Here is a 115,343-nt window from a genome sequence, read left to right as displayed (position 1 = left end):
CGAAATACGATATCTCCTCCATCAATGCTTGTTTAAGTGGATCAGCACCGCTTCCTGTGGAAGTTCAAGATAAGTTTGAAAAAGTAACTGGTGGGAAGCTCGTTGAAGGGTATGGCTTAACGGAAGCATCCCCAGTAACACATGCTAATTTACTTTGGGGGCACCGGGTAAAAGGTAGTGTCGGTATTCCGTGGCCAGATACAATTGCAGCAATCATTTCACCAGAAACGAAAGAACCCGTACCAACTGGAACAATAGGTGAAATTGCTGTTAAAGGTCCTCAAATCATGCAAGGGTATTGGAACCGTAAAGACGAGACTGAAAAGGTTTTTCATGGTGACTGGTTGTTAACAGGAGATTTAGGATATGCCGATAAAGATGGTTATTTTTATATTGTCGATCGAAAAAAAGATATGATTATTGCAGGTGGATATAATATTTATCCTCGCGAAGTGGAAGAAGTGTTATATGAACATGACGCTATTTTAGAAGCTGCTGTTGTTGGGATTAAAGATGAATATCGCGGGGAAACAGTGAAAGCTTTTCTCGTACTAAAAGATGGGAAATCAGTAACAGAAGAAGAGTTAAATAATTTCTGCCGTAAACATTTAGCTTCCTACAAAGTGCCACGCGCTTATGAATTTAGAGATGAACTGCCTAAAACGACAATTGGCAAAATTTTACGACGAGTTCTCATCGAAGAAGAAGAGGAAAAAGTAAAAAGTTAACAGCTGTCTTTGGCAGCTGTTTTTTCTCTTTTTAGACCATTCCCAATTGACAGAAAATTAGTACTATACTAAACTTAAACTAGGTTGAGTGAATAGTCATTCACTTAAAGGAGTTAATCATCATGAAGAAAAGAGGACCAAAATATAATCAAATAATTGATGCTGCTGTCACTGTCATTGCCGAGAATGGCTACCATGCTGCGCAAGTCTCAAAAATAGCGAAGCAAGCTGGTGTAGCGGATGGAACAATTTATCTTTACTTTGCGAATAAAGACGATTTGTTAATTTCTTTGTTTCAAGAAAAAATGGGTGAATTTATAAAAAAAATGGAAGTGGAATTGAAGGAAATTAAATCAATGGAACAGAAGTTATTTTTGTTAATTCAATCACACTTTCAGCTTTTAGCAAAAAGTGAACATTTGGCGATTGTGACACAACTTGAACTTCGTCAAGCAAACAAACGACTCCGTGAAAGTATCGCTGAAGTGCTAAAACCGTATTTTTTATTGTTACATGCCATTTTGCGCGAAGGAATGGAAGCGCATACAGTTTCGGCTGATATTGACATTCGCCTTGCTTCACAAATGATTTTTGGTAGTGTCGATGAAACGGTAACGAATTGGGTTATCAACAATCAAAAGTATGATCTTGTCGCGTTAGCAAAGCCACTTCATGAAATGTTAATTTACGGAATGAAAATGAATAAAAGTTAAAAGGGGTGCTCGGTTTGAGTTTAGTATCTGTAAAAACGGACAATTACATAGCGACGGTGCTATTAAATAGTCCTCCGGCAAATGCGCTATCATCATCGTTATTAAAAGAAATAAGTGCTGCATTTGACTGTTTAGAAAAAAATGATGAAGTAAAAGCAATCGTCATTCAAGGGGAAGGCCGCTTTTTCTCAGCTGGAGCGGATATTAAAGAATTTACAACGATTGAAAACGGTCGCCAATTTGCTGAGTTAGCAAGCTTAGGACAACGTGTTTTTGATCGTATTGAGAAATTTAAAAAGCCAGTGATTGCTTCGATTCACGGTGCTGCCTTAGGCGGTGGGCTCGAACTAGCAATGGCATGTCATATCCGTGTCGCTACGAAATCAGCCAAGCTCGGCATGCCTGAATTAACGCTAGGATTAATTCCAGGCTTTGCAGGATCACAACGTTTACCTCGTTTAGTAGGCGCTGCAAAAGCAAATGAGCTTCTATTAACTAGTGATGTCATTACTGGTGAAGAGGCGGCAACATTAGGCTTAGTAAATGCTGCTTATGAGGATGAGCAATTGCAGGAAAAAACGATGGAAATGGTGAATAAAATTACTAGTAAAAGTTCTGTTTCTATCGGATTTATTCAAGAGCTTTTAACTTATGCACGCAGTGGTCAGTTCCAAGATGGTGTTTTGCGAGAAGCGGAGTTATTTGGTGCTTCTTTTGAATCACATGATGGTCAAGAAGGTATCCATGCTTTTGTTGAAAAAAGAAAGCCTGTCTTTAAAAACCAATAAACTACATTTCAATCGGGGGTAGCATAATGAACATTTATGTATTGATGAAAAGAACATTTGACACAGAAGAAAAAATTACGCTTGATAATGGAGCAATTAACGTTGATGGTGCTGAATTTATTATTAATCCATATGATGAATATGCGATTGAAGAAGCTATTCGTTTAAAAGAAGCACATGGCGGTGAAATTACAGTCGTTACTGTTGGTGGAGAAGATTGTGAGAAAGAACTTCGTACAGCATTGGCAATGGGCGCTGATAAAGCAGCATTAATTAATATAGAAGATGATATCGAAGTTACAGACCAGTTTACAACTGCTCAATTATTATTTGAATATATGCAAGATAAAGAGTATGACATTATTCTTGGTGGAAATGTGGCAATTGATGGTGGTTCAGGTCAAGTTGGTCCACGTTTAGCAGAATTGTTAGATATTCCTCAAGTGACGACAATTACTAAGCTTGAAATTGATGGAGAAACAGTAACAATTGAACGTGATGTAGAAGGTGATGTTGAAATTATTGAAACATCTCTTCCATTATTAGTTACAGCGCAACAAGGATTAAACGACCCTCGTTATCCATCATTACCTGGAATTATGAAAGCGAAGAAAAAACCACTTGATGAATATGAAATTGACGACTTAGATGTAGATGAAGATGATGTAGAACCAAAAACAAAAACGTTAGAAGTTTTCTTACCAGCAGCACGCGGGGCAGGAAAAGTTTTAGAAGGTGAAACGGAAGATCAAGTAAAAGAGCTTGTTTCATTATTACGTACTGAAGCTAAAGTAATTTAACATAAGGGGGAAACGAACATGGCACGTAAAGTATTAGTTTTAGGAGAAGTTAGAGAAGGTAGCTTACGAAATGTTTCCTTCGAAGCATTAGCAGCTGCAAAAACAATTTCTGAAGGTGGAGAAGTTGTTGCTGCACTTTTAGGAGATGCAGTATCTAGTTTAACAAATGAAATGATTTCCTATGGAGCAGATCGTGTAATCACTGTCGAAGATGAAAAATTAAAAACTTATACTACTGATGGTTATAAACAAGCCTTTATGCAAGTGTTTGAAAGTGAAAAGCCTGAAGCAATTGTAATGGGTCATACAGCAATGGGGAAAGACCTTTCACCACGAATTGCAGCTAAATTGGCATCAGGTTTAATTTCTGATGTTACTTCAATTGAAGAAGTCGGAAGTGAAATGGTCTTTACTCGTCCAATTTACTCTGGAAAAGCGTTCGAAAAGAAAGTCGTTTCTGATAAATTAATGTTTGTGACAATTCGTCCAAACAATATCGCTCCACTTGAGCAAGATTCTTCTCGCACTGGTGACGTATCTTCTATTTCAGCAGAAATCAAAGATTTACGTACAATTGTAAAAGAAGTAGTTCGCAAAGCAACGGATGGTGTTGATCTTTCCGAAGCAAAAGTAATTATTGCTGGTGGACGTGGCGTGAAAAGTACAGAAGGCTTCGAACCATTAAAAGAACTTGCTGATGTACTTGGTGGAGCAGTTGGAGCTTCACGTGGAGCATGTGACGCTGACTACTGTGACTATTCACTGCAAATTGGGCAAACAGGTAAGGTAGTTACACCTGATCTTTACATCGCATGTGGGATTTCAGGAGCAATTCAACACTTAGCTGGAATGTCAAATTCAAAAGTAATCGTTGCAATCAATAAAGATCCAGAGGCAAACATCTTTAATGTAGCGGATTACGGAATTGTTGGTGACTTGTTTGACGTTGTACCTTTATTAACGAAAGAGTTCCAAAACGTACTACAAAACTCATAAGTAATAAACCCCTCACTTCAATAAAAAACTTGAAGTGGGGGGTCTTTTCAATAGGATGATAAATGTTGCTTTCAGCGGGTATAATAAAGCTGAGCAAATTTTTAGCATGCATTTACCGTAAGTGGTATACTTCAATTGTAATGATAAGTAAGGAGGTAATTTAAATGGCAATTATAAATGCTACTGATGCAACTTTCACACAAGAAACTAGCGAAGGTTTAGTATTAGTTGACTTCTGGGCACCTTGGTGTGGACCTTGTAAAATGATCGCTCCTGTATTAGAAGAGCTTGATCAAGAATTAGCTGGTTCTGCAAAGGTAGTCAAAGTTGATGTTGACGATAACCAAGAAACAGCTGGAAAATACGGTGTTATGAGTATTCCAACATTATTCGTTATGAAAAATGGCGAAGTTGTTGACCAAGTTGTTGGTTTCCAACCTAAAGATGCATTAATGGGACTATTAGATAAGCACAAATAAGTTAGGAAGCGGCTGATTTATCAGCTGCTTTTTTTATTTGTTCATTTATAGTAAACAGAAAATTCCGTATTTTATTTTTTATTAAAAAACCTTTTGACACTGATAATCATTCTCGATATAATTCTAACTGTAAATGAAAATCATTATCATTAGATGATTAATTAAATAGTTACATATAAAAAACAAAGGGGAGAGGCACACCATGAATAAAAAAGGATTAAAGATTTTTGCAGGAGTATTATTAGCAGGTTCACTACTTGTAGGATGTAATAGTGAAAAGGAACAAGGAAATGAAGAAAATAATAACCAAGAGCAAAACCAAGAGCAAAATGAATTTGCAATTGAGAATACAACAACTGCTAAGCAAGTAGCAGCATACGTTGAAATAATGACAGAACTAGGAAATGCCAAAGAAGGTAATGCAGTAGATTGGGATAAGGTGAAAGCAACTTATGTTGACACGTTACAAAGTGCTGTAGCTGAAGTATCAAGTGATTTAGATACAGCAATTACAGCTGCTATTGAAGGTGGAAAAACAGAACAAATCGATGCGAACGTTGCACGTCAAATCATTGATAAAACTACGCAATCTTACTTCTATAATAAACAAAAGAGTTTACACAAAGATGTAATTGCAGCAATGAAAGCTGGAAATGACCTAGATGCAAAAAATATTTTTGCTGAGTTAAAACATTTAGTAAATGAAGTAATGTTACCGACTGCTGTAAAACGTGATGGTTACTATGGATTAACTGATGAAGATAGCATGGAGCAAAATATTTTAGCTGGATTATCAGCACAAGAACAAGCGTTAAACACTGGGAATGTTGATGATTACTCAGTTTATAAACAAATAACTGATAAGACATTATATCGCAGTTACTATTTAGCAGCTCTTTCATATGTTGAGAAAATTGAAGCTGCTGTAACGAGCGGTGAATATGACACAGTTTCACTACAAAACAAACAAGCAGAAGCATGGGGCTTCTATCAAGCAATTAAAGGTTCTTTATCAGGTGGAGATGAAGAAGCAGCATTAAAAATAGATGAGAAGTTAACATTATTTGTTTCAAATCCAGAAAACTTAAAAGCTGAAGAAGTTTCTGAATTGTTTACAAAGGCATTTGTTGGGAAAATTAAGAGTTACCACGCAAAAGCTCCTAAAGCACTAGAAGAAAACGATGTAACTTCTGCTCGCGGAAGTGCATTAGAAGGAAATGTATTCATGCAAGACATTAAACTTGTTATGATTGAAAAATTAGGTGCTGAAAAAACAGAAGAAACGTTTGCTAATGCAAACAGCTGGTTCGAAGCAATTTCTAATGGAAATGTTGAAGAAGCTGCAACTTATAGTGCATCAATAGTTGAAGCTTTAGATATGTTAGTAAAATAAATAGCAACTCCAATGAGCCGCGTAATTGCGGCTCTTTTTCCACTTAAAGAGGGAAACATGTATAATCAAAATCAGAGTAGTCTTTCTAATAGAGGTGAAACTGTGAATGTTTTAATTACTGGTGGTGCTGGATTTATCGGTAGTCACTTAACTTCAGCATTACTACAAGAAAACCGTTGCAATGTTACAATCATTGATATGTTGCATTCCTATTACGATGTGAATCGCAAAAAGGAACGGTTGAAATACTTAAAAAGTCTAAGGAATTTTACCTACCATCAAATAGATCTACTGAATGAAGAAAAATTGTCAGAAGTTTTTAAGCAAAATACATTTGATATTGTCATACACTTAGCGGCCTTACCAGGCGTTGCATATTCCGTAGAAAAGCCAAACGAATATGTTGACTATGATATAAAAGCAACGATTAATGTTCTGAAATTTGCTGGTGAATCGCAAGTTAAGCACGTCATTTTTGCTTCGTCATCATCAGTTTATGGCGATCAAGCAAATGAGCCATTATCGGAAGAAATGTTTAATGGAAAAGTTGTTTCTCCTTATGCAGCAGCAAAAGTGGGAGCAGAATCTTTTTGCCATGCATTTCATCATATATACAATTATGACGTCACTGTTTTACGATTTTTTACAGTATATGGTCCATGGGGAAGACCTGATATGGCGATTCCATTATTTATTAAACGATTATTAGATGGAGAAAGCATTACTGTTTTCGATCAAAATACAGCGCGTGATTATACATATATAGACGACATCATTAATGGGATAAGCCTTGCACTAGATAAAGGAAATGGCTATAAAGTATACAATTTAGGCAATGGAAATCCAGTATCAATGAAGCAATTACTAGCAACTATGAAAAGCTACTTTCCAGCAATGTCAATTATTGAAAAAGGTTGGCGAACTGGTGACGTTACATCAACGTGGGCAAATATTACTAAAGCGCAAAGGGAACTAGGCTACTTGCCTACTGTATCTTTTGAAGAGGGGTTAGCAAAAACCATTGAGTGGGCAAAGCAGTATTACACTAATAAAACGTACAATTAGTCTTTTATTAATTGTATTATTTCTCGTTATTTCTTTTTATTGGTTTGATAGTTACATGTTATGGAAACACACCATTGAGCTATTTACAGAACCAAAATATTTAATTATTATGACGATATTTTATACAATAGCCTTTTTTTTACGAGCTTTTGCATGGTGGCTTTACTTAGAAAAAAAACCGACATTTAGGGTATGTATAAGTGGATTGTTTTATAGTATGTTTTTCAATCATATCCTTCCTTTTAAAGTTGGTGATGCAGTCCGTATAGGTGCCTTAGCGAAAGAGAAAAAAGTGAAATTTACAAAAGCAGTGCAATCCGTTATCGTATTAAGAATCATTGATGTTGTAATACTTGGAATCTTTGCATTCATTGGATTCATTGTTATTGCACATATCCTACCTTTTAAATCGTTACTTGTTGCGTATGTTCTACTAGGAATGTTCATAATGGTGGCTATCATATTATTGAAGCGTAAATCAACCTTTATATCCAGGTTTACTAGTGGTATGAAAAAAACGTTAGTAAGTAAAAATGGAATTGCTATTATCGGTGTTATCTTTTTAAGCTGGATTTGTGAAGGTGTGGTTATTTTTACCATTACAAAGTTATTTTCAGAAGGTTTGACACCACTTTCATCAATTTGGCTCAACAGTGTAAGTGTTATTAGTGGGCTATTTCAAGTAACTCCGGGTGGAATTGCAACTTATGAAACTGTAATGAGTATCGCATTAGTTAACTTAGGATTTAAGATGGAAGATGCGTATCACCTAGCAATATTAAGCCATGGCTATAAATTTTTATATTCATTTCTCGTCGGTTTTATTGCATTTATTTTAGTTCCATTAAAAATTAGAGAGATAAAGCAATGGATTCGAAACGGAGTAAAGGGGGAGGAAAGCAAATGAAACAAGCATCAAAATTTGAAAAATTTGCAGCAAGAAGTTGGAATTTATTAAACGAAGGAAAACCATTTACACCGATTTTTGTCGTCGGAATCATGATTATTTTTTACAATGTTACATTATTTAAAAGTACGAATTTATTGCCTTTTCTTTTAGCTTTTGGGGTAACTTTGCCATTATTCATCATGTTCTTCATGTATGATTTTCCTTTGTTTATTAGAAATTATTTATGGTTGCCTTTAATCGGTTACTTATTGATATGGCAGACTACCAATATCTCATTACTATTAACCGGTGTTGGATTTTACTTTTTCTTCACGGTAATTTTTTGGGGAACAATTTACTATCATTTGAGAATCGGGACAACACTTTTAAACTTCACAAGGTTTTGGAAGTTAGTCTTAAAAAATAGTGACTCGACAAGTGGAAACGCGCAGGAACAGTTGCCTAAATTCCTTTTACTATTATCATTTTGGGACTTTTTCTTTCAGTATTTTAAGACTAATTCGTTTGCGCAATTTCAAACAGAGCAATTATCTGCAGTTGCATTATTTATAGCAAGTGTCTTTATTTTCACATGGATTCTTCATACGTATTTATTTGATTGGAAGCCAAAAGAAATTGCAGGAAGAACGAAAGAAGTTAACCTTCCAAAAAATCTACAAAATGAAAAAGTAGTAGTTATTGTGATTGATGGGATGAGAAAAGATCGCTTTGAACAAGCGAATACACCTTTTCTTGACCGCATTCGCATGGAAGGAACAGAGTATACAAACATGGAAACCGTTTATCCTGCAAGAACGGTAGTTTGCTTTTCATCTATGTTTACAGGAACATATCCCCGTGAACACGGAATCAAGTCAAACATGGTTTATAAGCTCGGAATTAATGTGGAAAGTATTTTTGATTCGCTACGAAAAGTGGGGAAAAAAGGTAGAATGTTAGCTGTCGCTCATTTAGTAGATGCTATGGGAAGTGATGTTGAAACGTATACTGCCGTTACAAACAACGATGAAGTTGATCGTAAAATTATTGAACGAGCAAAGAAGATGATGAAAGAGCAAGATCCAGATTTATTAATAGCGCAATTAATTAGTACTGATCAAACAGGACATAGTCGCGGAGTTCATTATGATGAATATATCGCTAAAATTGAAGAAGCGGACATGTTAATTAACGAGTATGTCGATTGGTTAAAGCAAGAAGGGAAATTTGACAATACAACATTAATAATATGTGCTGACCACGGACAGGCTGACGGAATTGGTGGACACGGGCATTTAGATGAAGGGGAGCGTTTTGTCCCATTCTTTATGTACGGACCATCGATTAATAAAGGTGTTAAGGTCGATAAACGACATAGTTTAGTTTCTGTTGCACCAACGTTAGCATCGTTACTAGGAGCGCCATTACCTAGTCATAGCAAAGGGCCAGTTTTAGTAGAAGCGTTAAATGATGGGAGAAAAACAGCAAATGAGAAAACAGAAAGTGATCGTATTTCTACCAGCTTATAATGAAGAGGATTCTATTGGTGAAGTTCTCTCAAAAATTCCACGTTATTTTCATGAGAAAGTGGAAGTAAAAGCATTAGTTATTGATGACGGTTCTACCGATAAGACGATAGAAGTAGCGAAACAGTTTGGTGCAGACTATATCGTCCAAAAAGATAAAAATATGGGATTAGGAAGTGCTGTTCGTACCGGTCTAGCAGAATGCTATCGCCTTGGAGCGGATATTGCAGTAATGATAGATGCAGATAATGAATATCCAGCTGAGCAAATCCCTAATATTTTGCAGCCTATTTTTAAAGGGGAAGCAGATTACACGATGGGTTCTCGATTTAAAGGAACTATCAAGGGTATGAAATTGCATCGCCGCTTAGGTAATTATGTGTTTACTTTGATCCAAGCAATATTATTACGTCGCTGGATTTATGATGGTCAATCAGGGATGCGCGCTTTTTCAAGACAAGCAATGGAACACGGAGAAATTATCCATGATTACAACTATGCGCAAGTTATTACGTTAAATTTAGTTCGTAAAGGGTTCCGAGTAAAAGAAATTCCAATTACGTACCAAGTTCGAACGAAAGGCGAGTCGTTTATAAAATTTCGTGCATATATGACTTCTGTTATTCCTGCAATCGTTAAAGAGATGTCTAGAAAAGTGAAAAGAGTAGAAATATATAAAGATGCACACAAAATCTCATAAGAAAATGAATAATTTAAAAGCAAAAGATGAACGATATGTGAAAATGTTCATCTTTTATTGACAATTCCATTGATAATCATTATCATTATCAATAGGAGAGGGAGAGAAAATTATGAAACACTTACTATCTTCAATAATGATAATCATTCTCATTCTAACTTCTCATTCTCAAGCATATGCATATTCATATGGAGACCCAGGCGAAGAACCTTTCGCAAAGGCATATATTAACTTGAAAATGCATCTTGAAAATGACAAATGGGATGAAGTAAAAGTAATTATCAATACGTATGAAAAAGATTTTGATTTATATTTCTCAGCAACAAAGCCATCAATTGAAAAAGCTATTGAAACGAAAAATAAACAACTTTTATTAGAAAGCTATCAAGCTGCAATGCGATTAAGTTTGGAACGTAGACTTTTCTTTGCTACAGAAGATTTTGAGGATTACGGGAGAGCAAAACTACTTTTAGCAAAAGCTCGCGGAACATTTGATATATTACGACCAGAAGTGGCGAAAAAAGAAGATGAGCAATTCATTTCCGATATATACAATGCATTTGATATTGCACTTGAGTCACTTGGAAATCCAGGGTTATTCGGAGTAGGTAGTAAAGAAAGTGATATTAATGAATTCCAACAACAAACACAGTACATAGTTAAACAATTGAAGCCACTTTTTCCGATTGAAACAGAAGACGATGAACATTTCATCGATGAAGATATGTATGGAGAGGATCTTGGAGAAGGGAACAATACGTTCTGGCTATGGTTTACAATCGTTTTAGTTATTTCATTTCTTATCTTAATTATTGTCAAACGCAAGCGCTAGAACAAACTAGCACATTCAAGGGGGAAAGACACCATGGAATTTCAAGCATTTTTAATAGCTTTAAGGGAAGGGTTAGAAGCAGTCTTAATAGTAGGTCTCATTTTATCTTACTTAACGAGACTTAATGCGAAAAAGTATCATAAATGGGTGTATGCTGGAGTTGTGCTTGCATTATTAACAAGCGTAGGAGTGGCAATGCTATTCCAAGTCGTGTTTACCGGCTTTGCTTCTTTTGGCTCAGAAATTTATTTAAAAGTCGCAATTTTGTTTGCTTCAGTATTTCTTTTAACACACATGGTCTCTTGGATGAAAAAAGAATCAAAAGATGTGCAAGGTAACATGCAAAAGAAAGTTAACGCAGCGTTAACCGCTGGAAGTATTTCTGCCTTAATCATTCACACTTACTTAGTTGTAATGCGCGAAGGTATCGAAACGGTCTTTTTCTTCATGGCAATTAGTGGCGGAGATATTCAAAAAGCAATTACAAACTATGGTGCATTAAGTGGATTGATTTTGTCATTAATGATCGGATATTTGTTCTTTACTGGTACGATGAAAATTTCCTTGAAAGCCTTTTTTAGTGTAACGAGTGTGTTAATTATGTTCATTGCTGCGGGATTACTAGTACAAGGTATTGGTGTTTTACAAGACTTACGTATAGTCGGCTCTGTTGTAGAAACAGCTGATGGCAAGCCAGCAGAAATGTATAACATTATTCATATTATGCCAGAGCATTATGTCGATGAATATCACTACAAGCGTGACACAGGCGAAGATGTATTAATAAACGGTCAAATTGGCTTGTTTATGGCAGCAATGTTCGGTTACTCGCATAACCCTTCATTTGAACAATTAATTGGCTACTGGTTATACTTCATCACGGTTTTAGGATGGATGTCAATTATTAGTAAGCCAAATTTTAAATATCGCTTCTGGAAAATTAGAACGGAAAAAACACAAATCAAAACATCGGCATAACGAACATTTGCAGAAATGCTCGCTCACATTAGTGAGCGAGTTTTTTTACGATAGAAACAGAGGGTGAATAGAATGGAAAATTGGCAAGGTAAATCTAAGCAAGCAGTAACAATCATACTTTATGGCATATTATTAGTTTATTCTTTTTTCATCTTTTTCTTCCAGTCACCTTTTGTAAGCAGTTGGGATGCTGTTGATTTTGTGTTAGGTGTTGAACAATTTGATTTATTAAAAATGCAACCACATTTTCCAGGCTATCCTTACTTTATACTCGGAGGCATGTTTATTAATGTCTTCTTGGACGACCCTGCGTCCGCATTAATAACTTTTAATCAACTACTAATAATTAGTGCTTCTTTACCTATTATTTTATTAGTAAGAAACTATGTCCAAGGTTTGCGTCTTGCATTAGTAGTTTTAGTTGTACAAACATTAAGCTACATTGCACTACTAAGTGGACAAGCGATGAGTGAAGCAGCAGCAATTGGTGTTCTGTGGTGGTTTTTATGGTCAGTTTCCATTAGTTTAAAAAGCAAATCTATTTTTGTCCGTCTTTTACCAGCATTATTATTTAGCTTACTACTAGGAATTCGTTTATCGTATCTTCCTTTTGGAATAGCTTTACTATTTATTTGGTTTAAGGAATGGAAGGAAACGAGACAAGCAATTCGAATTATTCTCCATTTAGTGTTTGCCCTACTATGTCAATTGGTATGGGTTCTCGCGCTAGCCTATAGTGAAGGGGGAATTGTTCCCTTTATTGAACTTTCCCTAGCATTTACACAAGGCCATTTTCAAGAGTGGGGCGGGACAGCTGTTGCTAATGATATCGGCATTTTTCAGCGAATTTTTCAACTGACACTAGGCAACTTCTTTTGGAATGGATTAGCTGTAAGGTCCATAATCTTAGCGGTATTATATAGCGTTCTATTTGGGTTATTTATTTTCTATACAATCAAAGAAAAAAAGAGTTCGATGCTAACGACAAATAAGCTTTTACTTGCAACATTTATTTCATATTTTATCTGGGCACTTTTTGCGCAAAATATTGAAAAGCCAAGACATATTTCTCCGCTTCTAGGAATTTTCACGTTAGTAACTAGTATGCAACTATTGCGATTAACGAAAGGTAAAATGAAGATAGTTGCAGCTTTACTATTGTTGTTACTAACTTGCGGTCAAGTTTATAAAAGCTTTGATGTAATGGAATTGCAAAAAAATGAACATCCCTCTGAATATCAGCTAGCAACAAGTAAGATTTTAACAGAGAAAGACCTGCTTTTTACGTGGGAAGAAACAAGAGTATTGCACTATTTAAATGTTCCTTTTACTCACGATCGTGTATTAACGTATCAATTTTTCTTACAAAAGAAATATGAACATAAAAGTGGAAAAATATATGTTACGAATAAAGTGGTTGAAGGCTTTAAAAAACAAGGAATTGAAGTGGAGAAATACATTACAAAAGTAGCAGAATTTTCTTCTAGTTCGTTTATTGACCCAGTTTATTATAAAATTGAATTATATGAATGGCATGAGGGGAGATGATCAATTGACAGAACTTAAAGAAAAGCTAGCAGTTCTCCCAGATAAACCTGGCTGTTATTTAATGAAAGATAAACAAGGAACAATCATCTACGTAGGAAAAGCAAAAGTGCTCAAAAATCGTGTTCGATCTTATTTTACCGGATCACATGATGGGAAAACACAACGCTTAGTTAGTGAAATTGTTGATTTTGAATATATTATTACATCTTCTGATATCGAAGCACTTATTTTAGAAATAAATTTAATAAAAAAGTATGATCCGAAATATAACATCATGTTAAAAGATGATAAAACTTATCCGTACATTAAATTAACAGGAGAAAAGCATCCGCGCTTAATCATAACGAGAAAAGTAAAGAAAGATAAAGGGAAGTACTTTGGTCCCTATCCAAATGCTGGTGCAGCTTCGGAAACGAAAAAACTCTTAGACAGGCTTTATCCACTTAGAAAGTGTACGACACTTCCTGATAAAGTTTGCCTTTACTATCACTTAGGTCAATGTTTAGCACCGTGTGTCAAAGATGTTTCAGTAGATGAAAATAAACGAATCATTGAAGAAATTACTCGTTTCTTAAATGGTGGCCACCAAGACATTAAAAAAGAACTACAAGCAAAAATGGAAAAGGCTGCAGAAACGATGGAATTTGAAAAGGCGAAAGAATATCGTGATCAAATTATTCACATCGACAAATTAATGGAAAAGCAAAAAATGTCATTAACAGATTTAAGAGATCGTGACGTGTTTGGCTATTCCGTCGATAAAGGTTGGATGTGTGTCCAAGTGTTTTACATTCGCCAAGGGAAGTTAATTGAACGAGATGTTTCCCTATTTCCATTTTATAACGAACCAACTGAGGACTTCTTAACTTTTGTCGGTCAATTTTACGAAAAAGGAAACATAAAACCAAAAGAAATCATCGTTCCAACGGATGTTGATGCCCAACTACTAGAACAACTACTAACTATGAAAGTGCTGCAACCTTCAAGAGGAAAGAAAAAACAGCTTGTTGATTTAGCAGCGCAGAATGCAAAAGCCGCATTATCTGAAAAATTTTCCTTAATCGAACGAAATGAAGAAAGAACAATTATCGCGATTGATAACTTAGGAAAAGCATTAAATATTGAAACACCACATCGCATTGAAGCGTTTGATAATTCAAATATTCAAGGAACGGACCCTGTTTCGGCAATGATAGTTTTTATTGATGGAAAACCAAATAAAAAGGATTATCGCAAATATAAAATTAAAACAGTAATAGGACCAGATGATTATAATACCATGCGTGAAGTAATTCGCAGAAGATACTCTCGCGTTTTAAAAGAAGGCTTACCACTCCCAGATTTAATTATTGTTGATGGGGGTAAAGGCCAAATGAGTGCAGCTAAAGATGTGTTAGAAAATGAATTGGGATTAGATATTCCTATCGGTGGATTAGTGAAAGATGAAAAACACAGATCTTCACAGCTGTTAATAGGCGATCCACCGCTCCCTGTGGAATTGTCTCGAAAAAGCCAAGAGTTTTACTTGTTGCAGCGAATTCAAGATGAAGTGCATAGGTTTGCGATAACTTTCCATCGACAAATTAGAGGGAAAGGAATGTTAAAATCATCCCTAGATGATATTCCTGGTATTGGAGCAAATAGAAAGAAATTACTTATGAAACACTTTGGTTCCATAAAAAAACTAAAAGAAGCAAGTGCCGAAGAAATAGCTAATATCGGTATACCTAAAAATGTTTCAGAAAATATTGTGCAATTTCTAAAAAAGTAATTGTTCTTTTAAAAGCACTCTGATATAATTTCAAGTAATTTCATACGTTTTGTGACAGTAGAGGTGCAAAAACCATTAGTAAGCTAACCGAGGAAATTAAGGGTTTCCTAAGACATTAGCTAAAAGGGGAATTTGCCGAAGAAAATAAAAACCCTAATTTTATTTTCTGGTTTTACATTGAAGAAGTGTAAAACTGCCATTTAGCCAGTAGCTAGATGGAGCGCTATTTTCACAGTTTGTATCGCTTGCTAATATTAAACTGTGCAATAATAAGCCTCTGCTTGTTATTGCACTTTTTTTATTTTACTTGAAAGGAAGTACTTCACATGTCATTAATAGTTCAAAAGTTTGGCGGAACGTCTGTAGGATCTGTTGAACGCATAAAACATGTAGCAAATCTTTTAAAAGAAACTGTAGAAAATGGGAACCAAGTGGTCGTAGTCGTTTCTGCAATGGGGAAGACGACGAATCAATTAGTAAGCCTTGCAAATGAAATTTGTGAAGAGCCGCAAAAGCGTGATTTAGATATGTTGGTGACAACTGGAGAGCAAGTGACGATATCATTGCTGTCTATTGCTCTAGCAAATATTGGTGTCGAGGCGGTTTCACTAACTGGTTGGCAAGCGGGAATAAAAGCGGAAGAACAATTCGGTAATGCACGCATTACTTCCATTGATACAAAAAGAATTACTGAAAACTTAGAAAAAGGAAAAATAGTTATCGTAGCAGGATTTCAAGGAGTAACAGTTAATGATGAAATTGTAACACTTGGGCGCGGTGGATCAGATACTTCAGCTGTTGCCTTAGCGGCGGCGTTAAAAGCAGAAAAATGTGATATATTTACCGATGTTACAGGAGTATTTACAACAGATCCTCGCATTGTTGGCGGAGCTAGAAAACTACCGGCAATTTCTTACGATGAAATGTTAGAACTAGCAAATTTAGGTGCAGGTGTTTTACATCCTAGAGCTGTAGAGTTCGCCAAAAACTATAATATAACTTTAGAAGTTCGCTCAAGTTTTAAAAGTGAAGCAGGGACAATTGTAATGGAGGGTGTGGAAATGGAACGTAATTTAATAGTTAGAGGAATAGCTTTTGAAGAGGAAGTTTCAAAAATTACTATTCACCAATTACCGAACGAAAAAAATGCATTAGGGAACGTGTTTACTGTATTAGCAAATAACGGCATTAACGTTGATATTATTATTCAAAACGTAAATGATCAAGACACAACAAATCTTTCATTTTCAACTCATGCCAATGAAGTTAACCATGCTATAAATATATTAAAGCAATATCAGGAAGAACTCGGCTTTACAACAATTACGTCTGAAACGGACTTAGCAAAAGTTTCTATCGTCGGGAGTGGGATGATTTCGAACCACGGTGTAGCAGCTCAAATGTTCCGCGAACTAGCAAGTGAAGGGATATTTGTTAAAATGGTTACAACTTCGGAAATCAAAGTTTCAACAGTGATTGATCGTGAGGATATGGAAAAAGCCGTTCATAAACTTCATGACGTTTTCCAATTAGCAGAGGTAGTGAAAACGGAAAGCTAGTAAAAAGTGCTAGGACAGAAACAAAAAGAATCCGAGTTCATTCAGACATGTTATCTGGACGAACTCGGATTTTTAATTTTTTATAAGAAAGCTCCGTTAAAATACTACGCTTTCCCAACGCGCGACCTCAGCTTTCTTAGAAAGAAGAAAATGCTTTCTTGATTTCCGTTATAGGGCAACGCTTCAGCCCCCTCGGAAAAGTATCTCCTGTGGGGTCTTCAGCTGTTGCTTTTCCCGCAGGAGTCTCGTGCCGTCGACTCCAATCAACTAAAAAAATCGTTCGCCTCGCTTTTCTTTTTTGATCCAGCTTCAGCAATCAACGTCTAGAAAACTTCACACTCCTCATATGCGATAAGTCGACATCGAAGGTCTTAGCCCTTCGTGTCTCCTTTATCTCATTCGAAGTCCTCCAGTTTTTACGCCGTTAACCGATTGCTTCAGCTTTTCTATTGTCCAGCTGCGGCTCACAGCGACTAGTAATCTTCACACTTTTTATTTACGAAAAGTCAACATCAATCAGTGAAGTGATGTCTAGAAAAGGCTCCTATCAACTTGTGAACTTCATGCTACTCACTTACGATAAGTCAACATCAACTCGAACTTCTCTTTGTGTTTCCTTTATCTCATTCGTAGCATTCCAGTTCCATCGTTGATGATCAGTCGCCTTTCCTTTTCGATGTTTCCTTTATCTCAAACAAAGTGCTCCAGCTTATACGTCGCTGATCGTTCGCCTCGCTTTTCTTATAAAAACAATACCATATGGTTTTCATCCCAATATTGGTTATTTTCATCTTTTAAGGCTTTTACCTCAATGCCATATGATTGAAACCCTAACGACTCATATAGTTTAATGGCTGGGACATTGCTAGTGACAACACTTAACATAATTTTTACAATACCAATCTCTTTCGCTTTCGCAATAGCTTCTTGTAATAATAACTTTCCAATTGATGCTTTCCGTGCGGAAGGAGTAACGTACATAGCAAAAATATGTGCTTTATGATTTTCCTTAATGTTACTTTGTCTTAATAATGTACACACTCCTACAAGCTCATCGTTTTCATTAAACATCCCGTATGTGTAGTTTCCTTCCTCTTGAAAGCGACCATAAATACGTTCGGCAGGATTAGGGCGGCTAATATGTTCTCGGTATGTCGCTCCAAAAGCTTCTGGATTTTGTTGCAATGATTCTTTACGTATCTCCTCATACTTCATTGCATCTTCTTTCGTTTTTAATAATTTTATGTTCATAGCAATTTCCCCCTAATCCTTCACTTGGCTTTTGTTCTCTAGATTTCTTCTTTGATATCCCAACGTGCTGTAAAAGTAACTATGCCTTTCTTTACGTTTACTTTTTCATGTGTTTCTGTAGCATACTTCTTTATTGCTTGGACACTTTCTGCAAGAAAGCCTGCTTCTAATCCAAAAAGCGCATCTTTATTTGATGTTAACCGTGAAGCAATGATTGGTGAAGTTACTTCAAAAATCATCTCTTCCTTTTTCTCTTTCGTTAATTGCAGAGAGCCCCAGCCTGCTTTTTCAAAGAATGCAATTATTTCTTCTAACGTTTTACAAGGGTACTTTCTCCCCATAGCCCGACCAGTCCAATACATTATTTGAGCGCAGTCTCTCCCAAGTATTTCTGGAATAACTTCATCTCGTAACAATTCATAACCAAAAGTAGGGACTTGTATATCATTTGTTTCCAATATTTTTCCCATTTACATAATTGCTCCTTTTTTTTTCTCTATAAAAGTATTATACAAGATAAATACTATTTTAGTTAACTTAGGAACCTTCCTTGACGACATTTCCTGATGAGAGTAAAATGAACATGGTAAATAATTTCTATCAATAGATTAAATTGCTAGAAATGTGTCGATTGGTAGCGATTCCACTCGAAATAAAATGGATATTGTTATACAATTAACTTAATTAAAAAAATGAACGCTAAACGATCAAAGGGGGGCAAAACGATGGCAGGAAACAAATCATTTATTAACCGAAAATTACACTCTCTTTTAGGTGTATTTCCAGTAGGTTTATTCCTTACACAACATTTAGTTATTAATCACTTTGCAACGCGTGGGCCAGAAGCATTTAACGAAGCAGCCCATTTTATGGAGAATTTACCATTCCGCTACTTTTTAGAAATTTTCCTAATTTTTATTCCATTACTTTATCATGCAATCTATGGAATCTATATTGCGTTCCAAGCAAAAAACAATGTAACGAACTATGGCTTCTTCCGTAACTGGATGTTCGTATGGCAACGTATTACTGGAGTTATTTTAGTAATCTTTATTGCATGGCATGTATGGGAAACTAGACTAGCATATGCACTTTATGATACACCAGTAGACTATAACATGATGGCAGCTATTTTAAGTAGTACGCCTATGGTAATTTTCTATATTGTTGGTGTTGTAGCTGCGACATTCCACTTTGCTAATGGTCTATGGTCATTTGCAGTAAGTTGGGGAATTGCAGTATCACCGCGTTCACAAAAGATTGTAACTTACGTAACATTAGGGGCGTTTGTTGCATTAACAGTAATCGGAATTCGTTCGATTTTAGCTTTTATTTAATTTAGACGAAAGATAGATATAGAGGAGTGAGCAAAACATGAGCAATCGCAAAATTATTGTCGTTGGTGGTGGCTTAGCTGGACTTATGGCTACAATTAAAGCTGCAGAAGCTGGCGTACATGTTGAATTATTTTCCATTGTACCAGTAAAACGCTCTCACTCCGTATGCGCACAAGGTGGAATTAACGGTGCTGTTAATACGAAAGGTGAAGGAGATTCACCTTGGGAACACTTTGATGATAGTGTGTACGGCGGAGACTTCTTAGCAAACCAACCTCCAGTAAAAGCGATGGCAGATGCAGCCCCTGGAATTATCCATTTAATGGACCGTATGGGTGTAATGTTCAACCGTACAGCTGAAGGATTATTAGACTTCAGACGTTTCGGAGGCACGCAGCATCACCGTACAGCTTTCGCTGGTGCAACAACTGGTCAACAGTTACTTTATGCACTAGACGAGCAAGTACGTCGCCACGAAGTAGCTGGTCTTGTTTCAAAATATGAAGGATGGGAGTTCTTGTCTGCAATCGTTGACGACGAAGGTGTATGTCGCGGAATTGTAGCACAAGACTTAAAAACGATGGAAATCCATCACTTTACTGCTGATGCTGTAATTATGGCAACAGGTGGTCCTGGAATCGTATTCGGAAAATCTACGAACTCAGTAATTAATACTGGTACAGCTGCAAGTGCACTTTACCAACAAGGTGTTAAATACGCGAACGGAGAATTCATTCAAATTCACCCAACAGCAATTCCTGGAGACGATAAACTTCGTCTTATGAGTGAATCTGCTCGTGGTGAAGGTGGACGAGTTTGGACATATAAAGATGGTAAGCCTTGGTACTTCCTTGAGGAGAAATATCCTGCATACGGAAACTTAGTACCTCGTGATATTGCAACACGTGAAATTTTCGACGTTTGTGTTAACCAAAAACTTGGTGTTAACGGCGAAAACATGGTGTTCTTAGACTTATCACATAAAGATCCAAAAGAATTAGATGTTAAACTTGGTGGTATTATCGAAATCTATGAAAAATTCATGGGTGATGATCCTCGTAAAGTTCCAATGAAAATCTTCCCTGCAGTTCACTACTCAATGGGTGGTATGTGGGTAGATTACGATCAAATGACAAACATTCCTGGTTTATTTGCTGCTGGTGAGTGTGAGTACCAATATCACGGTGCAAACCGTTTAGGTGCTAACTCTTTATTATCTGCAATTTATGGTGGAATGGTTGCTGGTCCTAAAGCAGTTGAATATATCGGTGGTTTAGAAAAGACTGTCGAAGATATGCCAGTTGCTATTGCTGAAGCTCACGTGAAGAAAGAGCAAGAAAAATACGACCGTATTATGAGCATGGATGGCAATGAAAATGCATACGTAATCCATAAAGAACTTGGTGAGTGGATGACAGATAACGTTACTGTTGTACGTCATAACGATAAGCTTCTTGAAACAGATAAGAAGATCCAAGAATTAATGGAACGTTACCAAAACATAAACATTAATGATACAGCTGCATGGAGTAACCAAGCGGCGTCATTTACACGTCAATTATGGAATATGCTTGAATTAGCACGCGTAATTACATTAGGTGCTTACAACCGAAATGAAAGCCGTGGAGCACATTACAAACCAGAATTCCCTGACCGTAATGATGAAGAATGGTTAAAAACTACTATTGCAACATATAACGCTGAAAAAGGTCCTGAATTTAGTTATGAGGATGTTGACACTTCACTGATTAAACCTCGTAAACGTGACTATACAAAGAAAAAATAAGAAGGGGGAGTAAACAGTGAGTGAAAATAAGACAGTACACATTAAAGTAACACGTCAAGAGAGTCCTGAATCTGCACCTTATGTTGAGGAATTTAAAATTCCTTACCGTCCGAATATGAATATCATTTCGGCGCTTATGGAAATTCGTCGTAACCCTGTTAATAGTAAAGGGGAAAAGACAAGTCCAATTCAATGGGATATGAACTGTTTGGAAGAAGTATGTGGTGCTTGTTCAATGGTAATCAACGGTAAGCCTCGTCAATCATGTACAGCGCTTGTTGACAAACTTGAGCAACCGATTCACCTTGAGCCAATGAGAACATTCCCTGTTATTCGTGACTTAATGATCGATCGTAATCGTATGTTCGATTCATTAAAGAAAGTAAAAGCATGGATTCCAATCGATGGAACTTATGATTTAGGTCCTGGACCAAGAATGCCAGAAAAGAAACGCCAATGGGCATATGAATTATCAAAATGTATGACTTGTGGTGTTTGTTTAGAAGCATGTCCTAACGTAAATAGTAAGTCTGATTTTATTGGACCTGCTCCTTTATCTCAAGTTCGTTTATTTAATGCACATCCAACTGGAGAAATGAATAAAGAGGAACGCCTTGAGGCAATCATGACTGATGGAGGACTTGCAAACTGTGGTAACTCACAAAACTGCGTTCAGTCTTGTCCAAAAGGAATTCCATTAACAACTTCAATCGCAGCTTTAAACCGCGATACTACAATCCAGTCGTTTAAAAACTTCTTCGGAAGCGATAATTAATACAAAAAGCGTCTCATCCTATGATGAGGCGCTTTACATATATGGAGGGGAAAATGAAGATGCGAAAAATAGCATATATTGATAATTTTAGCGAGTGGGAGCAATCTTTTAACTTTTCGATTACTTTTACTGTCCGATTTTCAGAAACTGATGCATTTGGCCACCTTAATAATACTGTTCCATTTACGTATTTTGAAGATGCGCGAGTAGCAATGTTAACTGCGATCGATTATGAAATTGATGCTAACTCTCAATTACTTCCTGTCGTCGCTGATATTCAATGTGATTTTATTAAACAAGTTTTTTTCAAAGAAACTATCACATTATATACAAAAATTAATACTATAGGTAATACATCATTTGAAATCCACTACATGGCTAAAAATGAGCAAAGGGAAATTTGCTTTGTAGGTCGTGGAGCTATTGTTCAAATAAATAAGAAGACCGGACGTCCACATCAATTGGACGCTGCTTTAATTAAGCGCCTAAATACGCTTAAATAAAGCACATTATGAATGCCTACTACATAGTATACCTTGACTAAATATATTCCCTGCCCAATTAAACAGTTCTCAGCCCTAGCAAGGAGGGATTATGAGTTTGAAAGGGAATGATTATCGCCCGAAACCATTATTAACGAAAAGAGAGAAAGAGGTCTTTGACCTACTCGTTCAAGATAAAACAACAAAAGATATAGCTCAAGAGCTATTCATAAGTGAAAAAACAGTTCGAAACCATATCTCAAATGCAATGCAAAAGCTAGGAGTGAAGGGGCGCTCACAAGCAGTTGTCGAGTTATTGCGTTTAGGAGAATTAGAACTATAAATATCCGGCTTTCTTAGAGAAAGCCGGTTTCTTTATAAATAATGCTTGATGTTTTAGACATCTTTAGACAAAATAAAGATAAGAGTATTATTTTGAGAGGATGGACTCCGGTGAATCAAGCGAAAGAAATAGATCAAAATAATGTAGCAGAAATCGAAAAGTCGCTACGAATGATAGCAGGAATAATTAAACAAAAAGGGCGCGAAATGTTAGCCGATTATGAAATTACTCCACCACAATTCATTGCTTTGCAATGGCTATTAGAACATGGAGACCTAACGATTGGGGAACTTTCTAGTAAAATGTTCTTAGCTTGCAGCACAACAACCGATCTTATTGATCGAATGGAAAAAAATGAATTAGTAACGCGAGTGAGAGATGAAAAGGACCGCCGTGTTGTGCAAATACACTTATTACCAAAAGGAAATGACATCATAAGTGAAGTAATTAAAAAAAGACAACAATACTTAAGTGATAAATTAGAAGGTTTCTCAAAAGAAGAAGTAGAAGCACTTCAAAAATCGATGCATCAATTGCATCAACATATGCAAGAAGATTAGAACAGCTTAGAAAAAGAGGGATGAATTTGAATAGTCCTATCGGCGTAATCGATTCAGGTGTTGGAGGATTAACAGTAGCTAAAGAAATTATGAGACAGTTACCGAAAGAAGAAATTGTATATTTAGGTGATTCTGCTAGATGCCCATACGGACCTCGTAAAACAGAAGAAGTATTGCAATTCACTTGGGAGCTAGTCAATGTTCTTTTGAAAAAGAATATAAAAATGCTTGTAATTGCTTGTAACACTGCAACGGCAGCGGCGTTACCAGACATACAAGAAAAATTATCTATTCCTGTAATTGGAGTAATTCACCCTGGCGCACGTGCGGCGTTGAAAGTAACTGAAAATGAATCAATTGGTGTTATTGGTACAGAAGGCACAATTAAAAGTGGCGCTTATGAACAGGCGATTAAAAGTATAAATTCTAATGTCAAAGTAAGAAGTTTAGCTTGTCCGTCTTTTGTCCCTTTAGTCGAAGCAGGTAAGTTAACAGGTAGCGAAACGGAAGCGGAAGTTCGTCGCGCTTTAGAATCTATATTACAAACAGATATTGATACTGTGATTTTAGGATGTACCCATTACCCGTTATTAAAGCCAATGATTGAAAAAGTATTGCCACCAACTGTCCAAATCATCAGTTCTGGTGAAGAAACTGCAATGGAAGTAAGTACGATTCTTTACCATAGCGAGCTCCTTTATACAGGAAACAGGATTCCAAAGCACCAGTTTTATTCTTCTGGATCGACAGAACTTTTTAAACTGATTGCTGAAAACTGGCTCGAAACATCGATTAACCATGTGAACTCTGTATTACTTCAAGAATCTTCATATTAATATTCAAAGGAAAAACATGATGATCCGTAAAGGATGGTCATGTTTTTTTATTTTGAAAACTTTTTCGAAACAACTTGGTCTATTTTTTTGAAAAGGCTCGTATATATTATTAGACAAACCATCAGGGGGGAAGTTTTATGATACACGCTAATAAATTATCAGCTTTTTTAATGTTAGTAATATCTGTATTTTTACTAGGTGCTTGTGGATTTGGTGATATGAATGAAAATGCTCAGCAAATTGATCCACCTCAAGTCGATTATGTAGACCAAGATGATTCACTGACTGGAACAAATGATAGCGTTGATGAAAATATAGAAATGACGTGGAGAGAGTTGTATCTATTCGATAAAAATGGATATGTAGTTCCGCAAACATTACAAGTTCCTAAAAGTTTAGAAGTAGCAAAACAATCACTAGAATACTTAGTGAAAGATGGTCCAGTCACAAATATGCTTCCTAATGGATTTGAAGCAGTACTTCCTGCTGGAACAGAAATTAACGGCATAAATGTTGTAGATGGTACAGCTACTGTAGATTTTTCTGCAGAGTTTACAAACTACTCACCAGAACAAGAAATGAAAATTTTGCAAGCTATCACTTGGACATTAACGCAGTTTGAAACAATTGAAAATGTGAAGTTGCAAATTAATGGTGAAAACCAAGAAGTTATGCCTGTGAACGGTACACCGATTAACGGAGCAATGAGCCGTGCAGACGGAATTAACTTTGAGTATGGAAATGGTGTGGATATTGTAAACAGTAAGTCTATTACCTTATATTTCTTAGGGCAAGCAAATGATGAATATTACTACGTCCCTGTTACAAGACGAGTAGATTTAAATAAGAATGATATTGTCGCTACTGTTGAAGAGTTAATTTCAGGACCAATGTACTATTCTCCTTTATTTACAGACTTAAAACATGATGTAACGTTACTTTCAAATCCAATTTATGAAAATGGTACTTTGACATTAAACTTTAACGAATCAGTACTAGGAGATAACGAAGGAACGGCAATTTCTGAATATGTCCTTCAATCTTTAGTTCTATCATTAACTGAACTTAAAGGTGTAGAACAAGTAGCTGTCATGGTCAACGGAAATACAGAAATTATGATGGCAACGGGTGAGATGTTAGCTGAACCAGTTTCAAGACCTATAAATGTAAATAAAGTGAAGTATTAAGGAAAAGGGCTCAATTAGAGCCCTTTCTTTATGGTAATCTGCTAGTTTCCTTTAATTTTAATAACATACTTTGGTATAATGAAGGCTGGCAAAACTTGCCGCCTTTTTTTAATGTGCAAAGGTCATACTACATAAATGGATATAAAATATACTTCTAACAGGAAGTCGAGGAGGATTATTATGAGAGCTGATAATCGAAAAAATGATGAATTACGCCCTATACATATTGAAACAGAATATATTAAACATCCAGAAGGTTCCGTGCTTATTTCGGTAGGAGAAACGAAAGTAATTTGTAATGCCACAGTAGAAGAACGTGTCCCTCCATTTATGCGAGGGCAAGGTAAAGGGTGGATAACAGCCGAATATGCAATGTTGCCTCGAGCGACAGAGCAACGAAATATACGTGAATCAAGCAAAGGGAAAGTATCAGGTAGAACGATGGAAATCCAACGCCTTATTGGTCGTGCGCTTCGATCAGTTATTGATTTAGAACAATTAGGCGAACGTACCATTTGGATTGATTGCGATGTAATTCAAGCTGATGGTGGAACAAGAACTGCCTCCATTACAGGTGCTTTTGTGGCATTAGTGCTAGCTTTACGAAAAATCGTTGAGCAAAAGAAAATTCAAAAGTTACCTATAAAAGACTTTTTAGCTGCAACATCTGTAGGAATAGATAAAAATGAGGGTGTTATTTTAGATTTAAATTATATCGAAGATTCTAGTGCTGAAGTGGATATGAATGTCGTTATGACTGGATCAGGTCAATTTATTGAACTGCAAGGTACGGGAGAAGAGGCAACTTTTTCAAGAGAGCAATTAAATGAACTTTTAGATATTGCTGAGATAGGAATTGAACAGTTGATTGCAAAACAAAAAGAAGTGCTTGGAGAAATATAAGAAAGTAGTGATGTAAGAAAATGAAAACGGTAATTATTGCAACTGAAAACAAAGGAAAAATAAAAGAATTTAAAGAACTATTTGCCGAAAAAGGAATTGAAGTTCAATCGTTATTAGATTTATCTTTTCCTGATGAAATAGAAGAAACAGGGAGTACTTTTGAAGAAAATGCAATCATTAAAGCAGCAGCTTTAGCAGATTACTACCAAAAACCTGTTATCGCAGATGATTCAGGTCTTGAAATCGATGCCCTGGATGGTGAACCAGGAGTTTATTCTGCGAGATATGCTGGTGGAGCAAAGAACGATGATGCCAATATGGAAAAAGTATTGGAAAATCTTAAAGGTGTGGAAGAGTCAGATAGAACTGCACGTTTCGTTTGTGTGATTGCTGTTGTCATCCCAGGGCAAAATCCTTTCACATACCGTGGAACTTGTGAAGGTCTAATAGCTAATGGGAAAACAGGGACAAATGGTTTTGGGTATGATCCTATTTTTTACTTGCCTGAATATAAAAAAACGATGGCACAGTTACTTAGTGAAGAAAAGAACCGCATTAGCCATCGCGCCAATGCAATAAAACAATTAATGACTAATATTGATGAAGTAATTGGGTGATAGTGATGAACGTACTAATTATTAGTGACACGCATGGGTGGAAAGATCAGTTATTGCAAGTAATAGAGCGTCATAAAAATGAAGTGGATGCAATAATCCATTGTGGTGATTCCGAATTGCCAGTTGACGCAAAAGAACTAGAAGGAGTTTTAACTGTTCAAGGAAATTGTGACATAGCTCCTTTTCCAGAAGAAATCATTCAAGAGATTAATGGCAAAGTGTTTTACATTACACATGGTCATTATTACAACGTTAAGCATTCTTTAATGAACCTGATGTATCGAAGCGAAGAGGTAGGAGCGGATATCGTCTGTTTTGGTCATTCTCATGTCTTCACTTCTGAACGAAGTAATGATAAACTGTTTATAAATCCTGGCAGTCTAAAAAATCCACGCCTTGTAACGACAGGAACGTATGCAATTTACACGTTGCATGATGATAGGTCTGAAGAGGTCACTTACTATGATTTACAGGGAAATGTCATGAAAGAATGGTCTAAAACTTTTTAAAAATTTTCTTGCAAAGTTTATTGACATCACTAATAAAATAATATATATTAATAAATGTCGCTGCTATTAGTAGCAGATATTATTAATATATTTTGTCCCAGTAGCTCAGCTGGATAGAGCAACGCCCTTCTAAGGCGTTGGTCGGGAGTTCGAATCTCTCCTGGGACGCCATTACATAATAATCTCAACCTCTTATATCTTTTGATGTAGGAGGTTTTTTTATTTGAGCAGAATACTAATTTCACTTAAGTTTGAAAAAGCAAAAAAAAAACAATTGAATTCTTTTCGGAACTCAACTGTTTTTTTATGTTATTTTTTCGGAATTTCGCAACCATTTTCATCGCATAGAACTCCGTCTTTAATATTTGTAAATGGGCCATCTTGAGTAGTTATTTGTTCAATTGCTTCGATAAATGCTTCCTCAGACTGAGCGCCTGTAATTGCATATTTACGGTTAATAAGGAAAAACGGAATACTTGTAATGCCTAACTCGGCAGCTTCTTTTTCATCAGAGCGAACAAGATTACTCATGTCATCACCGGCTAACAGTGTAGTAACTTCTTCACTGTCAAAACCAACTTCTTGTGCAAGTTCAACGAGTGTTGCGTGATCACCGATGTGCTTTCCTTCTGTATAGTATGCTTTCAAAAGCCTTTCCGTCATTTCATGCATCTTGCCATGTTCTTTTGCAAACATTGCTAAGCGATGTGCATCAAATGTATTCGTTAAAATCATTTTATCAAAACGGAACTCGAGCCCGACTGTTTGAGCCATTTGTTCAACATTACGAGCGTTCATTTTTGCCTGTTCGATACTCATCCCATACTTTTGCGCTAGCTTTTCGTGAATAGACATATTCACTTCTTTTTCCATTGTAGGATCTAACTCAAAGCTGCGAAATACAACTTCAACTGGTTGATTTACTTTTTGAAGAGCGTCCTCCAGACGCTTTTTGCCAATATAGCAAAATGGTCAAGCAAAATCTGTCCACATTTCAATTAACATGTATCTATCCCTCCAATAAACTTTCTACCTATAGTATATCTAGTTTTTACTTTTAACACTAATAAAACACATAAGTCAGCAAACAAGCCTGTATTTATAATATTTATAGATGTTTGTTAATTTTTAATAATGGGTAAAAGCATAATGTGAAACTTTTATTGGAAGGTGAAAGAGTATGTTTGATCATCACACAAAGACAAAAGGCGATTTAGGAGTATTTAAGGCTAAACTCGATCTTTTTGAAAAGAGTTCGTTTCGCATCCGAATTTAGAAATATCCCCTAAAATAATGGGAGCTGTATAACTACAATTTAGCTGTATATTGGTTGATTGTGTCGATTGGTCCCCTTGAATTTCTTCCTTTGAATTGATACACTTTAGACACAAATTGAAGGGGAATGTGGGGAGCGCAATGGATAAAGAAAGTAAAAACAACAATGTCGTGCAGTACCCTAATTTAAACAAAGTTTTGTTAGAAAAAGGTACAGATATGATGATGAAACAAAAGTATAAAGATGCATTAGCTTTGTTTGACCAATTAATTGAGCTAGACGAAAAACAAGCAGATGCACTCGTCGGATCAGTTGTTTGCTGCATTGAACTCGGTCAATTAGTGGAAGCGAAAAAAAGATGTAAAGAGATATTATTTCTCGGTATTGGTGATTACTTTGATATATTAAACATTTACCTTTCAATACTCATGCAGCTTGAAGAATATCAAGAGATAACTGATACAATTGAGGCTATTTATAGTGAAAATAATGTCCCTGGAACGTATTCCGAATCGTTTGATCAACTATTATCTATTGCCAAAAAAATGATTTCTGAAGGGAATGAACGTAAAAGTAATCCATCCTCAGGAATTGAAAGCAGTTTACTTGAGAAGTTAAATAATGAAAAAAATACGGAATTACAATGGTCCATCATTCAACAATTAAATCACCTAGATGATGAGGAAGTCATTGAAGTTTTCAAAGATTTCGTTGAAAAAAAAGAGAACGATCCAGTTTTGAAAAGCTTTGTATTACAAATGCTTCATAGCAAAGGATGCGAAGATACAGTTTTAGTTGAAAAACTAGGAAAATCACTAGAAGTTAATTTAAAAGACTTGCAAGATGTTTTTCAAATGGCATTCCCACACCACGTTATTACGCATTTGAAAAATACAATTGAACAAAAAAATCCGACGTTGTTTGAGCAAACGACACAGCTATGGTGGCATTACTTGTTAGTAATTTATCCATTTGTGCCAAGTGGAAAAGACGCGAAAACATGGGCCGCAGCTCTTCACGCTGCAGCAAACGAATTAAATGGGTTTCAAACTGATATGGAGCAAATAGCGAAAGCATATGGTGTAGAGCGTAAATCTATCACTATTTATTGCGATAAAATTCTAGATATGGAAAAATACGCTATAAAAGGAATGAAGTTTTAATAATAGTTTTCAAGCAATTAATACGTCATATTTGAAACGAAATTGATGTGTGTTATAATGAGATGGTTGTAAAAATGAATATTCATTTACATATTAAAACCTATGTTGGAGGGAAAGTATAAATGGCAGTAAAATGGGAAAAGTTAGAAGGGAACCAAGGAGTTCTTACGATCGAAGTAGACGCAGCGAAAGTTGATGTTGCTTTAGATCAAGCGTTTAAAAAAGTATCACAAAAAGTAAATGTACCAGGTTTCCGTAAAGGTAAAGTACCTCGTCCATTATTCGAAAAGCGTTTCGGTGTAGAATCATTATACCAAGATGCATTAGATATTCTTCTACCAGAAGCTTACGGGAATGCAATTGACGAAGCAGGAATCGTTCCTGTTGATCGCCCAGACGTAGATGTAGAGCAAATGGAAAAAGGGAAAAACCTAATCTTCAAAGCTACAGTAACTGTAAAGCCTGAACTTAAATTAGGAGATTACAAAGGTCTTGAAGTTGAAAAATTAGAGACTACTGTAACAGATGAAGAAGTAAACGCGGAAATTACAAAACTTCAAGAAAAGCAAGCAGAGCTAGTTGTAAAAGAAACTGGTGCAGTTGAAAACGGTGATACTGCTGTTATCGATTTTGAAGGATTTGTTGATGGAGAAGCATTTGAAGGTGGAAAAGGTGAGAACTATTCACTTGAAATCGGATCTGGTTCATTCATCCCAGGCTTTGAAGAGCAATTAGTAGGATTAGAAGCTGGTGCAGAGAAGGATGTTGAAGTATCATTCCCTGAAGAGTACCATGCTGAAAACCTTGCTGGTAAGCCGGCAACATTCAAAGTAAAACTACATGAAATTAAAACTAAGCAACTTCCAGAGCTTGATGACGAGTTTGCTAAAGATGTAAACGAAAACGTTGAAACTTTAGAAGAGCTTAAAGCTGAAACTCGTAAGCAATTAGAAGATGCGAAGAAAACGGAAGCAGAAAACCACTTGCGTAGCTCTTTAGTTGAGCAAGCTTCAGAAAATGCTGAAGTGGATATTCCAGAAGCAATGGTTAACACTGAAATCGATCGTATGATGCAAGAGTTTGAACAACGCTTACAAATGCAAGGAATGAACAAAGAAATGTACTTCCAATTCTCTGGTCAAGATGAAGATGCACTTCGTACGCAAATGAAAGACGATGCTGGAAAGCGCGTTCGCACAAACTTAACGCTTGAAGCAATCGCTGCAGCTGAAAATATCGAAGTTTCTGAAGAAGAAGTAAATACAGAACTAGAAAAAATGGCTGAAATGTACCAAACTGAAATTGATAACTTAAAGCAAGCATTAGCTGCTCAAGGTGGAACTGACCTATTAGTTGGTGACTTAAAAGTCCGTAAAGCAGTTGACCTACTAGTTGAAAACAGCAAAGCTAAAGCATAAATAATAGAGTAATAAAAAGAGAGGGCGCGATTTGATTCGTGCCTTCTTTTATAAATTGGAAATTTATTACTATTAAAAAAGCCTATGGAATTAGTTACTAATGTTCACCATCTTGCATATACATATCGATAACGGCAAGTATATTATTGGAGTATTTTATAACACTTGTGATAAAATACTAAACAATACGATACATAAAACTCTGCTTCAAAAAGATTTGGTAATACATACTGCTTAACTCTAATCTCTACAACGATAAGGGGTGATTCAATGTTCAAATTTAATGATGAGAAAGGGCAATTAAAATGTTCTTTCTGTGGCAAAACACAAGATCAAGTTAGAAAACTTGTAGCTGGACCTGGGGTATATATTTGCGATGAGTGCATCGAATTATGTACCGAGATTGTTGAGGAAGAATTAGGTACAGAAGAAGAAGTAGAAATGAAAGAAATTCCTAAACCGAAAGAAATTCGTGAGATACTTAACGAATATGTAATCGGTCAAGATGGTGCTAAGAAGAGCTTAGCAGTAGCAGTTTATAACCATTACAAACGAATAAACTCAAATTATAAAATTGATGAAGTTGAACTTTCTAAAAGTAATATTATGATGATCGGACCAACAGGAAGCGGGAAAACATTACTAGCTCAAACACTAGCTCGTATTTTAAATGTACCGTTTGCTATTGCTGATGCTACATCACTAACTGAAGCTGGATATGTTGGTGAAGATGTTGAAAATATTTTATTAAAGCTAATTCAAGCGGCTGATTATGACGTTGAAAAAGCGGAAAAAGGTATTATATACATTGATGAGATTGATAAAGTAGCAAGAAAGTCTGAAAATCCTTCTATTACTAGAGATGTTTCAGGTGAGGGAGTGCAACAAGCACTTTTAAAAATTCTTGAAGGAACAACAGCTAGCGTGCCTCCTCAAGGTGGTCGTAAGCATCCGCATCAAGAATTCATTCAAATTGATACGACTAATATTCTTTTCATCTGTGGTGGAGCATTTGATGGTATTGAACAAATCATCAAGCGTCGCTTAGGTAAAAAGGTAATTGGTTTCGGTGCTGGAGAATCTAAAAAAGCAGAGTTAAAACCTGGTGAGTACTTATCAAAAGCACTTCCAGAAGATTTACTTCGCTTCGGACTAATTCCTGAATTCATCGGTCGTATTCCTGTAATTGCAAGCCTTGAACAATTAGACGAGGAAGCATTAGTAGAAATCTTAACGAAGCCGAAAAATGCTATCGTTAAGCAATATCAAAAACTTTTAGAACTTGATGACGTGGAATTAGAGTTCACTGATGAAGCGTTAATTGAGATTTCGAAAAAGGCGATCGAAAGAAAAACTGGAGCACGTGGGCTTCGTTCTATTATCGAAAATCTAATGTTAGATGTGATGTATGAACTACCTTCACGTGATGATATTGAAAAATGTATTATTACACCAGAGACAGTAACTGACGGTGTGAAGCCATCTTTAGTACTTGAAGATGGAACTGTTATTGATGGCTCAAAAGATACGCCAAAAGAAAGTGCATAAATAAAGTTAAAGTAGGCTGACAAATGTCAGTCTACTTTTTTTCTGTTCCATCGTTTAGGAGCCTGTTAGCTAGGAGATAATGGTAGTAATTCACCGTTGACTATCGGACTACAGGAGGTAAAAGATGGGTTTAACTACTATTGCTATTATCATCCAACTTTTTTTCGGGATTATTATCGGCCTATACTTTTGGCATTTACTGCGGAATCAGCGCACACAAAAGGTATCAATCGAAAAAGAGTCTAAAAAAGAAATTGAAGAGCTCCAACGCATGCGGAGAATTTCTTTAACTGAACCACTAGCAGAGAAAGTAAGACCAACAAATTTTAATGAAATTATCGGACAAAAAGATGGGATTCGTTCATTGCGAGCAGCATTATGTGGGCCAAACCCTCAGCATGTTATCATCTATGGTCCGCCTGGTGTCGGAAAAACTGCGGCAGCTCGTCTCGTCTTAGAAGAAGCGAAGAAAAATAAAAAATCACCATTTAGACAAACGGCCGTTTTTGTAGAGTTAGATGCAACGACAGCTCGCTTTGACGAAAGAGGTATTGCTGACCCACTAATTGGATCTGTCCATGATCCAATTTATCAAGGAGCGGGTGCAATGGGACAAGCAGGCATTCCTCAACCTAAAAAAGGGGCAGTTACAAATGCTCATGGTGGGATGTTATTCATCGACGAAATAGGCGAATTACATCCGGTGCAAATGAATAAACTGTTAAAAGTATTGGAAGACCGTAAAGTATTTTTAGAAAGTGCCTACTATAGTGAGGAAAATAGTAAAATTCCACAACACATCCATGATATCTTTCAAAATGGATTACCAGCAGATTTTCGAATGATAGGTGCGACTACGAGAACGCCTGAAGAAATCCCGCCTGCAATTCGATCTCGATGCCTAGAAGTATTTTTCAGAGAATTATTACCTGAAGAAATAAAAGTCATTGCAAAAAAAGCGGCAAATAAATTGAATTTAACAGTCGAAGAAGAAGGTTTAAACATAGTTAGTAAATTTGCCAGGAATGGTCGAGAGGCAGTAAATGTCATGCAAATTGCTGCGGGGCTCGCGATTTCAAGTAACCGAGAAATCATTACGAATTCAGACATCGAATGGATTATTCATTCGAGCCAACTATCGCCAAGACATGAGCGCAATATACATGACACACCTAAAGTAGGTTTAGTTAATGGTTTAGCAGTGTATGGACCAAATTCTGGTGCTTTACTGGAAATTGAAGTGACAACGGTACCTAATGGTAGTGGCAATATTAACATTACAGGAATTGTTGAAGAAGAGAATATCGGAAATAGTAGTAAATCGATTCGCAGAAAAAGCATGGCGAAAGGTTCTGTTGAAAATGTAATTACCGTTTTAAAAAGCATGGGACTTTACACGAAAGATGTAGATATTCATGTCAATTTTCCTGGTGGGGTCCCTGTTGATGGTCCTTCAGCTGGAATAGCAATGGCAACAGCTATATATTCTGCAATACATAAAGTAGAGATTGACAATACAGTAGCTATGACTGGTGAGATTAGTGTACACGGTAAGGTAAAACCAGTAGGTGGCGTAATTGCTAAAGTAAATGCTGCAAAACAAGCTGGGGTTAAGAAGGTATTAATTCCTCATGATAATCAGCAGGCATTATTAAAAGAAATCGATGGAATAGAAATTGTAGCTGTAAAACATATTGATGAAGTGTTTAAGCATGCATTAATTGAGAAGATGGACGAAGAAATGCCAGAAGCAATTACCGCATCGGTGTCCTTTAAACAGCCTCCAACACAATCAATATAGGAATTTGGGCGCATAACATATTGCGCCTTTTTTCTTTATACAAAATCCTAGAATTAGACAAGGCAATTTGGTTTAAGATAAAATGGAAGTTGATGATTTAAATAATGGAGGTGTATTGAATAGTGACAAGTGAAAATAGAAAAACAGTTTCCCTCCTTCCATTACGCGGACTGCTCGTTTTTCCGTCTATGGTAATTCATTTAGATGTTGGCCGTGACAAGTCGGTACGAGCGATTGAAAATGTCATGTTAGGTGACAAAGAAATTATGTTAGCTACACAAAAAGATGTTTCAACTAACGATCCGAATGAGGATGACATATACGAAGTTGGTACGCTTGCAAAAGTAAAACAACTGTTGAAGTTACCAAACGGAACGATTCGTGTTTTAGTGGAAGGAATTCAGCGAGCACGTATCTTAACTTTTAATAATAAAGAAGAGTTTATTGAAGTTGAATATGAATTGATAGAAGATGAATTGAGTTCAGCTGAAGAAGCTTCAGAAGAAAAGGCGTTAATGCGTGCCGTTATTAATCAATTTGAACAATACATAAAACTATCTAAAAAGGTATCACCAGAAACGTTAGCGACAGTAGTTGATTTAGATGATGCTAGCCACTTAGCAGATGCTATTTCATCCCATCTCTCATTAAAAATTAAAGGGAAACAGCAACTACTAGAAGAAACAAGCGTAAAAAATCGCTTGAATCTTTTACTGCAAATTCTCCAAGATGAAAGAGAAGTTCTTGGTATTGAAAAGAAAATAGAAGTTCGCGTTAAACGTTCGATGGAAAAGACGCAAAAAGAATACTACTTACGTGAACAAATGAAAGCTATTCAAAAAGAGCTTGGCGACAAAGATGGGAAAAGTGGCGAAGTAAATTCGTTAAGAAAGCAAATTGAAAAGGCAAATATGCCAGAAAATATTTTAAAAATTGCGCTTAAAGAAGTGGATCGCTATGAAAAAGTTCCTGCAAGTTCTGCAGAAAGTTCGGTTATTCGTAACTATTTAGATTGGCTCATCCAATTACCGTGGACAAAAGAAACCGTTGATAATTTGAACTTAAATAATGCAGAAAAAGTATTGAATGCAGATCATTACGGACTAGAAAAAGTGAAGGAACGAATATTAGAATATTTGGCAGTAAAGAAACTAACGAATTCTATTAAAGGACCAATTTTATGTTTAGCTGGACCTCCTGGTGTCGGTAAAACATCGCTTGCTCGATCCATTGCAAATAGCATTGATCGAAAATTTGTCCGCATTTCACTAGGTGGAGTTAGAGATGAAGCCGAGATTCGTGGACATCGCCGCACATATGTAGGTGCGATGCCTGGTCGAATAATACAAGGAATGAAAAAAGCGGGAACAATCAATCCAGTTTTCCTTCTTGATGAAATCGATAAAATGTCGAATGATTTTAGAGGCGATCCATCTTCAGCAATGCTTGAAGTGTTAGATCCAGAACAAAATAACACATTTAGTGACCATTACATTGAAGAATCGTACGATTTATCAAATGTTATGTTCATTGCTACGGCAAATGATATTTCCTCAATTCCAGGTCCACTATTAGACCGAATGGAATTAATTCATATTGCCGGTTATACAGAAGTTGAAAAGCTTCATATCGGTAAAGAACACCTTTTCCCTAAACAATTAAAGGAAAATGGATTAGATAAAGGGAAGGTTCAATTACGTGACGATGCGTTAACAGAAGTTATTCGTCGTTACACTAGAGAAGCAGGTGTCCGTAATTTAGAGCGTGAAATTGCGAAACTTTGTCGTAAAGCAGCAAAAATGATTGCGACTGATGAAAAGAAACGTGTTATCATTACAGAGAAATCAGTTGAAGAAATGATTGGTAAGCCGAAGTATCGCTTTGGTCAAGCTGAAACGGAACACCAAGTTGGTGCGGCAACAGGACTTGCCTATACGAGCGCTGGAGGAGATACTTTATCAATAGAAGTATCAGTTTATCCTGGAAAAGGTAAACTAATCTTAACTGGTAAACTCGGAGATGTCATGAAAGAATCTGCCCAAGCAGCATTTAGTTACATTCGTTCACGAAGTGACGAACTGCATGTAGACCCAGACTTTCATGAAAAAAATGATATTCATATCCATGTTCCAGAAGGAGCAGTTCCGAAAGATGGTCCATCTGCTGGTATTACGATGGCAACGGCATTAGTATCTGCCTTGACTAAGAAACCAGTTAACAAAGAAGTTGGCATGACAGGTGAGATTACATTAAGAGGTCGCGTCCTTCCAATCGGAGGCTTAAAAGAAAAAACATTAAGCGCACACCGTGCAGGATTAACGACGATTATTATGCCAAAAGAAAATGAGAAGGATTTAGATGATATTCCTGAAAGTGTAAAAGGTGATATAACTTTTATTCCTGTATCTCATTTAGATGAAGTATTGCAACATGCAATAGTAGGAGAGTAAAAAAATGAAAGTAACAAAAAGTGAAATTGTAACAAGCGCTGTAAAGCCAGAGCAATATCCACCAACACATTTTCCAGAGTTTGCTCTTGCAGGACGTTCTAATGTAGGGAAATCCTCTTTTATTAATAAAATGCTAAATCGTAAAAATTTAGCGAGGATTTCACAGCGTCCAGGTAAAACGCAAACGTTAAACTTTTATATTATTAATGACATCATGCATTTCGTTGATGTTCCAGGCTATGGCTTTGCTAAAGTTTCAAAAAAAGAAGTAGAAGCTTGGGGTAAAATGATTGAGACTTACTTCATGCAACGCGAACAATTAAGAGCGGCTGTATTAATCGTAGACTTACGCCATCCACCATCAAAGGATGACATTATGATGTACGATTGGTTTAAGCATTTTGAAATTCCAGCGATCGTTATTGCAACGAAAGCTGATAAAATTCCGAAAGGAAAACATCAAAAACATTTAAAAATCGTTCGTGAAACGTTGCAAATGGTTGAAGACGATCACCTTATTTTATTCTCATCTGAGACTGGATTAGGTAAAGATAAGGCATGGAGTGCAATTGAATCATATATGACAAAAGATAAGCGTAGACTCTCTACAAGTGAAAGTGAAGAGTAAACGTTAAGAAAAGAAAGTAAGAGGCTTTAACAAAAAGTTATAAAGCATAGAAAGAACCGAACTCATTCAGATTTAAGATCTGGATAGTTCGGTTTTTTTATTTTTTCTTATTGATTTGCGTAACAGGCACTCGCTTTCGCGGGTAACGCTTCAGCCTCCTAGGAAAATTTACTTCCTGTGGGATCTTCAGCTGTTGCTTTTCCCGCAGGAGTCTCGTGCCGTTGACTCCATCAAAAAAATATTTTATATGTTCGCCTCGCTTTTCTATTTTAATCCAGCTTCAGCAATCAACGTCTAGAAAACTTCACACTCCTCATCTGCGATAAGTCAACATCACTTCGCGCAGCTCAGCGTGTTTCCTTTATCTCAAACAAAGTGTTCCAGAATTTATGGCGCTAAACGGTCGCTTCAGCTTTTCTATATTGATCCAGCTTCAGCAATCAACGTCTAGAAAACTTCACACTCTTCATTTCGATAAGTCAACATCGAATAGTTTTCACTATTCGTGTTTTCTTTATCTCATTCGAAGTGCTCCAGTTTTTACGCCGTTAAGCGATTGCTTCAGCCTTTCGATTTTAATAAGCTTTATTTCTAACCAAAGAGATTGCTCCAACAATTAAGAATAAGACAGCCCAGTAGCGGTTTAAGAGGTATAAAAAGTTATCTGATGTTCCGGTGCCGTTATGGTATAGAAAGCCGATTGCCGCTACTAAAAAGAATAATAGACCGGAGAAGAATCCTGTTCTCGTTTTTTGAAATAAAACAAAAAATGCAATGGCAACGATTAATGGGAACATTGACCAATGAGTTGGCCACGCTTCTACTAAGTAAGTACCATGATAATGGACACCAAGTAGTGAGATGACGGTTGCTGGAAACAGTAAACTCGAATCTTTCGACTTAGATGCTTGTCCAAACAGCGCAATTCCAATAATTAATATATAAGTAGGCCAACGGAAAATAGCACTAGTCATAAAAGGAAACTCCCGTAATACAAAGAATAGTCCTAGTCCAATTAATAGCATACCAGTAAAAACGTTTTGCTTTTTCATTGCTGCTCCCCCTAATGTGATTGATAAACTTGATTTGCTTTATTAATTTTGTTAAAGTTTACGTTGGATGTTTTTAAAATAAGATACGTATGATATTCGACAAATAATTGGATATAATAACTAATTGATATCATAAAAATCATACCATATTTTTCACATCGTAAACATGAAAGATGTTCACAAAATCGACTTAATATGATGAAAAAAGTCATGATATAATATACTTACTTAATATTGTTCGACATAATTTTGTAGCGGAGGTGTACTGGATGAACGTCATAGTCGTAGGAATAGATTATAAGCATGCACCTGTTGAAATTCGTGAAAAACTATCATTTAATCCAAATGAACTGAACGAGGCTGTTAAAAAGCTAAGTGAAAGTAAAAATATATTAGAAAATGTTATAATTTCAACATGTAATCGTACGGAGATTTATGCTATTGTCGACCAAGCTAAGCCTGGTCGCTACTATATTAAAATGTTTTTAGCGGAATGGTTCGGTTTAGAAAAAGAAGTTTTTGAACCATATTTGAAAATTCATGAAGATCATTTAGCGATCAACCACTTATTCCGTGTCGTATGTGGCTTAGATTCGATGGTGATCGGTGAAACACAAATTCTAGGACAAATGAAAGATAGTTTCCTTCTAGCGCAACAAGAAGGTACGACAGGAACGATTTTTAATCACTTATTTAAAGAAGCAATTACACTAGGTAAACGATCTCATGCCGAAACAGAAATAGGTGAGAATGCCGTTTCTGTTAGTTATGCTGCAGTAGAGCTTGCGAAAAAGATTTTCGGAGAGTTAGCTAACAAAACGGTTCTAATTTATGGTGCTGGAAAAATGGGTGAGCTTACTGCTAAGCATTTAAGCAGTAATGGAGTGAAAGAAGTACTCGTTGTCAACCGTACGTTAGAGAAAGCAAAAGAGTTAGCGATGCGTTTTTCTGGACAAGCATATGACAATAGCAACATTACGAGTGCAATAGCAAAAGCTGATATCGTCATTAGTTCTACTGGTGCAAACGGTTATGTTATCACTAAAGAAATGGTAGAAAGCACTTTAAAAGCGCGCAAAGGGCGTCCTTTATTTATGGTCGATATTGCGGTTCCTCGTGATTTAGATCCGAAATTGGATGAACTTGAAAGTATTTTCTTATATGATATTGATGATTTACAAGGCATTGTTGATGCTAACATGCAAGAGCGCATGAAAGAGGCAGAAAAGATCGAAGGTATGATTGCCATTGCCATTAATGATTATTACCACTGGTTAAGCACGTTAGGTGTCGTTCCTGTTATTACTGCATTAAGGGAAAAAGCGTTAACTATTCAAGCGCAAACGATGGAAAGCATTGAACGTAAAATGCCTGATCTAACTGAGCGTGAAAAGAAAGTGTTACGCAAGCATACGAAAAGTATTGTCAATCAGTTACTGCGTGATCCAATTTCAAGATTAAAAGAAATGTCTGTCGAACCTGAAGCAGAAGAGTCTTTAAAAATGTTTTCAAAGATCTTTGCGATTGAAGAACAAGTAGAAATTGAGGAAAGACAATTACAATTAAATGATTTGAAAAATCATTGGAGTGAAAATAAAGAAACGAAAAAGAGTGCTGCAAAAGAAGTGTCAGCACAATTATAAGAGGTATTACCATGTATGGAATTACCAATAGTTGGATATATGATATAACAATAGCTTTGTATGCATTAAGTGTACTTGGATATTTTATAGACTTTCTTCAAAACAACCGGAAGGCTAATGTAATCGCCTTCTGGTTGCTTTCTATTGTTTGGGTTTTACAAACAATATCTTTACTCTTAACTTTGCTTGAATTCAATCGTTTTCCATTCTTTACGATTTTTGAAGGGTTATTTTTATACGTATGGTTAATTGTTACGTTATCATTAGTGATTAACTGGTTTTTCACTGTTGATTTCTTTGTCTTCTTTGCTAACGTATTTGGTTTTATCATCATGTCCATTCACCTTTTTGCTCCGAAAGATAATGTATCCACAGCAGTTACAGAGCAGTTAATGTCAGAGCTTTTAATCATACATATTTCAATGGCGATGCTATCCTATGGAGCTTTTGCATTAGCATTCATTTTCTCTATTATGTATTTATTCCAACATAACTTGTTAAAAAAGAAAAAGTGGGGAAAACGTTTAGTCCGTTTAGGTAATCTTTCTCAACTAGAGAGTTTATCCTACTCTTCAACAATTATTGCTGTTCCTATGCTGGCACTTAGCTTAGTACTAGGTATTATTTGGGCTTACATAAAAGTAGAGGCATTTCATTGGTATGATGCAAAAGTGCTACTTTCCTTTATCGTTTTAATAGTTTATAGCATTTACCTTTTCTTAAAGGTTGGTAAAGGGTTACACGGAAAAGCATTGTCGATGTGGAACATTGCAGGTTTTCTAGTTATTTTAATTAATTTGTTTTTATCAGGTGAATTATCATCGTTTCATTTATGGGAGTAGTAAAGGTTAAATTAGGAGGAAAATAAAATGAGAAAAATTATTGTTGGATCTAGACAAAGTAAGCTTGCATTAACGCAAACAAATTGGGTAATTGATCAATTAAAAGCGCTTGGATTTCCGTATGAAATTGAAGTGAAAAAAATTGTAACAAAAGGGGACAAAATTCTCGATGTTACGCTTTCTAAAGTTGGTGGAAAAGGCTTGTTTGTAAAGGAAATTGAACAAGCAATGCTTAACAAAGAAATTGATTTTGCCGTACATAGTATGAAGGACATGCCTGCAGAACTTCCAGAAGGATTAATGATTGGTTGTACACCAAAGCGCGAAGATGTTCGTGATGCCCTAATTTCAAAAGATCATAAAACTCTTGCAGAACTTAAAGAAGGTGCAATTGTTGGAACGAGTAGTTTACGACGCGCAGCACAAATTTTACATATGCGACCTGATGTGGAAATAAAGTGGATTCGAGGGAATATCGATACACGATTAAAAAAATTAAGAGAAGAAGACTACGATGCAATTATACTAGCTGCTGCTGGATTAAAACGTATGGGATGGACAGATGAGTACATTACAGAGTACTTACCAGAGGACAAATGTATTCCTGCTGTCGGACAAGGCTCACTTGCGATCGAATGTCGTGAAGAGGATACAGAATTAAGAGAACTTTTACAAAAGTTAAATGATGAAGAAACAGCAGTAACAGTAGCTGCAGAACGATCATTTCTCCATAAATCAGAAGGCGGATGTCAAGTTCCGATTGCAGGTTTCGCGCAACGGACTGAAGAAGGAACAATTCGAATGACAGGTTTAGTAGGTACCCCAGACGGGAAAACAATACTAAAGGAAACTGTTGAAGGCAAGGATGCTATTCAAGTTGGGTTAGAAGTTGCTGAGAAAATTATGGCGCAAGGTGGCGCAAAGATTATTAAAGAAGTAAAAGAAAAAGCTGAGCAAGATGGTAACGCATAAGCCGTTAGCTAATAAAAAAGTCGTCATTACGAGGCCGGAAAAACAATCGAAAGCACTTGCTAAACAAATTGAAAACTATGGTGGGATACCTCTATTATTTCCACTATTAACTATTAAGTATCGCGAAAATAATGAGGATATTGCTAGGAAGATTGAACAACTCTCGCAATATGATTGGATCGTTTTTACAAGCATCAATGGGATTCATGCTTTCTTCAAGCTTTTGCCGAAAGAGAGCATCCCTATTTTACATAAGAAAAAATTTGCTGTGATTGGTAAAAAGACCGCTAATGTACTTTCTACATACGGATTTGCAGCTTCACTTCTTCCAAACAATTATACTGCTGAACATTTAGCTGAGGAGTTAATCCAACATGCTAACGAAAGTAGTAAAGTTTTAATACTTAGTGGAAACTTGTCTAAACCTTTATTAAGGAACAAATTGGAACAAGCAAAGTTCCCAGTTTTAGAAATTGTTGTGTACGATACTGTGCAACGAGTAGGAATTCAAAACGAATTTATCACATTTATACAAGAAGAAGAAATAGATTTTCTTACCTTTACGAGTGGATCAGCTGCAAGTGTTTACTTACAACTAACGAAGGAAAATAATGTAAATATATCGAAGTATAAAATAGCCTGTATTGGACCAATTACCGCGAAAGTTTTTACTGATGAAAGTATTAATCCGACAGTAATTGCAAGTGAATACACCTCAGAAGGTCTGTTAAATGCAATCATTAAATATTATGAGGAGGTAAAACAATGAATCACTTAACGTTTAAACGCCACCGTCGTCTCCGTAATAGCAGTGCATTACGTTCGATGGTCAGAGAAACGCATCTTCATGTGGAAGACTTTATTTATCCAATTTTCGTAGTAGAAGGAACTGGGGTTAAAAACGAGGTTCCATCGATGCCAGAAGTTTATCATTTATCATTAGATTTATTAAATGAAGAAATGGATGAAGTTCAATCACTAGGTATTCAATCTGTTATCGTTTTTGGTGTTCCAAATGAAAAGGATGATGTAGGTACATCTGCATATGCGTCAGAGGGAATTGTTCAACGTGCAGTTGCACAAATTAAAGAGCATTTTCCTAATTTAGTAGTCATTGCTGACACTTGTTTATGTCAATATACTGATCATGGCCATTGCGGCGTAATTGAAAATGGCACAATTTTAAACGATCCATCCTTAAAACTGTTAGCAGATACGGCAGTATCACAAGCAAAGGCAGGAGCTGACATTATCGCTCCTTCGAATATGATGGATGGGTTTGTTGCAGCTATTCGCCATGGCTTAGATGAAGCAGGATATGCTCATATCCCAATCATGTCATACGCAGTAAAATTTGCTTCTGCATTTTATGGTCCATTCCGTGATGCGGCACATAGCTCACCGCAATTTGGCGATCGTAAAACATACCAAATGGATCCAGCAAATCGAATGGAAGCAATGCGCGAAGCTAAATCAGACGTTGAAGAAGGCGCTGACTTTTTAATTGTAAAGCCTGCTCTTTCCTATTTAGATATTATTCGTGATGTGAAAAATGAAGTACAAGCGCCTATCGTTGCCTACAATGTTAGTGGTGAATATTCAATGGTAAAAGCAGCAGCAGCTAACGGCTGGCTAAATGAAAAAGAAATCGTGTTTGAAAAACTTACGAGCATGAAACGTGCTGGCGTCGATTTAATCATTACATATTTTGCAAAAGATGTAGCTCGTTGGTTAAGAGAGAAAGAATAATATTAAGAATTAAGGAGTGGCAACATGCGCAGTTTTGAGAAGTCGAAAGCAGCCTTTATAGAAGCAAAAAAAGTACTTCCTGGTGGAGTAAATAGCCCTGTCCGTGCGTTTAAATCAGTGAATATGGACCCAATTTTTATGGAAAAAGGCTACGGTTCGAAAATTGTTGATATTGATGGAAATGAATATATTGACTACGTTTTATCATGGGGACCATTAATTTTAGGTCATAGTGATGAAAAAGTATATGAGAGTATTAAAGAAATCGCAGCACATGGTACAAGCTTTGGTGCACCGACTGAGCTTGAAACAAAGCTTGCGAACTTAGTGATTGAACGAGTACCATCGATCGAAGTTGTCCGTATGGTGAACTCTGGTACAGAAGCAACAATGAGTGCGTTAAGACTAGCGCGAGGGTATACAGGTAAAAACAAAATTATGAAATTTGAAGGTTGTTACCACGGACACGGTGATTCTTTATTAATTAAAGCGGGATCTGGAGTTGCGACATTAGGTTTACCAGATAGTCCTGGTGTACCTGAAATGGTAGCTAGCCAAACAATAACAGTTCCTTATAATGATTTAGAGAGTGTAAAGCTTGCATTTGAGCAATATGGTGATGATATTGCTTGTATGATCGTAGAACCAGTTGCAGGTAACATGGGGGTTGTACCACCAGAACCAGGATATTTACAAGGACTACGTGATGTAGCTGATGAGTATGGCTCATTACTCGTTTTCGATGAAGTAATGACTGGTTTCCGTGTTGGCTATAACTGCGCACAAGGGTACTACGGAGTAACTCCTGACTTAACGTGTTTAGGAAAAGTTATTGGCGGTGGTTTACCAGTTGGTGCTTATGGTGGAAAACGCGAGATTATGGAGCAAATTGCCCCAAGTGGACCAATTTATCAAGCTGGAACACTATCAGGTAATCCATTAGCAATGGCTGCTGGTTATGCAACACTATCGCAGCTTACTCCGGAAACGTACGAAGAATTTAACCGTAAAGCAGATCGTTTAGAAGAAGGCATTACTGATCTTGCTAAAAATTATAATATTCCACATCGTTTTAACAGAGCAGGTTCTATGATTGGCATCTTCTTTACAAGCGAAGAAGTGAAGAACTATGATGCTGCGAAGTCTTCGGATTTAGAAGCTTTTGCAACATACTACCGTGCGATGATAGAAGAAGGAGTATTCTTACCACCTTCACAATTTGAAGGCTACTTCTTATCAACAGCTCATACAGATGAAGATATTGAAAAAACAATTGCAGCTGTTGAAGTTGCCTTTAAGAAACTTAGTGAAAAATAAACTTGGAAAAAGCCGTTCGTTTAATCGAACGGTTTTTTTTATACATAAAGTGAGCATGTATCACATAAATTTCTTAATGTATCGTTATAGATGGGAGGAGGAGAGTTAATGGCTGAAAATAATAATTCCTCACTGACATTCTCTGTAGAGGAATCTGTTTGGTTTAAGAAGGGACAGGAAGTACAAGAGGTGCTTTCAATGAGTTTGGAGCCAGAAATCTCAATTGAAGAGCGTGGCGATCACATCTCAATTACAGGTGCACTGCAATTAGTAGGGGAATACGTACCGAAAGATGAGAATGAAGCATCTCTTCGAGAAGTAGCTCACGCTAACATGATTGAAGATGTTACTGTTTCTGATGACGGAATCGGAGAATTAGCGCATCGCTTTCCTGTGGATATTACTATACCGACAGACAAAGTTCGAAGTCTTGACGACATTTATGTAATTATTGATTCATTTGATTATGAGCTTCCTGAAGATGGAAGTTTAAAGCTAGCTGCTGATATTATTATTAGTGGAATCTATCAAGGGGAAGCTAGAAAAGAGCAGCACCAACCTTCATATGAAGAAGAGAATAACAATGTTGTCTCATTACATGCCGATCATTCAGATCACGCAGAGCACACCGAGTTTGAAGTAGAAACACGTAAACTGCCTGAACAACAAGAAGTTGATCATTCAAATTCCTACAATATGACTGATGAAACGGAAGCGGAAGCTGAAGTGGAAGAAGAAAAATCATATTCTCCACAAATTGAAATGAAAAGCCGCGCAGAAGAAACAACTGTAAGACATGACAATTCTGCCAATCAATCGTATTGGGTTAACGAGATGAATGTTGATAACCAAGAAGCGGCATATCGTAACAGTCCACAAGAAGAATATGAGCAAGACGAAGATGAAACGACAGAAGCGGAACAGCCTCGCCAATCTTCAGCTAAGCGTGACGAAAATGCGTTGTACTTAACGAAAATGCTTTCTGGTGATGACGAAGACGAGCGTTTTTCTCGACTAAGAATGTGTATTGCTCAGCAAGGGGAAACGCTTCAAGCAATCGCAGAAAGATATAATGTAAGTGTTAGCCAATTGCAACGAATTAATCGGTTAGATACTGAGGATATTGGCGAAGGGCAAATCGTTTACATTCCAAATTCTGTTCATAGCATTTAGAGATGAGTACCGAGTTAAAATCAGTACTTTCACACTACCGATTGTTCACCCCTGTACTTAAGCAATTTGGCAAAGTGACTAAAGTTTATACTGGAACAGGAATATATGCCTTAAAAGAGGCAATTGTTTCAGAACAAAATTTACGGAACTTTCAATTTGGTGCTGAACAAATCTATCCAAGTGTACCACCTGTTTTAACTGCGTCAGGGCAACGGTACTATACAATGAACAACCGGATCTATTATTTAACACCATGGTTATCAGAGCGACGCCTACAAGCAATTGATAAAGTGAAGACGATGCTAGAGGAAGTTGCAGTTGTTCACAAAAGGACATTGCAAACAGTTCCTTTTCAGCAGCAATGGAAACAAAACTATCAATATAGTTTAGAACGTTCGATTATTGATACCCAAGCAAGAATGGAACGTTATATAGCGATAGCTGAGAAACCGACGTATATGTCACCTTTCCACTATTTGTTTTGTAGCTATTTTCCGAGCTGGATGGCAACGATTAATCAATATAATGCTTACTTACAAAGGTGGAAAGAGCTTATCTATCAAGAAAAAAATATAAGGCTAGTGTTAGCCCATGGGAAGCTTTCAAAAGATCATTTCCTATGTACATCAAATGGAAACCATTTCTTGAACTTGGAAAACGTCCATTGGAATGTCCCGCAATTTGATTTATTATCGGTATGTAGAAATGATGACTTACAAGAACTTCATTCAGAAGTTTTTGATGTTTATGAACGCTATCTTCCACTAAATGAAAGTGAAAAATATTATTTAATTTTACATCTTTTATCAATGGAACGAATTATGGGTGTTATAAACAAATATGAGAAAAGTTTATACGCAAATGAATTGGAAGCAGTTCGTCAATTACAACGTGCGCAACTTGCTTTCGAAGCAAAAATGAAATACGCGCAACATATCTTACAAGAAAATGAAAAACAAAGTCACGTTTAGGAGAAATCCTTCGTGACTTTGTTTTATTTTAGAGAAGCTATAATAAATAAAGTTAAAAAAACGACTAATAAAATAATATCGAGAGCAGTTGGCAATAGTATAGCTCTAAATAATTGTAGAATCATTAAAGGTAATAAAATTTGTTTAAATAATATATTGAGCTGTCTTCTCATATGATAGGGGAGTATCGGCCTTCTTGAGAAACTGCGCTTTTTTTTGAACATACTGTTCACCATCCCATGACATTCGCCTGTTACTATTAAAATATGCGCGGAAAAACTAGATGTGCAAGGAACAAAGATGTATTTATTTGCATAAAAATGGAATAATACCATAAAAGAAATGCATAATAGAAAAGATTTTTGGTTAAGATGATTGACGATAGGGCTCTACTATATGTATATTATTAATAAGTAAATAAAAGTATAAATTCATTAAATGCATTGACAGGGAAGAGTATATGATGAACCCTTCAGAGAGAGAAATCATTAGCTGAGAGATTTCTTAGGATGTAATTGTAGAAGGTCGCCCTTGAGCAGTTCTTTTGAAAGGATTTTTCCAATTAGAAAGAACCGGGAAAACCGTTATCTATAATGAGCGTATAGGCAGTAGTATGTCTATAAACTAAGGTGGTACCGCGAAGATGCTTCTTTCGTCCTTTGAGATGAGAGAGGCTTTTTTTATTTTTGTCGATATGCATTTGTTTACAATTAAGGAGGAGTAAAAATGAGTAACCATGAACCAACATTACCGCCAAAGTATGATCCGAAAGCGGTCGAAGAAAACCGCTATGACTATTGGCTAAAAGGAAAGTTTTTTGAGGCTACAAATGACGAAACAAAAGAACCATATACAATTGTAATTCCACCCCCAAACGTAACTGGAAAATTACATTTAGGTCATGCTTGGGATACAACGTTACAAGACATTCTTACGAGAACAAAACGCATGCAAGGCTATGATGTATTATGGCTTCCAGGTATGGACCATGCAGGAATTGCTACGCAAGCAAAAGTAGAAGGAAAGTTAAAAGAAGAAGGCAAATCTCGCTACGATTTAGGACGCGAAAAGTTTTTAGAAGAAGCTTGGAAATGGAAAGAAGATTATGCAGGCTTTATTCGTACACAATGGTCAAAATTAGGTTTAGGACTAGACTATTCACGCGAGCGCTTCACACTTGATGAAGGTCTTTCAGATGCAGTACGTAAAGTATTCGTTGATCTGTACAACAAAGGACTTATTTATCGCGGCGAATACATTATTAACTGGGACCCACAAACGAAAACAGCACTTTCTGACATTGAGGTAATCCATCAAGATGTACAAGGTGCTTTCTATCATATGCGCTACCCATTAGTTGATGGAAGTGGTTCTATTGAAATTGCGACGACTCGTCCTGAAACAATGCTAGGAGATACTGCAGTTGCCGTACACCCGAAAGATGAGCGTTACCAACATATGATTGGTAAAAAAGTTAAGCTTCCTATTACAGGTCGCGAAATTGAAATTATTGCAGATGATTACGTAGACATGGACTTCGGTTCTGGTGCGGTAAAAATTACGCCAGCACATGACCCGAATGACTTTGAAATTGGTAATCGTCATAACTTAGAGCGTATTCTCGTAATGAATGAAGACGGTACGATGAACGACAAAGCTGGAAAGTACGAAGGAATGGACCGTTTCGAGTGCCGTAAGCAAATCGTTAAAGACCTTCAAGAAGCAGGAGTTTTATTTGAAATTGAAGAACATATGCATTCTGTTGGTCATTCAGAACGAAGTGGTGCAGTTGTTGAGCCGTACCTTTCAACACAATGGTTTGTAAAAATGCAACCATTAGCGGATAAAGCAATTGAACTGCAAAATACGGAAGACAAAGTTAATTTTGTGCCTGATCGCTTTGAAAATACGTATTTACGTTGGATGGAAAATATCCGTGATTGGTGTATTTCTCGTCAATTATGGTGGGGTCACCGCATTCCAGCTTGGTTCCATAAAGAAACTGGTGAAGTGTACGTAGGAATGGAAGAGCCAGCAGATATTGAAAACTGGGAGCAAGATAATGACGTATTAGATACGTGGTTCTCATCAGCATTATGGCCATTCTCTACAATGGGTTGGCCAAATGAAGAAGCAGCTGATTTTAACCGTTACTATCCGACAAATTGCTTAGTAACTGGTTATGATATTATCTTCTTCTGGGTTTCTCGTATGATTTTCCAATCGTTAGAATTCACGGAAAAGCGACCTTTTGATGATGTATTAATTCACGGTCTCGTTCGTGCAGCTGATGGCCGTAAAATGAGTAAGTCACTTGGCAATGGTGTTGACCCAATGGATGTTATCGAAAAGTACGGAGCAGATTCACTTCGCTACTTCTTATCAACGGGAAGTTCACCAGGGCAAGATTTACGTTTCTCATTCGAAAAAGTTGAGTCAACGTGGAACTTTGTAAATAAAATTTGGAATGCGTCACGCTTTGCCTTAATGAATATGGAAGGTATTACGTATGAAGAATTAGACCTAACGGGCGAAAAATCAGTAGCCGATAAATGGATCTTAACTCGTCTAAATGAAACGATTGAAGATGTAACACGTATGATTGATAAATATGAATTTGGTGAAGTTGGCCGCCTCCTTTATAACTTTATTTGGGATGATGTTTGTGACTGGTACATTGAAATGGCGAAACTTCCACTTTACGGGGAAGATGAAGCGGCGAAGAAAACAACTCGCTCGGTTTTAGCGTATGTTTTAGATAACACGATGCGCTTGTTACATCCGTTCATGCCATTTGTAACAGAAGAAATTTGGCAGCACCTTCCACATGAAGGAGAGTCAATTACAGTTGCGAAATGGCCAGAAGTTCGCACGGACTTAACGGATACAACTTCAGCAGAAGATATGAAAATGTTAGTAAACATTATTCGTTCTGTTCGAAATATCCGTGCTGAAGTAAACACGCCAATGAGTAAACAAATCGAATTACAAATTAAAGCGCAAGATGAAGATGTGAAAGCTCGATTAGAATCGAATCGTCACTATTTAGAGCGTTTCTGTAATCCGAGTAGCTTAACAATTGCAGTAGACTTAAAGCCAGCAGAAAAAGCAATGAGTGCAATTGTAACAGGTGCGGAACTCTTCTTACCTTTAGCAGGCTTAATTAACATTGACGAAGAAATAGCAAGACTTCGTAAAGAATTAGAAAAGCTTGATAAAGAAGTAGAACGTGTTCAAAAGAAATTAAGCAATCAAGGGTTTGTAAGTAAAGCTCCTGAAAAAGTAATTGAAGAAGAAAAAGCAAAAGAAAAAGATTACCTAGAAAAGCAAGCGAAGGTAAAAGTACGTATTGAAGAATTACAAGGTTAATTGTTTTGAAGGCGAATCCACTAGGGTTCGTCTTCTTTCTACATAGCAATTCAAAATGAAGGAAAGTTTAAAGAAGTGTTAGGAGGACAGCCAATGATTAATACATATGAAGAGGCAGTTGAGTGGATACACAGCTTTATGCCATTTGGAATTAAACCAGGTTTAAAACGAATGGAATGGATGTTAAACAAAGTTGATAATCCTCATCGACGATTAAAAACAATTCATGTCGCTGGAACTAATGGGAAAGGTTCGACAGTAAACTATATGCGCTCCATCTTACAAACAGCTGGATATGAGGTAGCTACATTTACTTCGCCTTATATCGAAACATTTAATGAGCGCATTTCAATTAATGGTGAGCCAATTCCAAATGATGAATTATTACAGTTAGTTCAGGATGTAAAACCTATTGTTGATTCAGTTGAAGTTGAGACTGATCTAGGTTCACCAACAGAGTTTGAAATTATTACATTCATGGCAATGTTCTACTTTGCAAATGTAAGTAAACCTGATATTGTCCTATTCGAAACAGGGCTAGGAGGTAGACTTGATTCGACTAATGTCATTTACCCGATGCTTTCGCTCATCACAAATGTTAGCTATGACCATATGAATATTCTCGGAAATGAGTTAACAGATATTGCGAAAGAAAAAGCAGGAATTATTAAAAATGGGGTACCTCTTATTACGACGGAAACGAAAGAAGAAGTGTTAGATGTATTTCTTCGTATAGCAAAGGAAAAGAAAGCAAAAGTTTATAAGTACGGGATTGACTTCAACAGCACACATCAAAATTCTAGCAATGATGGTGAAACTTTCACATTAAAAGCTTCGTTATTTCCAGCAAAAGAATATAAAATTTCAATGAAAGGCGAACACCAGGTCCGAAATGCATCACTAGCAATTATGGCAATTAACTACTTGCGAGTATATTATTCGTTATTAATTGAAGAAGAAGATATCAAAAGAGGACTGCTCGAAGCAAGTTGGATTGGAAGGTTTGAAACAGTTTCTACTAACCCACTAGTTATAATTGACGGAGCACATAATGAAGAAGGAATGAAAAGCTTAACGACTACATTAAAAAAGCATTATCCTTCGAAAAAGAAAATCGCAGTTTTTGCGGCAAACAAAGATAAAGAAATTAACGAAATGTTGCGTCACTTGTACACAGAAATTGATCATATTACTTTTACTATTTTTCCTTTTCATCGAGCAGCTTCTGCAAAAGAGTTATTTGAAACGTCAGTTTTTCATAGTAAGGACTATAACGAGGATTATCAGGAAACTTTGCAGAAAAGAATAGCATCGATTAGTGAAGATGAAATGCTAATTGTTACTGGATCTCTTTATTTTATTTCTGAAATTAGAAAATATTTTAAAAAAATGTAATAAATTTAAAACTTTTTATACAATTATTCTGAAGATTTGTTAAAATAGTAGAAAGGCAAAAATTTATCAATATCATTTAGTATAAAATGTAAATATATATAGGGGGAGGGGTTTGGTTGAATTATAAACTTTCGAGGCAAAAATCGTTTTTTGTCATCTTAGCATTCTTGTTAATTTGGCCAACTTCTGTTTGGGGAATATATCAAATTGACACTCCTACTATATCATCAGACAGTTTTGTAGATATATTATCATTACTCTTTCTTTTAGCAATTACGTCCCTATTACCTATAAAAGTAAGAGGTACAAACATCTTATTTATCCAAGGTGTATCATTAGCAGTGTTTTTACAGTTCGGATTATTTGTAGAGATGTTATTAACCCAAATATCGATTGTCATTGCAATGGCACATCTAAGAGTAAGTTTAAAAGATTATTCTAGATATTTGACGAATATGTTAATGTTTCTCCTAGGTTCAATTGCTTCAGGGTTAGTATATTATAGACTTGGAGGAGAAACTGGGCTTTACGAAATCGGAAACTTCCCGCAAATAGCACCAATAATCGGATACGCGTTAACTTTCTTTATAACAAATCACATCTTTTTATACTTAAGAGATGTAGTCGTTTATCGCGAAGATGTTACTTTTTGGGGCAAAGATATGTGGTGGGAATTAATAACGACATGTATCGTTCTACCATTTGGATTAATTCTCTATATCCTATATGCGCAAATTGGTACAGCAGCAATCTTCTTCGTAGGATTCCCGTTCATTAGCATTTCTTTAATGATACGACTTTACCATTCGAGTGAAAAAATAAATAATTTATTACACCAAACAAGTGAAGTTGGTCACCAACTTACAGAAAGATTATATGTTGAAGATACAGTTGATTTATTCGTTAATCGAATTTCGAAAATGTTCAATGTCGATTACTTATACATTTTAGATACTGAAAAAAATAATGAGAACTTCTCTATCCTTCGCTACATAGAAAACGGTTCAGTTGTTGAACCAAAACTGAAGTGGCTGTCAAAAGTCAATAGTGTAAGTGGGGAAGCATTTAAACAAGCGAATAGTGTTATTTACAAAAAGCGTAGCCAATGGAGTGACCTTTCAATAGGTTTCCTTCCTGAAACTGTTGAATCGATCATTTCAATCCCTATGCAACGCAATCAAAAAATTGTAGGTGTTATTACACTTGCTTCTAGGCAACAAAGAATGTTTGAGAAACATCACGTAACAATATTAGAAATTTTAGCTAACTCACTAGCGGTAGCAATTGAAAATGCAAAAAATTACGAAGATACGAAAAGACAAAGCGAACGTTGTGGTTTAACACAACTGTATAATTATCGTTACTTTGAAACGATTTTAGACCAAACATTTACTAAATATAAGAAAAATAAAGAAGAATTCTCTATTATCCTTTTAGATTTAGACCACTTTAAATCTGTCAATGATAACTATGGACACCAAAGTGGAAATGAAGTGTTATGTCAGCTGGCAACGCGTTTAACGATGGTTATTGGAGAGTCAGGAACCGTTGCAAGATATGGCGGAGAAGAATTTGTTATCTTATTACCGAAAACTGGTAAGGAAAAATGCTTTAAAATTGCCGAAACAATTCGCAAGACGATTGCTAATAAGCCATTTATCGTACAAGATGATTTAAAAAGCAATCCTAAACCATATTCGATTAGAGTTACAGCAAGTATTGGTATAGCAACAGCTCCAGAGCAAGGTGATGATGCAATGTCACTAATTAGACACGCTGATAGAGCGATGTACACAGGGGCTAAACAGCAAGGAAGAAACAAAGTTGCAGTTTATGTAAGCGGATAAAAAAAGAAGTTACACAGTTGAGTGTAACTTCTTTTTTATGTTTATTTTTAGTATTCAATAGTTGTTTGTTCTTCCCATGAATCCCACTCAAACTCAGTAGGTTCTTGTTCTTCTCGATCGAAGATTTGTGCTAAAGCAATGTGTGATGAAATTCTAGCAGCGTACCTTTCTTCATTTTCACTTTTTTCTTCCTGTGTCATATTCAAATAGACAGCATATTCATTCTTTTCTTCCTCGGTGATTTCTTTGAGTAGAAATTGTAATTTATCCATTTTCCCTTCATCGAAATTAGGATTTTCTAAAGGGTATTCTTGATTTTCATGTAATAGGGCATAACCACCGACTTTAATTATTCCTTTTACCTTTTCTAAATCTTCTGCACTAAAGTAGGTTTCACTTAAATCGATATTTTCAATAACTTGTATACTTGAATCAATATCGATTTCTAACTTATCGTCAATATTGAGAAACTTAGCATTTTTCTTGATTATTATGTTAGAGTTTTCTAATTTAAATTTATCAGTTATGTTTTTAAAGACTGCATTTCCTTCAATAATTATAGTCGAATCTTTTAAATGAAAATCATCTGATACATTTTCAAATAATACATTCCCCTTAATTGTTAAAGTAGAACCTTCCTTCATTTCGAATTTGTCTGATAGGTCAAAATAAGCATTTCCATATATTGTCCAATCAACATGTTCCTCTAATTTTATTTCAGAAGCAGCACCGTAAAAGTTACCATTGCCGTTGGTAGGATTATCAACATCACCAAAAGTAATGACAGCTTTCTTATCCTCGTTTTCACCTTTCATTGTTATCTTTAAATCATCATTGCTACTACCTTTATCCATTTTTACATTACCCTTTATGGTAACGTTACCCTTAATCTTTATTTCATCTGCGTTATTGTGTGTTACAAATGCATTTTTTAATATTGTTAAGTTTGTATCCTTTTCCATTTCGAAGTCTTTATAGAAAATAGCACTTTCTTCGATTAATAAATCACTATCTTCTTTCAGTTTCACTCCATTTAGATCAGCATTTCCTTTTACAGTGATCAGAGTATCGCAGTCAATATCTATATTATTAAATGAATAATCAGATCCGGAAAAAGTAGTTTGATTACAATTTTTAAGTTTATTGGATTGATTACTAAATGAACTGCTATCATGAAAGACAGGATCCTTAGTGATTGCTACAGGATCGACCTTAAATTGTTCTTGTTCCGCTGGTGTAAGTTTAACGAATTCTCTTTTTTTGTTTGTAAAGGATAGATTAGCGACTATCTCTTTTGTGAAGTTTGTGTTGTTTTTGATACCAGTACTGATTACTTGGATATACATGACTTTATTATCTGAACGGGTGTTATCGACCATTGCTTCGACTTCAAAAGAGTGATTTTCGTCAATAACAACAGTTTTACTTGTTGCAAATTCCTGTTCAAAATCATCCCTTATCTCATCAAGAGATTTTGTTTTATTCTCTTCTCGTAAAATAAAACTTTTTATTTCATTGTTGTAGTAAACAATGCCCATTTCAGCTAAATTAGTCATTTCTAAGTTGTCTTCTGTCATTTGTGCCTGCTTTAAGCTCGTTACAGCAAGTCCTGCAAGCGATGTAGTTAATATGACTATTAATAGTATAAGTAACAAAGAAATAAGTAATGTCGCTCCACGTTCATTATTTATACTTCTCATTAATTTCCTCCTACTAATCGTGTTAATGTCGTTTCTAGAGAAATAGATTTATTTGATTTTTCGTCGATGATTTTAATTGTTAAGAATACTGTTGATTTCTTTTTGACGATAAGTTCGTCTTCCAGAACGGCTCCATCTTGAACCTCATAGTTAATACTTTCACTGCTGTCGTCAGCTAAATGTGCAGATAGTTCATAGCGGTAACCATCTTGCTTACCTAATAACTGCTCCCCATCACCTTGGTCTATTAAAAGATTTCCTGATGTATCATACTTAAGTAGATATCCTTCATTCTTTTGGTGAATAGTTCTAAGTTTAGTAATGATTAAGTTTGCTTCTTGCCCTAATTTCAAATTATCATAACTTTTATCATGGTAATTGAAACTATTAATTACTACATTGGTTATTAATCCTAAGATAATAGAAAAAATAGCGATTGTAGCAAGAACTTCAATTAATGTTAAACCATTTTCATTATTTCGACATAGTTTCATTAATTTCCTCTTTTCTAATTAGTAATAGTGTCAGTTTTAACAGCGACTTCTTCATATTGCAAATTATATACTCTAACTTCAATTGTATAAGGAGAAGAGCTTGGATTCTCTGTTACATTTTCAATGGTAAATATGTAAGTTTGGTCAGAATGGGTGTCTTTATAACAAGTATTTTCTTCAGGGCAGTTAGCGATATTTTCTTTATTGTTATAAAAGTCAAATTGATGGTTTTGATTACTTGCTACATGATTTGTGTTACTCGTGTCAAAAAAAGTACTATCAGTAGTCTTAGAAAGATAATTATTTTCAATTTTATCTTTCTTGTTTTTCATATTTGTTAAAACAATTCCAGCCAAATCTTCTGCCAAAGGATCAGGCTCATATGTTGTCTCATTAGTTGTATTTCCGCCTTCTTCATTACTAGCAATAGTACTTATGTATCCAAAATTCTCGGCAACAACTTTAGTTAACCTACTATCTAGTACTTCTACGTTTATCGTAGCATGTTCAGTTACTTTATTATTATCAGCGGTAATATTTTTAATAGAGATAAAAAACACTTGATCTCCTGACATTACTTTATAGTAAGGGATATTGTTAATTTCCAATTGTTCTAGTATTTCGACATTTAAAAAATTATTTTCAATTTCATTATTTATGTCTAAATATGCATTTTCGTCATAGAAATCGCCATATTTCTCTAATATTTCATTTGTGTTTTTTTCCATACCAACCGTTACTTTCTTTGCTAGATTCATTGCAACAAGGTTATCTTCATTTATATTAGACACTAGAGCATAGCGCTGGAATGCAGAAAAGAATATTAGTATGACAATGGATAACAGTGTAAAGGAGACTAATACTTCCAATAATGTAAATCCATTTTTGTTATTATGTTCTACCATTAAGTAAAACCTCCTTTTAATGTTACTGGTTTTATTATACAATAAGGAGTAGCAAAAAATGGAGAAATTTGATAATTATAAAAAATAAAGAATATTTGCTCGCATTTTGCAAGGGGGGGTAGTTAAATGATCACAAAGTTACTTTTTTTGATCAGTTTAAGCTTAATATTATATATAATTCTTTCAGTTCTACCACTTCATTTGAATAAACATAATAGACTTTTCATAACAATGATATCGTTTTTTTCTACTGGATTCATCCTTTTCGCTGACAATTTTCTGCAAAGTTGGCAAATAATAGTCATATCACTTTTAATAATACTACTCTTTAGTGCGTTGGTTGCAATGCGTGCTAATTCAATGGAAGAAGATACATATTCATTCTCAAACCTTTCTACTAAAGGACTTTTAGTACATGTAAATGGCACTGAAAAAGTTGAAGAAGAAGAGGTGTTAATCGAGATTTCAGAGGAAGAAATGGAAGTTCCCGAACAAAAGGAACAGGTTACAAATGAACTTTCCAACATAGAAGAGAATTCTACTTTTGAACAAGATAGTCTGAATTTAGAAGATGATAGCAACACATCTCAATTGGAAGAAGTATTAGAAGATGTAACTTCTTCTGTAGAAGAAGACAGTGATGAAGAACAATTATCACACTTTGCAGATCATGCATTTGATATAAATGAAGTTAATGGTGAAACTGAAAAACTTCAGCAAGAGAAAGAAGACTATTATGAACAAGGTGAATCTAAAGAAGAGTTTGATTCTAGTAATCGTATTACGATTGAAAAAGATACTCCAGAAGAAGAATTGAATGTCGATAATAACTTCGAGGATTTGGGTGAACATGAAGATCAGCAACAAGGGCCAGATTTTAATACAGAAAATGAGACTGAGTATCATTTCATAGATGAACTTAAAACGATTGATGACTTATTTGCTTTAGACGATAAGGAAAATAAAAGTAAAGAAGACAAAACTAAAGTTCTTAATCCACAAGATGAAAGTTGGATTTCAAAAGAAGATTCAAGTGAAAACGAATCATTTTCATTTTTAGAACTATTCTCAGAGGAAGACTTGCAAGTATCTGGCAAAGAGAATGAGGAGAAGAGTGAAATTGGAGAAAAACTTGAAGAGGTCGACGTACATGAAGAAACAGATGAAATTGAATTAACTGATGAAATCGAACTATCAGAAGAAGAACATTATCAAGAAGAACATGAAGAAGTTGTAGTTGAAGAATTAGAAGGGTTAGAAGGGTTAGAAGAGTTAGGCGAAGTAAATAATGTGATGCCTAAAAAGGAAGAAGATGAAAGTGTAGCTTCTGAGAAAACTGAAACTGAAAATCTAGATGAAATAGCACTGGCTGATTTAAATGATTCGTTTGCCTGGAATGTAGACGATAATGAACAGAATAACACTTCTGGTGTAACGAACACAGAGAAGACAAATGAAGTGGAAATGATTGATCTAACACTTTCTTCAGAAGATGATCTTGATGAAGAACTGGTCAGCAGTGATGAAGAAGAAACCGAAACAAACATTTCGGAAAGTATCGAAGAATTAAAAGGTTTAAATGAGCTGGATTCGTTAAAGCCAACCGTTAACGAATTAGATTTTGAAGAAGGTCTAAATGAACAATTAAACATATTGAATGACATTAAGTTTGAAAATGCGGAAGAAATCGCTACCGAAGAAGCTGATTCACAAGATGGTGATGCTGAAGGTAATTTACTAAACCGTGAAGATTATGATGATTTAGAAGAATTAAATATTGAGTTTGAAGGGCAAAACTGGAATACTAATATAGAAATACCTAATTCTGACAAAAATATACATTATTCAGCAGGGGAAAAGAAGTACAATGACGAATTAATAAATGATGAACTTGTTTTCAAGGGGATTCATTCTTTACACAAGAAAAGTCATGCTTCTATGGAGGAATTAATAGCTGAACTTAATGATCATAAGGACACGTTAGAAACAAATAGGCAGTTACCAGACAAGAGCAAAGACACTTCCAAAGTAAATGCAGAAGTTTTCTTAGCACCTTTAGAAGATGATGAGGAAGATGTTGAAGAAGACTCTAGAAAATTAAATTATGATCGTCTTAGCAGAAGTTATGATGGTAGAATGCCGCGTATAAAGAAATATAAAAAGAAATGGTGGCAAGTGTGGAAATAGCGTAAAAGCATAAAGGCAGGTGATACTCTCACAATGAACGGTAATTATATGATTAAGATCTTCGTCATTACGTCACTTAGTATACTATTTCTCCTAACTTCGTTTTATGGTTCAATATACGCCTTTGGTAAATTGAAAACAGAAGTGCTAGGCATTGAAGAAAAGTATGCAAATCAAACGAAAATAGGACCACTTAATGTAACAGGTCATACTAAGACAACTGCGAAGCAATTATTAACTAATAAAGTTAGTCAGTGGATGAATAATTCAACGATTACTATTTTAGATACAAATGGTGAAGCGCTTTCTATTCCATCATCTTTAGTGAATATTAATGTGCCAGCTACTATTAACGCGATTCAAAGTGGGCAGCAAAATGAGATAGTTGTCGTTGCTCCTAACTTAACAAATGAAATTAGTGCATTGTATGAAAATCATATTTTTGTAGATATTGATGCGATTGCACAAGATATTGTTGCAAATGTGAAAGAGATGACTGTTCGGATCGAAATTAATGCTAATAATTACGTCATTGAAGAAGGAAATGGCGTTGTTGCTGAAAGTGTCGTAACAAACTTTAAAAAAGATAACTACTTGGATTTATGGGTAGCTTCTCTTAATAATAAAGTAATCGCAGCTAATGAAACGACTTCTTTACTTTCACTACTTGAAAGTGAAGGTACAGAGTTGATTGATTCTGATAGTTTAAGTGTCTTAGCAACTGCCCTTTACAAAGCTTTATTAAATACTAACTTTGATATACTAGAACGTCATATTGGGAGTTCTCTCCCGGAATATGCAAGCTTGGGGTTTGAAGCAAAGGTAGTTCCAGGTGAATTAGATCTAGCTTTCAGAAATCCGAATGCTGAGAACTATGTGTTTCAAGTATATGAAGATAATAATGTTTTAAATGTAAGCATAGTAGGACCGAGCCTTCCTTACCGATACGTCGTTTCGATAAAAGGAAAGCAACAATTCAAACCGAAAACGATCATCCATTTTTCAGATAGTGTAAAGGAAAATGAAGTAATGGTTAAAAATGAAGGTCGACCTGGCTATTTATGTACAATATACCGTAGTGCCTTTGATGAATCAGACAACCTAGTAAGTAACACTTTAATTGCAGAGGACTTTTATATACCAGTTCACAGGGTCGAAATTCGCTATGGAAGTGAATAATCCAGAATAATAAAAGATGGAGAGCATCTTTCGATATGGAGAGAGTTTATGTCTAAAACAAGAAAAAGACTAGGGGATTTATTAATAGAGTCCGGACTAATAACTGAAAAACAGTTATCCGAAACCTTAGATTTAAAAGCAGAAGGTCAAAAACTTGGTGATGCTTTAATAGAGCGTGGGCTAATATCCGAACAACAATTAACGGAAGCCTTACACCATCAGTTAAACATCCCGCAAGTTAGTTTATTTCAGTATCCAATTAATGAAAATATTTTAGCTTTAGTATCTAAAGAATTTGCAAAGCGAAACTTAATCATGCCTTTTAAGAAAGAAGGGCAAAAGCTTCATGTGGCAATGGCTGATCCAATGGATTATTACTCAATCGATGATTTACGATTGTCAACCGGATTTCAAATTGAGCCAGCAATCGCGACAAAAGATGATATTTCTCGGGCAATAACGAAATATTATGCAATGGATGATTCCATTGATGAATTATTTGAAGATATGCCAGAAGAACAACCAGATGAAGGTGAAGAGATTGATGTCAATGATTCGCCAGTCGTTCGAATCGTTAATCAAATTTTAACGAGTGCAGTTGAACAAAAGGCGAGTGATATTCACTTTGATCCACAAGAAAGACATCTGGCCGTTCGTTTTCGTGTTGACGGTATTTTACAAACAGAGAAAAAGCTACCGAAGCATATGCAAAATGTTATTACAGCACGAATAAAAATTATGGCAAATTTAAACATTACGGAAAGTCGTATTCCACAAGATGGACGAATTAAACTAACGATTGATATACATCCAGTTGATTTGCGTGTATCTACTTTACCTACCGTGTTTGGTGAAAAGATCGTATTACGTATCTTAGACTTAAGTAATGCATTAAATGATATCGATAAATTAGGTTTTAATAAAATTAACTACAACCGTTTCATTGAATTAATTGAAAGACCGACAGGAATTATTTTAATCACAGGCCCAACAGGTTCAGGGAAAACGTCTACATTATATGCGGGATTAAACCATTTAAATAGTGAAGACGTTAACATCATTACGGTTGAGGATCCCGTCGAGTATCAAATTCAAGGAATTAACCAAATTCAAGTAAACGCTAATGTTGGTATGACCTTTGCCAAAGGGTTACGAGCAATATTACGACAAGATCCAAACATCGTTATGGTTGGGGAAATCCGAGATCAGGAAACGGCAGAAATTGCTATTCGTGCCTCTTTAACTGGGCACTTAGTATTAAGTACGATTCATACAAATGACTCGATTAGTACATTAAGTAGATTAGTAGATATGGGCCTTGAACCTTTCATGGTAGCATCGTCTATCGCCGGGGTAATCTCGCAACGATTAGTTCGTAGAATTTGTAAAGATTGTGCTGTAGAGCAAGAAGCTTCGAGAAGAGAGCAAGAAATTTTTGCTAAGCGCGGATTGAAAATCGAGACAGTGATGCGTGGTACAGGCTGTGGAAATTGTAATATGTCAGGATATAGAGGACGCATCGCCATTCATGAAGTTTTAGTGATGAATGAAGAAATACGTAATCTCTTATTAAATAATCGACCAGTTTCAGAAATCCATGAATTGACGAAAAAATTAGGAATGATTTACTTAACAGATGATGGTTTATTAAAAGTAAAGCAAGGACATACAACGACTGAAGAAGTATTACGCGTTGCACTAAGTGAGTAGGTGAAAAGGTGAAAGAGAAAATAGATCATATTCTAAGAGCATCAAATCAACTTAAAGCATCCGATATTCACATTACTGTCGGTGTTCCACCAATTTTTCGTATTAGTGGTGATTTAAAAGGATTTGGAAAAGATATTGTAACGAAAGAACAAACCGCACAAATGGCAAAGTCAATTATGTCAGAAGAAAAATGGGAAGAGTTCCAAGAAAAAGGGGAAATAGACTTCTCATATAGTATTCCTGGCTTTTCCCGCTTTCGAGTAAATGCCTTTAACCAACGTGGTAGTGTTGGTATTTCAATTCGAATGATTCCAACGAAAATTCCGAATATTGATGACTTAAACATGCCACAAGTCGTGAAAGATATGACAAAGAAACCACAAGGACTTATTCTTGTAACAGGTCCAACAGGTAGTGGAAAATCAACAACATTGGCTTCAATGATTAATTATATTAACCAAACGATGTCTAAACATATCATTACACTGGAAGATCCAATTGAATTTGTTCACAATCACGGTAAGAGCATTATTAATCAACGAGAAGTTGGGGCAGATACACAAAGTTTTAATAACGCATTACGTGCCGCATTAAGACAAGATCCTGATGTCATTCTCGTCGGAGAAATGCGTGATTTAGATACAATTTCAATTGCAATAACTGCAGCGGAAACAGGTCACTTAGTCTTTGGTACGTTACATACGCAAAATGCGCCATCTACCGTTGACCGAATTATTGATGTATTCCCATCAAGTCAACAAGAACAAGTCCGTGTCCAATTGGCATCAGTTCTAGTTGGAGTCATTTCACAACGACTTTTCCCAACAGTGGACAAAACTGGACGAAGAGCTGCAACGGAAATTTTAGTTAATAATTCCGCAGTAGCTAACTTAATTCGAAATGAGAAAATTCACCAAATCGTAAACGTCATGCAAACGTCAAAAGCGACGGGCATGCATACGCTTGATATGGATATACAACGTTTAATAGATACTGGACAAGTTGCCGCTGAAATAGCTGAGCCGTTTTTATCTGAGGGGGCAAAGTAGATGCCGCACTTTAAATATGAAGGCCGTGATATAAAAGGCGGCAAAAAATCTGGTAAATTAGAAAGTGACTCGAAAAGAGAGGCACTAGTTAGCTTAAAGGAAAAAGGAATTCGCGTACTTAAAATTGAAGAAGTAGAGCTTAATTGGTGGGAAAAAGATATATATATTGGAAACCCGGTCAAGATGCAAGATTTTGTAGTTTTTTTAAGGCAGTTTGCCACGCTTCTAAAAGCAGGTGTTACGGTCGTTAAATCTACAAACATTCTTGCACACCAATCTACGAGTAAACCGTTTCGTAAAGCTCTATTTGCCATTGAAGAAGATTTACGTACAGGAATTTCTTTTTCCGAAGCTTGCGGAAAACATAGTAAAATCTTCCCGTCATTATTTACGAACATGGTTAAAGTGGGAGAAGCTGGTGGTAACTTAGATGATACACTGGAAAACTTGGCAGACTATTACGAAAAACAAGAATCAACCCGTGCAAAAGTAAAAACTGCACTCGTTTACCCAGCGTCTATCGGTATTTTTGCCTCAGGAGTTATCATTTTCTTACTTGTTTCCGTCGTACCGACATTTGTTGGCATGTTTTCTGACTTCGGAGCTGAACTTCCATTTATCACGCGTTTCGTTATGGGAGCAAGTGAATGGATGCAAAGCTTTTGGTGGTTAATCATCGTTGTCATTATCGCTATCATTATATCTCTCAAATATTTACGTAGTAATAATAAATCAAGATATTATATGGACTTAATTGCTTTAAAAATACCATTATTCGGAACGATATTACAAAAGGCAGCAATTGCTAGATTAACGAGAACTTTAAGCTCATTAGTTGGTAACTCAGTTCCGATCCTACAAGCAATATCCATCGTCGAAAAAATCATTGGCAATGAAATAATGGCTAAAGTTTTACGCGAATCACGCATCTCTTTGGAAGGGGGAAACTCCTTCACAGAACCATTGGAAAAACATTGGGCTTTCCCGAAATTAGTAACGCAAATGATCGCTATTGGTGAGACGTCTGGTGCATTAGATACTATGCTCGGAAAAGTTGCAGACTTTTACGAAACGGAAGTAGAAAACGCAACGGATAAATTAAAAGCTATGATTGAGCCAATTATGATCGTCAGTTTAGCTTTAATCGTTGGTGGAATTGTCCTTGCCATTGTCGTTCCAATGTTCACAATTTTCGACCATGTCGGCTAGGAAATTTGAACTAAATCTATCAAATTGTCGAATTTGGTAAATTATTCTGAAATGTAAAATTTTTGCTAGTTTTTTGTAGAAATATACTATATAATAAGATTAATCATTGGCGGAAGTGATGAAAATCTATCTTTATGTGGGCACTTTGATAGATTGGAACGAGTAGTGCAACCGGCCAATATATAAAAAAGGGGGAAACACAAATGAAGAAATTATTAAACAATGAGAAAGGTTTCACACTAATTGAGTTACTAGCTGTAATCGTAATTCTAGGAATTATCGCTGCAATCGCAGTACCAAGTATTTCAGGAATTATTGATAATACCAAGAAGGATGCTCACTTAGCTAATGCAGAAAGTATGATCGATGCAGCTAAATATGCTGTAGCTTCTGAAAATGATGTCTTACCGACTGGACACTTAGACAAAGTATATTTTTCACTAACTTGGTTGGAGGAAAATGGTTATGTTGAAACTTTAGAAGACCCAGATGGAGGGGTATACGCTAAAGAAGCTTCTGCAGATGTAGTAAATCCAGTAGCTGCAGATGGCACCAAACGCTCTACAAAACCTGCAACGGGTTCATATGTTTTAATTGAAAAAGTAGAAGTTTCTGGTAAGGCACCAAAATATAACTACTATGTGTATCTAAATGGGTCTCAACGCACTTTAATATCTATAGCTGATGCTACTGCTACTGATGATATTTCCACTTTTTATGATGAAGAAACACAAAATGGTCCTGTTTTAGAGTCGAAGTTATCTCGTGACATGATTATTGAAAACCAAACTCCAGCTCCAGTTCCAGCTGGTTAATTAAATTGCAAATATAAAAATATAGAATGAGGATAACCCCCGGGTTATCCTTATTCTATATTAGGAGGTGCATCCAATGGATTTTTTCATAATCTTTTATTCTTTCATCTTAGGTCTTTTAATAGGTTCGTTCCTTAATGTTGTCGGATTACGCGTGCCTTTAGGCAAATCGATCGTTAAACCACGTTCTGCTTGTACGACGTGTAAACGTACATTAACAGCAACTGACTTAATTCCTGTAATTTCTTTTTTGTTTTTTGGAGGAAAATGTAAAACGTGTGGCGAAAAGATAAGTATAATGTATCCTACTGTCGAATTATTGACTGGGTTACTTTATGCCTACGCTGCATATAGCATTGGAATTGAATGGGAGCTTTTAGCTGCATTTCTATTAATATCTTTAGGAATGGTAATTATTGTAACAGATATTTCATATATGCTAATTCCAAATAAAATTTTGTTATTTTTTGCAATAGTTATAATTCCTATTCGTGTATTATCACCTCTTACCCCTTGGTGGGATGCCATTGTTGGGGCAATAGTTGGTTTTGTTCTTCTTTACTTCGTTGCGGTTGTTAGTAAAGGTGGAATGGGCGGAGGAGATGTTAAGCTATTTGCCGTGTTAGGCTTATTTTTAGGTTTAAAGGGTGTTTTATTAACGTTTTTCTTATCGACATTTATCGGCGCGGTTTTCGGCATCATAGGACTAATTTCTGGTAAAATTAAACGTAAACAAGCAATTCCTTTTGGACCATACATAATAGTTGCATCATTAATTGCTTATTTTTTCGGAGAGCAAATGATTATGTGGTACATCGAACAGTTTTTCTCAAAAGGATAGGAAGTGAAAATAGTGGGTTTTGATTTAAGTTTTAAGCCGAAAAGAAAAGTTAACATTGTCATCAAGGACCATGTTATTCGTTATTTAGAGTTAAAAAATAATGGAAAAGAAATAGTAGTAAAAGATTGTAAGGAAAGATATTTGCCAGATGGCGTTATTAAAGAAGGTAAGATTCAAAACAGAGAAAAACTAACTTTTATTCTGGCAGAATGTGTAGAAGAATGGAAGATTAAAAATCGTGAAGTGCAGTTTATCGTTCCAGATCAAATTATCGTTATCAGGCGTGTTCAAGTTCCTGGTGATTTACTAGAAGACGAAATTCAATCACATTTGTTTTTAGAATTAGGTGCTAGTATTCATTTACCATTTGAGGAGCCGTTATTCGAGTTTAAATTACTGCCAAATTCTGAGCAAAAGAATAAGCAAGATATTCTTCTAATTGCTGCCCCTGAAGAAACGGTTGAACAATACCGTCAGTTATTAGAAGATGTGTCGTTAGATGCTGTTGTTGCTGATATTTCTTCCTTATCGATTTATCGGTTATATTATTCAGCAATGGAAGATGTGGAAAATGAACATTTACTGCTTATTCAGTATGACCTTTCGTCTGTAAATTTAACAATCTTCAATGAAGAGTTCCCTGTATTTTCAAGACATATTGTTAATGAATTTGATGAAGGTTCATGGGAAGTATCTGACGGTAAAATTGCATGGACGAAAAATGAGGAAGACTTGCAAGCTGTTATTGAGGAAGACATAGTAGAAATGGATCGTGTGATGAATTTCTATCGCTTTACGTTAACAAAAGGCAAGGAAGAAATTACAAAAATACTAATCATCGGTGATAATCCATATTTAAGTGATGTTATTGGTAAAATGAAAGATCGTTTCACTGTGCCAATTATGTCATTTGATGAAGGTGTATTCCAAACGGATACAGGTGAAGCACTGCCACGCGAGCAGTACTTAGCACTAGGATTAGCACTTAAAGAGGTGCAAACGAAATGAACGTAGAAATTAATTTATTGCGTGAGAAACCTAAAGCGCACCCTATTTTTAGAATTTTAATTTACATATTAATCGCAACTGTGTTAGCAAGTGGAGCTTTTATGTATGTTAAATATAGTAGTGTCTCCAGTGAAATTGAAATGCTAGAAACGAAGATAAAAAGTGCAGAGGCGGAACGTATAGCTCTTGAAGCGAAAATAACTGATATGCAATCTGGATCTTTTATTGATGAATATGTACAAGACGTCAATAAGATTGAAGCATTCCATTTTTCTAGTGTTGGTATTTTAAATGATTTTGTTAAATTATTGCCTGAGCGTGGTTATTTTATTGATTATACTTTCTCTGAAAATGGTATTGTCGATATTTATGTTAAATTTGATACGCTGCCAGAAATGTCAATGTACACGGACGGTTTAAGTTCATTGTCATTTGTAACAAATGTTAGTTTAGATGATATTGAAATTAAAGAGGTTTCTAATAATGAAAACGAAGTATTACCAAGATTTTATGTGCAATACTCGATTACATTAGATTTAGAAACTGTAAAAGCTGTTCAAGCAGAACAGGAGGGAGGAGAATAATGAAAGACTTATTTAGAAACCCTCTCGTTCTCTTCATCTCTATAACAATGGTTACTGTATTAATTATTGCATATATATATGTAGGTATGATAAATCCATTAGTTGCTGAAAAAGAAAAGCTCGAGAAAAAGCAGAAAATGGAGGCAACGCTTTTACTTAGTGCGAAACAGCGTGTGTCTGACACGCAAAATGATACAATCGTCCAATTAAAATCGCTCCATGATCAAGTGCCTGCGAAAGCTTATGTTGGCCAATTTTTGTTTAGTATTGAAAAGGCGAAAGTTATCTCAGATAGTGAAATTTTAAATTTAGAAGTAACGCAACGAGTACTTGAAGATGAGCAAACGAATAAAGTAACAGTAGCGCTTTCGGTTACGTCACCAAATTATTTCGCAATGCAGACTTTCTTGAAATCATTAGAAAACAATACGCGTATTACGACAATCGATGATTTAAGTTTCTCAGAAGATGGCGAAGCTGGAACGGCTGATAACTCGTTTGCACAACTAAGAACACAAGGGGAAGTGGTTTACGATGTTACTTTATCTACTTATTTCTTCCCAAAATATAAAGCAGAGTTAGAATCATTACCAATGCAAGAAATTTATAATGTTGGATCGAAAACGAACCCGTTATTTGGAACGAAAGTAAACCCTGATGACGTTGAATTGCATGCGGTATTAAATCAATATGTCGTTGCGATTAATAATAATGATGCTGATGGATTGGCGAGAATTTTCACAACAACTTCAACTGAAGATGAAAGCTCTCAGGTAGCAGCACATGCGTCAGAACTTATTGGGCAAAACTTACATGTCGAACTCCTTTCTGTAACGATTGATACAGTGCGAAATTCGCAAGCTTCTGTCAACTACGTACAGAAAGTAAGTAGTAATGATGAAGGTAGTGACTATAAAAGCCGAATTATTGAAGGAACGTATGTATTAAAGAAAATAAATGGCACATGGAAGATCCATGATATTTTCAAAATAAATGAACTGTTTTTATCGACTGAATAATATGTCGATAATCGCTTAGAACAAGACGACAAAAGTCTTGTTCTTTTTTTTTTTCATTATGATAAGGTGAAGAAAAGTTGAGGTTATCCACTGAAAAGAAAGGGAGTGGGAAAAGTGGACAAGCCAAACAGACAAATAAAAATTACCTTTGACGACAATCGGAATCAGAGAAAAGAGAACGAATTTAAAAAAGCAGAGGAAGAAATTGCAGCCACTGCTGAAAGAGAGATCAACAACGACGATATTTTATTTGCTAGTGACCCAAGCAATAAAGATAATGCGAATTACTTGCGCAACGTTTTAAAAAACAAGTCAAATCGCAATAAGAAATTTATTGTTATTCCAAAGCACTTTTTCTTTCCTATCGCTTTAGCATTGTTCATTGGGATATCACTCGGTGTCATTATTTTAAAAATGTTTAGCACGACTGGACAAACAGAAGACGTACCAGTTAACGGCAACGGTACACCAGCAGTAGTTGATCAAGGGGATGAAGAGGAGGATCCTCCTAATACGAAATCTCCGGTTACTTCGGATTTGCCGAGTTTAGCTGTTAACATTATTCAAATAGGTGTCTATTCTTCGCAAGCAAAAGCAGATGAGATCATACAAGAGGTTAAAAATAATGGGCTTGTAGCGGCCTCGCTTGAAAACGAAGGATTGTTTTATGTATTTGTAGGGGTAACGTCAACAAAAGATCAAGCAATGGCGTTAAGCAGTAATTATAGTTCAGCTAATGAAGAGGACCCGTATGTAAAAGAGTTCGTCATGAAAGGCGGCACTTTTTCTAGTACAGACAGTAATAAGGTTGCTCTAGTAGAAAATGCAGCAAAAGAATATTCAGAGCTCGTCTTGTTAACTTCAGCAGCATTGACGACTGGATCTTTTGACGAAAAGAAATGGTCTGAAGTAAAAGAAATGATAACATCATTAGAAGGTATCGCAAGTTCAATCGAAACGTTGACGAGCGAAGAAAAAACATTTGTCACAAACGTCATAAATGCAGGTAAGAGTTTTAATGAATATAAGGAAAGTGGACAAGCTAGCCATTTATGGGCAAGTGAGCAACATTTATTAAACGCGTTAACGGTATATGGATTATTATTTAAATAGTAAATACTAGGAATTCATGAGTAATGAATTCCTTTTTGTTTCAGAATATCTATAGTAAGTGTCATAAAACGAAAAGTATTGTCGAAAAAAATAATGGGCGTTGGAGGGGAGTAAATGAAAAAATTAATCTTAGCATCAGGATCTCCAAGACGGAAAGAATTGCTCGAGCAAGTGAATCTAACTTTTGAAATAATCGTCAGTGATATTGAAGAAGTCATGAATGAAAAAGATACCCCGGCTAATATTGTTCAGTCATTAGCACAGCAAAAAGCAAAAGATGTTTTCTCGAAAAATAAAGATTGTGTAGTTATTGGGGCAGATACGATTGTTGCGATCGGTGATAGAAGATTAGGGAAACCAAAAAGCAAAGAAGAAGCAGTAGAAATGTTACAATTATTATCTGGGAACACGCATTCCGTTTTTACCGGAGTAGCAATCGAGACATTAGAAAAATCTATCACATTTTATGAAGAAACAAAAGTAATGTTTTGGAACCTTACGAAAAAGGATATAGATACATACATCCAAAGTGGTGAACCATTTGATAAAGCTGGTGCATATGGAATTCAAGGATTCGGTGCTATGTTAGTGAAAAAAATCGATGGCGATTACTTTAATGTTGTAGGCTTACCTATATCCCGGACAATTCGTGAATTAAGCCGTTTCCAATAATTCCTCTAAGTGCATCCGTCATGGAGGAGGAACTAATTGATGAAGGAAGATGTCATGATTCGTGATTTCCCATTATCTGAAAGACCGCGTGAAAAATTAATTTTTGATGGAGCAGAAAAGTTATCGAACCAGGAGCTATTAGCAATTTTACTGCGAACAGGGACGAAAGAACAATCTGTCATGCAATTATCAATCGAAATATTAAAGCACTTTGAAGGATTACGATATTTTAAAGATGCTACAATTGAAGAACTCATGAACATTAAAGGAATTGGGAAAGCTAAAGCTGTTCTATTATGCGCTTCGATCGAGCTTGGAAAACGTCTTGCTAATTTAAAAGTATCCGAAAAGTATGTAATTCGTTCTCCTGAAGATGCGGCGCATTATGTCATGGAGGAATTACGAACGTTAACACAAGAACATTTCGTTTGTTTATATTTGAATACGAAAAACCAAGTGCTACATCGGCAAACCATTTTTATCGGAAGTTTAAATGCTTCAATTGTTCATCCGCGCGAAGTTTTTAAAAATGCCATTCGACGATCTTCAGCGTCTGTTATTTGTATGCACAATCATCCAAGCGGTGACCCAACACCTAGTCGTGAAGATATAAATGTGACAAAACGCCTAGTTGAAGCAGGTAAGGTCCTTGGTATTGAAGTGTTAGATCATCTTATTATCGGTGATAAAAAATTTATTAGTTTGAAAGAAAAAGGATATGTATAACTATCTTAATGACAAATTTTAAAGTATAATGAAGTTTAGAGTTTTTATGAACAGAAAGGAAGATACATACATGTTAGGTGGGTTTTCAAGAGATTTAGGCATTGATTTAGGTACAGCTAATACCCTCGTTTATGTTAAAGGAAAAGGTGTAGTCGTTAGGGAACCATCCGTAGTGGCTAGACGTACAGATACAGGTCAAATTCAAGCAGTAGGTAATGATGCAAAAAATATGATTGGTCGTACGCCAGGGAATATCGTTGCAGTAAGACCGATGAAAGACGGAGTCATTGCAGATTTTGATACAACAGCAATGATGATGAAATATTTTATTAAACAAGCGCAAAAGAGCCGTTCCGTACTATCTCGTAAACCGAGTGTGATGGTTTGTGTGCCTTCTGGTATTACTGCAGTAGAAAAGCGCGCAGTAGAAGACGCGACGAAGCTTGCAGGTGCGAAAGAAGCGATTACGATTGAAGAACCATTTGCAGCAGCAATTGGCGCAGGCTTACCTGTTTGGGAACCAACTGGTAGTATGGTTGTTGATATCGGTGGTGGAACAACTGAAGTTGCTGTTATTTCATTAGGCGGAATTGTTATTAGTCAATCCGTTCGTGTAGCTGGAGATGAAATGGACCGAGCAATTATTCAATATATTAAAAAGAAGTACAACTTAATGATTGGTGAAAGAACGGCAGAAAGCTTAAAGATGGAAATTGGATCAGCTTGTTGCACTGATGAAAATATTACAATGGATATTCGCGGACGTGATTTAGTTTCTGGATTACCGAAAACGTTAAATGTAACTGCGGAAGAAGTAGTGGAAGCATTACAAGATACTGTTACTAGCATTGTCGAAGCTGTCAAAGGAACGTTAGAAAAAACGCCTCCTGAACTTGCTGCAGACATTATGGATCGTGGGATCGTCTTAACTGGTGGCGGAGCATTGTTAAAGAACTTAGATAAAGTAATCAATGACGAAACGAAAATGCCAGTATTAATTGCTGAAAACGCGCTTGACTGTGTAGCTATAGGAACAGGAAAGTCGTTGGAATATCTTCATAAATTTAAATCCAAGGCAGGGATTTCATCAACAAGATAAATTAGAATCATTGGTTAGAAGAAGGTGTTTAATATGCCACAGTTTTTTTCCAATAAAAAATTAATTGTTTTATTAGTCAGTATTATTTTGCTAGTTGCTTTAATTGGTATTTCCATGCGAGACCGTGAGCAACTTACTTTACCAGAGCAATTTATTATGGACTCAGTCGGTTGGGTACAATCGTTATTTTATCAGCCCGCTCAATTAGTAGCGGGTTTCTTTGAGAATGTCGAAGAAATTAAATATGTTTATGAAGAAAATAAACTATTAAAATCGAGACTAGAAGATTTTGTGAAAATATCGGTTGAAGCAAACCAACTTCGAAGCGAAAACAAAAGATTGATGGAGTTAATAGGTAAGGAAAACAGTTTGCGGAATTATGTTATTAGACATGCCTCAGTCATAGCTAGAACGCCAGATGGATGGCATAGCTTCTTTACGATTAATATTGGCGCACAAGACGGAGTAACAGCTAAAATGGCTGTTATCACTGCAGAAGGCTTAATCGGGAAAATAAAAGATGTGTCACCATTTTCTTCGACTGTCCAAATATTAACAGACGTAGATCGAACTAACCGTATATCAGCGATTGTTGATGGAGATGAAGCTGCATTTGGACTGATTGAAGGTTATGATCCTGAAAGTAAGAAACTACTTTTTAAGAAAATACCAAGCGATATTACACTAGAAGTAGGAGCAACTGTTGTTACATCTGGGCTTGGTGGAATTTTCCCGCGCGGGCTTGTTATTGGTTCAATAACTGAAGTGCGAGCTGATGAATATGGGGCGACTCAAATGGCGATTGTCGAACCGTCGGCAAACTTTTATGATATTGACCATGTTATGGTAATAGAGCGAGAAATAAACGGTGCTGTGGAGGAAACGCAATGAAACGGCTATTACTCCCTGCCATCGTTTTTATGTTTTTTATTTTAGAAAGTACTGTATTCCAAGTATTACTAACGAAAAATGATGAAACAATAATGGTCCCTCGTATTTTATTTCTTATTCTATTATTTATTGCCCTTGATGGTCCGAAAAATGCTGCTGTCGTTTATGCGATTAGCTTTGGTTTTTTATATGATTTTCTATATACAGACGTCATTGGTGTTTATGCATTCTCGTTCACTGTAATCGTCTATCTATTTAAACAAGTCTCAAATTATTTACATATACAATTTTTCTTAATGACTTTATTTAGTATAATAAGTATAGTACTTTTAGAATTTTTAGTATTTACGATTTACTCAATGATTGGAATTACTACTATTTCTATGCTCGCTTTTTATGAAAAACTATTATTACCGAGTATTATTTTTAATAGTATAGTCCTAATACTCTTCTACATTCTTTTAAAGAAAATGGTTATTAAAATATCATTGTTCAGTACGGAAGAAAGTTAATTCAAAAAGAGGAGATTGAAATTAGATTGTTGAATATAAACATATTGGGGTGAACAGTAATGGTACAACAACTAAATAATGTAACCATCAAAGGTACGAAAGATGGTCTTATTTTTCACCTAAGTGATTCATGTGCCTTTCGAGACATCATTGAAGAGTTGGAAGAAAAACTTTCAATCACTCCTCATCAATATTCTGAAGATAAATTAGTATCTATTAAAGTTAGATTAGGAAATCGCTATTTAACGAGCGATCAGCAAGAAATGTTACGTAATACAATTCGTAATAAGAAAAATCTAGTGATTTCAGATATTGAATCTAATGTAATGTCGAAAGAAGAAGCAGAGCAATTAATTAAAAACAATCGAATTGAATCATTTACACAAATTGTTCGTTCGGGGCAAGAGTTAACTGTTCAAGGCGACTTATTACTAATTGGTGACGTCAACCCAGGAGGAGTAGTTAGCGCTACTGGAAACATTTACGTCATGGGTGCATTAAAAGGAACTGCTCATGCTGGCAATAATGGAAATGAAGAAGCTGTTATTGTTGCATCAAAAATGGCTCCTCAACAACTGCGAATTGGTAATATCGTTAACCGTTCTCCTGAACAACAAGATGACAAGCATGATATGGAATGTGCTTATATAGAGAAAGAAGATAAATCTATTATTATTGATAAATTACAAGTACTCACAAAAAGAAATCTTAGTTTAGCAAAGCTTTAAAGGGGGATGACCATTATGGGTGAAGCGATCGTAATTACATCTGGAAAAGGTGGAGTAGGTAAAACTACTACTACTGCCAATTTAGGATCTGCTTTAGGATTGGCTGAGAAGAAAGTATGTTTAGTTGATACTGATATTGGTTTGCGTAATCTAGATTGTGTGATGGGTCTTGAAAACAGAATTATTTATGATCTTGTCGATGTTGCAGAAGGGCGTTGTCGCCTTGAGCAAGCATTAATTAAGGATAAGCGTTTTGAAAATCTTTATTTATTGCCTGCAGCTCAAACAAAGGATAAATCAGCTATAACGCCAACACAATTAAAAAAGATTATAAACAACTTGAAAAATGACTTTGATTATATTTTAATCGATTGTCCAGCTGGAATTGAGCAAGGTTTCCAAAATGCAATAGCAGGAGCGGATAAAGCAATTGTTGTTACTACTCCGGAAATCTCGGCGATTCGTGACGCTGACCGTGTTATCGGCTTGCTTGAGCAACAGCCTCACATCGAGTCACCACGTTTAATTGTCAATCGAATTCGTAATCATATGGTGAAACAAGGAACGATGCTAGACGTTGAAGAAATTGTTTCAGTACTGTCCATCGATATTTTAGGAGTCGTAATTGACGATGACCAAGTGATTGAGGCGGCAAATACTGGTGAACCTATCGTCTTAGATCCTACGAAAAAGTCAGCGATTGCTTACCGTAATATTGCGAGACGTATTTTAGGTGAATCTGTTCCTTTACTAGATATGAATGATGACAAAACTATGTTTACGAAAATGAAAAAGTTTTTCGGCATTCGTTAAAAGGCTGGAACAAAAAGTTTATAAGAATAGACAAGGCCAAATCCATTCAGACTTACAATCTGGATGGTTTTTTTATTATTAGGAAATATTTATATGCTTTGTCAAAATCCTTCGCTTTCCACGGGCCCGGCCTCAGCCTCCTTAGAAAGCAAAAAATCGCTTTCTATCGGGGTCTTCGGACACGGGCTGTTCCCGTAGGAGTCTCCGTATTTTGACTGCGCTTTACAGCAAGTCAGTCATCTCAGCTTTTCTTTATTGATCCAGCTGCGGCTCACAACGACTAGAAACCTATAGACTTCTCACTTTCGATAAGTCAACATCATCTCGTTCCACTCGTTGTGTTTCCTTTATCTTAGTTCAAAGAGTTATAAGGTTTTACGTCGCTAAGCGTTCGCCTCGCTTTTCTTTAACTGTCTAGCTTCGACTCCTAGCGACTAGTTAACTTCATACTTCTCATTTGCGATAAGTCAACATCGCCTCGCCTAGCTCACCGTGTTTCCTTTATCTCACTCGAAGTATTCCAGTTCATACGTCGCTGAACAGTCGTCTCAGCTTTTCTTTTTGTCATATCTACAGCGGACAAGTCATATAGTTTATCAAAATGGTAGTTTGAAAAGGAAGGGTAGTTATGAATAGAAGAGCGAATGAAATTAAGAGACGATTAGCCGAGAGAAAACGTTTGAAGCTCCAAAAAATTGCTAGAAATGAACATTCTAGTAAGCCTATCAATAATAATCGGATTCCACAAAACGATGGCATTCACCCGTTATTTAATAAAGATGTGTTTATCATGAAAATTTTTGCTGCGGCTATTCTCTTTTTAATGGTTGGAATTCTATTTAAAAACCAATCGCCACAATTTATGGAAACGCGCCAGTTTGTAACAGGTGTTTTTGAAAAAGACTTTCAATTTGCAACTGTAGCTAAGTGGTATGAAGATAAATTTGGAAAGCCTTTAGCATTACTACCGTCATCTGAAGATGCCTTATATGATGAAAAATCAGTGACTGACGCAAAAGGCATGGGTTATGCCATTCCTGCTTCAGGACATGTGTTAACGCCTTTTAAAACGGACGGTAGGGGTCTTATGATTGAAACTGGTGAAAAGTCAGAGGTGAAAGTAGTTAAAGATGGTATGGTAATCTTCGTAGGTAATCGAGATGATATTGGAAAAACAGTTATAATCGATCATCCAGGTGGTGGTCAAACATGGTACGGAATGTTAGAAAGTATTGAGGTAAATTATTATGATTACGTAAAAACGGGAACAGTTGTCGGGATTGCCTCAAAACGAGAAAATGATTCACAAGCGACTGGTGAATTTTACTTTGCAATAAAACAGGAGGATACGTTTATCGATCCTATTCAGGTGATAAAATTTGAATAGTATCATAAATCTCTTGAAAATAGTAAAAGTACATCCTTTATTTTGGGTAATTGCTGGACTTGGAATTATGACTGGTTACTTTAAAGTAGTTATTATGATTTTTATGATAGTAATGATACATGAAATGGGTCACTACATAGCGGCCCGTTTTTTTAAATGGAAAGTGACGAAAATAATGCTACTCCCATTCGGAGGAGTAGCTGAACTTGATGAACATGGAAATAAACCGTTAAAAGAGGAACTTATTATTATACTAGCTGGTCCTTTGCAGCACGTTTGGATGATAGGTTTCTCTTTTTTGTTGTATAAATTAGGGGTTGTTTCGCAAGTAACTTATGAATTATTTCTCTTTCATAATACTGTTATTTTAATCTTTAATTTACTCCCTATATGGCCATTAGATGGTGGGAAGCTTATTTTAATTTTCACATCCTATTTATATCCATTTAAAAAGGCACTATCCATTGCCTTGATTAGTTCAGCATTTTGCTTATTAGCCTTTGCAACTTGGACAATCATTTCCTATCCATTACAACTAAATGTTTGGTTAATTATTAGTTTTCTTTGTTTTACCAATGTATTCGCCTATAGACAGCGAAACTATACACTTATCCGATTTTTAATGGAAAGGTATTATGATAAAGAGCGAATTTTCCCAAAAACAAAAGCCTTTGCAGTCAAAAAAAGTGCGAAAGTATCAGCGACATTTTCGTGGTTTTACCGTGACGTATTTCATATTTTTATCGTTAATAATGGCAAAAAAACCGATGAACGGGAGCTTTTAAAAGCACACTTTTCTGATAAACGGTCAAATTGTACAATCGATGATCTTTTTATGTAAAATAGCAGTAGTGAGTAAAAAGTGAGGTTATTTCATTGCAAAAAAAGATTATCATCAATGCAAGAGGGTCTGAAAAAAGAGCTGCAATTTTAGAAGAAGATCTCGTTGTTGAATTATTAATTGACCAACCTTCGAATGAAGCAAAAGCGGGAGATATATTTTTAGGAAAAGTTGAAAAAGTGATTCCGGGAATTCAAGCGGCATTTATTGAACTTGGCCATGAGAAAAATGGTTATTTAGGGCGTGAAGACACGTTGCTTGCGACACAACAGCACCCGAATGAAAAGCTTAAAGGAGTAACGATATCTCAAGCGATAACGCAAGGGCAAAGTTTATTAGTTCAAGTAGCAAAAGAAGCGACTGGTTCGAAAGGTCCTAAATTATCGGAAGTGATTGAGCTCTCTGGAAAATATATCGTTTACTTACCACAAGGAAAGTATGTAGCTGTTTCCAAAAGAATGAAGGATGAAGAAACGCGCGAAAAGTGGCGTTCTTTCGGTGAACAATTATGTAGCAATGATGAAGGTCTTATATTGCGAACGGCATGTGAAGAGGCGGCAGAAGATGAAATAAAAAAAGAATTTACGTATTTGCGAACTAGTTGGAATGAGATTGTTCAACAGGCAAAGGGAAAAAAAGGTCCACTAAAAATTCATGAAGAAATGTCGCTGTTTAAGCAATTGTTACGTAGCATCCCAGAAGATGATATTTCAGAAATAATAATCGATGATGAAAATGAACGGGATAGGTTAATACGTTTCCTTCACGATAGCGAACTCCCTAGTAAAATAAAAATGCATTACGAAAAGGAAGACATTTTTTCTACATATAGGATTGAGCAAGAAATTGATAAAGCTTTAAAGAAAATCGTTTGGTTAAAAAGCGGTGGATTTATTACGTTTGAAAAAACAGAAGCTTGTACTGTAATTGATGTAAATACTGGTAAATTCACCGGTAAAGGAAACTTTCAAGATACGGTGTTAAAAACGAATATAGAGGCAGCCAAAGAAATTGCCAGGCAAATAAGACTACGAAATAGTAGCGGCATTATCTTAATTGATTTTATTAATATGAAAAACATGGAATCACAGCAACAAGTAAGAGATGTGATGGTAGAACAATTAAAGAATGATCGAACGAAAACACAAGTGTTCCATTTTACATCTGTCGGAATACTTGAATTAACAAGGAAAAAAATTCGTCAAAGCTTATTAGAGACGCTCACAGCAACATGCCCTACTTGTGCTGGTATTGGTCGTACAGAAACAGTTCCTTCTGCATTTTATCAAATGGAAAGAGAGCTTTTACAATATCGTTATCAAGATGATGAGGCACTTTGGTTAACTGTTTCTAGTGAAATGTTGCACTTGATGAAATATGATTTTCGCGTTTTATATGAAGAGTTACAAAAGAAACTTCCATTCGAATTATTTGTTACTATACGTGAGCAAAGTGACCAAAAAACCTATGAAATAAAGCAACTTGGAACAGGAAAAGAAATTCAAACACGAATTGACAAAAATCATGCACTATGATATTATTTTTTCGTTAGACTTGGGCACCAAAAGTGCTCCAACCGCACAAAGCAGGTTTTTAAACGCGTTAACGCTGCCTGATTTTTGGCGAGTCTGAGACAATGAGGAGGTGCAATTATGTACGCAATTATCGAAACTGGTGGTAAACAAGTAAAGGTAGAAGAAGGTCAAGCTATCTACATTGAAAAGTTAGACGCTGAAGCAGGTGAAACAGTAACTTTCGACCGTGTATTAATGGTTGGTGGTGAAGACGTTAAAGTTGGTAGCCCAACTGTTGACGGAGCAACTGTAACTGCTAAAGTTGAAAAGCAAGGCCGCGCTAAGAAAGTGATCGTTTTCAAGTTTAAGGCGAAGAAGAAATACCGTCGTAAGCAAGGTCACAGACAGCCATACACAAAAGTAATCATTGAAAAAATTAACGCGTAAGGCGTTGTTAACTTATGATTACCGTTAACATTACACGTGAAAATCATAAAATTCGCGCTTTTGAGTTAAGTGGTCATGCAGAGTCAGGTCCTCACGGTCATGATCTCGTATGTGCAGCCGTTTCTTCTGTTGTTTTCGGCATGGAAAATGCCATCGATACCCTTTGTGGTGTCGAATTAGAAGCAACGATGAATGAAGATGGTGGTTACTTACATTGCAGTGTCCCGAAGCAAATTAGCGGAAAAACATATGATGATATGCAACTGCTTTTAGAAGCAATGCTCGTTGCTTTAAGGGCAATCGAGAGTGAAGGAAAGCAGTACTTAAAAATTATTGATAAATAGGAGGTGGACTGAATGTTAAAATTAAACCTTCAATTCTTTGCATCGAAAAAAGGGGTAGGTAGTACAAAGAACGGACGTGACTCTATCTCAAAGCGTCTTGGTGCAAAGCGTGCTGATGGACAATTCGTAACTGGTGGTTCTATTCTTTATCGCCAACGTGGTACGAAAATCTATCCAGGACACAATGTTGGTATTGGTGGAGACGATACTTTATTCGCGAAAGTTGATGGCGTTGTTAAATTCGAACGTTATGGACGTGACCGTAAAAAAGTAAGTGTATACCCTGTAGCACAAGAAGCTTAAATGACAATCTATAACTCTAGCCGTTATGGCTAGAGTTTTTTTCTTGCATAAAAAATTGTTATTCTTCAAACCCTTCAACTGAAAACTTACTTCAAAATAATTATCCATCATACCCCTGCGAACTTTTATCATCTTTGGTATAATTTCTTAAGAGAGACACGTGGATTAGGAGTAGGATTATGAAAAAAAATTGGGATACAATAGAGCTATTAAGACACTGTCGTCATGATTGGCTTAATCAATTACAACTAATTAAAGGTAATTTAGCGTTAAATAATGTTGAAAAAGTACATGCTATAATAGAAGACATCGTTCAACGAACATCAAACGAATCGAACTTATCCAATTTACACGCAAATAAACTTGCAAGTTACTTGCTAACAGTTAATTGGGAAGGAAATCCATTTGTCGTTGACTTTGAAATTACGAATAGTGGTGTACAATTATCGAAATATGATGAAATGTTAACGAAGTGGTTTACGCAATTCTTTCTTACTTTGAAAGATGTCGCTTGTGAAGGTGTAGAAAACCATATTATGTTATCGTTCCAATTGTATAAGGAAGAACAATCGATAGTTGTTGATTTTTCTGGAAAAGTTAATGATACTAGTAGCATTGAAAAAATGTTACATAATCAATTGGGAAGTAACATGAGCATAAAAGACATATCAATACATGAAGAAGAGTTAGTATTTACCCTTCGATTAAACGAGGTGAAATAAATGTTTGTCGATCAAGTCAAGATATATGTAAAAGGTGGAGACGGCGGAAATGGCATGGTAGCCTTTCGTCGTGAGAAATATGTACCAAAAGGTGGACCAGCTGGCGGAGACGGTGGTAATGGTTCTGATGTTGTTTTTAAAGTAGAAGAAGGACTTAGCACATTAATTGATTTCCGTTATAAGCGTCATTTCAAGGCACCTAGAGGTGAGCATGGACGTTCAAAAGGGCAACACGGAAAAAATGCTGATGATATGGTTGTTAAAGTACCACCAGGCACAATTGTCTACAATGCTGAAACTGGTGAAACGATTGCTGATTTAGTACATCATGGACAAACAGCTGTCATTGCTAAAGGTGGTCGTGGCGGACGTGGTAACACGCGATTTGCAACACCAGCAAACCCGGCTCCAGAAATCTCTGAAAATGGTGAACCTGGGGAAGAGCGTGAAATTAAATTAGAATTAAAGGTATTAGCAGATGTCGGTTTAGTCGGCTTCCCAAGTGTTGGGAAATCAACATTACTTTCTGTAGTATCTGCAGCAAGACCGAAAATTGCTGAATACCACTTTACAACAATTGCTCCTAACTTAGGGATGGTTGAAACTGGTGATGGTCGTAGTTTCGTTATGGCCGATTTACCTGGACTAATTGAAGGTGCTCATGCAGGTGTCGGTTTAGGGCATCAGTTCTTACGACATATTGAGCGTACACGTGTCATTGTCCACGTTGTAGATATGTCTGGTTTAGAGGGTAGAGATCCTTATGATGACTATCAAAAGATTAATGAAGAGCTTGGGCAATATAACTTACGTCTTCTAGAAAGACCGCAAGTTGTTGCTGCGAATAAAATGGACATGCCAGACTCTGAAGAAAATTTAGCTAAATTTAAAGAGCAAATTGGTGACGATGTTAAAGTGTTCCCTATTTCTTCTGTTACAAGAGAGGGAATTAGAGATATGCTATTTGAAGTTGCCAATTTAATTGAAAAAACTCCTGAGTTTCCACTTGAGGAAAAAGAAGAAGTACTTGAAAGAGTTCTTTATAAACATGAGGCGGAAGAAGTACCATTTACAATTACTAGAGATAGTGCAGGTATTTTCGTCCTTGAGGGAGCAAAAATTGAAAAAATGTTTAAAATGACGAACTTCGAGCGAGATGAGTCTATTAAACGATTTGCAAAGCAAATGCGTACGCTTGGTGTTGATGAAGCATTACGAGCTCGTGGTGCTGAAGACGGCGATTTAGTTCGTATTTTAGAATATGAATTTGAGTTTGTAGAATAAAGAAAAGCAAGGGTAGGAGAAGTTCCTATGCCTTGCTTTTTTGTTAAGCATTTAAGTTTCAAGGATAAAACCTGCTTGCTTAAGTGCAGCGCAAGCTTGATCAATTTGCTCCATTTTCTCAGCTTCTAACGTATGTAAGTGAACGCCATCTGTTAGTTCAGATAAGAGAGAAGCATTTGTCGATGTAAATTTATCAATAAACATTGCCACATCATGGCGGTTTTTTAACATAAGCGAAGCGGTTAAATCACCATAAATCGGATGTTCAATGGTGACATCTTTCACAGTAACCCCAAAATCAACGATGATATTTAATTCTTCTTCTGTTTTTTCTGGTGGGTGATTTGAAACAACTACTTTATTAGGCTTATCAGTTTTCGTATGTTGAAAGTATACATAGCCTTGTGCAGTTGCCATAATTGGTTCGTTACGTGCTTTTAATAAGGAAATGTCCTGCACAATTACTTGCCGGCTAACATTCGTTCGATTAGATAATTCGCTACCTGTTAAAGGTTGTTCACTTTCCTTTAACCATTGTAGTAACATAGACCGTCGTTTTTCCCCTAAAATCTTCTTCTCAGCTTCTTTCATAGTAAAACTCCTTTATTTCTTATAATAAGCATCATAAATGTCTGACAAGACGATTGCAACTTTCTTTATCTGTTCCTCTGTTGTTTCACGGCCAAGTGAAATGCGGATAAACTCATTTGCTTCTTCTTTCGACCTTCCAAGCGCCAACATTGTTTTCGAAGGAGTATTAAGGCCAACTTGACATGCAGATCCTGTTGAGATAGCAATACCTTGCCTGTTACACTCAAGCATCACATATTGCCCTTCAATCCCTTTTAAACGCAATCCAATAATGGTTGGTAATTGTTTATGCTTTGATGGATGTTCTTCTATTTTTATATCTTTATTTTCATCAGCTACCGTTTTAATAAATAGTTTTCTTAACAAGTCATATCTTTTAACCTCTTCTGGCATCGCTTCGATGACTTCACCAGCTGCTGTTACAAAAGCCGCTATTCCAGGAACATTTACTGTTCCTGCTCGAAAACCTCCTTCATGATTCGTGTTTGGTAAAAGTGGTTTCCATGCTATTTGCGGATTTACATAACATGCACCAACACCTTTAGGACCATAAATTTTATGACTAGAAATAGCAAGACTTGCTACATTTGCCTCGGCAACATTTACATCTACTTTTCCAAAAGATTGAACAGCATCAACGTGTAATGGAATATCGACCATTTTTAAGTATGCACCAATTTCTTTTATAGGTTGAATCGTTCCAATCTCCGAGTTGACGTGAGTTAAACAGACAAGTGCTGTAGTAGGTTTAATTTCCTTTTTTAACCTTTCTAATTCAATCTCGCCATCACAATTAACAGGAAGATACGTAATATGATAGCCTTCGTTTGCTAATGCTTCCATCGTGTTCAAAATCGATGAATGCTCCACTTTGCTTGTAATGATATGCTTTTTCTCTGGGCTACTTCCCTTTAGCAAAGAACGAATCGCTAAAATATTACTTTCTGTACCACCAGATGTAAAATAAATCCCATTTGGATGACCGTGGATCATCGATGATAGCTCCTTGCGACAAACCTCTAGTAAACGATTCGCGTTAGATCCAATATCATGTAGGCTTTGTGGGTTTCCAAAGTATTCTTTACTCACAGTATTGAAAATTTCTAATGCTTTCTCGCTAACTGGCGTAGTCGCACTGTAATCTAAATAAATAATGTTAATCACTACCTTTTTAAATAAGTTCTTGTCATAAGTTTAAATCTGTGTAAATATAGGTGTCAAGACAGTAGTTTAGACATAGGTAGCGGGAGGAAGACCACTATGGAAATGAAAACTGCGGATGTCATAGTTATCGGTGCTGGAATTGCTGGTCTCGTAACTGCATTGCAGTTAGCAAAAGAAAAAAAAGTTATTGTCATAGCTAAAGGAAATTTAACAGAGTGTAATTCGAATTTAGCGCAAGGTGGCATTGCAGCAGTAACGACTAAACAGGACAGTTTTGCTAGTCATTTTATAGATACTATAACTGCAGGGGATTTTCATAATGAAGAAGAGTTAACAAAAACATTAATAAAAAACGGCCCAGATGCAATTCGCTTTCTTAAGAGATTAGGTGTACCTTTCGATGAAAATGAAAGTGGAGAACTTGCTTTATGTAAAGAAGGTAACCACAGTCATTCGCGTATTTTGCATGCTGGCGGAGACGCAACTGGTCATGAAATTATGGAAAAGTTACGAGCACAACTAAAAGAAAATGTATCCGTCATCGAAAATGAAATGGCGATGGATCTATTAATGGAAAATGAAATTTGTGTTGGAGTTTGGACAAAAGATTTGCTTGGAAAGAAGACTTATTATTTCGCTAGTACAACGGTTTTAGCAACTGGTGGACTTGGCCAACTTTATGAAGTGACTTCAAATGCAAAAAGTGCAACTGGTGATGGCATTGCAATGGCCTATCGCGCTGGTGCGCAATTAGCAGATATGGAGTTTGTGCAGTTTCATCCAACGATGCTTATTAAAGATGGCAAAGGGAATGGGCTCATTTCAGAAGCTGTTCGAGGTGAAGGGGCGACATTAATTAATAAAAATAAGCAAGCACTTATGGAAGGCGTTCACCCTTTAAAAGATTTAGCACCACGAGATGTTGTTGCACGAGAAATTTTTTTCTCAATGAAAAAAGGAGAAGAAATATTTTTAGACATAAGTAAAATTCCGGATTTTCAATCTAGATTTCCTACGATTACTGCTCAATGCCTTAAAAATAACATTGACATTGAAAGAGAAAGCCTTCCAGTAGCTCCTGGTGCGCATTTTATGATGGGTGGAGTAAAGACAAATGAATTTGGAGAAACGTCCATTCCAAGGCTTTATGCAGTCGGTGAAGTGGCTTGTACAGGAGTGCATGGAGCGAATCGACTTGCAAGCAACTCCCTTTTAGAAGGAATAGTTTTTGCAAAACTTGCTGCTAGTGCAATTAAAAGTCAATCTAAGCTTCGTGTTAATACACCGAATCAGCCTTCTATATTAATAACGAAGCTACAACTCCCAAATAAACGAGAATTACAAAAAGTGATGTCAGAAAATGTAGGAATTGTCCGCAATGAAAATGGGCTCAGAGGTGCAAAGCAATGGTTTGAACGTTTTTTACTCCCTATAAACGAAGATAGTGCTTTCGATTTACCATTAAAGGAAATGACAATGGTTAATATGCTGACAACAGGCTGGTTGATTGCAACTTCAGCTTTAGAAAGAAATGAAAGCCGCGGTGCGCATTACCGAGATGATTTTATAAAGAATGACAATAATAGATGGCTCAAAAGACAAATTGTGCGAAGTAGGAGGGATAATGATGGACAGTTTTTATGTGAAGGAAAAACTAAAAACATTTTTTCACGAAGATATAAATGGCAGAGATTTATCAAGTGAAATTATTTTCCAGCAAAATCAGCGTGTAACAGGAGAAGTATTAGTAAAAGAGGACGGTATTTTTTCTGGGCAAACCATCTTGGAAGAAGCTTTTAAATTAATCGATGAAACAGTAAAAGTAGAGATGTACGTTAACGATGGCGATAATGTGAAAATAAATCAAGTCATCGCATTAGTAGAAGGGCCAATACAAGCGCTTTTAAAAGCCGAGCGGGTCATGCTAAACCTTATTCAGCGCATGAGTGGAATTGCTACGCTAACAAAGCAAGCTGTTGCCACATTAGATAGTGAGAAAACAAGAGTTTGTGATACGCGAAAAACGACACCTGGATTGCGTGCATTTGAGAAGTACGCTGTCACGTGTGGTGGAGGCTATAATCATCGATTTGGTCTTTATGATGGAGTAATGTTGAAGGATAATCATATAGCTGCAGCAGGTAGTATTATGGCAGCGGTACAGCTTGTTAAAAACAAAATAGGTCACATGGTAAAAGTGGAAGTCGAAACGGAAACGACAGAGCAAGTCATTGAAGCTGTTGAGGCACAAGCAGATATTATTATGTTTGATAATTGCACGCCTGAACAGGTAGTGCAAATGAAAAAACATGTACCAAAAACGATAGTCACAGAAGTTTCAGGCGGCATTACATTAGAAAATATCGCAAGTTATCGAGATACAGAAGTAGATTATATTTCTTTAGGATTTATTACTCATTCAGCAAAAGGGTTAGATATTAGTTTTAATATTAAGGGAGGGTTTAAGGCATGAACTTACTAAGTCAAATGACAAACGCCTCATTGCCTGATAAATACCGTAAGATGTCAACAGAAGAGATGGAGAATAAAGTAAAGCAAATCAAACTAGAACTAGGTGATCGCTTATATTTACCAGGGCATCATTATCAGAAAGATGAAGTTGTTCAATTTTCTCATGATACTGGTGACTCACTGCAGTTGGCGCAACTATCGGCTAAAAATAATAAAGCTGAATTTATCGTTTTTTGCGGCGTGCATTTTATGGCAGAAACAGCTGATATATTAACGACGGATGAGCAAACGGTAATTTTACCTGATATGCGTGCAGGGTGTTCAATGGCTGATATGGCAAATATTGACCAAACCGAACGTGGTTGGATAAACATGCAAAAAGCACTTGGAGATACGATTATCCCATTAACGTATGTAAACTCAACAGCAGCAATTAAAGCATTTTGCGGAAAACATGGCGGGGCTACTGTAACATCTTCGAACGCAAAGAAAATGTTAGAATGGGCATTTACACAAAAAGAACGAATATTATTTTTACCTGACCAGCATTTAGGAAGAAATACCGCCTATGATTTAGGAATTCCTTTAGATGAAATGGCAATTTGGGATCCGATTACAGAAACGTTTGAATATGAAGAGAATATTGAAAAAGTAAAAGTTATTTTGTGGAAAGGACATTGTTCCGTTCATGAAAAGTTTACGATAGAAAACATTAATGATATTAGAAAAAACGATCCAGAAATGAAAATTATCGTTCACCCAGAATGTAGTTGGGAAGTAGTGCAGCAAGCTGATGAAGCGGGCTCTACAAATATGATTTTAACTACTATAAACAATAGTCCGGCAGGATCGAAATGGGCGATTGGAACAGAAATGAACCTAGTAAATCGAATCAAGAGTATTCATAAAGATAAAGAAATTATCTCTTTAAATCCAAATATGTGCCCTTGTTTAACAATGAATAGAATTGATCTGCCACATTTACTTTGGGCACTGGAATCCATTGTCGAGGGAAAGCTAATAAATGTAATTAAAGTGGAAGAAATTGTTGCTAAAGATGCAAAACTCGCATTAAATCGAATGTTAGAAAGAGTGTAGGCGGCCATTTAGGTCGTCTTTTTTTATTCATAAAACCACTAATCCTAACATATGTTTTAGCTGAGAAGCTATAGTGGCAAAAGCCCTATACAATCATATACTATTTAAGACTTTGTAGAAGGGAGTAATAAACTTGAAAATACACATCGTACAAAAAGGCGAAACATTATCTAACATTGCCAATCGATATAATGTAAAAGTAGATGATGTTCGAAAAGTGAACACACATCTAAGTAATCCAGATAATATTTTGCCAGGAATGAAGATTAAGGTTCCATCCCAAGGTATTACAGTTAAACCAAAAGAGGTAGCAAGTATGCCACGGAAAGAAAAACAAAAGCCAAAAATGACACCACCGCCGAAAATGGAGGAGTCACCAGATTCTTTAGAGTCACCTGAGATGCCGATGATGCCTAAAATGCAGCCAATGCAACAGATGCCATACGACATGCCGCAAATGCCGATGCAACAGATGCCACAAATGCCACAATATCCTCAATACCCACAAATGCAAGCACAACAAGCTCCTATGACAGATATGATGGATGATGAATCACCAGAATCACCTGAAATGCCAATGATGCCAATGCAACAAATGCCAATGCATCAACAGCCAGTGGCACATCATCACCATTTAATGCATCACCAACACTGTGTACCTATGTCTCCAATGATGCCAGGTTCAGGGATGCCAATGGGTTATCCAGGAATGCAACAGCCAATGCAACAAATGCCAATGGGACAACAAATGCCACAAATGGCACCTGGTATGCAACCGCAAATGGGGATGGGTGGAGAAGAGTATGAATCTCCAGAGTCACCAGAAATGCCAGAGATGCCTGGTATGATGGGAATGCCACAAGGTCATCAAATGCCGATGGGTTATCCAGGAATGCAACAACCAATGGGACCACACATGCCAATGGGTTATCCAGGAATGCAACAGCCTATGCAGCAACAAATGCCAATGCAACAGCAGATGCCATATGGACACCACCCAATGCACCACTGTGGATGTCACGGACCGATGGGCTATCCACAAATGCAACAGCCGATGATGCAACAACCAATGATGCAGCAACAGCCAATGATGCAATACCCAATGATGCAGCAACCTCAAATGTACCAACAAATGCCAAGGTTAGATGAGGAAAGCAGTGACAATGAGTAACATGAAATCACATAAAGAAGACGATTTTAAAAATCGTCTTCTTTTAAAATTTAAAAATGAATTCAATATTTCGGCAGATGAACTGAAAGTAATTAATGAGAATGTATATTTATTATCTACTGAAAACAATTACTTAGTAATTAAAAGATACAAAAGTAAAAACCACATTCTGAAGCAAATTTGGTTGGCAAGGATATTTGCCGAGAAGTCTTTTTCGGGTTCTGTACGTTTTATCCCATTTGAAAGTGGGAAATACGTTAAAAAATCGGATAAGTATTACTATGCACTGATGCCTTATATTGAAGGGAAGCCACTTTCTTATAATATAAGAAAAGATCGAATTGCTGCTTATGATCATTTACGAATTTTTCAACAAGAAGTATCTATTTTAACTGACCGAAGACCTGAGTTTGTCCCTAAATACTCGCTTTATTCAAAATGGGCGACTCGTCTTGACACATTCTTTTACAACTTATATGACAATCGAAAATTGTTAACGGACTCCCAGCATAAAATGATGAAAAAATTTTTAAAGTGGGGAGAATATGCTCTAGATACGTTACCAATTGAAGTGTTAGAACAAAAGGAAAGAAGTGCAAGAAGAAAAGGAATCATTATTCACGGTGATGTGGCAAATCACAACTTCCTTCGAAAAAATGATGGAAGTATTGTGATGATTGACTATGACCTTATGGCATGTGCACCATTTGAGTATGATACACTCCAATTAGTGAATCGATTTTTCCCATATTGCGATTATTCCTTAGAAAGTATTATGGATGAGTTTCATCACAGTTTATCTGATTTAATAAAAACAAAATGGTTTGCAACCGCATTAATTTATCCTACAGATATATTTAGGGAATGGAATCGTTTAACGACAAATGTGCCAATTAATGAAAAGAAGATATACGACTTTATTTACCAATTAGAAAGACATTATGTTAAAAGAATGGAGCTTGTTTCAGACCTACGCGATATTGTTAAAGAAAAAAACTAGGAAAAATTATAGAGATACTACCTTTATATAACAGACTAAATTCCTCCTCTCTTTGCCATCATAATAGGTGAAAGGGAGGTTTTTTATAATGAAAAAAGCTACTTTTACTACTCTTTCTGCTGCGTTAATCTTTGGTGGATTAGTCGGGTGTAATACAAATGAACAAGGTGTTGAAAATAGGTATGACAATACAACTCGTCCTATAGGTTATTATACTAACGATGACACAGATACCGACTTTGATTACAACAACGGTCGAGGAATGGATCAAGGTCCTTTATCTGATATGTTTGACATAGATAATAATGACAGACGAAATGTGCCATTTATTAACACACGCCGTAATAACGCTCGAGATAATATTCGTGACAGAGGTATGGTTGGCACGTATGATTATGATCGAGGGTATGCAAGAAATGGCACAATTGCTGACCGTATTGATCAGCGAATTGAAGCAATGCCAAATGTAGAAGATGTCAATACAGTTGTCTACAATAATACTGTCATTGTAGCTATCGATACGAATGACAGAAATGACAAAGATGTTGAAGCTAAAGTAAGGAACGCAATCCGAGGCTTAGCTGCTGGTAAAGAAGTTCGCATCGTTACAGATGAGAATATGTTTAGACGAATTGGCACAATTCATGATGGTCTGCGAAATGGAGACCGAATTGATAATTTCCAATCGGATTTAAACGAAATGATGGAAGATATGGGCGATGCAATGAGAGAACCATTTGATAACGACAATTACTAACTTATCCTTTTAGGCAAGAAACCGTTACGGTTTCTTGCTTTTTTTTATAGCTGTCCAATCTGTGTTTCCTTTATCTCAAACAAATTGCTCCAGCTTATACGTCGCTGAACGTTCGCCTCGCTTTTCTATGGATAATTTTTATTTTAGTTGGCAATAATAGATTTTGAGCTATTTTAATATTTATTATTATGTTGAGGTGATCCTATGAAAATCACAATTATTATGATGTTAGTATTGAGTACAGCTGTATTCTCTTATCAAACAATTGTTAAAGAAGTTAAGGGAAAGGAACAAATCACAGTATTAGAAAATGAAAAATTAATCGCACGAACAGAGATAGAACAAGAGAAAAAATCTTCACCAACACTAGCTCCATTACAATTAAAGGTTGTGTTGAAGCGAATTTACTTAGATGGTGAGACAAGCGAAGAAGTAATTAAGCAAACGATTTGGTCAATGGATGACTTTTGGGCTCAATATGAAGACTGGCAATTGTTAGACCAAAAAGAAGGACAAGTCACTTTTAAACAACATATAGATGATATTTCGCCTCTTTTAAAAGCAAACGGCTATTTTGGCATAGACCAAGAAGGTAGGTTATCGATTTATAAAGGGAATCCTGCAGCTGATGAAGTGATTCAATCATTTTTTCAAATTGATTTAGAGAAGTTGGAAAGTAAATTGAAAGAACAACTAAAAGAAGGAATTGTCATTATTTCGAAGGATCAGTATAGTCAATTATTACAATCATTAAAAGAATATGAAGTAAGATAAACAGAAGGGCTACTCATTTTGAGTGGCCCTTCCTTACTGTTTTTTATAGTTGCTTATGATAGAATAAGATAGGGAAATGCATGTTCGGTTTTTGAAAAAGGGAGAGAGAGTCATGTATGAATATATAAAAGGGACAATGAACAATATTGCTTCAACTTATGTAGTTATTGAAACAAATAATATAGGATATCAGATATTAACTGCCAATCCGTTCGTATTCCAAGATCAAATCGGGGAAGAAGTAACGGTCTATACATATCAATACGTAAGAGAAGATTTAATCGCTCTTTATGGATTCCCGACACATGATGAGCGATCTTTATTTATGAAACTGATCCAAGTTTCTGGGATTGGACCAAAGGGTGCACTTGCTATCTTAGCAGCGGGACAACCGAAACAACTTGCTAATGCCATTGAAAATGAAGATGATAAGTTTTTAACGAAATTTCCTGGTGTAGGTAAGAAAACTGCTAGACAAATGATCTTAGATTTAAAAGGAAAGCTCGAAGATCAGCTACCTAACTTATTCCAGCCAGAAGTTCAAGTCGAATCTACACAAGACAAGAACATTCCTTTAGAAGAGGCTATTGAAGCACTAAAAGCACTCGGCTATGCGGAAAGAGAAATTAAAAAGGTCATGCCAATCTTATTAGAGCAGGAATGTTCTGCAGATGAATATGTCAAAAAAGCTTTACGAGCATTATTACAGTAACGGAGGTTGACGATTATGGATGAACGTCTTGTATCGAGCGATGCATCGTGGGAGGAAGAAAAAACGGAACTAAGCCTGCGACCGCAAACGTTAAAACAATATATCGGTCAACAGAAAGTAAAAGAGAATTTAACAATATTTATCCAAGCTGCCAAGATGCGTGAAGAAACTCTTGATCATGTTCTCTTATATGGGCCACCAGGGTTAGGGAAAACAACGATGGCACAAATAATAGCAAATGAAATGGGTGGAGAGTTGCGAACGACTGCAGGTCCAGCTATTGAGCGACCTGGTGATTTAGCAGCGATTTTAACTGCTTTAGAGCCTGGGGATGTATTATTTATTGATGAAATTCATCGCCTCCATAAATCGATTGAGGAAGTTTTATATCCAGCAATGGAAGACTTTTGTTTAGATATTGTTATTGGGAAAGGCGCTTCTGCAAGGTCAGTCCGTCTCGATTTACCGCCATTTACTTTAGTTGGAGCTACTACTAGAGCGGGGAGTCTTTCTGCACCACTGCGTGATCGCTTCGGTGTAATGAGTAGACTAGAGTATTATAAAGAAGAAGACTTAACAGAAATTGTTACGCGATCTGCAGAAATTATGGGAATAGCAATTTCAAGTAGTGCTTCTCTTGAAATTGCTAGACGATCCCGTGGAACACCTCGAATTGCAAATCGCTTACTACGACGTGTAAGAGATTTTGCTCAAGTACAAGGAAATGGTAATATAACGGAAGAGTTAGCTTGTACATCGTTGCAAATGTTGCAAGTAGATGCTTTAGGTTTAGATCATATCGACCATAAACTATTAGTTGGCATGATTGAAAAATTCCGTGGTGGTCCAGTTGGTCTAGATACTATTGCAGCAACGATTGGTGAAGAATCAGAGACGATTGAAGATGTTTATGAACCTTATTTATTACAAATAGGTTTTATTCAACGTACTCCTAGGGGAAGAATAGTAACGAAACAAGCGTATGAACATTTTAATATGGAGGTGCCTAACGAATAAATGGATATTGGGAAAACACTTATTACAATTGGAATTTTGATTGTTATCATTGGGGTTCTCTTTAAATTTATCGGAAAATTACCAGGAGATATCTTAATAAAAAAAGGAAATGCAACATTTTACTTTCCTATCGTAACTTCCATTATTGTTAGTGTTGTTTTTTCATTACTTTTCTATTTGTTCGGGAAGTTCCGCTAAAATAAAGAAAAGGTGCTATGAATATGAAAGTAGAAGATTATGATTTTCACTTACCAGAAGAATTAATTGCTCAGACGCCATTACTTGAGCGTACCAGTTCAAAACTTATGGTATTAGATAAAGAAACAGGTGAGATTGAGCATCGTCATTTTTATGACATTATTGAATATTTGCGTGAAGGTGATTGCTTAGTATTGAATGATACCCGCGTCTTACCTGCAAGGTTATATGGGATGAAAGAGGATACGGGTGCCAAAGTAGAAGTTCTTCTTTTAAATGAAGAAGGGCAAGATAAATGGAAAACGTTAGTTAAGCCTGCCAAAAGGGTGAAAGAAGGAACAGTCATTACTTTTGGTGATGGAAGGTTAAAGGCAACTTGTTTAAGCATGGAAGAACAAGGTGGTCGCGTCCTTCAGTTTCACTATGAAGGAATTTTTTATGAAGTGCTAGATTCATTAGGCGAAATGCCACTTCCACCGTATATTAAAGAACAACTAGATGATCAAGACCGCTACCAGACTGTATTTGCGAAAGAGCGTGGTTCGGCAGCGGCACCAACAGCAGGCCTTCATTTTACAAATGAATTACTAGATGATATTAGAAGCAAAGGGATTCATATCTCTTTTATTACACTCCATGTTGGGTTAGGAACGTTTCGCCCTGTATCTGTTGAAAATATTGATGAGCATGATATGCATGCTGAATATTATTCCATGTCACAAGAAACGGCAGACCTTTTAAATGATGTTAGAGCAAAAGGTGGCAGGATTATAACCGTTGGCACAACTTCTACACGGACAATTGAAACAATCGCTTCAAAAAATGATGGAGTATTTAAATGTGAGTCTGGCTGGACAGATATTTTTATTTATCCTGGCTATACATTTAAAGGTATTGATGCAATGATTACAAATTTTCACTTACCAAAGTCAACATTAATTATGCTTGTTAGTGCCCTAGCTGGTCGTGAAAATGTGATTGCTGCCTACGAAAACGCTGTAAAAAATGAATATCGTTTCTTTAGTTTTGGAGATGCGATGTTAATTATTAATAGGAGGCACCAAGAATGACAGCAATTAGATATGAATTAATAAAAACGTGTAAACAAACAGGAGCGAGATTAGGTAAAGTTCATACGCCACACGGAAGTTTTGATACGCCGGTATTTATGCCAGTAGGTACGCTTGCTACTGTTAAAACGATGGCTCCTGGAGAGATAAAAGACATGGGTGCGAACATCATTTTAAGTAATACATATCATTTATGGCTTCGCCCTGGTAATGATATTATTCGTGAAGCAGGTGGCTTGCATAAATTCATGAACTGGGACGGTGCAATTTTAACTGACTCAGGTGGTTTCCAAGTTTTTAGTTTAAGTGATCTCCGCAAAATTGAGGAAGAAGGGGTACACTTCCGTAATCACTTAAATGGTGAAAAGCTATTTTTATCACCGGAAAAAGCAATGGAAATTCAAAACGACTTAGGCTCAGATATTATGATGGCATTTGATGAATGTCCTCCTTACCCTGCTGAATTTGATTACATGAAAAAATCAGTGGAAAGAACGAGTCGCTGGGCTGAAAGATGTCTTGAAGGACATAAACGTCCGGAAGATCAAGGGTTGTTTGGAATTGTACAAGGTGGAGAATATGAAGAACTAAGAAAACAAAGTGCTAAAGATTTAGTTTCTTTAGATTTTCCTGGTTATGCAATTGGCGGATTATCCGTTGGGGAGCCAAAAGACGTGATGAATCGTGTTCTTGAATTCACAACGCCAGAATTACCTTCTAATAAGCCGCGTTACTTAATGGGAGTTGGCTCACCAGATTCGTTAATTGACGGTGCAATAAGAGGCGTAGACATGTTTGACTGCGTGTTACCTACTCGAATCGCAAGAAACGGAACGTTAATGACAAGTGAAGGTCGTTTAGTTGTTCGAAATGCAAAATATGCACGTGACTTTAGACCGTTAGATGAAAAATGTGATTGCTATACTTGTAAAAATTACAGCCGAGCGTACATTAGACATTTAATAAAAAGCAATGAAACATTCGGATTGCGTCTTTGTACTTACCACAACTTGCATTTTCTGATAAAATTAATGGAGAAGGTTCGCAAGGCAATTTCAGAAGATCGCTTAGGAGACTTCAGAGAAGAGTTTTTCGAGCAATACGGCTTTAATAAACCTAATGCGAAAAACTTCTAAAAATAGAATGATGGTTGAAGGGAGGATTTTTTCATGGCTAATATTTTACCTTTATTGTTAATGTTTGTTTTGTTTTACTTTTTATTAATTAGACCACAACAAAAAAAGCAAAAAGCTATTGCTAAAATGCAAAGCGAGCTACAAAAAGGCGATAAAATTGTAACAATTGGTGGGTTACACGGAACAATTGATGCGATTGATGAAAGTACAGTTGTCATTACAACTGGAGATAACACTCGTCTTACATACGATATTCACGCTGTGCGTGAAGTTAAGAATGAAATGTAAGTAAAAAAGCGAATCTTAATTGATTCGCTTTTTCTTATGCTCAAGATATAGTGATTAGCTTATACCTCGCTGAGCGGGAGCTTTCGATAAGTCAACATCAAAACGCTACGCTTTTTGTGTTTCCTTTATCTCATTCGTAGTATTCCAGTTCCATCGTTGATGATGAACAGTCGCCTTTCCATTTCGATGCTTCCTTTATCACAAACAAAGTGCTCCAGCTTATACGTCGCTGAGCGTTCGCCTCGATTTTCTATTGTCCAGCTTCAGCAATCAACGTCTAGAAAGCTTCACACTCTTCATTTCGATAAGTCTACATCGAATAGCATTGCTATTCGTGTATCCTTTATCTTAATCAGAGTGTTCCAGCTATTACGCCGTTAACCGATTGCTTCAGCTTTTCTTATTTCGCTACATTTACCCCTAACATCCCACCAAACATTGCCGATAATATGCCAGTTCCATGATGAACATATTGCTCCATTGAGAATGCATCTTGGTAACCTAAATATTGGACAAAGAAGACAACTAATGTATATAAAAGACCAGTTCCTAGCCCAATCATCCAGCCTTTTTCCTTCGCCTTCCCACCAGAAATGAAGCCACCGATAAATAATGTAATAAAAGTAAGAGCATAAAATAGCCAGTTAAAAGATCCTTCTTCCAGACTAGTGAATTTGAGCAATAAAGAAATAATTAAACTTGCTGAAATAATGAGTATTAATATTGTTAAAAGTCCATATCCCATCGCCATCATGTTCTCACGTTTTAGCATATAGCTTCCACCTCTCCTTAGCATAAAGCTTGTTTTAGTACATCTTATTCAAACTTGGACTATTTAGAAGTGAAAAACTTTTTTAAAAGTTTAAAGAACTATTAATAGAAAAGACAAGTTGTTGCATAGGATGTACTAAGGAATGACGGAAGGAGACTACATGGATGGACACGACTTTAGTCCTTTTAACGTTTATAATATGCTATGGCTTTATTATGACGGAGAAAATAAATCGAGCAATTATTGCCTGTGGTGGAGGATTATTTTTACTTGTAACAGGTATATATGATCTTGATTTAGTGTTTTTAGAATTTATTGATTGGAAAACAATTGGCTTATTATTTTCAATGATGATTTTAGTTTCAATAACGAGCAAAACTGGTGTGTTTGAATTTATCGCAATCAAAGTAGCTCAATCTGTTCAAGGGAAACCAGTGCCATTATTGATTGTAACTTCAACACTAACAGCTATTGGCTCTGCTTTTTTAGACAATGTTACGACAGTGCTTTTATTTGTTCCAATTCTGCTAACGATTACGAAACTAATTGAAGTTCCTCCAGTGCCTTATTTAATTGCATTAATAATTAGCTCAAACATTGGTGGTACGGCTACATTAATTGGTGATCCCCCAAACATCATGATTGGGCAAGCCGTTAACCATTTAACATTCAATGACTTCTTAATTAATTTAGCGCCTGTAGCATTATTTATTCTAATTATAATATTGTTTGGACTCGCTTATTTTTATAAAGATAAATTGTCAATAACATCATTGCAACAAGAGAATATAATGCAGATCAATCCTACAGACTATTTAAAGAAAGGTCCGGTATTAATAAAATCAGTTTCCGTTCTTTTAATGACTATCGCCGGCTTTATTTTACATCCGATTTTACATATTGATTTAACGAGCGTTGCGATGTCGGGTGCACTTCTGCTCATGTTATTGACACATAAAGAACATGATGCTGAAGAAGTATTTAAATCTGTAGAATGGGTTACATTATTCTTCTTTATCGGATTATTTATGCTTGTTGGGGGCTTAGAGAGCGTAGGGTTAATTGATGAGTTTGCGAAAAAGATTATTTATTATACAGAAGGAGATCTTCCTAAAACAGCGCTTTTAATATTATGGACATCAGGAATTTTTTCAGGATTTGTTGATAATATTCCCTTTGTAGCAGCGATGATACCAGTAATTTCTGAATTTCAATCTTATGGAATGGTTAATATCGATGCTTTATGGTGGTCACTTGCGTTAGGAGCTTGCCTTGGAGGAAATGCAACGTTAATTGGTGCTTCAGCAAATGTAGTTGTAGCAGGACTTGCATTACGAGCAAAGGAACCAGTCCATTTTATGGAGTTTGTAAAAATTGGATTTCCGGTAGTTATTGTCTCATTAATCATTTCTACGACGTATTTATATTTCCGATTTTTAATTTTCTTTTAATAAGTTTTGCATTTCCAAATCCTTCGTAACATGAAGATAGTTATTTAGGTAAAACTATTCATGAAGGAGGATGGATGCATTGGAATATGGTACGATCCTTGTTCGGACAATTGTTTTATATGCGATAATTGTTTTTGTCTTTCGCGTAATGGGTAAAAGAGAAATTGGTCAATTAGGTATTGTTGATTTTGTCGTTTCAATCATGATTGCTGAACTAGCGGTAATTTCAATTGAAGATCCAAAAACGCCTATGCTTCAATCTCTAATACCTATTTTTTTATTACTAATTATCCAAGTTTCTTTAGCAATTGTTTCTTTAAAAAGTGAAAAATTTAGAGAGATTGTTGATAATAAACCTTCCGTATTAATTAAGAATGGGAAAATTGATGAGAATGAAATGAAGAAACAACGGTATAACTTTGACGACTTATTAGTTCAACTAAGAGAAAAAGATGTCGCAAAAGTTTCTGATGTGGAATTTGCAATATTAGAACCTTCTGGAAAGTTATCTGTTATTGAAAAAAATAAAGGGAATAATAAACAACGTAAAAATGTCCTATATCCACAACTTAGATTACCGTTAGCGATTATTCTGGATGGGAAAGTACAAGAAGATCATTTGGGGAAAATAAATAAATCGGAGTTTTGGCTCCGGCAAGAGTTAAGGAAGCTAGGCTTTAAGGAAATAAAGAAGATTTCCTTTTGTACGATTGATGAAAATGGCACATTTTTTGTTGATTTAAAAGATGAGAAATAAAAAAGTAACCATCATAAAATAGTGATGGTTACTTTTTGTTTTTAGGAATAAGTAATGCTAAAGGTTTACCGATGACAGGTATTAATAACACTTCTTTTCTTTTTATTAAATTAAATAGTAAAAGAAATACCGAATAAATAATGACAGTCGAAGATATTGCTAAAATTGTATTTCCTAATAAATTAAAAGATGTAAATACATTTGTATATAACTGATGACCAGCAATTCCTGATATAATAATAATTAGTATTGCCTTGGCATAATCACGAATATAAATTGAGAACCCTATTGCTTTAACTACAGTAGCGAAATGCAGTAAGGTTACTAATACAATTCCTAAGCCAAGAGCGAGAGCAGCGCCCATAATTCCTAAGTCAGGTCGAGAAGTTAAAGCGAAGATTGCTAAAATACGAACTACTGCACCGATTAAACTATTAATCATAGCAGCCTTAGCTAGTTCCAATGCTTGAAGTGTTGCTTGTAAAGGACCTTGAAAGTATAAGAAAATGAAAAATGGTGCTAAAACTTCTACATAAACTGCAACTTTGGGAGCATTATACATTAAATCCATTATCGGTACGGCAAAGACATAGAGAACAACGAAGGATATTCCTCCTGATATAAGTGCCAGCCTCATCGCCTGCTGCAAACGGTGCTCAATTAATATATATTTTTTTTGCGCCTTTGCCTCACTAATCGCAGGAACTAATGAGGTAGATATGGAATATGTGATAAAGGTTGGCAAAAACAATAATGGAACGGCAAAACCTGCTAATTCACCATATTGTTTTGTTGCTATAGAAGTAGCTATTCCAGCAATTGCTAAACTTTGTGCGACAGCGATAGGTTCGAAAAAGTATGATAATGAACCAATTAATCGACTACCAGTTGTCGGTAAAGCAACGGCCATCAATGATTGAAACGTTTCTTTTCCTTTTGCTAATTGTTTAAAGAAATTTCGCCGAACTTTCACGCGCTTTTTAAGTTTAAACATTGTAATCATGTAGACTAAAGATGCAAGCTCTCCTAACACGACAGAGAACATTGCCCCTGCAGCAGCAAATTCAATACCATAAGGTAAGAAAGCTTTTGTTAGCACTGCAACGAGCGTAATTCGCACAACTTGCTCAATTACTTGTGAATATGCAGATGGACGCATGTTTTGCATCCCTTGAAAATACCCACGCAAGACAGCTGAAATTGCGACAATAGGTACAATTGGTGAAATGGCTATTAGTGGGTAATAAGTTCTAGCATCGGTTAACATTGTTTTCGCTAAAAAAGGTGCAAGTAATATCATTCCTGATGTAAAGATAATACTTAAAATAATAGTAATTGATAATGACACAACTAATATGCGTTTTACCTTTCGTTTATCTCCCATTGCTTCAGCTTCAGCAACTAGTTTAGAGATGGCTACTGGTAAACCTAACTGTGTTAAAGTAATCGTTAATAATAGTGTTGGAACTGCCATCATATAAAGGCCAACACCCTCTTGTCCCATAATTCGGGCTACGACGATTCGATTAATAAACCCTAATATACGAGTGATTAGACCGGCCATTACTAAGATAAACGTTCCCTTTAAAAACGTTTGTTTTGACATTTAATTGCCCCTACTTTCTAGAAACTATAGATATTTTCTCTATTTATTTATATGCTTAGTAAGTGGGCAAGCATGACAAGTTATCGAGGTGAATTATGAAAGAAGCATTAAGACAGTTTTTAGCAGAGAATTTAAACTTTTTACCAGAAGAAATTTTAGTAATGATTGTTTCAGCAATGCCTGTGTTAGAATTACGAGGAGGCATGCCTTTAGCATTTACTTACGGTTTTTCATTTCCTGAAGCATTCTTATATAGTGTATTAGGAAATCTTTTACCAATTATACCGATGCTATTATTATTTCAACCAATTAGTAAATGGTTAATGAGATATAAACGATATGAACGTTTTTATCACTGGCTTTATCATCGAACATTAAGCAAAAGTAAAAATGTTGAAAAGTTCGGGGCAATAGGGCTAATTTTATTTACCGCCGTACCATTACCGACAACAGGAGCTTATAGTGCTTGTGTTGCTGCGAGTTTATTTGGCATCGGCTTAAGATACGCATTTTGGTCTATAGCGACAGGTGTCGTAATTGCCGGATTAGCGGTAGGCATCGTTTTGTACTCAATTTTTTAAATGATAAAAGGGGGTTACATGTTGGAGCAAAATATGGCAGTTTGGAAAGAAAGAGCTTTACCAGTCATTACGAGCAAATTAGAGGAATTGCATATGTTAGGATATGAACGTGCTACTGTAGATGAAATTTGGAAAGTCGTTTTAAAGAAAAGAAAGAAGAAAACGGAAGAGCCACTTATGCATGACTTGATCAATGACATTTTGAGAGTGACACCAACCGACTATATGAACTGGTTAACGACAGAAGCAATTACTAATGACGATTGGATGTCAACATTTGAGGATTTTAAAAAGGAAAATTGACAGAAAAATTAGTCTATAGCATAATTAAACATTATGAAATAAGGCAAATGTCGCGTGTACATAAAACTTTTTAGCGGCTTCATCATGAAGGAGGAAATTACAGATTATGGTAAGAAAAGGGCGTATAGCAATCTTTTTTATGATCGTTTTACTGATAGGTTCAGTAATCGGTTATTTTGGAAAAACAACTACTGATGAAATTAAGTTAGGACTAGATTTACAAGGTGGCTTTGAAATCCTCTATCAAGTACATCCGCTTGAAGGTGATGAAGTTACAGAAGACATGATTAAAAGTGCGATTTCTGCTTTATGGAAGCGTATTGACGTAATCGGCGTTGCAGAACCAGATATTGTTCCTGAAGGTTCGGACCGTATTCGTGTACAACTTGCAGGAGTTGAAGATCAAAGCGAAGCACGCGACTTATTATCAACAGAAGCAAACCTTACGTTCCGTGATGTTAATGATGTTGAAATGATGAACGGATCTGAATTAAAATCAGCAAGATTATCTTATAATGAACAAAATGAACCGCTCGTAGCTATTACACTTAAAGATGCTAAAGTTTTTGAAGATATTACAAGAAAAATTAAAAATATGTATCCAGAAAACTTCTTAGTTATTTGGCTTGATTACGAAGAAGGAGACTCTTATGCTGCAGAACTAGAAAAGCCAGAATATGCACGTAAATTTATTTCTGCACCAAGAGTTAATGAAGTATTAACCCAAAAAGATATTGTGATAGAAGGAAATTTCACAGTTGACGAAGCAACGAACTTAGCAGAGATTTTAAATGCGGGTGCACTACCAGTTAAGTTAGAGGAAATCTACTCACAATCTGTAGGTGCAAAGCTTGGCGAAGAGTCAATGAATAAAACAATTTTTGCAGGTGCTATCGGTGTTGCACTAATATTCTTATTTATGATTTTCTATTACCGTCTGCCAGGCGTTGTAGCAGTTGTTACATTAAGCGCTTATATTTACTTAATATTAGTTGTATTTGAAGGGCTAAATGCAGTCTTAACATTACCTGGAATAGCTGCTTTAATCTTAGGTGTAGGTATGGCAGTAGATGCGAATATTATTACGTATGAACGTATTAAAGAGGAACTTCGTATTGGAAAGACGACATTATCTGCATTCCGCTCGGGGAACAGAAGATCTTTAGCTACAATCTTAGATGCGAATATTACGACGATTTTAGCAGCGGGAGTTTTATTTATCTTTGGGACAAGCTCAGTTAAAGGGTTTGCCTTAATGTTAATCGTCAGTATTGTAGTAAGTTTAATTACAGCAGTATATGGTTCAAGATTATTACTTGGGCTTTGGGTTAATAGTCGTTACATGGACAAAAAGCCAGGTTTATTTGGCTTAAAGCAAGAAGAAATAAAAGATATTGCTAATTCTCAAGAAGGTATTTATGAGCCAAAGTATAAATTTGATTTCGTAAGCAAACGCAAAAGATTTTTCACAGCGTCAATTGGATTTATCGTTATTGGTCTATTGTCATTGCTAATTTTCGGCTTAAACTTAGGAATTGATTTTGTTAGTGGAACAAAAGTAGAAATAACGCCAAATGTTTCTATAACAAATGAACAATTTGAAAGTGATTTAACGGAAATGGACTTAAAGCCTAATGCTGTTACAGCTGCAGGGCAAAATGACAGTATGAAATTTGCTCACTATGCTGGAGTCTTCTCTAAAGATGAAATTGCAAACGTTAAAGAAAAATTACAGGATAAATATGGTGTTGAGCCAAACGTATCAACCGTTTCCCCTGTAGTTGGACAAGAACTTGCTAAAAATGCATTCTTTGCGGTTTTATATGCGTCAATTGGTATCGTTTTATATGTAACTATTCGCTTTGAATTTTTATTCGGTATTTCGGCAATAGTCGCCTTATTACATGATGCATTTTTCATTATTGTCTTATTCAGCATGTTGCACATTGAAGTTAACTTATACTTTATCGCTGCCGTGTTAACGATTGTCGGTTATTCAATAAACGATACGATTGTTACGTTTGACCGAATTCGTGAAAATCTAAAAGCGAAAAAGAAAGTGAAAGTATTTGAGGACTTAGTAGATGTTGTAAACTTGAGCTTACAACAAACATTTGAGCGTTCATTAAATACTGTATTAACAGTAGTATTCGCTGCCCTAGCATTATTCATATTCGGAAGCGGTGCGATTAGCGGGTTCTCATTTGCACTACTTGTCGGACTTGTAGCAGGTACGTATTCATCATTATTTATCGCAGCACAATTATGGTTAGTCTTAAAGTGGAGAGCGATGGAACGTGAACGCTTAAAGCCGAAGAAAGTCGATGTAGAAGATGAAATATAAAAACAAACGTGGGATAATTTTTTCCCACGTTTTATCCATTTATTTAAGCTAATAAGTGGTTATACCTTCATGAATCGTGAACTTTAGGAAAAGATAATCAAAGATATAATTTCAATAAAGTGCGAGGTGATGGAGTGGAAAAGAAAGAACGTTTTAAACAAGCAGAGTTCGCAGCAATGGTTGGCGTCGTAATCAACTTAGTCTTAGCAATTATTAAAGGTGTAATCGGAGTAATTTCAAACAGTAGAGCATTAATTGCAGATGCACTTCATTCCGCTTCAGATGTTGCGGGTTCAATGGCTGTTTATGTCGGATTAAGAGCAGCAAAGTTGCCACCTGATAAGGATCATCCTTATGGACATGGTAAGGCAGAAAATATTGCAGCTATTATTGTTGCAGTCCTTATGGTAATTGTCGGTTTTGAAATTGCCTTGTCATCAGTGGAAGCATTTTTTAAACCGATTGAAGCTCCTGGAGTAATAGCTATTTATGCTGCAGCGATCTCGATTATAGTTAAAGAAATATTATTTCGCTGGAAATATCGACTAGGTAAAAAGTTACGAAGTGATGCGTTAATTATTAATGCCTATGAACATCGATCTGATGTCTTTTCATCGATTGCTACATTAGTTGGAATTGTTGCGGCAGTGTTTGGTGGAAAGCTAGGATTTACTTGGGCTGTCTATGCTGACCCAGTTGCTGGATTAGTGGTCGGGATTTTAATTTTAAAGATGGCATGGAACTTAGGATCAGAATCCATTCATAATACACTTGACCATGTTTTACATGAGGAAGATACTGTTCACTTAGTAGAAATTGCCAAATCGGTCGATAAAGTATTAGCAATTAATTCTTTACAAGCTCGTGAGCACGGGCATTATGTAATTGTTGATATTAAAGTAGCAGTTGATCCATTTATGACTGTTGAAGAAGGCCATAAAGTCGGAAAAAATGTAAAAGAAAAATTATTAAGTGAAGCACATATTCAAGATGTATTTGTACATATAAATCCATATAGTGATGAGGGGGAGTAGTATGAAAGGACAATGGAGTTTATTATTAGCAATTTTATTTGCATTAATCGTAGCCATATTCGCTGTTATTAATGTAGACCCGGTAACAGTAGATTTTCTGTTTGCTAAAAAGAGTATTCCTTTAATTTTAGTAATTATTGGATCTGTTTTCATGGGTGGATTAATCGTTGGTTCTGTTGGTATGTATCGTATGTTTCGCTTACAAAGACAGTTGAAGGTTGCAAACAAGGAAATTGCAATGCTGAGCGAGAAAGTGGAAAAATCGTCTCCAAAAGCCGAAGAAAAACCAGAAGTAGAAAAAAAGCCAGCAACTGAAGAATTAGAAGAAGACATTAGCGAAGAAGATAGCACGGAAGAAAATACTGTAAAAGAATAGTTATTGCCACCCCTTGGCCTCTCTAGTATAATGAGTTGGTCAAGGGGTGGTCTCATGTTAAAAGCAAAATCACGTTGGAAACTACGAAAATTTGATGAAGAGAAAGCCCAATCTCTCGCAGAAATCTTGCAAATAGAATTGTTAGTTGCAAGACTTTTAGTGATGAGAGGAATAGAAACAATTGAAGAAGCTAAACGCTTTTTATTTATAGAACCGATGGAGTTCCATGATCCATTTTTATTAGAAGGAATGGCTGGAACTGTTAAACGAATAAAAGATGCGATAACAAATAATGAAAAGATACTAATTTTTGGTGATTATGATGCGGATGGGGTTAGTTCTACGACTGTATTAATGGTTACATTGCAAGATCTTGGTGCAGATGTTGACTTTTACATTCCAAATCGATTTACCGAAGGATACGGTCCAAATGAACAAGCATTTCGCTGGGCAAAATCTGCAGGTTATTCATTAGTTATTACTGTAGATACAGGAATTTCTGCCATTGCAGAAGCGGATGTTGCAAAGGAAATTGGATTAGACTACATCATTACTGATCACCATGAACCATCGCCACAATTACCAGCAGCTGACTTTATCATACATCCGAAATTAAGCCCTAATTATCCATTCCATGAACTCGCAGGTGTAGGTGTAGCATTCAAACTAGCACATGCGCTCTATGGAGAAGTTCCTCAACAGTTATTGGAAATTGCCGCAATTGGAACGATTGCGGACTTAGTGCCATTAGTAGATGAAAATAGAATCATAGCTAGTCGTGGCGTGGCAATGATGTCTCGGTCCACTCGCATAGGAATTAAAGCACTACTAAAAGTGTGTGGACTTGAAGGGCAAGTGCTTACTGCAGAAAATATTGGATTTGCAATTGGACCAAGAATCAACGCTGTTGGTAGATTGGAATCAGCAGATCCTGCTGTTCATTTACTACTATCTGACTCTATCGAAGAAGCGGAAGAACTAGCAAATGAAATTGATGGTCTTAATAAAGAAAGACAAAAGTTAGTCAACACGATGACTGAAGAAGCGTATGAAATGATTGATAGATACTTTCCTCCAGCAGACAATGAAGTGCTCGTTATTGCAAAAGAAGGCTGGAATCCCGGGGTTGTTGGGATAGTAGCATCACGTGTTGTAGAAAAGTATTATCGACCAACAATCATTTTAAGTATCGATAAGGAAAAGGGCATTGCTAAAGGATCAGCACGAAGTATCGAAGGGTTTGATCTTTTTGCTAATCTTTCAAAGTGTCGTGATATTTTACCTCACTTTGGAGGACATCCGATGGCAGCAGGTATGACTTTGGACTTATCAAATGTTGATTTGTTAAGGTCACGTTTAAAAGAACAAGCAAAAGAAATACTAACAGAAGAAGATTTTATTCCAATTAAACATGTTGATATTGAGTGTAATCTTGAGGATGTCACAATTGCAACAATAGAACAAATAAATCGATTAGCTCCTTTTGGTGTACAAAACCCATCGCCAAAAGTATTACTAACGTGCGAAAAAATACACGAGATGAAAACAGTTGGAGCAAGCCAAAATCACTTGAAAATGACGCTTGCCCAAGAAAACAGCACAATTGACACTATCGGGTTTAATTTAGGAGAAAAACTTGAACACATTTCCCCATTAGCAAAAATAGCTGTTGTAGGTGAGTTAGGCATTAATGAATGGAATGGCTTCCGCAAACCGCAACTTTTATTGGAGGATTTAGCAGTTCAAGATTGGCAACTTTTTGATTTCCGTAGTTCAAGAAATGTAGCAAAAAAGTTAGAGGAAATGCCGCAAGATAAAATTCAATTAGTCAGCTTTCAAGATGGAACAATGGAAAGGCTACAACTAGAAAAATGGTCAGAATCATTGCTTCAACTAGATAAAGAATCAACACCAAAGCTATTGAAAAATGGATATCTGTTTCTATTAGACTTACCAACTTCTATGGAACAATTGCAAAATTTTTTCAACGGTAATAGTTTCCCTGAAAGAATTTATGCAGTTTTTCATCATGATAATGATCATTATTTTTCAACATTGCCAACACGAGATCATTTTAAATGGTTTTACGGATTTCTATTAAAAAAGCAAACATTTGACTTGAAAAAGCATGGCGAAGACTTGGCAAAACATAAAGGTTGGTCAAAACAAACAGTAAATTTCATGTCGAAGGTGTTTTTTGAATTAGAATTTGTTAAAATAGAAGATGGTCTTTTGACAATTAATCATGTTAACACAAAACGTGATCTGACAGAGTCAAAATCTTATCAAAGTAAAAAAGAGCAAATGGATTTAGAAAATGAATTATGTTATTCCTCTTACCGGTCATTAATGACACTTTTACAACAATGTAAAGACAATTCGGTGAGAGACGAGGAGGAAATAGAAGATGGATTACAAAAAGCACATTACAGTAGTTGAAGATTGGCCGATTGAAGGAATTCGCTTTAAAGATATAACAACACTTATGCAAAACGGTGGCGTTTTTAAACAAGCTATTAAGGACATTGTTGACTACGCAAAAGATTTAAATGTTGATGTTATTGCAGGACCTGAAGCTCGAGGATTTATCGTAGGATGTCCGGTTGCTTATGAATTAGAAATTGGTTTCGTTCCTGTCCGTAAAGAAGGAAAACTTCCACGTGAAGTTGTCCGTGTAGACTACGGTTTAGAATATGGAAAAGACGTTTTAACAATGCACAAAGATGCGATTAAGCCTGGTCAACGTGTCTTAATCACTGATGATTTATTAGCTACTGGTGGAACAATTGAAGCTACTATTAAGCTAATTGAAGAATTAGGTGGAATTGTTGTCGGAGCTGCATTCTTCATTGAGTTAACAGAACTAAACGGTCGTGAAAAATTAGGTGGAGTAGACATTAAAACTTTAATGCAATACTAAATTATTGTAATTTTTTAAGAGGCTGGGACAAAACAAAAAAGAGGCAATAAAAACCGAACATAATTGAAAATAATCCGAAGTCAAAATGCGAGACTCCTGTGGGATAGCACGAGTCTGAAGACCCCGGAAGAAGCGTTCTTTGCTTCTCCGGAGGCTGAGGCCGTGCCCACGGAAAGCGAAGCATTTTTGACGGAGGATTTTAATATTATTAAGTAAATTAGAATCCGAACCATCCAGAAATAAATTCTGATTGGGTTCGGATTTTTCTATGAGTGCAAAACTTTTGTTCCTGTCTTTTTTTTTATTTTTTCAACAGTTTTTGAAAAGAATGAAAAAAAACTCGAATTTTCTTTACATCTAGACAATTTTTCTTGATAATGAAAACAATATCTAGAATTGGTTAAGGTGATTTTATGACGCAAGAAAAAATGCAAACCATTGAACAAGTACTTGAAAAAGCGAATAGCTATTTAAATAAGGATGATATTGCATTTTTAGAAAAAGCGTATCAATTTGCGAAAAAAGCTCATGAAGGGCAATTTCGTAAGTCAGGTGATCCTTATATAATACATCCCGTACAAGTTGCAGGAATTCTAGTAAATCTAGAACTTGATGCAGTTACTCTTGCTGCGGCTTTTTTACATGATGTTGTCGAAGATACTGATGTAACAAAAGATCAGATCGCAGCGACATTTAATCAAGAAGTAGCGATGTTAGTAGATGGTGTGACAAAACTTAAGAAAATTAAATATAAATCAGATGAAGAACAACAAGCTGAAAACCATAGGAAAATGATCGTTGCAATGGCGAAAGATATGAGAGTTATCTTGATAAAACTCGCAGATCGCCTTCACAATATGCGAACGTTAAAGCATATGAAGCCAGAAAAACAGCGTAGAATAGCAAATGAAACGATTGAAGTATTTGCACCATTAGCTCATCGACTTGGAATCTCAACAATTAAATGGGAGTTAGAAGATACGGCACTACGTTATTTAAACCCGCAACAATATTATCGTATTGTCCATTTAATGAAAAATAAGCGAGCGGAGCGAGAACTTCATATCGATGAATTAACGAATGAAATTCGAGCTAAATTAGAAGAAGTCCACATAGATGCAGATATTTCCGGACGCCCGAAACACATTTATAGCATTTATCGAAAAATGGCCATACAAAATAAGCAATTTAATGAAATATATGACCTTCTTGCAGTTCGGGTTGTCGTTGAAAATATTAAAGACTGTTATGCAGCTTTAGGTATTATTCATACGTGCTGGAAGCCGATGCCTGGACGGTTTAAAGATTATATTGCTATGCCAAAATCAAATATGTATCAGTCCCTTCATACGACAGTAATTGGTCCTAAAGGCGAGCCGTTGGAAGTTCAAATTCGTACGAAGGACATGCATAAGATTGCTGAATATGGTGTAGCAGCACATTGGGCGTATAAAGAAACCCAAGATAAAAATGATTCGGACAATAATGCCTTTGATGGTAAATTAGAGTGGTTCCGTGAAATATTAGAATGGCAACAAGATATGAGCAATGCGGAAGAGTTTATGGAATCATTAAAAGTGGATCTCTTCTCTGATACCGTTTTCGTATTTACACCCAAAGGTGATGTTGTTGAATTACCATCTGGATCTGTTCCATTAGATTTTGCTTATCGTATCCACACTGAAATTGGACATCATTGTATCGGTGCCAAAGTGAACGGAAAAATTGTTCCACTGGACAAAGCATTAAATACTGGCGATATCGTCGAAGTGTTAACTTCAAAACATTCTTATGGGCCAAGTCAAGATTGGGTTAAAATAGCACAATCTTCACAAGCTAAAAATAAAATTCGTCAATGGTTTAAGAAACAGAAAAAAGAAGTAAATGTAGCAAAAGGTAAGGAACTTGTTGAAAAAGAAATTAAGCACTTAGGCTTTAAAATGAAGGATGCTCTTCATTCGAAAAATATTGAACGCACCTTGAAAAAGTTTAATTTTGCTAGTGACGATGATATGTTTGCAGCTGTTGGATACAATGGTGTCACAGCTTCCCAAATTGCTTCAAAGCTCACGGAAACGTTACGCAAAGAGCGGGAAAAGGAATCATCTGATACAACGATTGTTGATGCAGTTAACGAACTAAGGGAAATAAAACCGAAAAAACGATCTGTTGCCGGAGTAGTTGTTAAAGGCATTGATAACTTGTTAATTCGTTTATCTAAGTGTTGTAATCCGATTCCTGGTGATGAGATTGTTGGCTATATAACAAAAGGCCGTGGTGTATCCGTTCATCGTGCGGATTGCCCAAATATCGCCAATGAAGATGCTAATACTCGTCTTCTTGAAGTTGAGTGGGAAGAAGAAAAGCAAAATGAAAAACTTTATAATGTCGTTTTAGAAATCTACGGGTTTGATCGCCGTGGCTTGTTAAATGAAGTCTTACATGCAGTAAATGAAACAAAAACAAATATTAACTCTGTTTCCGGTCGTTCAGACCGTAACAAAATGGCAACTATTGATATGATGATCGCAATCCATAATAATAGTCATTTAGAGAAAGTAGTCGAGCGAATCAAGCAAATTCCAGATATTTTTACCGTTCGACGTACGATGCAATAAAAGGAGTTTATGATGAAAGTTTTAGTACAACGAGCAAAAGATGCCAAAGTTATTGTAAATGAAGAAATCGTTGGACAAATTGATCATGGGGTGATGCTTTTAGTAGGCATTACTCATAACGACGATGAAGCAGTTTTAAACTATGTAGTAGATAAAGTTGCTAATTTACGAATTTTCGAAGACAATCAAGGGAAGATGAACCATTCCTTAATTGATGTGAATGGAAAAGTCTTATCTATATCACAATTTACGTTATACGGGGACTGTCGAAAAGGGCGAAGACCGAATTACATGAATGCTGCAAAACCTGAAATTGCTGAAGAATTGTATGATATGTTTAACAAAAAACTCAGTGAAAAAGGAATTCAAGTAGAGACAGGTAGCTTTGGTGCGATGATGGATGTGCAGTTTACAAATGTTGGACCGGTTACATTAATGATAGAAAAAGAAAATGATTCGCTGTAGTTTATTTAAAAGACGACGATGTCAAAATGCGAAGACTCCTACGGATAAGCCAGTGTCCGAAGACCCCATAAGAAAGCATTCGTTGCTTTCTGTGGAGGCTGATGTGAGGCCCGTGGAAAGCGAAGTATTTTGACCTCGCATCATATTCTTTTAATAAGAATAAATGAAAAAATCCAAACCATCCAGAGAGAAATTCTGAATGAGTTTGGATTTTTTTACTATCTTGTTTTATTTAAAGTAGTTTATAAGTCCTTGGAAAATAGCATCAGCAGCTGTTTGTTGATAACTATTTGTTTTTACAAGAGCTTCTTCTGTTCCTTTTGATATAAAACCTAATTCTAATAAGACAGACGGCTGTTTGTTTCTTCTAAGTACATGGTAATTTCCGTAGCGGTAGTCACGATCACGCAAGCCTGTTTTTGCAATTAATTGTTTATGTATAGCTTCGGCTAAGCGTTTGTCGGTTGTATTTTTAAAATAGTACGTTGTTATTCCACCAGCACTTGAATCAAAAGACGAATTAAAGTGAATGCTTATAAATGCATCGGCATTATTGTAATGCGCAGTTATTACTCGATTTTCTAGAGATACATAGCGTTCTCCATTATGAGTTAAGATGACAGTTGCACCAGCTTCTTTTAATGCCTTTGCTAATAATTTTGCTGTACTAAGTGTTAAAGTTTTTTCAGTAATCCCTGTAACTCCAATTGCCCCACTATCTCTTCCACCGTGACCAGGGTCTAACACAATTGTTTTTCCTTTTAAGACAGCTCTAGAAGATGCGTTAGTTTGCATTAAATTGGTTGTAGTAACAATCCAGCTAGCGATATATGCTGTCTCTGTTTCACTAATAGATATTTCATACCAATCTCCTTCTTTACTAACAATAGCGAATTGCTCACCATTATTAGCCCGTAAAACAACGTCTGTCCTCGTGCTTGGTCCAGAACGAATATTTGTCCCATTATAAATGACTTTTACAAAAGGAATATTTTTAATTTCTTCCTTATTATCGGATAGATACCACCCTGCAACCCAGCCTTCTGTGCCAGAATCTGTGATGACTTTTTTCCAATCTTGTTGTTCCGCAGTAATCGTGACAATACTATCTTTTATTAGCTTTCCTATAATCGTAGAATTTGTTGTCGGTTCACTACGAATATTTAATATATCAGTTGTAACTCTTGCTTCTTGTTTTGAGCTTGCTGATTTTACATAGTCACCAGCAATCCAGCCAAACTCATTTTTAAAAGAAATTTTATACCATCCATCTTTTACGTCAATGATTGACACCGTAGTTCCTTTAGACAACCTACCTAAAATTGAGGCTGACAAAGATGGGGCATTTCGCACATTTAATATACTAACGTCAATTGTTGCTGTTTTTAAAACATTATCATTTTTTTCCGTATGCGTAACTGAGATTAGCCAAGAGGCAACCCAAGATTCCACGCCATTAAAATCAATTTTCGTCCATTGTCCTTCTTCCCCTAAGTAGGTAAATGTTTGATCAGGGTTAATTTGGGAAATTATTTTAGTAGAAGTGTTTGGTCCACTTCGCACATTTAATCCTTTTACATTCGAATATACCTTCGTGCCATCAGTCGAATCAGATTTTTCGACGAGCCACGATGCAACCCAACCAGATTTATTCTCTGATAATTTTATATTAATCCAAGTCCCTTTTTCACCAATAACCTCGTATGTATCACCATTATGTATTTGGTCAATAATAGGAAAAGTAACTCCAGCATCTTCGCGAACATTAAGCGTGTCAACACTTACTGAAATTGTTGAATTCGCATGCATTTTTTCTGGGAAACTAAAAAGAATAATAGTAAAAAGTACGATGAAGGGGAGGTAACTAGTAACTTTCAAAAATTGTTCTCCTCTCTTATTTTAGATTGTATTTACTATTTTACAGGAAGTATCAACTAGTATAAATAACAAATTATTATTACATTCTATGAAAAAGATTAATTTCCTCTAAAAATGAAAGGGTAGGGTGGATGTTTATGAGACATAATGAAAAAGCTAAAATTGCACAAAATGGAGCAGAGCAGCTCTTTGGGGTTGATTTTCATGATTTTACACAAAAGGAACAAGCGTTAACAAATTACGAGTTAGCAGAGGAATTCGGTTTAAATTTAGGTAGTGTAAAAAAGCTTAAGAAAAAATTAGGAAGAGGCTAGAAAATCGTTGACAATAAAAAGAGAATAAAGGTATGATAAATAACAATTAAATTTGTTTATAAAACCAGTAATGAAGATAGTAGTTAAGATGGATTGGTAAGAGATGAAGTGTCCTAGGCTGAAAGCACTTCTCCAAAGAAGCTTAATGAATGACACTTCTTAGGTTTCTCTCTGAAAAGCTAGTATTTGTTAGTAGGAGTAGAACGTAATCAGGCGTTAACTGACCGAAAGTGGAAGCATTTAGCTTCAACTAGGGTGGCACCACGGGTAATCTCTCGTCCCTACAATATTTTATTGTGGATGAGAGTTTTTTTTATTTCAAAAAATTGGAGGGATAATAGATGAAAATTCAAGTTCCCCGCGGAACACAGGATATTTTACCAGGTGATTCAGAAATATGGCAGTACATAGAACAAAGTGCACACAATATTTGTGAGCGATACAACTATAAGGAGATCCGCACGCCTATCTTTGAACATACAGAACTTTTTGAACGAGGTGTTGGTGATACAACAGATATCGTGCAAAAGGAAATGTATACGTTTACTGATCGAGGCGACCGTAATTTAACATTACGTCCAGAAGGAACGGCATCAACTGTCCGGGCTTTTGTTCAACATAAATTATTTGGAAATGCTGCACAACCTACGAAACTGTATTATTTAGGACCAATGTTTCGATATGAACGACCACAAGCAGGAAGATTTAGACAGTTCGTTCAATTTGGCATTGAAGCAATTGGCAGTAATGACCCATCGGTAGATGCGGAAGTAATTGCTTTGGCAATGGATTTATATCGTGAGTTAGGATTAAAAAATATCAAGTTAGTTATTAATAGTCTAGGTGATGCCGAAAGTAGAAACGCACACAAAGAAGCGTTAATAAAACACTTTCAGCCTAGAATAGATGAGTTTTGTAGCGATTGTAAACAGCGCTTAGAAAAAAATCCATTACGTATTTTAGATTGTAAAAAAGATCGCAATCATGAACTGATGAGCAATGCGCCATCCATTCTTAACTATCTAAATGAACAATCTAGTGCATACTTTACTGAAGTAAAACAGCATTTAACAGCTATGGAAATTCCTTATGTTGTCGATGAAACTTTGGTTCGCGGTCTCGATTATTACAATCACACTGCTTTTGAAATTATGAGTGATGCAGAAGGGTTCGGTGCTATTACAACGTTAAGTGGTGGTGGTAGATACAATGGTCTTGTTGAACAACTTGGAGGTCCAGAAACACCTGGAATTGGTTTTGCATTAAGTATTGAAAGACTAATTGCAGCATTAGAAGCAGAAAAAGTGGAATTACCAATAAAGACGGAGTTAGACTGCTTTATCGTTGCGATGGGTGAGGAAGCAAAAAAAGTAGCGACAAAACTCCTTTACCAACTTCGCAAAGCGGGTCTAAGTGCTGATAAAGATTATTTAGACCGTAAAGCGAAGGCACAGTTTAAAGCAGCAGATCGTTTTCAAGCAAAACGTGTTCTTATTATAGGAGAAGATGAAATTCAAAAAAATGTTGTTCTTGTCAAAGATATGGAAAGTGGCGAACAACAAGAATTATCACTAGATTCAGTAATAAATGAAATCAAAGAAGTAGAGGGGGAATAATGATGATAAAACGAACACATCAATGTGGTAATTTAAGAAAAGAAGAAATCGGTACACAAGTGCAATTAAATGGTTGGGTGCAAAAACGTCGTGATTTAGGTGGACTTATTTTCATAGATTTACGTGACCGTTCAGGAATTGTCCAAGTAGTATTTAACCCAGAAGAATCAAGCGAGGCGTTAAACATTGCTGATAACGTCCGTAGTGAATATGTTGTCGCTATTAAAGGAACTGTGGTAGCTCGTGAAGCTGTAAACCCAAATATGCCTACAGGTGAAATTGAAATAAAGGCAGATGGAATAGAAATCATTAATGAAGCTAAGACGACACCTTTTTACATTAAAGATGATGTAGAAGTTTCTGAAGAGATGCGTTTAAAATATCGTTATTTAGACTTGCGTCGTCCGGAAATGCAAGAAACATTTAAAATGAGACATAACGTTACGAAAACGATGAGAAACTTTTTGGATGAAAGAGAATTTTTAGAAATTGAAACGCCTATGTTAACGAAAAGCACGCCTGAAGGAGCGCGTGACTATTTAGTACCTAGTCGTGTGCATCCTGGAGAATTTTACGCACTTCCACAGTCACCGCAAATTTTTAAACAACTGTTGATGACTTCTGGTTTTGAAAAGTATTTCCAAGTTGTTCGTTGTTTCCGCGACGAAGACTTACGTGCAGACCGTCAACCTGAATTCACACAAGTTGATATTGAAACGTCATTTATGGATACAGAGGAATTAATGGCGATGATGGAAGAAATGATGACAAAAGTTGTGTCAGAAGTTAAAGGTATTGA

The 115,343-nt window shown here is 36.0% G+C and carries 109 protein-coding genes, 1 tRNA gene, 2 riboswitches and 3 other annotated features (2 of these 115 only partly in view); of the genes, 98 read left to right on the top strand and 12 right to left on the bottom strand.

All coding sequences use genetic code 11. The features are described from left to right. From CIB95_RS06075 to CIB95_RS06000, 16 genes are all read left to right on the top strand, one after another. Nucleotides 1-728 carry the end of a long-chain-fatty-acid--CoA ligase gene (locus CIB95_RS06075; RefSeq protein WP_094923231.1) on the top strand. It extends 958 nt beyond the left edge of the window, so the window shows 728 of its 1,686 coding nt (coding positions 959-1,686); its start codon lies off the left edge, out of view; it ends in the stop codon at nucleotides 726-728. 122 nt (nucleotides 729-850) lie between these two features. Further along, complete coding sequence (locus CIB95_RS06070; RefSeq protein ID WP_094923228.1) at nucleotides 851-1,441, top strand: TetR/AcrR family transcriptional regulator; 591 nt, start codon at nucleotides 851-853, stop codon at nucleotides 1,439-1,441. Nucleotides 1,442-1,455: 14 nt separating this feature from the next. Beyond that, complete coding sequence (locus CIB95_RS06065) at nucleotides 1,456-2,229, top strand: enoyl-CoA hydratase (protein WP_094923225.1); 774 nt, start codon at nucleotides 1,456-1,458, stop codon at nucleotides 2,227-2,229. A gap of 26 nt (nucleotides 2,230-2,255) precedes the next feature. After that, the gene (locus CIB95_RS06060) at nucleotides 2,256-3,029 is read left to right on the top strand and encodes an electron transfer flavoprotein subunit beta/FixA family protein (RefSeq protein ID WP_094923222.1); all 774 of its coding nucleotides are present in this window, start codon (nucleotides 2,256-2,258) and stop codon (nucleotides 3,027-3,029) included. Between the two features lie 18 nt (nucleotides 3,030-3,047). Continuing rightward, nucleotides 3,048-4,025, top strand: coding sequence for an electron transfer flavoprotein subunit alpha/FixB family protein (locus CIB95_RS06055; RefSeq protein WP_094923219.1), 978 nt, complete (start codon nucleotides 3,048-3,050; stop codon nucleotides 4,023-4,025). Nucleotides 4,026-4,189: 164 nt separating this feature from the next. Continuing rightward, the gene (gene trxA / locus CIB95_RS06050; protein ID WP_094923216.1) at nucleotides 4,190-4,504 is read left to right on the top strand and encodes a thioredoxin; all 315 of its coding nucleotides are present in this window, start codon (nucleotides 4,190-4,192) and stop codon (nucleotides 4,502-4,504) included. Nucleotides 4,505-4,706: 202 nt separating this feature from the next. Further along, complete coding sequence (locus CIB95_RS06045; protein WP_094923213.1) at nucleotides 4,707-5,897, top strand: hypothetical protein; 1,191 nt, start codon at nucleotides 4,707-4,709, stop codon at nucleotides 5,895-5,897. A gap of 57 nt (nucleotides 5,898-5,954) precedes the next feature. Beyond that, nucleotides 5,955-6,962, top strand: coding sequence for an NAD-dependent epimerase/dehydratase family protein (locus tag CIB95_RS06040; protein ID WP_198949163.1), 1,008 nt, complete (start codon nucleotides 5,955-5,957; stop codon nucleotides 6,960-6,962). Further along, nucleotides 6,919-7,869, top strand: coding sequence for a lysylphosphatidylglycerol synthase transmembrane domain-containing protein (locus tag CIB95_RS06035; RefSeq protein WP_094923211.1), 951 nt, complete (start codon nucleotides 6,919-6,921; stop codon nucleotides 7,867-7,869). Before CIB95_RS06040 ends, CIB95_RS06035 begins: the two co-directional genes overlap by 44 nt. After that, the gene (locus CIB95_RS06030; RefSeq protein WP_094923208.1) at nucleotides 7,866-9,380 is read left to right on the top strand and encodes an alkaline phosphatase family protein; all 1,515 of its coding nucleotides are present in this window, start codon (nucleotides 7,866-7,868) and stop codon (nucleotides 9,378-9,380) included. The genes CIB95_RS06035 and CIB95_RS06030 overlap by 4 nt, the downstream gene beginning before the upstream one ends. Beyond that, nucleotides 9,340-10,077 carry a glycosyltransferase family 2 protein gene (locus tag CIB95_RS06025; protein WP_094923205.1) on the top strand — a complete coding sequence of 246 codons (738 nt, stop codon included), beginning with the start codon at nucleotides 9,340-9,342 and terminating at the stop codon, nucleotides 10,075-10,077. The genes CIB95_RS06030 and CIB95_RS06025 overlap by 41 nt, the downstream gene beginning before the upstream one ends. Before the next feature lie 112 nt (nucleotides 10,078-10,189). Next, nucleotides 10,190-10,909, top strand: a complete 720-nt coding sequence (locus CIB95_RS06020; protein ID WP_094923202.1) for a hypothetical protein — start codon at nucleotides 10,190-10,192, stop codon at nucleotides 10,907-10,909. Between the two features lie 33 nt (nucleotides 10,910-10,942). After that, the gene (locus CIB95_RS06015) at nucleotides 10,943-11,887 is read left to right on the top strand and encodes an FTR1 family iron permease (RefSeq protein ID WP_094923199.1); all 945 of its coding nucleotides are present in this window, start codon (nucleotides 10,943-10,945) and stop codon (nucleotides 11,885-11,887) included. Between the two features lie 72 nt (nucleotides 11,888-11,959). Beyond that, nucleotides 11,960-13,435 (top strand): hypothetical protein, encoded by a 1,476-nt coding sequence (locus CIB95_RS06010; protein ID WP_094923196.1) that lies wholly within the window; start codon nucleotides 11,960-11,962, stop codon nucleotides 13,433-13,435. Next, complete coding sequence (gene uvrC / locus CIB95_RS06005) at nucleotides 13,422-15,206, top strand: excinuclease ABC subunit UvrC (RefSeq protein WP_094923193.1); 1,785 nt, start codon at nucleotides 13,422-13,424, stop codon at nucleotides 15,204-15,206. Before CIB95_RS06010 ends, uvrC begins: the two co-directional genes overlap by 14 nt. 50 nt (nucleotides 15,207-15,256) lie before the next feature. Then, nucleotides 15,257-15,440, top strand: a riboswitch (Lysine riboswitch). Between the two features lie 92 nt (nucleotides 15,441-15,532). Then, complete coding sequence (locus CIB95_RS06000) at nucleotides 15,533-16,765, top strand: aspartate kinase (RefSeq protein ID WP_094923190.1); 1,233 nt, start codon at nucleotides 15,533-15,535, stop codon at nucleotides 16,763-16,765. Between the two features lie 741 nt (nucleotides 16,766-17,506). Here CIB95_RS06000 and CIB95_RS05990 read toward each other — a convergent pair. Next, nucleotides 17,507-18,016 (bottom strand): GNAT family N-acetyltransferase, encoded by a 510-nt coding sequence (locus CIB95_RS05990; protein ID WP_094923185.1) that lies wholly within the window; start codon nucleotides 18,014-18,016, stop codon nucleotides 17,507-17,509. 38 nt (nucleotides 18,017-18,054) lie between these two features. Continuing rightward, nucleotides 18,055-18,486: a YslB family protein gene (locus tag CIB95_RS05985; protein WP_094923182.1), complete on the bottom strand. Its 432-nt coding sequence runs from the start codon at nucleotides 18,484-18,486 to the stop codon at nucleotides 18,055-18,057. Nucleotides 18,487-18,741: 255 nt separating this feature from the next. On the opposite strand from CIB95_RS05985, the gene CIB95_RS05980 reads away from it, so the two are divergent. The 12 genes from CIB95_RS05980 to CIB95_RS05925 all read left to right on the top strand — a co-directional run bounded on the left by CIB95_RS05980 (nucleotide 18,742) and on the right by CIB95_RS05925 (nucleotide 27,522). After that, nucleotides 18,742-19,353: a succinate dehydrogenase cytochrome b558 subunit gene (locus CIB95_RS05980; RefSeq protein WP_094923179.1), complete on the top strand. Its 612-nt coding sequence runs from the start codon at nucleotides 18,742-18,744 to the stop codon at nucleotides 19,351-19,353. Nucleotides 19,354-19,390: 37 nt separating this feature from the next. Beyond that, the gene (sdhA, locus tag CIB95_RS05975) at nucleotides 19,391-21,139 is read left to right on the top strand and encodes a succinate dehydrogenase flavoprotein subunit (protein ID WP_094923176.1); all 1,749 of its coding nucleotides are present in this window, start codon (nucleotides 19,391-19,393) and stop codon (nucleotides 21,137-21,139) included. Between the two features lie 16 nt (nucleotides 21,140-21,155). Then, entirely contained in the window at nucleotides 21,156-21,914 is a 759-nt protein-coding gene (gene sdhB / locus CIB95_RS05970; protein WP_094923173.1) for a succinate dehydrogenase iron-sulfur subunit, read from the top strand. Nucleotides 21,915-21,967: 53 nt separating this feature from the next. Next, nucleotides 21,968-22,417, top strand: coding sequence for an acyl-CoA thioesterase (locus tag CIB95_RS05965; protein WP_233143924.1), 450 nt, complete (start codon nucleotides 21,968-21,970; stop codon nucleotides 22,415-22,417). Nucleotides 22,418-22,508: 91 nt separating this feature from the next. Next, nucleotides 22,509-22,739 (top strand): helix-turn-helix domain-containing protein, encoded by a 231-nt coding sequence (locus CIB95_RS05960; protein ID WP_408607191.1) that lies wholly within the window; start codon nucleotides 22,509-22,511, stop codon nucleotides 22,737-22,739. 170 nt (nucleotides 22,740-22,909) lie between these two features. Next, the gene (locus CIB95_RS05955; protein ID WP_233143934.1) at nucleotides 22,910-23,299 is read left to right on the top strand and encodes a MarR family winged helix-turn-helix transcriptional regulator; all 390 of its coding nucleotides are present in this window, start codon (nucleotides 22,910-22,912) and stop codon (nucleotides 23,297-23,299) included. 26 nt (nucleotides 23,300-23,325) lie between these two features. Further along, the gene (gene racE, locus CIB95_RS05950) at nucleotides 23,326-24,135 is read left to right on the top strand and encodes a glutamate racemase (protein ID WP_094923167.1); all 810 of its coding nucleotides are present in this window, start codon (nucleotides 23,326-23,328) and stop codon (nucleotides 24,133-24,135) included. Nucleotides 24,136-24,272: 137 nt separating this feature from the next. After that, nucleotides 24,273-25,322 carry a GerMN domain-containing protein gene (locus CIB95_RS05945; RefSeq protein ID WP_094923164.1) on the top strand — a complete coding sequence of 350 codons (1,050 nt, stop codon included), beginning with the start codon at nucleotides 24,273-24,275 and terminating at the stop codon, nucleotides 25,320-25,322. Between the two features lie 180 nt (nucleotides 25,323-25,502). Further along, a complete protein-coding gene (gene rph / locus CIB95_RS05940; protein WP_094923161.1) occupies nucleotides 25,503-26,225 on the top strand; it encodes a ribonuclease PH in 723 nt (240 codons plus the stop codon). A 20-nt stretch (nucleotides 26,226-26,245) separates the two neighbouring features. Further along, the gene (locus tag CIB95_RS05935) at nucleotides 26,246-26,842 is read left to right on the top strand and encodes an XTP/dITP diphosphatase (protein WP_094923160.1); all 597 of its coding nucleotides are present in this window, start codon (nucleotides 26,246-26,248) and stop codon (nucleotides 26,840-26,842) included. Nucleotides 26,843-26,847: 5 nt separating this feature from the next. Then, nucleotides 26,848-27,351, top strand: a complete 504-nt coding sequence (locus CIB95_RS05930; protein WP_094923159.1) for a metallophosphoesterase family protein — start codon at nucleotides 26,848-26,850, stop codon at nucleotides 27,349-27,351. Nucleotides 27,352-27,445: 94 nt separating this feature from the next. Continuing rightward, nucleotides 27,446-27,522, top strand: a tRNA-Arg gene (locus CIB95_RS05925). A gap of 138 nt (nucleotides 27,523-27,660) precedes the next feature. On the opposite strand, the gene CIB95_RS05920 is transcribed toward CIB95_RS05925, so the two are convergent. Next, nucleotides 27,661-28,311: a DsbA family oxidoreductase gene (locus CIB95_RS05920; RefSeq protein ID WP_094923157.1), complete on the bottom strand. Its 651-nt coding sequence runs from the start codon at nucleotides 28,309-28,311 to the stop codon at nucleotides 27,661-27,663. Between the two features lie 456 nt (nucleotides 28,312-28,767). Here CIB95_RS05920 and CIB95_RS05915 point away from each other — a divergent pair, with 456 nt between their 5' ends. The 6 genes from CIB95_RS05915 (at nucleotide 28,768) to yihA (ending at nucleotide 37,635) form a co-directional block, all read left to right on the top strand. After that, nucleotides 28,768-29,790 carry a tetratricopeptide repeat protein gene (locus CIB95_RS05915; RefSeq protein ID WP_094923155.1) on the top strand — a complete coding sequence of 341 codons (1,023 nt, stop codon included), beginning with the start codon at nucleotides 28,768-28,770 and terminating at the stop codon, nucleotides 29,788-29,790. A gap of 122 nt (nucleotides 29,791-29,912) precedes the next feature. Continuing rightward, nucleotides 29,913-31,208 carry a trigger factor gene (gene tig / locus CIB95_RS05910; protein WP_094923152.1) on the top strand — a complete coding sequence of 432 codons (1,296 nt, stop codon included), beginning with the start codon at nucleotides 29,913-29,915 and terminating at the stop codon, nucleotides 31,206-31,208. 270 nt (nucleotides 31,209-31,478) lie between these two features. Further along, nucleotides 31,479-32,756: an ATP-dependent protease ATP-binding subunit ClpX gene (gene clpX, locus CIB95_RS05905; protein ID WP_094923149.1), complete on the top strand. Its 1,278-nt coding sequence runs from the start codon at nucleotides 31,479-31,481 to the stop codon at nucleotides 32,754-32,756. A 124-nt stretch (nucleotides 32,757-32,880) separates the two neighbouring features. Next, entirely contained in the window at nucleotides 32,881-34,557 is a 1,677-nt protein-coding gene (lonB, locus tag CIB95_RS05900) for an ATP-dependent protease LonB (RefSeq protein WP_094923146.1), read from the top strand. A 188-nt stretch (nucleotides 34,558-34,745) separates the two neighbouring features. Beyond that, a complete protein-coding gene (lon, locus tag CIB95_RS05895; protein ID WP_408607195.1) occupies nucleotides 34,746-37,007 on the top strand; it encodes an endopeptidase La in 2,262 nt (753 codons plus the stop codon). A 4-nt stretch (nucleotides 37,008-37,011) separates the two neighbouring features. After that, nucleotides 37,012-37,635, top strand: coding sequence for a ribosome biogenesis GTP-binding protein YihA/YsxC (gene yihA, locus CIB95_RS05890; protein ID WP_094923140.1), 624 nt, complete (start codon nucleotides 37,012-37,014; stop codon nucleotides 37,633-37,635). A 575-nt stretch (nucleotides 37,636-38,210) separates the two neighbouring features. Here yihA and CIB95_RS05885 read toward each other — a convergent pair. Then, complete coding sequence (locus CIB95_RS05885) at nucleotides 38,211-38,687, bottom strand: hypothetical protein (RefSeq protein WP_094923137.1); 477 nt, start codon at nucleotides 38,685-38,687, stop codon at nucleotides 38,211-38,213. A 269-nt stretch (nucleotides 38,688-38,956) separates the two neighbouring features. On the opposite strand from CIB95_RS05885, the gene hemA reads away from it, so the two are divergent. From hemA to CIB95_RS05830, 11 genes are all read left to right on the top strand, one after another. Beyond that, complete coding sequence (gene hemA / locus CIB95_RS05880) at nucleotides 38,957-40,330, top strand: glutamyl-tRNA reductase (RefSeq protein ID WP_094923134.1); 1,374 nt, start codon at nucleotides 38,957-38,959, stop codon at nucleotides 40,328-40,330. An 11-nt stretch (nucleotides 40,331-40,341) separates the two neighbouring features. Then, nucleotides 40,342-41,172 (top strand): cytochrome C assembly family protein, encoded by an 831-nt coding sequence (locus tag CIB95_RS05875; protein WP_094923131.1) that lies wholly within the window; start codon nucleotides 40,342-40,344, stop codon nucleotides 41,170-41,172. Nucleotides 41,173-41,199: 27 nt separating this feature from the next. Beyond that, nucleotides 41,200-42,144: a hydroxymethylbilane synthase gene (hemC, locus tag CIB95_RS05870; protein WP_094923128.1), complete on the top strand. Its 945-nt coding sequence runs from the start codon at nucleotides 41,200-41,202 to the stop codon at nucleotides 42,142-42,144. Continuing rightward, the gene (locus CIB95_RS05865) at nucleotides 42,131-42,913 is read left to right on the top strand and encodes a uroporphyrinogen-III synthase (RefSeq protein ID WP_094923125.1); all 783 of its coding nucleotides are present in this window, start codon (nucleotides 42,131-42,133) and stop codon (nucleotides 42,911-42,913) included. The genes hemC and CIB95_RS05865 overlap by 14 nt, the downstream gene beginning before the upstream one ends. Continuing rightward, the gene (gene hemB, locus CIB95_RS05860; RefSeq protein ID WP_094923122.1) at nucleotides 42,910-43,893 is read left to right on the top strand and encodes a porphobilinogen synthase; all 984 of its coding nucleotides are present in this window, start codon (nucleotides 42,910-42,912) and stop codon (nucleotides 43,891-43,893) included. The genes CIB95_RS05865 and hemB overlap by 4 nt, the downstream gene beginning before the upstream one ends. A 24-nt stretch (nucleotides 43,894-43,917) precedes the next feature. After that, nucleotides 43,918-45,210 (top strand): glutamate-1-semialdehyde 2,1-aminomutase, encoded by a 1,293-nt coding sequence (gene hemL / locus CIB95_RS05855; RefSeq protein ID WP_094923119.1) that lies wholly within the window; start codon nucleotides 43,918-43,920, stop codon nucleotides 45,208-45,210. Nucleotides 45,211-45,318: 108 nt separating this feature from the next. Next, the gene (spoVID, locus tag CIB95_RS05850) at nucleotides 45,319-46,383 is read left to right on the top strand and encodes a stage VI sporulation protein D (RefSeq protein WP_158217570.1); all 1,065 of its coding nucleotides are present in this window, start codon (nucleotides 45,319-45,321) and stop codon (nucleotides 46,381-46,383) included. 2 nt (nucleotides 46,384-46,385) lie between these two features. Next, nucleotides 46,386-47,354, top strand: a complete 969-nt coding sequence (locus tag CIB95_RS05845; protein WP_142296469.1) for a protein kinase family protein — start codon at nucleotides 46,386-46,388, stop codon at nucleotides 47,352-47,354. A 434-nt stretch (nucleotides 47,355-47,788) separates the two neighbouring features. Beyond that, nucleotides 47,789-48,017, top strand: a binding site (T-box leader). A gap of 63 nt (nucleotides 48,018-48,080) precedes the next feature. After that, complete coding sequence (locus CIB95_RS05840; protein ID WP_094923113.1) at nucleotides 48,081-50,723, top strand: valine--tRNA ligase; 2,643 nt, start codon at nucleotides 48,081-48,083, stop codon at nucleotides 50,721-50,723. Nucleotides 50,724-50,816: 93 nt separating this feature from the next. Next, nucleotides 50,817-52,118, top strand: a complete 1,302-nt coding sequence (locus CIB95_RS05835) for a bifunctional folylpolyglutamate synthase/dihydrofolate synthase (protein WP_094923111.1) — start codon at nucleotides 50,817-50,819, stop codon at nucleotides 52,116-52,118. Between the two features lie 116 nt (nucleotides 52,119-52,234). After that, nucleotides 52,235-53,965, top strand: coding sequence for a sensor domain-containing diguanylate cyclase (locus CIB95_RS05830; protein ID WP_094923109.1), 1,731 nt, complete (start codon nucleotides 52,235-52,237; stop codon nucleotides 53,963-53,965). Nucleotides 53,966-54,012: 47 nt separating this feature from the next. On the opposite strand, the gene CIB95_RS05825 is transcribed toward CIB95_RS05830, so the two are convergent. Genes CIB95_RS05825 through CIB95_RS05815 form a run of 3 tightly spaced genes read right to left on the bottom strand, consistent with a single transcriptional unit; the run spans nucleotide 54,013 to nucleotide 57,064 of the window. Further along, nucleotides 54,013-55,665 (bottom strand): hypothetical protein, encoded by a 1,653-nt coding sequence (locus CIB95_RS05825; protein ID WP_094923107.1) that lies wholly within the window; start codon nucleotides 55,663-55,665, stop codon nucleotides 54,013-54,015. After that, nucleotides 55,665-56,159, bottom strand: coding sequence for a PulJ/GspJ family protein (locus CIB95_RS05820; RefSeq protein WP_094923105.1), 495 nt, complete (start codon nucleotides 56,157-56,159; stop codon nucleotides 55,665-55,667). The genes CIB95_RS05825 and CIB95_RS05820 overlap by 1 nt, the downstream gene beginning before the upstream one ends. 14 nt (nucleotides 56,160-56,173) lie before the next feature. Then, nucleotides 56,174-57,064: a type IV pilus modification PilV family protein gene (locus CIB95_RS05815; protein WP_094923103.1), complete on the bottom strand. Its 891-nt coding sequence runs from the start codon at nucleotides 57,062-57,064 to the stop codon at nucleotides 56,174-56,176. A 126-nt stretch (nucleotides 57,065-57,190) separates the two neighbouring features. On the opposite strand from CIB95_RS05815, the gene CIB95_RS05810 reads away from it, so the two are divergent. The 26 genes from CIB95_RS05810 (at nucleotide 57,191) to obgE (ending at nucleotide 82,061) form a co-directional block, all read left to right on the top strand. Continuing rightward, nucleotides 57,191-59,251, top strand: coding sequence for a hypothetical protein (locus tag CIB95_RS05810; RefSeq protein WP_094923101.1), 2,061 nt, complete (start codon nucleotides 57,191-57,193; stop codon nucleotides 59,249-59,251). A 33-nt stretch (nucleotides 59,252-59,284) separates the two neighbouring features. Next, complete coding sequence (locus CIB95_RS05805) at nucleotides 59,285-60,430, top strand: VanW family protein (RefSeq protein ID WP_094923099.1); 1,146 nt, start codon at nucleotides 59,285-59,287, stop codon at nucleotides 60,428-60,430. Between the two features lie 48 nt (nucleotides 60,431-60,478). Next, the gene (locus CIB95_RS05800; protein ID WP_094923097.1) at nucleotides 60,479-62,140 is read left to right on the top strand and encodes a GspE/PulE family protein; all 1,662 of its coding nucleotides are present in this window, start codon (nucleotides 60,479-60,481) and stop codon (nucleotides 62,138-62,140) included. A gap of 8 nt (nucleotides 62,141-62,148) precedes the next feature. Further along, nucleotides 62,149-63,189, top strand: a complete 1,041-nt coding sequence (locus CIB95_RS05795; RefSeq protein ID WP_094923095.1) for a type IV pilus twitching motility protein PilT — start codon at nucleotides 62,149-62,151, stop codon at nucleotides 63,187-63,189. Beyond that, on the top strand, nucleotides 63,190-64,398 hold the full coding sequence (locus CIB95_RS05790) for a type II secretion system F family protein (RefSeq protein ID WP_094923093.1): 1,209 nt from the start codon (nucleotides 63,190-63,192) through the stop codon (nucleotides 64,396-64,398). A gap of 102 nt (nucleotides 64,399-64,500) precedes the next feature. After that, nucleotides 64,501-64,584: riboswitch (cyclic di-GMP riboswitch) on the top strand. 17 nt (nucleotides 64,585-64,601) lie between these two features. Further along, nucleotides 64,602-65,213 (top strand): type II secretion system protein, encoded by a 612-nt coding sequence (locus CIB95_RS05785; RefSeq protein WP_094923091.1) that lies wholly within the window; start codon nucleotides 64,602-64,604, stop codon nucleotides 65,211-65,213. 76 nt (nucleotides 65,214-65,289) lie between these two features. Further along, a complete protein-coding gene (locus CIB95_RS05780; RefSeq protein ID WP_094923089.1) occupies nucleotides 65,290-66,054 on the top strand; it encodes a prepilin peptidase in 765 nt (254 codons plus the stop codon). Nucleotides 66,055-66,066: 12 nt separating this feature from the next. After that, nucleotides 66,067-67,062 carry a type IV pilus biogenesis protein PilM gene (gene pilM / locus CIB95_RS05775; protein WP_158217569.1) on the top strand — a complete coding sequence of 332 codons (996 nt, stop codon included), beginning with the start codon at nucleotides 66,067-66,069 and terminating at the stop codon, nucleotides 67,060-67,062. Continuing rightward, entirely contained in the window at nucleotides 67,059-67,646 is a 588-nt protein-coding gene (locus CIB95_RS05770; RefSeq protein WP_094923085.1) for a PilN domain-containing protein, read from the top strand. The genes pilM and CIB95_RS05770 overlap by 4 nt, the downstream gene beginning before the upstream one ends. Further along, entirely contained in the window at nucleotides 67,646-68,665 is a 1,020-nt protein-coding gene (pilO, locus tag CIB95_RS05765) for a type 4a pilus biogenesis protein PilO (RefSeq protein WP_094923082.1), read from the top strand. The genes CIB95_RS05770 and pilO overlap by 1 nt, the downstream gene beginning before the upstream one ends. 114 nt (nucleotides 68,666-68,779) lie before the next feature. Next, the gene (locus CIB95_RS05760; RefSeq protein WP_094923079.1) at nucleotides 68,780-69,778 is read left to right on the top strand and encodes an SPOR domain-containing protein; all 999 of its coding nucleotides are present in this window, start codon (nucleotides 68,780-68,782) and stop codon (nucleotides 69,776-69,778) included. A gap of 114 nt (nucleotides 69,779-69,892) precedes the next feature. Next, nucleotides 69,893-70,450, top strand: a complete 558-nt coding sequence (locus CIB95_RS05755) for a Maf family protein (RefSeq protein ID WP_094923077.1) — start codon at nucleotides 69,893-69,895, stop codon at nucleotides 70,448-70,450. A gap of 39 nt (nucleotides 70,451-70,489) precedes the next feature. After that, nucleotides 70,490-71,176 (top strand): RadC family protein, encoded by a 687-nt coding sequence (gene radC, locus CIB95_RS05750; RefSeq protein ID WP_094923074.1) that lies wholly within the window; start codon nucleotides 70,490-70,492, stop codon nucleotides 71,174-71,176. A 70-nt stretch (nucleotides 71,177-71,246) separates the two neighbouring features. Further along, a complete protein-coding gene (locus CIB95_RS05745) occupies nucleotides 71,247-72,275 on the top strand; it encodes a rod shape-determining protein (protein ID WP_094923071.1) in 1,029 nt (342 codons plus the stop codon). A 33-nt stretch (nucleotides 72,276-72,308) separates the two neighbouring features. Continuing rightward, nucleotides 72,309-73,166, top strand: coding sequence for a rod shape-determining protein MreC (gene mreC / locus CIB95_RS05740; RefSeq protein WP_094923068.1), 858 nt, complete (start codon nucleotides 72,309-72,311; stop codon nucleotides 73,164-73,166). After that, the gene (gene mreD / locus CIB95_RS05735) at nucleotides 73,163-73,678 is read left to right on the top strand and encodes a rod shape-determining protein MreD (RefSeq protein ID WP_094923065.1); all 516 of its coding nucleotides are present in this window, start codon (nucleotides 73,163-73,165) and stop codon (nucleotides 73,676-73,678) included. The genes mreC and mreD overlap by 4 nt, the downstream gene beginning before the upstream one ends. A gap of 59 nt (nucleotides 73,679-73,737) precedes the next feature. Continuing rightward, nucleotides 73,738-74,406, top strand: coding sequence for a septum site-determining protein MinC (gene minC, locus CIB95_RS05730; RefSeq protein WP_094923063.1), 669 nt, complete (start codon nucleotides 73,738-73,740; stop codon nucleotides 74,404-74,406). 15 nt (nucleotides 74,407-74,421) lie between these two features. After that, nucleotides 74,422-75,219, top strand: coding sequence for a septum site-determining protein MinD (minD, locus tag CIB95_RS05725; protein ID WP_094923060.1), 798 nt, complete (start codon nucleotides 74,422-74,424; stop codon nucleotides 75,217-75,219). 628 nt (nucleotides 75,220-75,847) lie between these two features. After that, nucleotides 75,848-76,606 carry a M23 family metallopeptidase gene (locus tag CIB95_RS05720; protein ID WP_094923057.1) on the top strand — a complete coding sequence of 253 codons (759 nt, stop codon included), beginning with the start codon at nucleotides 75,848-75,850 and terminating at the stop codon, nucleotides 76,604-76,606. Then, on the top strand, nucleotides 76,599-77,447 hold the full coding sequence (locus tag CIB95_RS05715) for a M50 family metallopeptidase (protein WP_094923055.1): 849 nt from the start codon (nucleotides 76,599-76,601) through the stop codon (nucleotides 77,445-77,447). The genes CIB95_RS05720 and CIB95_RS05715 overlap by 8 nt, the downstream gene beginning before the upstream one ends. Before the next feature lie 35 nt (nucleotides 77,448-77,482). Next, nucleotides 77,483-78,982: an Rne/Rng family ribonuclease gene (locus tag CIB95_RS05710; RefSeq protein ID WP_158217568.1), complete on the top strand. Its 1,500-nt coding sequence runs from the start codon at nucleotides 77,483-77,485 to the stop codon at nucleotides 78,980-78,982. Between the two features lie 29 nt (nucleotides 78,983-79,011). Further along, nucleotides 79,012-79,087, top strand: a sequence feature (ribosomal protein L21 leader region). Between the two features lie 12 nt (nucleotides 79,088-79,099). Continuing rightward, on the top strand, nucleotides 79,100-79,408 hold the full coding sequence (gene rplU, locus CIB95_RS05705) for a 50S ribosomal protein L21 (RefSeq protein ID WP_094923050.1): 309 nt from the start codon (nucleotides 79,100-79,102) through the stop codon (nucleotides 79,406-79,408). Between the two features lie 14 nt (nucleotides 79,409-79,422). Then, nucleotides 79,423-79,752 (top strand): ribosomal-processing cysteine protease Prp, encoded by a 330-nt coding sequence (locus CIB95_RS05700; protein WP_094923047.1) that lies wholly within the window; start codon nucleotides 79,423-79,425, stop codon nucleotides 79,750-79,752. Between the two features lie 12 nt (nucleotides 79,753-79,764). Beyond that, nucleotides 79,765-80,055, top strand: coding sequence for a 50S ribosomal protein L27 (gene rpmA / locus CIB95_RS05695; RefSeq protein WP_094923044.1), 291 nt, complete (start codon nucleotides 79,765-79,767; stop codon nucleotides 80,053-80,055). Between the two features lie 179 nt (nucleotides 80,056-80,234). Next, nucleotides 80,235-80,777 (top strand): Spo0B C-terminal domain-containing protein, encoded by a 543-nt coding sequence (locus CIB95_RS05690; protein ID WP_094923041.1) that lies wholly within the window; start codon nucleotides 80,235-80,237, stop codon nucleotides 80,775-80,777. Next, nucleotides 80,778-82,061 carry a GTPase ObgE gene (obgE, locus tag CIB95_RS05685; RefSeq protein ID WP_094923038.1) on the top strand — a complete coding sequence of 428 codons (1,284 nt, stop codon included), beginning with the start codon at nucleotides 80,778-80,780 and terminating at the stop codon, nucleotides 82,059-82,061. It abuts the gene before it with no gap. A 51-nt stretch (nucleotides 82,062-82,112) separates the two neighbouring features. On the opposite strand, the gene CIB95_RS05680 is transcribed toward obgE, so the two are convergent. Next, complete coding sequence (locus CIB95_RS05680; protein WP_094923035.1) at nucleotides 82,113-82,652, bottom strand: transcription repressor NadR; 540 nt, start codon at nucleotides 82,650-82,652, stop codon at nucleotides 82,113-82,115. A gap of 12 nt (nucleotides 82,653-82,664) precedes the next feature. Next, a complete protein-coding gene (locus CIB95_RS05675) occupies nucleotides 82,665-83,816 on the bottom strand; it encodes an IscS subfamily cysteine desulfurase (RefSeq protein ID WP_332893078.1) in 1,152 nt (383 codons plus the stop codon). A 96-nt stretch (nucleotides 83,817-83,912) separates the two neighbouring features. On the opposite strand from CIB95_RS05675, the gene nadB reads away from it, so the two are divergent. From nadB to yajC, 13 genes are all read left to right on the top strand, one after another. Next, complete coding sequence (gene nadB / locus CIB95_RS05670; RefSeq protein ID WP_332893076.1) at nucleotides 83,913-85,520, top strand: L-aspartate oxidase; 1,608 nt, start codon at nucleotides 83,913-83,915, stop codon at nucleotides 85,518-85,520. Continuing rightward, nucleotides 85,444-86,289 (top strand): carboxylating nicotinate-nucleotide diphosphorylase, encoded by an 846-nt coding sequence (nadC, locus tag CIB95_RS05665; protein WP_094923032.1) that lies wholly within the window; start codon nucleotides 85,444-85,446, stop codon nucleotides 86,287-86,289. The genes nadB and nadC overlap by 77 nt, the downstream gene beginning before the upstream one ends. Next, a complete protein-coding gene (nadA, locus tag CIB95_RS05660) occupies nucleotides 86,286-87,386 on the top strand; it encodes a quinolinate synthase NadA (RefSeq protein ID WP_094923029.1) in 1,101 nt (366 codons plus the stop codon). Before nadC ends, nadA begins: the two co-directional genes overlap by 4 nt. A 133-nt stretch (nucleotides 87,387-87,519) precedes the next feature. Continuing rightward, nucleotides 87,520-88,557 carry a LysM peptidoglycan-binding domain-containing protein gene (locus CIB95_RS05655; protein ID WP_142296468.1) on the top strand — a complete coding sequence of 346 codons (1,038 nt, stop codon included), beginning with the start codon at nucleotides 87,520-87,522 and terminating at the stop codon, nucleotides 88,555-88,557. Further along, entirely contained in the window at nucleotides 88,550-89,557 is a 1,008-nt protein-coding gene (locus CIB95_RS05650; RefSeq protein ID WP_094923023.1) for a phosphotransferase, read from the top strand. The genes CIB95_RS05655 and CIB95_RS05650 overlap by 8 nt, the downstream gene beginning before the upstream one ends. Nucleotides 89,558-89,645: 88 nt before the next feature. After that, nucleotides 89,646-90,314: a YhcN/YlaJ family sporulation lipoprotein gene (locus tag CIB95_RS05645; protein WP_094923020.1), complete on the top strand. Its 669-nt coding sequence runs from the start codon at nucleotides 89,646-89,648 to the stop codon at nucleotides 90,312-90,314. Between the two features lie 204 nt (nucleotides 90,315-90,518). Continuing rightward, nucleotides 90,519-91,088 (top strand): intercompartmental signaling factor BofC, encoded by a 570-nt coding sequence (locus CIB95_RS05640; protein ID WP_233143923.1) that lies wholly within the window; start codon nucleotides 90,519-90,521, stop codon nucleotides 91,086-91,088. Between the two features lie 112 nt (nucleotides 91,089-91,200). After that, nucleotides 91,201-91,800, top strand: coding sequence for a Holliday junction branch migration protein RuvA (gene ruvA, locus CIB95_RS05635; protein ID WP_094923017.1), 600 nt, complete (start codon nucleotides 91,201-91,203; stop codon nucleotides 91,798-91,800). 15 nt (nucleotides 91,801-91,815) lie between these two features. After that, nucleotides 91,816-92,817, top strand: a complete 1,002-nt coding sequence (gene ruvB / locus CIB95_RS05630; protein ID WP_094923014.1) for a Holliday junction branch migration DNA helicase RuvB — start codon at nucleotides 91,816-91,818, stop codon at nucleotides 92,815-92,817. After that, nucleotides 92,818-93,015: a DUF2905 domain-containing protein gene (locus tag CIB95_RS05625; protein WP_094923011.1), complete on the top strand. Its 198-nt coding sequence runs from the start codon at nucleotides 92,818-92,820 to the stop codon at nucleotides 93,013-93,015. A 23-nt stretch (nucleotides 93,016-93,038) separates the two neighbouring features. Beyond that, entirely contained in the window at nucleotides 93,039-94,085 is a 1,047-nt protein-coding gene (gene queA, locus CIB95_RS05620; RefSeq protein WP_094923008.1) for a tRNA preQ1(34) S-adenosylmethionine ribosyltransferase-isomerase QueA, read from the top strand. Then, a complete protein-coding gene (gene tgt / locus CIB95_RS05615; protein ID WP_094923006.1) occupies nucleotides 94,082-95,221 on the top strand; it encodes a tRNA guanosine(34) transglycosylase Tgt in 1,140 nt (379 codons plus the stop codon). The genes queA and tgt overlap by 4 nt, the downstream gene beginning before the upstream one ends. Before the next feature lie 33 nt (nucleotides 95,222-95,254). Beyond that, the gene (gene yajC, locus CIB95_RS05610) at nucleotides 95,255-95,509 is read left to right on the top strand and encodes a preprotein translocase subunit YajC (RefSeq protein ID WP_094923003.1); all 255 of its coding nucleotides are present in this window, start codon (nucleotides 95,255-95,257) and stop codon (nucleotides 95,507-95,509) included. 400 nt (nucleotides 95,510-95,909) lie between these two features. Here the strand turns inward: yajC and CIB95_RS05605 are convergent, their stop codons facing one another. Beyond that, nucleotides 95,910-96,281 (bottom strand): TIGR04086 family membrane protein, encoded by a 372-nt coding sequence (locus CIB95_RS05605; RefSeq protein WP_233143922.1) that lies wholly within the window; start codon nucleotides 96,279-96,281, stop codon nucleotides 95,910-95,912. Between the two features lie 164 nt (nucleotides 96,282-96,445). Here CIB95_RS05605 and CIB95_RS05600 point away from each other — a divergent pair, with 164 nt between their 5' ends. Continuing rightward, nucleotides 96,446-97,732 carry an ArsB/NhaD family transporter gene (locus CIB95_RS05600; protein ID WP_094923001.1) on the top strand — a complete coding sequence of 429 codons (1,287 nt, stop codon included), beginning with the start codon at nucleotides 96,446-96,448 and terminating at the stop codon, nucleotides 97,730-97,732. A gap of 79 nt (nucleotides 97,733-97,811) precedes the next feature. Then, nucleotides 97,812-98,489, top strand: a complete 678-nt coding sequence (locus CIB95_RS05595; RefSeq protein ID WP_094923000.1) for a DUF421 domain-containing protein — start codon at nucleotides 97,812-97,814, stop codon at nucleotides 98,487-98,489. A 28-nt stretch (nucleotides 98,490-98,517) separates the two neighbouring features. Here CIB95_RS05595 and spoVB read toward each other — a convergent pair whose 3' ends face one another. Continuing rightward, entirely contained in the window at nucleotides 98,518-100,095 is a 1,578-nt protein-coding gene (spoVB, locus tag CIB95_RS05590; protein ID WP_094922998.1) for a stage V sporulation protein B, read from the bottom strand. A 95-nt stretch (nucleotides 100,096-100,190) separates the two neighbouring features. Between spoVB and CIB95_RS05585 the strand changes: the two genes are divergently transcribed. From CIB95_RS05585 to dtd, 9 genes are all read left to right on the top strand, one after another. Then, nucleotides 100,191-100,676, top strand: coding sequence for a COG2426 family protein (locus tag CIB95_RS05585; protein ID WP_233143920.1), 486 nt, complete (start codon nucleotides 100,191-100,193; stop codon nucleotides 100,674-100,676). Between the two features lie 18 nt (nucleotides 100,677-100,694). Then, complete coding sequence (locus CIB95_RS05580) at nucleotides 100,695-100,979, top strand: post-transcriptional regulator (RefSeq protein ID WP_158217567.1); 285 nt, start codon at nucleotides 100,695-100,697, stop codon at nucleotides 100,977-100,979. 106 nt (nucleotides 100,980-101,085) lie between these two features. Further along, nucleotides 101,086-103,323: a protein translocase subunit SecDF gene (gene secDF / locus CIB95_RS05575; RefSeq protein WP_094922995.1), complete on the top strand. Its 2,238-nt coding sequence runs from the start codon at nucleotides 101,086-101,088 to the stop codon at nucleotides 103,321-103,323. Between the two features lie 134 nt (nucleotides 103,324-103,457). After that, the gene (locus CIB95_RS05570) at nucleotides 103,458-104,357 is read left to right on the top strand and encodes a cation diffusion facilitator family transporter (protein WP_094922993.1); all 900 of its coding nucleotides are present in this window, start codon (nucleotides 103,458-103,460) and stop codon (nucleotides 104,355-104,357) included. Between the two features lies 1 nt (nucleotide 104,358). Beyond that, the gene (locus CIB95_RS05565; protein WP_094922990.1) at nucleotides 104,359-104,733 is read left to right on the top strand and encodes a LapA family protein; all 375 of its coding nucleotides are present in this window, start codon (nucleotides 104,359-104,361) and stop codon (nucleotides 104,731-104,733) included. A gap of 54 nt (nucleotides 104,734-104,787) precedes the next feature. Next, nucleotides 104,788-107,172 carry a single-stranded-DNA-specific exonuclease RecJ gene (gene recJ, locus CIB95_RS05560; protein WP_094922987.1) on the top strand — a complete coding sequence of 795 codons (2,385 nt, stop codon included), beginning with the start codon at nucleotides 104,788-104,790 and terminating at the stop codon, nucleotides 107,170-107,172. Then, nucleotides 107,141-107,653, top strand: a complete 513-nt coding sequence (locus CIB95_RS05555; RefSeq protein ID WP_094922984.1) for an adenine phosphoribosyltransferase — start codon at nucleotides 107,141-107,143, stop codon at nucleotides 107,651-107,653. The genes recJ and CIB95_RS05555 overlap by 32 nt, the downstream gene beginning before the upstream one ends. 413 nt (nucleotides 107,654-108,066) lie before the next feature. Then, nucleotides 108,067-110,271 carry a RelA/SpoT family protein gene (locus CIB95_RS05550; RefSeq protein WP_094922981.1) on the top strand — a complete coding sequence of 735 codons (2,205 nt, stop codon included), beginning with the start codon at nucleotides 108,067-108,069 and terminating at the stop codon, nucleotides 110,269-110,271. Nucleotides 110,272-110,283: 12 nt separating this feature from the next. After that, nucleotides 110,284-110,736: a D-aminoacyl-tRNA deacylase gene (gene dtd, locus CIB95_RS05545; RefSeq protein ID WP_094922978.1), complete on the top strand. Its 453-nt coding sequence runs from the start codon at nucleotides 110,284-110,286 to the stop codon at nucleotides 110,734-110,736. Between the two features lie 228 nt (nucleotides 110,737-110,964). On the opposite strand, the gene CIB95_RS05540 is transcribed toward dtd, so the two are convergent. Then, entirely contained in the window at nucleotides 110,965-112,614 is a 1,650-nt protein-coding gene (locus CIB95_RS05540; RefSeq protein WP_094922975.1) for an SH3 domain-containing protein, read from the bottom strand. Between the two features lie 137 nt (nucleotides 112,615-112,751). Here CIB95_RS05540 and CIB95_RS16315 point away from each other — a divergent pair, with 137 nt between their 5' ends. The 3 genes from CIB95_RS16315 to aspS all read left to right on the top strand — a co-directional run. Next, entirely contained in the window at nucleotides 112,752-112,928 is a 177-nt protein-coding gene (locus CIB95_RS16315; protein ID WP_198949161.1) for a hypothetical protein, read from the top strand. Between the two features lie 58 nt (nucleotides 112,929-112,986). Further along, nucleotides 112,987-113,214 (top strand) — a binding site (T-box leader). 55 nt (nucleotides 113,215-113,269) lie between these two features. Continuing rightward, on the top strand, nucleotides 113,270-114,544 hold the full coding sequence (gene hisS / locus CIB95_RS05535) for a histidine--tRNA ligase (protein WP_094922972.1): 1,275 nt from the start codon (nucleotides 113,270-113,272) through the stop codon (nucleotides 114,542-114,544). Nucleotides 114,545-114,546: 2 nt separating this feature from the next. After that, a protein-coding gene (aspS, locus tag CIB95_RS05530) for an aspartate--tRNA ligase (RefSeq protein WP_094922969.1) crosses the window boundary here: on the top strand, nucleotides 114,547-115,343 show its 5' portion. The gene runs 979 nt beyond the window's last position; only the first 797 of its 1,776 coding nucleotides appear in the window; the start codon lies at nucleotides 114,547-114,549; its stop codon lies off the right edge, out of view.

The sequence above is a fragment of the Lottiidibacillus patelloidae genome (genome assembly GCF_002262935.1).
In the GTDB taxonomy this organism is placed as follows: Bacteria; Bacillota; Bacilli; order Bacillales; family SA5d-4; genus Lottiidibacillus; species Lottiidibacillus patelloidae.
This window is presented reverse-complemented; position numbering and strand designations above follow the sequence as displayed.

Excerpts from the sequence above, each read along its gene's own strand:
- minD (WP_094923060.1), top strand. The coding sequence starts at position 74,422 with ATGGGTGAAGCGATCGTAATTACATCTGGAAAAGGTGGAGTAGGTAAA.
- CIB95_RS05800 (WP_094923097.1), top strand. The coding sequence starts at position 60,479 with ATGTCTAAAACAAGAAAAAGACTAGGGGATTTATTAATAGAGTCCGGA.
- hemL (WP_094923119.1), top strand. The coding sequence starts at position 43,918 with ATGCGCAGTTTTGAGAAGTCGAAAGCAGCCTTTATAGAAGCAAAAAAA.
- CIB95_RS05865 (WP_094923125.1), top strand. The coding sequence starts at position 42,131 with ATGGTAACGCATAAGCCGTTAGCTAATAAAAAAGTCGTCATTACGAGG.
- CIB95_RS05805 (WP_094923099.1), top strand. The coding sequence starts at position 59,285 with ATGAACGGTAATTATATGATTAAGATCTTCGTCATTACGTCACTTAGT.
- CIB95_RS06060 (WP_094923222.1), top strand. The coding sequence starts at position 2,256 with ATGAACATTTATGTATTGATGAAAAGAACATTTGACACAGAAGAAAAA.
- rpmA (WP_094923044.1), top strand. The coding sequence starts at position 79,765 with ATGTTAAAATTAAACCTTCAATTCTTTGCATCGAAAAAAGGGGTAGGT.
- recJ (WP_094922987.1), top strand. The coding sequence starts at position 104,788 with ATGTTAAAAGCAAAATCACGTTGGAAACTACGAAAATTTGATGAAGAG.
- CIB95_RS06010 (WP_094923196.1), top strand. The coding sequence starts at position 11,960 with ATGGAAAATTGGCAAGGTAAATCTAAGCAAGCAGTAACAATCATACTT.
- CIB95_RS05640 (WP_233143923.1), top strand. The coding sequence starts at position 90,519 with ATGAAAATCACAATTATTATGATGTTAGTATTGAGTACAGCTGTATTC.
- CIB95_RS05815 (WP_094923103.1), bottom strand. The coding sequence starts at position 57,064 with ATGGTAGAACATAATAACAAAAATGGATTTACATTATTGGAAGTATTA.
- hemB (WP_094923122.1), top strand. The coding sequence starts at position 42,910 with ATGAATCACTTAACGTTTAAACGCCACCGTCGTCTCCGTAATAGCAGT.
- nadC (WP_094923032.1), top strand. The coding sequence starts at position 85,444 with ATGGACAGTTTTTATGTGAAGGAAAAACTAAAAACATTTTTTCACGAA.
- yajC (WP_094923003.1), top strand. The coding sequence starts at position 95,255 with ATGGCTAATATTTTACCTTTATTGTTAATGTTTGTTTTGTTTTACTTT.
- lon (WP_408607195.1), top strand. The coding sequence starts at position 34,746 with ATGGTAATTCATTTAGATGTTGGCCGTGACAAGTCGGTACGAGCGATT.
- hemA (WP_094923134.1), top strand. The coding sequence starts at position 38,957 with ATGAACGTCATAGTCGTAGGAATAGATTATAAGCATGCACCTGTTGAA.
- CIB95_RS05935 (WP_094923160.1), top strand. The coding sequence starts at position 26,246 with ATGAAAACGGTAATTATTGCAACTGAAAACAAAGGAAAAATAAAAGAA.
- hemC (WP_094923128.1), top strand. The coding sequence starts at position 41,200 with ATGAGAAAAATTATTGTTGGATCTAGACAAAGTAAGCTTGCATTAACG.
- CIB95_RS05770 (WP_094923085.1), top strand. The coding sequence starts at position 67,059 with ATGAACGTAGAAATTAATTTATTGCGTGAGAAACCTAAAGCGCACCCT.
- nadA (WP_094923029.1), top strand. The coding sequence starts at position 86,286 with ATGAACTTACTAAGTCAAATGACAAACGCCTCATTGCCTGATAAATAC.
- CIB95_RS05820 (WP_094923105.1), bottom strand. The coding sequence starts at position 56,159 with ATGAAACTATGTCGAAATAATGAAAATGGTTTAACATTAATTGAAGTT.
- CIB95_RS05980 (WP_094923179.1), top strand. The coding sequence starts at position 18,742 with ATGGCAGGAAACAAATCATTTATTAACCGAAAATTACACTCTCTTTTA.
- CIB95_RS06040 (WP_198949163.1), top strand. The coding sequence starts at position 5,955 with ATGTATAATCAAAATCAGAGTAGTCTTTCTAATAGAGGTGAAACTGTG.
- CIB95_RS05825 (WP_094923107.1), bottom strand. The coding sequence starts at position 55,665 with ATGAGAAGTATAAATAATGAACGTGGAGCGACATTACTTATTTCTTTG.
- CIB95_RS05580 (WP_158217567.1), top strand. The coding sequence starts at position 100,695 with ATGTTGGAGCAAAATATGGCAGTTTGGAAAGAAAGAGCTTTACCAGTC.
- CIB95_RS05990 (WP_094923185.1), bottom strand. The coding sequence starts at position 18,016 with ATGAACATAAAATTATTAAAAACGAAAGAAGATGCAATGAAGTATGAG.
- radC (WP_094923074.1), top strand. The coding sequence starts at position 70,490 with ATGAAGGAAGATGTCATGATTCGTGATTTCCCATTATCTGAAAGACCG.
- CIB95_RS06015 (WP_094923199.1), top strand. The coding sequence starts at position 10,943 with ATGGAATTTCAAGCATTTTTAATAGCTTTAAGGGAAGGGTTAGAAGCA.
- CIB95_RS06000 (WP_094923190.1), top strand. The coding sequence starts at position 15,533 with ATGTCATTAATAGTTCAAAAGTTTGGCGGAACGTCTGTAGGATCTGTT.
- CIB95_RS05885 (WP_094923137.1), bottom strand. The coding sequence starts at position 38,687 with ATGAAAAAGCAAAACGTTTTTACTGGTATGCTATTAATTGGACTAGGA.
- trxA (WP_094923216.1), top strand. The coding sequence starts at position 4,190 with ATGGCAATTATAAATGCTACTGATGCAACTTTCACACAAGAAACTAGC.
- CIB95_RS05690 (WP_094923041.1), top strand. The coding sequence starts at position 80,235 with ATGAAAAAAAATTGGGATACAATAGAGCTATTAAGACACTGTCGTCAT.
- ruvB (WP_094923014.1), top strand. The coding sequence starts at position 91,816 with ATGGATGAACGTCTTGTATCGAGCGATGCATCGTGGGAGGAAGAAAAA.
- rplU (WP_094923050.1), top strand. The coding sequence starts at position 79,100 with ATGTACGCAATTATCGAAACTGGTGGTAAACAAGTAAAGGTAGAAGAA.
- CIB95_RS05600 (WP_094923001.1), top strand. The coding sequence starts at position 96,446 with ATGGACACGACTTTAGTCCTTTTAACGTTTATAATATGCTATGGCTTT.
- secDF (WP_094922995.1), top strand. The coding sequence starts at position 101,086 with ATGGTAAGAAAAGGGCGTATAGCAATCTTTTTTATGATCGTTTTACTG.
- CIB95_RS05845 (WP_142296469.1), top strand. The coding sequence starts at position 46,386 with ATGAGTACCGAGTTAAAATCAGTACTTTCACACTACCGATTGTTCACC.
- CIB95_RS05550 (WP_094922981.1), top strand. The coding sequence starts at position 108,067 with ATGACGCAAGAAAAAATGCAAACCATTGAACAAGTACTTGAAAAAGCG.
- CIB95_RS05720 (WP_094923057.1), top strand. The coding sequence starts at position 75,848 with ATGAATAGAAGAGCGAATGAAATTAAGAGACGATTAGCCGAGAGAAAA.
- minC (WP_094923063.1), top strand. The coding sequence starts at position 73,738 with ATGGTACAACAACTAAATAATGTAACCATCAAAGGTACGAAAGATGGT.
- CIB95_RS05700 (WP_094923047.1), top strand. The coding sequence starts at position 79,423 with ATGATTACCGTTAACATTACACGTGAAAATCATAAAATTCGCGCTTTT.
- CIB95_RS05965 (WP_233143924.1), top strand. The coding sequence starts at position 21,968 with ATGAAGATGCGAAAAATAGCATATATTGATAATTTTAGCGAGTGGGAG.
- ruvA (WP_094923017.1), top strand. The coding sequence starts at position 91,201 with ATGTATGAATATATAAAAGGGACAATGAACAATATTGCTTCAACTTAT.
- obgE (WP_094923038.1), top strand. The coding sequence starts at position 80,778 with ATGTTTGTCGATCAAGTCAAGATATATGTAAAAGGTGGAGACGGCGGA.
- CIB95_RS05785 (WP_094923091.1), top strand. The coding sequence starts at position 64,602 with ATGAAGAAATTATTAAACAATGAGAAAGGTTTCACACTAATTGAGTTA.
- yihA (WP_094923140.1), top strand. The coding sequence starts at position 37,012 with ATGAAAGTAACAAAAAGTGAAATTGTAACAAGCGCTGTAAAGCCAGAG.
- CIB95_RS05755 (WP_094923077.1), top strand. The coding sequence starts at position 69,893 with ATGAAAAAATTAATCTTAGCATCAGGATCTCCAAGACGGAAAGAATTG.
- CIB95_RS06045 (WP_094923213.1), top strand. The coding sequence starts at position 4,707 with ATGAATAAAAAAGGATTAAAGATTTTTGCAGGAGTATTATTAGCAGGT.
- CIB95_RS05555 (WP_094922984.1), top strand. The coding sequence starts at position 107,141 with ATGGATTACAAAAAGCACATTACAGTAGTTGAAGATTGGCCGATTGAA.
- clpX (WP_094923149.1), top strand. The coding sequence starts at position 31,479 with ATGTTCAAATTTAATGATGAGAAAGGGCAATTAAAATGTTCTTTCTGT.
- rph (WP_094923161.1), top strand. The coding sequence starts at position 25,503 with ATGAGAGCTGATAATCGAAAAAATGATGAATTACGCCCTATACATATT.
- CIB95_RS05960 (WP_408607191.1), top strand. The coding sequence starts at position 22,509 with ATGAGTTTGAAAGGGAATGATTATCGCCCGAAACCATTATTAACGAAA.
- CIB95_RS05680 (WP_094923035.1), bottom strand. The coding sequence starts at position 82,652 with ATGAAAGAAGCTGAGAAGAAGATTTTAGGGGAAAAACGACGGTCTATG.
- CIB95_RS05645 (WP_094923020.1), top strand. The coding sequence starts at position 89,646 with ATGAAAAAAGCTACTTTTACTACTCTTTCTGCTGCGTTAATCTTTGGT.
- CIB95_RS05985 (WP_094923182.1), bottom strand. The coding sequence starts at position 18,486 with ATGGGAAAAATATTGGAAACAAATGATATACAAGTCCCTACTTTTGGT.
- CIB95_RS05810 (WP_094923101.1), top strand. The coding sequence starts at position 57,191 with ATGATCACAAAGTTACTTTTTTTGATCAGTTTAAGCTTAATATTATAT.
- CIB95_RS05585 (WP_233143920.1), top strand. The coding sequence starts at position 100,191 with ATGAAAGAAGCATTAAGACAGTTTTTAGCAGAGAATTTAAACTTTTTA.
- queA (WP_094923008.1), top strand. The coding sequence starts at position 93,039 with ATGAAAGTAGAAGATTATGATTTTCACTTACCAGAAGAATTAATTGCT.
- dtd (WP_094922978.1), top strand. The coding sequence starts at position 110,284 with ATGAAAGTTTTAGTACAACGAGCAAAAGATGCCAAAGTTATTGTAAAT.
- hisS (WP_094922972.1), top strand. The coding sequence starts at position 113,270 with ATGAAAATTCAAGTTCCCCGCGGAACACAGGATATTTTACCAGGTGAT.
- CIB95_RS06025 (WP_094923205.1), top strand. The coding sequence starts at position 9,340 with ATGAGAAAACAGAAAGTGATCGTATTTCTACCAGCTTATAATGAAGAG.
- CIB95_RS05955 (WP_233143934.1), top strand. The coding sequence starts at position 22,910 with ATGATAGCAGGAATAATTAAACAAAAAGGGCGCGAAATGTTAGCCGAT.
- spoVID (WP_158217570.1), top strand. The coding sequence starts at position 45,319 with ATGGCTGAAAATAATAATTCCTCACTGACATTCTCTGTAGAGGAATCT.
- lonB (WP_094923146.1), top strand. The coding sequence starts at position 32,881 with ATGGGTTTAACTACTATTGCTATTATCATCCAACTTTTTTTCGGGATT.
- nadB (WP_332893076.1), top strand. The coding sequence starts at position 83,913 with ATGGAAATGAAAACTGCGGATGTCATAGTTATCGGTGCTGGAATTGCT.
- CIB95_RS05945 (WP_094923164.1), top strand. The coding sequence starts at position 24,273 with ATGATACACGCTAATAAATTATCAGCTTTTTTAATGTTAGTAATATCT.
- tig (WP_094923152.1), top strand. The coding sequence starts at position 29,913 with ATGGCAGTAAAATGGGAAAAGTTAGAAGGGAACCAAGGAGTTCTTACG.
- CIB95_RS05780 (WP_094923089.1), top strand. The coding sequence starts at position 65,290 with ATGGATTTTTTCATAATCTTTTATTCTTTCATCTTAGGTCTTTTAATA.
- CIB95_RS05650 (WP_094923023.1), top strand. The coding sequence starts at position 88,550 with ATGAGTAACATGAAATCACATAAAGAAGACGATTTTAAAAATCGTCTT.
- tgt (WP_094923006.1), top strand. The coding sequence starts at position 94,082 with ATGACAGCAATTAGATATGAATTAATAAAAACGTGTAAACAAACAGGA.
- CIB95_RS05875 (WP_094923131.1), top strand. The coding sequence starts at position 40,342 with ATGTATGGAATTACCAATAGTTGGATATATGATATAACAATAGCTTTG.
- CIB95_RS05745 (WP_094923071.1), top strand. The coding sequence starts at position 71,247 with ATGTTAGGTGGGTTTTCAAGAGATTTAGGCATTGATTTAGGTACAGCT.
- CIB95_RS05915 (WP_094923155.1), top strand. The coding sequence starts at position 28,768 with ATGGATAAAGAAAGTAAAAACAACAATGTCGTGCAGTACCCTAATTTA.
- mreD (WP_094923065.1), top strand. The coding sequence starts at position 73,163 with ATGAAACGGCTATTACTCCCTGCCATCGTTTTTATGTTTTTTATTTTA.
- uvrC (WP_094923193.1), top strand. The coding sequence starts at position 13,422 with ATGAGGGGAGATGATCAATTGACAGAACTTAAAGAAAAGCTAGCAGTT.
- spoVB (WP_094922998.1), bottom strand. The coding sequence starts at position 100,095 with ATGTCAAAACAAACGTTTTTAAAGGGAACGTTTATCTTAGTAATGGCC.
- CIB95_RS06055 (WP_094923219.1), top strand. The coding sequence starts at position 3,048 with ATGGCACGTAAAGTATTAGTTTTAGGAGAAGTTAGAGAAGGTAGCTTA.
- CIB95_RS06020 (WP_094923202.1), top strand. The coding sequence starts at position 10,190 with ATGAAACACTTACTATCTTCAATAATGATAATCATTCTCATTCTAACT.
- CIB95_RS05790 (WP_094923093.1), top strand. The coding sequence starts at position 63,190 with ATGCCGCACTTTAAATATGAAGGCCGTGATATAAAAGGCGGCAAAAAA.
- CIB95_RS05605 (WP_233143922.1), bottom strand. The coding sequence starts at position 96,281 with ATGCTAAAACGTGAGAACATGATGGCGATGGGATATGGACTTTTAACA.
- CIB95_RS06030 (WP_094923208.1), top strand. The coding sequence starts at position 7,866 with ATGAAACAAGCATCAAAATTTGAAAAATTTGCAGCAAGAAGTTGGAAT.
- CIB95_RS16315 (WP_198949161.1), top strand. The coding sequence starts at position 112,752 with ATGAGACATAATGAAAAAGCTAAAATTGCACAAAATGGAGCAGAGCAG.
- CIB95_RS05930 (WP_094923159.1), top strand. The coding sequence starts at position 26,848 with ATGAACGTACTAATTATTAGTGACACGCATGGGTGGAAAGATCAGTTA.
- mreC (WP_094923068.1), top strand. The coding sequence starts at position 72,309 with ATGCCACAGTTTTTTTCCAATAAAAAATTAATTGTTTTATTAGTCAGT.
- pilO (WP_094923082.1), top strand. The coding sequence starts at position 67,646 with ATGAAAGACTTATTTAGAAACCCTCTCGTTCTCTTCATCTCTATAACA.
- CIB95_RS05625 (WP_094923011.1), top strand. The coding sequence starts at position 92,818 with ATGGATATTGGGAAAACACTTATTACAATTGGAATTTTGATTGTTATC.
- CIB95_RS05835 (WP_094923111.1), top strand. The coding sequence starts at position 50,817 with ATGATTAATACATATGAAGAGGCAGTTGAGTGGATACACAGCTTTATG.
- CIB95_RS05840 (WP_094923113.1), top strand. The coding sequence starts at position 48,081 with ATGAGTAACCATGAACCAACATTACCGCCAAAGTATGATCCGAAAGCG.
- CIB95_RS06070 (WP_094923228.1), top strand. The coding sequence starts at position 851 with ATGAAGAAAAGAGGACCAAAATATAATCAAATAATTGATGCTGCTGTC.
- CIB95_RS05565 (WP_094922990.1), top strand. The coding sequence starts at position 104,359 with ATGAAAGGACAATGGAGTTTATTATTAGCAATTTTATTTGCATTAATC.
- sdhA (WP_094923176.1), top strand. The coding sequence starts at position 19,391 with ATGAGCAATCGCAAAATTATTGTCGTTGGTGGTGGCTTAGCTGGACTT.